The sequence below is a fragment of the Pseudoalteromonas sp. 2CM39R genome (assembly GCF_023161845.1).
In genome coordinates this window covers 1-89,831 of record NZ_JALNTM010000025.1, presented here as the reverse complement: position 1 = coordinate 89,831, position 89,831 = coordinate 1, and the positions used below count along the sequence as shown (strand labels likewise).

89 protein-coding genes, 2 tRNA genes and 1 rRNA gene are annotated in these 89,831 nt (G+C 41.8%); 40 read left to right on the top strand and 52 right to left on the bottom strand.

Annotated elements, in window-relative coordinates; translation table 11 throughout:
- The 9 genes from rrf to MTF66_RS33185 form a co-directional block, all read left to right on the top strand.
- A 5S ribosomal RNA gene (gene rrf, locus MTF66_RS33225) occupies positions 1-108 on the top strand; the annotation flags it as partial.
- A gap of 498 nt (positions 109-606) precedes the next feature.
- Positions 607-1,539, top strand: a complete 933-nt coding sequence (locus tag MTF66_RS33220; RefSeq protein WP_058585354.1) for a hypothetical protein — start codon at positions 607-609, stop codon at positions 1,537-1,539.
- A 30-nt stretch (positions 1,540-1,569) separates the two neighbouring features.
- Positions 1,570-2,469 (top strand): DUF350 domain-containing protein, encoded by a 900-nt coding sequence (locus MTF66_RS33215; protein ID WP_054563730.1) that lies wholly within the window; start codon positions 1,570-1,572, stop codon positions 2,467-2,469.
- A 73-nt stretch (positions 2,470-2,542) separates the two neighbouring features.
- On the top strand, positions 2,543-4,195 hold the full coding sequence (locus MTF66_RS33210) for a polyamine aminopropyltransferase (protein WP_374237673.1): 1,653 nt from the start codon (positions 2,543-2,545) through the stop codon (positions 4,193-4,195).
- 79 nt (positions 4,196-4,274) lie between these two features.
- Positions 4,275-4,688: a YjfI family protein gene (locus MTF66_RS33205; protein ID WP_054563728.1), complete on the top strand. Its 414-nt coding sequence runs from the start codon at positions 4,275-4,277 to the stop codon at positions 4,686-4,688.
- A 24-nt stretch (positions 4,689-4,712) separates the two neighbouring features.
- Positions 4,713-5,405: a PspA/IM30 family protein gene (locus MTF66_RS33200; protein ID WP_239977995.1), complete on the top strand. Its 693-nt coding sequence runs from the start codon at positions 4,713-4,715 to the stop codon at positions 5,403-5,405.
- Between the two features lie 71 nt (positions 5,406-5,476).
- On the top strand, positions 5,477-6,115 hold the full coding sequence (locus MTF66_RS33195) for a hypothetical protein (RefSeq protein WP_055199258.1): 639 nt from the start codon (positions 5,477-5,479) through the stop codon (positions 6,113-6,115).
- A complete protein-coding gene (locus MTF66_RS33190) occupies positions 6,112-6,429 on the top strand; it encodes a hypothetical protein (RefSeq protein WP_054554605.1) in 318 nt (105 codons plus the stop codon). The genes MTF66_RS33195 and MTF66_RS33190 overlap by 4 nt, the downstream gene beginning before the upstream one ends.
- 65 nt (positions 6,430-6,494) lie before the next feature.
- Positions 6,495-6,680, top strand: a complete 186-nt coding sequence (locus MTF66_RS33185; RefSeq protein ID WP_054554683.1) for a hypothetical protein — start codon at positions 6,495-6,497, stop codon at positions 6,678-6,680.
- On the opposite strand, the gene MTF66_RS33180 is transcribed toward MTF66_RS33185, so the two are convergent.
- From MTF66_RS33180 to MTF66_RS33160, 5 genes are all read right to left on the bottom strand, one after another.
- Entirely contained in the window at positions 6,673-7,074 is a 402-nt protein-coding gene (locus MTF66_RS33180; RefSeq protein ID WP_058585357.1) for a hypothetical protein, read from the bottom strand. The two genes, MTF66_RS33185 and MTF66_RS33180, sit on opposite strands and share 8 nt — an antisense overlap.
- Before the next feature lie 13 nt (positions 7,075-7,087).
- Entirely contained in the window at positions 7,088-7,573 is a 486-nt protein-coding gene (locus MTF66_RS33175; protein WP_248529887.1) for a hypothetical protein, read from the bottom strand.
- A gap of 149 nt (positions 7,574-7,722) precedes the next feature.
- Positions 7,723-9,099, bottom strand: coding sequence for an aspartate ammonia-lyase (locus MTF66_RS33170; protein WP_248529885.1), 1,377 nt, complete (start codon positions 9,097-9,099; stop codon positions 7,723-7,725).
- Positions 9,100-9,107: 8 nt separating this feature from the next.
- Complete coding sequence (locus MTF66_RS33165; protein ID WP_054554609.1) at positions 9,108-9,473, bottom strand: hypothetical protein; 366 nt, start codon at positions 9,471-9,473, stop codon at positions 9,108-9,110.
- A 106-nt stretch (positions 9,474-9,579) separates the two neighbouring features.
- Positions 9,580-9,774 (bottom strand): hypothetical protein, encoded by a 195-nt coding sequence (locus tag MTF66_RS33160; RefSeq protein ID WP_054554610.1) that lies wholly within the window; start codon positions 9,772-9,774, stop codon positions 9,580-9,582.
- Between the two features lie 183 nt (positions 9,775-9,957).
- Between MTF66_RS33160 and MTF66_RS33155 the strand changes: the two genes are divergently transcribed.
- Positions 9,958-10,548, top strand: a complete 591-nt coding sequence (locus MTF66_RS33155) for a DUF938 domain-containing protein (protein WP_248529883.1) — start codon at positions 9,958-9,960, stop codon at positions 10,546-10,548.
- On the opposite strand, the gene MTF66_RS33150 is transcribed toward MTF66_RS33155, so the two are convergent.
- The 3 genes from MTF66_RS33150 to MTF66_RS33140 all read right to left on the bottom strand — a co-directional run bounded on the left by MTF66_RS33150 (position 10,525) and on the right by MTF66_RS33140 (position 13,558).
- Positions 10,525-11,664 carry a GNAT family N-acetyltransferase gene (locus tag MTF66_RS33150; RefSeq protein WP_248529881.1) on the bottom strand — a complete coding sequence of 380 codons (1,140 nt, stop codon included), beginning with the start codon at positions 11,662-11,664 and terminating at the stop codon, positions 10,525-10,527. The genes MTF66_RS33155 and MTF66_RS33150 overlap by 24 nt on opposite strands.
- The gene (locus MTF66_RS33145; protein WP_248529880.1) at positions 11,661-13,028 is read right to left on the bottom strand and encodes a carboxylesterase; all 1,368 of its coding nucleotides are present in this window, start codon (positions 13,026-13,028) and stop codon (positions 11,661-11,663) included. Before MTF66_RS33145 ends, MTF66_RS33150 begins: the two co-directional genes overlap by 4 nt.
- Positions 13,029-13,096: 68 nt before the next feature.
- A complete protein-coding gene (locus MTF66_RS33140; protein ID WP_062566269.1) occupies positions 13,097-13,558 on the bottom strand; it encodes an Lrp/AsnC family transcriptional regulator in 462 nt (153 codons plus the stop codon).
- Between the two features lie 113 nt (positions 13,559-13,671).
- Between MTF66_RS33140 and MTF66_RS33135 the strand changes: the two genes are divergently transcribed.
- Together MTF66_RS33135 and MTF66_RS33130 are read left to right on the top strand one after the other, a co-directional pair.
- Positions 13,672-14,841 (top strand): monodechloroaminopyrrolnitrin synthase PrnB family protein, encoded by a 1,170-nt coding sequence (locus MTF66_RS33135; protein ID WP_054563718.1) that lies wholly within the window; start codon positions 13,672-13,674, stop codon positions 14,839-14,841.
- Positions 14,841-15,959 (top strand): aminotransferase class V-fold PLP-dependent enzyme, encoded by a 1,119-nt coding sequence (locus MTF66_RS33130; protein WP_248529878.1) that lies wholly within the window; start codon positions 14,841-14,843, stop codon positions 15,957-15,959. The genes MTF66_RS33135 and MTF66_RS33130 overlap by 1 nt, the downstream gene beginning before the upstream one ends.
- Here the strand turns inward: MTF66_RS33130 and MTF66_RS33125 are convergent.
- The 5 genes from MTF66_RS33125 to MTF66_RS33105 form a co-directional block, all read right to left on the bottom strand.
- A complete protein-coding gene (locus MTF66_RS33125) occupies positions 15,931-16,695 on the bottom strand; it encodes an MBL fold metallo-hydrolase (RefSeq protein ID WP_058585367.1) in 765 nt (254 codons plus the stop codon). The two genes, MTF66_RS33130 and MTF66_RS33125, sit on opposite strands and share 29 nt — an antisense overlap.
- Before the next feature lie 69 nt (positions 16,696-16,764).
- Entirely contained in the window at positions 16,765-17,265 is a 501-nt protein-coding gene (locus MTF66_RS33120) for a DUF4124 domain-containing protein (protein ID WP_248529877.1), read from the bottom strand.
- A gap of 108 nt (positions 17,266-17,373) precedes the next feature.
- Positions 17,374-17,466, bottom strand: a tRNA-Ser gene (locus tag MTF66_RS33115).
- Positions 17,467-17,519: 53 nt separating this feature from the next.
- Positions 17,520-17,610: transfer RNA gene (locus MTF66_RS33110), tRNA-Ser, on the bottom strand.
- A 227-nt stretch (positions 17,611-17,837) separates the two neighbouring features.
- Positions 17,838-17,978 (bottom strand): hypothetical protein, encoded by a 141-nt coding sequence (locus MTF66_RS33105; RefSeq protein ID WP_248529875.1) that lies wholly within the window; start codon positions 17,976-17,978, stop codon positions 17,838-17,840.
- Between the two features lie 325 nt (positions 17,979-18,303).
- Between MTF66_RS33105 and MTF66_RS33100 the strand changes: the two genes are divergently transcribed.
- Complete coding sequence (locus MTF66_RS33100; protein WP_248529874.1) at positions 18,304-19,152, top strand: diacylglycerol kinase family protein; 849 nt, start codon at positions 18,304-18,306, stop codon at positions 19,150-19,152.
- A gap of 53 nt (positions 19,153-19,205) precedes the next feature.
- Here MTF66_RS33100 and MTF66_RS33095 read toward each other — a convergent pair whose 3' ends face one another.
- Complete coding sequence (locus MTF66_RS33095; protein WP_248529872.1) at positions 19,206-20,135, bottom strand: DMT family transporter; 930 nt, start codon at positions 20,133-20,135, stop codon at positions 19,206-19,208.
- A gap of 101 nt (positions 20,136-20,236) precedes the next feature.
- Here MTF66_RS33095 and MTF66_RS33090 point away from each other — a divergent pair, with 101 nt between their 5' ends.
- Positions 20,237-21,679, top strand: coding sequence for a PLP-dependent aminotransferase family protein (locus MTF66_RS33090; RefSeq protein ID WP_239964694.1), 1,443 nt, complete (start codon positions 20,237-20,239; stop codon positions 21,677-21,679).
- 62 nt (positions 21,680-21,741) lie between these two features.
- Here MTF66_RS33090 and MTF66_RS33085 read toward each other — a convergent pair whose 3' ends face one another.
- The gene (locus tag MTF66_RS33085) at positions 21,742-22,542 is read right to left on the bottom strand and encodes a YggN family protein (protein WP_054563710.1); all 801 of its coding nucleotides are present in this window, start codon (positions 22,540-22,542) and stop codon (positions 21,742-21,744) included.
- Between the two features lie 391 nt (positions 22,543-22,933).
- Between MTF66_RS33085 and MTF66_RS33080 the strand changes: the two genes are divergently transcribed.
- Entirely contained in the window at positions 22,934-23,122 is a 189-nt protein-coding gene (locus MTF66_RS33080) for a PA3496 family putative envelope integrity protein (RefSeq protein WP_082389337.1), read from the top strand.
- 52 nt (positions 23,123-23,174) lie between these two features.
- Here the strand turns inward: MTF66_RS33080 and MTF66_RS33075 are convergent, their stop codons facing one another.
- The 3 genes from MTF66_RS33075 to MTF66_RS33065 all read right to left on the bottom strand — a co-directional run bounded on the left by MTF66_RS33075 (position 23,175) and on the right by MTF66_RS33065 (position 24,768).
- Positions 23,175-23,657 (bottom strand): glutathione peroxidase, encoded by a 483-nt coding sequence (locus MTF66_RS33075; protein WP_054563709.1) that lies wholly within the window; start codon positions 23,655-23,657, stop codon positions 23,175-23,177.
- Positions 23,658-23,764: 107 nt separating this feature from the next.
- Positions 23,765-24,064: an AzlD domain-containing protein gene (locus MTF66_RS33070; RefSeq protein ID WP_058585371.1), complete on the bottom strand. Its 300-nt coding sequence runs from the start codon at positions 24,062-24,064 to the stop codon at positions 23,765-23,767.
- Complete coding sequence (locus tag MTF66_RS33065) at positions 24,061-24,768, bottom strand: AzlC family ABC transporter permease (protein WP_282454229.1); 708 nt, start codon at positions 24,766-24,768, stop codon at positions 24,061-24,063. Before MTF66_RS33065 ends, MTF66_RS33070 begins: the two co-directional genes overlap by 4 nt.
- Before the next feature lie 152 nt (positions 24,769-24,920).
- Here MTF66_RS33065 and MTF66_RS33060 point away from each other — a divergent pair, with 152 nt between their 5' ends.
- Positions 24,921-25,571 carry a cytochrome b/b6 domain-containing protein gene (locus tag MTF66_RS33060; RefSeq protein ID WP_248529869.1) on the top strand — a complete coding sequence of 217 codons (651 nt, stop codon included), beginning with the start codon at positions 24,921-24,923 and terminating at the stop codon, positions 25,569-25,571.
- A 57-nt stretch (positions 25,572-25,628) separates the two neighbouring features.
- Here MTF66_RS33060 and MTF66_RS33055 read toward each other — a convergent pair whose 3' ends face one another.
- Both MTF66_RS33055 and MTF66_RS33050 read right to left on the bottom strand, forming a co-directional pair.
- Entirely contained in the window at positions 25,629-26,081 is a 453-nt protein-coding gene (locus MTF66_RS33055; RefSeq protein ID WP_058585373.1) for a cytochrome c, read from the bottom strand.
- Positions 26,082-26,179: 98 nt separating this feature from the next.
- A complete protein-coding gene (locus tag MTF66_RS33050) occupies positions 26,180-26,650 on the bottom strand; it encodes a DUF2721 domain-containing protein (protein WP_054554628.1) in 471 nt (156 codons plus the stop codon).
- A gap of 244 nt (positions 26,651-26,894) precedes the next feature.
- Here MTF66_RS33050 and MTF66_RS33045 point away from each other — a divergent pair, with 244 nt between their 5' ends.
- On the top strand, positions 26,895-30,296 hold the full coding sequence (locus MTF66_RS33045) for a S8 family serine peptidase (protein ID WP_248529867.1): 3,402 nt from the start codon (positions 26,895-26,897) through the stop codon (positions 30,294-30,296).
- Between the two features lie 129 nt (positions 30,297-30,425).
- The gene (locus tag MTF66_RS33040; RefSeq protein WP_248529866.1) at positions 30,426-32,591 is read left to right on the top strand and encodes a S9 family peptidase; all 2,166 of its coding nucleotides are present in this window, start codon (positions 30,426-30,428) and stop codon (positions 32,589-32,591) included.
- 21 nt (positions 32,592-32,612) lie between these two features.
- On the opposite strand, the gene MTF66_RS33035 is transcribed toward MTF66_RS33040, so the two are convergent.
- The 4 genes from MTF66_RS33035 to MTF66_RS33020 are packed head-to-tail and all read right to left on the bottom strand — an operon-like array spanning position 32,613 to position 36,311.
- Positions 32,613-34,088, bottom strand: coding sequence for a HAMP domain-containing sensor histidine kinase (locus tag MTF66_RS33035; protein ID WP_248529864.1), 1,476 nt, complete (start codon positions 34,086-34,088; stop codon positions 32,613-32,615).
- Positions 34,088-34,813, bottom strand: a complete 726-nt coding sequence (locus tag MTF66_RS33030; RefSeq protein ID WP_248529862.1) for a response regulator transcription factor — start codon at positions 34,811-34,813, stop codon at positions 34,088-34,090. The genes MTF66_RS33035 and MTF66_RS33030 overlap by 1 nt, the downstream gene beginning before the upstream one ends.
- A 58-nt stretch (positions 34,814-34,871) precedes the next feature.
- Positions 34,872-35,600: a spondin domain-containing protein gene (locus MTF66_RS33025; RefSeq protein WP_248529860.1), complete on the bottom strand. Its 729-nt coding sequence runs from the start codon at positions 35,598-35,600 to the stop codon at positions 34,872-34,874.
- 9 nt (positions 35,601-35,609) lie between these two features.
- Positions 35,610-36,311, bottom strand: coding sequence for a spondin domain-containing protein (locus MTF66_RS33020; RefSeq protein WP_248529858.1), 702 nt, complete (start codon positions 36,309-36,311; stop codon positions 35,610-35,612).
- A 205-nt stretch (positions 36,312-36,516) separates the two neighbouring features.
- On the opposite strand from MTF66_RS33020, the gene MTF66_RS33015 reads away from it, so the two are divergent.
- Positions 36,517-36,888: a DUF4870 domain-containing protein gene (locus MTF66_RS33015; RefSeq protein WP_054563699.1), complete on the top strand. Its 372-nt coding sequence runs from the start codon at positions 36,517-36,519 to the stop codon at positions 36,886-36,888.
- Between the two features lie 57 nt (positions 36,889-36,945).
- On the top strand, positions 36,946-37,380 hold the full coding sequence (locus MTF66_RS33010) for a YqaA family protein (protein WP_248529857.1): 435 nt from the start codon (positions 36,946-36,948) through the stop codon (positions 37,378-37,380).
- On the opposite strand, the gene folX is transcribed toward MTF66_RS33010, so the two are convergent.
- The 6 genes from folX to MTF66_RS32980 all read right to left on the bottom strand — a co-directional run bounded on the left by folX (position 37,377) and on the right by MTF66_RS32980 (position 44,219).
- Positions 37,377-37,736 (bottom strand): dihydroneopterin triphosphate 2'-epimerase, encoded by a 360-nt coding sequence (gene folX, locus MTF66_RS33005; protein WP_054554637.1) that lies wholly within the window; start codon positions 37,734-37,736, stop codon positions 37,377-37,379. The genes MTF66_RS33010 and folX overlap by 4 nt on opposite strands.
- Before the next feature lie 2 nt (positions 37,737-37,738).
- Positions 37,739-38,293, bottom strand: a complete 555-nt coding sequence (folE, locus tag MTF66_RS33000) for a GTP cyclohydrolase I FolE (RefSeq protein WP_055199245.1) — start codon at positions 38,291-38,293, stop codon at positions 37,739-37,741.
- A gap of 18 nt (positions 38,294-38,311) precedes the next feature.
- Complete coding sequence (folM, locus tag MTF66_RS32995; RefSeq protein ID WP_248529856.1) at positions 38,312-39,031, bottom strand: dihydromonapterin reductase; 720 nt, start codon at positions 39,029-39,031, stop codon at positions 38,312-38,314.
- Between the two features lie 248 nt (positions 39,032-39,279).
- The gene (gene nadE / locus MTF66_RS32990; RefSeq protein WP_248529854.1) at positions 39,280-40,116 is read right to left on the bottom strand and encodes an ammonia-dependent NAD(+) synthetase; all 837 of its coding nucleotides are present in this window, start codon (positions 40,114-40,116) and stop codon (positions 39,280-39,282) included.
- 95 nt (positions 40,117-40,211) lie between these two features.
- Positions 40,212-40,838, bottom strand: a complete 627-nt coding sequence (locus tag MTF66_RS32985; RefSeq protein WP_248529852.1) for a YceH family protein — start codon at positions 40,836-40,838, stop codon at positions 40,212-40,214.
- 15 nt (positions 40,839-40,853) lie between these two features.
- Complete coding sequence (locus MTF66_RS32980; RefSeq protein ID WP_248529851.1) at positions 40,854-44,219, bottom strand: ATP-binding protein; 3,366 nt, start codon at positions 44,217-44,219, stop codon at positions 40,854-40,856.
- Positions 44,220-44,384: 165 nt separating this feature from the next.
- Here MTF66_RS32980 and MTF66_RS32975 point away from each other — a divergent pair, with 165 nt between their 5' ends.
- Complete coding sequence (locus MTF66_RS32975; RefSeq protein WP_248529849.1) at positions 44,385-46,667, top strand: penicillin acylase family protein; 2,283 nt, start codon at positions 44,385-44,387, stop codon at positions 46,665-46,667.
- Here the strand turns inward: MTF66_RS32975 and MTF66_RS32970 are convergent.
- On the bottom strand, positions 46,660-47,760 hold the full coding sequence (locus tag MTF66_RS32970) for a GGDEF domain-containing protein (RefSeq protein WP_248529847.1): 1,101 nt from the start codon (positions 47,758-47,760) through the stop codon (positions 46,660-46,662). The genes MTF66_RS32975 and MTF66_RS32970 overlap by 8 nt on opposite strands.
- Before the next feature lie 261 nt (positions 47,761-48,021).
- Here MTF66_RS32970 and MTF66_RS32965 point away from each other — a divergent pair, with 261 nt between their 5' ends.
- Both MTF66_RS32965 and MTF66_RS32960 read left to right on the top strand, forming a co-directional pair.
- Complete coding sequence (locus MTF66_RS32965; protein ID WP_248529845.1) at positions 48,022-49,554, top strand: carbon-nitrogen hydrolase family protein; 1,533 nt, start codon at positions 48,022-48,024, stop codon at positions 49,552-49,554.
- On the top strand, positions 49,554-49,871 hold the full coding sequence (locus tag MTF66_RS32960) for a multidrug efflux SMR transporter (RefSeq protein WP_248529843.1): 318 nt from the start codon (positions 49,554-49,556) through the stop codon (positions 49,869-49,871). The genes MTF66_RS32965 and MTF66_RS32960 overlap by 1 nt, the downstream gene beginning before the upstream one ends.
- A gap of 40 nt (positions 49,872-49,911) precedes the next feature.
- Here the strand turns inward: MTF66_RS32960 and MTF66_RS32955 are convergent, their stop codons facing one another.
- Positions 49,912-50,790 carry a DMT family transporter gene (locus MTF66_RS32955; protein ID WP_248529841.1) on the bottom strand — a complete coding sequence of 293 codons (879 nt, stop codon included), beginning with the start codon at positions 50,788-50,790 and terminating at the stop codon, positions 49,912-49,914.
- A 235-nt stretch (positions 50,791-51,025) separates the two neighbouring features.
- Here MTF66_RS32955 and MTF66_RS32950 point away from each other — a divergent pair, with 235 nt between their 5' ends.
- Positions 51,026-51,409, top strand: coding sequence for an MAPEG family protein (locus tag MTF66_RS32950; RefSeq protein WP_248529840.1), 384 nt, complete (start codon positions 51,026-51,028; stop codon positions 51,407-51,409).
- A 79-nt stretch (positions 51,410-51,488) separates the two neighbouring features.
- Here MTF66_RS32950 and MTF66_RS32945 read toward each other — a convergent pair whose 3' ends face one another.
- The 3 genes from MTF66_RS32945 to MTF66_RS32935 all read right to left on the bottom strand — a co-directional run bounded on the left by MTF66_RS32945 (position 51,489) and on the right by MTF66_RS32935 (position 53,833).
- Complete coding sequence (locus MTF66_RS32945; RefSeq protein WP_248529838.1) at positions 51,489-52,694, bottom strand: TonB family protein; 1,206 nt, start codon at positions 52,692-52,694, stop codon at positions 51,489-51,491.
- Positions 52,695-52,703: 9 nt separating this feature from the next.
- The gene (locus MTF66_RS32940; protein ID WP_054554650.1) at positions 52,704-53,078 is read right to left on the bottom strand and encodes a BlaI/MecI/CopY family transcriptional regulator; all 375 of its coding nucleotides are present in this window, start codon (positions 53,076-53,078) and stop codon (positions 52,704-52,706) included.
- 68 nt (positions 53,079-53,146) lie between these two features.
- Positions 53,147-53,833, bottom strand: a complete 687-nt coding sequence (locus MTF66_RS32935) for a pseudouridine synthase (RefSeq protein ID WP_248529891.1) — start codon at positions 53,831-53,833, stop codon at positions 53,147-53,149.
- An 80-nt stretch (positions 53,834-53,913) separates the two neighbouring features.
- Here MTF66_RS32935 and MTF66_RS32930 point away from each other — a divergent pair, with 80 nt between their 5' ends.
- Positions 53,914-54,219, top strand: a complete 306-nt coding sequence (locus tag MTF66_RS32930) for a DUF6482 family protein (RefSeq protein WP_062566248.1) — start codon at positions 53,914-53,916, stop codon at positions 54,217-54,219.
- A 47-nt stretch (positions 54,220-54,266) separates the two neighbouring features.
- Positions 54,267-54,674 carry an N-acetyltransferase gene (locus MTF66_RS32925; protein ID WP_058585390.1) on the top strand — a complete coding sequence of 136 codons (408 nt, stop codon included), beginning with the start codon at positions 54,267-54,269 and terminating at the stop codon, positions 54,672-54,674.
- Positions 54,675-54,687: 13 nt separating this feature from the next.
- Here MTF66_RS32925 and MTF66_RS32920 read toward each other — a convergent pair whose 3' ends face one another.
- The 8 genes from MTF66_RS32920 to MTF66_RS32885 all read right to left on the bottom strand — a co-directional run bounded on the left by MTF66_RS32920 (position 54,688) and on the right by MTF66_RS32885 (position 60,848).
- Positions 54,688-55,047, bottom strand: a complete 360-nt coding sequence (locus MTF66_RS32920; RefSeq protein ID WP_058585391.1) for a HopJ type III effector protein — start codon at positions 55,045-55,047, stop codon at positions 54,688-54,690.
- Positions 55,048-55,056: 9 nt separating this feature from the next.
- The gene (locus MTF66_RS32915) at positions 55,057-56,169 is read right to left on the bottom strand and encodes a TIGR02281 family clan AA aspartic protease (RefSeq protein WP_248529836.1); all 1,113 of its coding nucleotides are present in this window, start codon (positions 56,167-56,169) and stop codon (positions 55,057-55,059) included.
- A 69-nt stretch (positions 56,170-56,238) separates the two neighbouring features.
- Positions 56,239-56,949 (bottom strand): HAD-IA family hydrolase, encoded by a 711-nt coding sequence (locus MTF66_RS32910; protein WP_248529834.1) that lies wholly within the window; start codon positions 56,947-56,949, stop codon positions 56,239-56,241.
- Positions 56,950-56,961: 12 nt separating this feature from the next.
- The gene (locus MTF66_RS32905) at positions 56,962-57,915 is read right to left on the bottom strand and encodes a tyrosine recombinase XerC (RefSeq protein WP_248529832.1); all 954 of its coding nucleotides are present in this window, start codon (positions 57,913-57,915) and stop codon (positions 56,962-56,964) included.
- A complete protein-coding gene (locus MTF66_RS32900; RefSeq protein WP_248529830.1) occupies positions 57,912-58,523 on the bottom strand; it encodes a DUF484 family protein in 612 nt (203 codons plus the stop codon). The genes MTF66_RS32905 and MTF66_RS32900 overlap by 4 nt, the downstream gene beginning before the upstream one ends.
- A complete protein-coding gene (gene dapF / locus MTF66_RS32895; RefSeq protein ID WP_248529828.1) occupies positions 58,520-59,350 on the bottom strand; it encodes a diaminopimelate epimerase in 831 nt (276 codons plus the stop codon). Before dapF ends, MTF66_RS32900 begins: the two co-directional genes overlap by 4 nt.
- A 64-nt stretch (positions 59,351-59,414) precedes the next feature.
- Entirely contained in the window at positions 59,415-60,668 is a 1,254-nt protein-coding gene (gene lysA, locus MTF66_RS32890) for a diaminopimelate decarboxylase (RefSeq protein WP_248529827.1), read from the bottom strand.
- Positions 60,669-60,848 (bottom strand): lipoprotein, encoded by a 180-nt coding sequence (locus MTF66_RS32885; RefSeq protein WP_054554660.1) that lies wholly within the window; start codon positions 60,846-60,848, stop codon positions 60,669-60,671.
- 148 nt (positions 60,849-60,996) lie between these two features.
- Here MTF66_RS32885 and cyaY point away from each other — a divergent pair, with 148 nt between their 5' ends.
- The 8 genes from cyaY to add all read left to right on the top strand — a co-directional run bounded on the left by cyaY (position 60,997) and on the right by add (position 70,620).
- On the top strand, positions 60,997-61,320 hold the full coding sequence (gene cyaY / locus MTF66_RS32880; protein WP_248529825.1) for an iron donor protein CyaY: 324 nt from the start codon (positions 60,997-60,999) through the stop codon (positions 61,318-61,320).
- A complete protein-coding gene (locus tag MTF66_RS32875; RefSeq protein WP_248529824.1) occupies positions 61,317-61,973 on the top strand; it encodes an alpha/beta hydrolase in 657 nt (218 codons plus the stop codon). The genes cyaY and MTF66_RS32875 overlap by 4 nt, the downstream gene beginning before the upstream one ends.
- Positions 61,974-61,994: 21 nt before the next feature.
- Positions 61,995-62,885, top strand: coding sequence for a DUF2914 domain-containing protein (locus tag MTF66_RS32870; RefSeq protein WP_248529822.1), 891 nt, complete (start codon positions 61,995-61,997; stop codon positions 62,883-62,885).
- Between the two features lie 36 nt (positions 62,886-62,921).
- Entirely contained in the window at positions 62,922-63,860 is a 939-nt protein-coding gene (gene hemC, locus MTF66_RS32865; protein WP_054554664.1) for a hydroxymethylbilane synthase, read from the top strand.
- Between the two features lies 1 nt (position 63,861).
- Complete coding sequence (locus MTF66_RS32860) at positions 63,862-65,682, top strand: uroporphyrinogen-III synthase (protein WP_248529820.1); 1,821 nt, start codon at positions 63,862-63,864, stop codon at positions 65,680-65,682.
- Positions 65,679-66,788 carry a heme biosynthesis protein HemY gene (locus MTF66_RS32855; RefSeq protein ID WP_248529818.1) on the top strand — a complete coding sequence of 370 codons (1,110 nt, stop codon included), beginning with the start codon at positions 65,679-65,681 and terminating at the stop codon, positions 66,786-66,788. The genes MTF66_RS32860 and MTF66_RS32855 overlap by 4 nt, the downstream gene beginning before the upstream one ends.
- Positions 66,789-66,818: 30 nt before the next feature.
- Entirely contained in the window at positions 66,819-69,515 is a 2,697-nt protein-coding gene (locus MTF66_RS32850) for a CHASE domain-containing protein (protein WP_248529816.1), read from the top strand.
- A gap of 103 nt (positions 69,516-69,618) precedes the next feature.
- Positions 69,619-70,620, top strand: a complete 1,002-nt coding sequence (gene add / locus MTF66_RS32845; protein ID WP_248529814.1) for an adenosine deaminase — start codon at positions 69,619-69,621, stop codon at positions 70,618-70,620.
- Positions 70,621-70,629: 9 nt separating this feature from the next.
- Here the strand turns inward: add and MTF66_RS32840 are convergent, their stop codons facing one another.
- The 4 genes from MTF66_RS32840 to MTF66_RS32825 all read right to left on the bottom strand — a co-directional run bounded on the left by MTF66_RS32840 (position 70,630) and on the right by MTF66_RS32825 (position 73,832).
- On the bottom strand, positions 70,630-71,046 hold the full coding sequence (locus MTF66_RS32840; protein ID WP_058585405.1) for a CBS domain-containing protein: 417 nt from the start codon (positions 71,044-71,046) through the stop codon (positions 70,630-70,632).
- 145 nt (positions 71,047-71,191) lie between these two features.
- Entirely contained in the window at positions 71,192-71,905 is a 714-nt protein-coding gene (fre, locus tag MTF66_RS32835) for an NAD(P)H-flavin reductase (RefSeq protein ID WP_058585406.1), read from the bottom strand.
- An 87-nt stretch (positions 71,906-71,992) separates the two neighbouring features.
- The gene (gene ubiD, locus MTF66_RS32830) at positions 71,993-73,459 is read right to left on the bottom strand and encodes a 4-hydroxy-3-polyprenylbenzoate decarboxylase (RefSeq protein ID WP_054554671.1); all 1,467 of its coding nucleotides are present in this window, start codon (positions 73,457-73,459) and stop codon (positions 71,993-71,995) included.
- A gap of 82 nt (positions 73,460-73,541) precedes the next feature.
- The gene (locus tag MTF66_RS32825) at positions 73,542-73,832 is read right to left on the bottom strand and encodes an MliC family protein (protein WP_058585408.1); all 291 of its coding nucleotides are present in this window, start codon (positions 73,830-73,832) and stop codon (positions 73,542-73,544) included.
- A gap of 113 nt (positions 73,833-73,945) precedes the next feature.
- Here MTF66_RS32825 and MTF66_RS32820 point away from each other — a divergent pair, with 113 nt between their 5' ends.
- Together MTF66_RS32820 and MTF66_RS32815 are read left to right on the top strand one after the other, a co-directional pair.
- Positions 73,946-74,851 carry a DUF808 domain-containing protein gene (locus tag MTF66_RS32820; protein ID WP_062566280.1) on the top strand — a complete coding sequence of 302 codons (906 nt, stop codon included), beginning with the start codon at positions 73,946-73,948 and terminating at the stop codon, positions 74,849-74,851.
- Between the two features lie 110 nt (positions 74,852-74,961).
- Positions 74,962-76,920: a S9 family peptidase gene (locus MTF66_RS32815; RefSeq protein WP_248529812.1), complete on the top strand. Its 1,959-nt coding sequence runs from the start codon at positions 74,962-74,964 to the stop codon at positions 76,918-76,920.
- Between the two features lie 277 nt (positions 76,921-77,197).
- Here MTF66_RS32815 and MTF66_RS32810 read toward each other — a convergent pair whose 3' ends face one another.
- The gene (locus MTF66_RS32810; protein ID WP_248529810.1) at positions 77,198-78,154 is read right to left on the bottom strand and encodes a tetratricopeptide repeat protein; all 957 of its coding nucleotides are present in this window, start codon (positions 78,152-78,154) and stop codon (positions 77,198-77,200) included.
- 187 nt (positions 78,155-78,341) lie between these two features.
- Between MTF66_RS32810 and dbpA the strand changes: the two genes are divergently transcribed.
- Complete coding sequence (gene dbpA / locus MTF66_RS32805) at positions 78,342-79,730, top strand: ATP-dependent RNA helicase DbpA (protein WP_055199234.1); 1,389 nt, start codon at positions 78,342-78,344, stop codon at positions 79,728-79,730.
- 9 nt (positions 79,731-79,739) lie between these two features.
- Here dbpA and MTF66_RS32800 read toward each other — a convergent pair whose 3' ends face one another.
- Positions 79,740-80,321 carry a DNA-J related domain-containing protein gene (locus tag MTF66_RS32800; protein WP_248529808.1) on the bottom strand — a complete coding sequence of 194 codons (582 nt, stop codon included), beginning with the start codon at positions 80,319-80,321 and terminating at the stop codon, positions 79,740-79,742.
- Positions 80,322-80,479: 158 nt separating this feature from the next.
- Between MTF66_RS32800 and MTF66_RS32795 the strand changes: the two genes are divergently transcribed.
- Positions 80,480-83,314, top strand: a complete 2,835-nt coding sequence (locus MTF66_RS32795) for a tetratricopeptide repeat protein (protein WP_248529806.1) — start codon at positions 80,480-80,482, stop codon at positions 83,312-83,314.
- Here MTF66_RS32795 and MTF66_RS32790 read toward each other — a convergent pair.
- From MTF66_RS32790 to trxA, 3 genes are all read right to left on the bottom strand, one after another.
- On the bottom strand, positions 83,287-84,537 hold the full coding sequence (locus MTF66_RS32790) for a methyl-accepting chemotaxis protein (protein ID WP_248529804.1): 1,251 nt from the start codon (positions 84,535-84,537) through the stop codon (positions 83,287-83,289). The two genes, MTF66_RS32795 and MTF66_RS32790, sit on opposite strands and share 28 nt — an antisense overlap.
- Before the next feature lie 163 nt (positions 84,538-84,700).
- Entirely contained in the window at positions 84,701-85,960 is a 1,260-nt protein-coding gene (gene rho / locus MTF66_RS32785) for a transcription termination factor Rho (RefSeq protein WP_248529802.1), read from the bottom strand.
- 181 nt (positions 85,961-86,141) lie between these two features.
- A complete protein-coding gene (trxA, locus tag MTF66_RS32780) occupies positions 86,142-86,468 on the bottom strand; it encodes a thioredoxin TrxA (protein ID WP_248529800.1) in 327 nt (108 codons plus the stop codon).
- Positions 86,469-86,558: 90 nt separating this feature from the next.
- Here trxA and rhlB point away from each other — a divergent pair, with 90 nt between their 5' ends.
- On the top strand, positions 86,559-87,833 hold the full coding sequence (rhlB, locus tag MTF66_RS32775; RefSeq protein ID WP_054554680.1) for an ATP-dependent RNA helicase RhlB: 1,275 nt from the start codon (positions 86,559-86,561) through the stop codon (positions 87,831-87,833).
- A 48-nt stretch (positions 87,834-87,881) separates the two neighbouring features.
- Positions 87,882-89,375, top strand: coding sequence for a guanosine-5'-triphosphate,3'-diphosphate diphosphatase (gene gppA, locus MTF66_RS32770; RefSeq protein ID WP_248529799.1), 1,494 nt, complete (start codon positions 87,882-87,884; stop codon positions 89,373-89,375).
- The last annotated feature ends 456 nt before the right edge of the window (positions 89,376-89,831 follow it).

Sequence of the window (89,831 nt, the reverse complement as noted above, 5' to 3'; positions counted from 1 at the left end):
ACAATAGCGTTTTGGACCCACCTGACCCCATGCCGAACTCAGTAGTGAAACGAAACAGCGCCGATGATAGTGTAGCAGCTGCTATGTGAAAGTAGGTCATCGCCAGGCTCCAAATAAGAGAAAGCCCGATTCGAAAGAGTCGGGCTTTTTTGCGTTTGGAGCTGTCAGCCAGGTAGGTTGGGTAGAGCGAAGCGAAACCCAACACGAGTTAGCGAGTTGCAAGTTAGCAAGGGTAAAGTTGAACTGTTGGGTTGTTTAGTACAGTGCCTCCCTCAGCAACAACCCCCGTAGGAGGCACTTCAGTGCCGAATTCAGACCTTAACAAACACATTCACGGCTAAAGCCATTCGAACAAGTACACTTTGCCTAGAACCTAGAACCTAGAACCTAGAACCTAGAACCTAGAACCTAGAACCTCCAGCAGAGGAAGACGCAGCACCAAACACCCACACCGCGCGGCTGAAAGCTGATAGCTCTGTGTTGGGTTTCGCTTCGCTCTACCCAACTTACCAACCCAATTTACCCTTTGTTGCAATTTTAATCTTGGTTTAGTACCTGAGCTATGTAAAACTATTTGCGTTTTTAAACCACAATCAGGTGACATGAATGTCTCAAATAAAAGCTTGGAAACTTATTAGCCTGTTTTGTTTGGTAAGCTTGCTTATGGGCTGTGAGTCGAAAGAAGAGCAGCTGAAACAAACAATACAACAATCCATAGAAAAAGCTGAAGTTGAATTAAATCAACTCGGTACAGCGCTTGATAATGGCTCTTTGCGTAATGCGACGATACTTAAACAATACGGCAAGGTGCTTGCTGAGCAGCAACCGCAACTTTCTGAGATCGCCCGTGTAATTAGTCTTGATGCGACACGTGAAGGGGCTATTTATTCAGGTCTTACACAACGCTTAGCTGATGTTAAGTCTACTTATCTAATACCACCATATGAAGATACTCTTCATCAACTTGATCTTATTCGTGATGCTGCCAAGCCATCCTTATTTCAAGATGCGCTTACCGATCCTATCAATATGCTTGCTGATATGTCGCAGGGGTCACTGGCACGGGTTGGCGCAATTAGTGAGGCCGCTGAAGGTGAAAGTGTTGGTAACCAGTTAGTTGGTAATCCTAACTATGGGCAATGGCAAACGAATAGCAGCGGTACCAGCTTTTGGGTTTGGTACGGGATGTATCGTATGTTAGGCGATGTATTCGACCGAGTTGAGTATGGTCGCTGGAGCCGCCACAGAAAGTACAGCTATTACAATGACTATGGCCGTTACCGTTATTCGAGCCCAAAACAGATTAAAGCACAACAAACGGTAGAGACACGTACTCGTCAGTCTTATCAACGCCAAGGTAAACAATTCACTAGTCCGTATGCCAAGAAGCGTAGTGGCGCATCTGGATTAAGCCGTAGCAGCTATACGCCGCCACGCACACGTAGTAGCTATGCTTCTAGCAGTAGTTACAGTAGAAGCTCTGGGTCATTACGTAACAGCTCGAGCAGAACATCACGTGGCATTAGCCGCGGTAAGTAGTGAAAAGAATAACCACCGGAGTTACAACACATGTATGAATTTAATGGAATAACAACTTGGTCGTTGCAAGCTTTAGCAATCGACTTTGCAATCATTATCGCTTTATTTGTCAGCCTAAAATTTATCAAAGGCTGGGTATCTAACTTACACGCTAATGATGAAATAACTGAGCGTGACAATTTTGCTTTTGGTATTAGTTTTGCGGCTGGGCTTGTGGCACTTGCTATTGTTCTAAGTGGCGTGAGCAGCGGCGCATTTGCACCGACCTTACAACAAGAAGCATTACAAATGCTAGGTTATGGTGTGATGGCGATTGTGCTTATCAAGCTAGGTCACTTCTTCCAAGACAAGGTAGCGCTTCGTAAAGTGAGCCTGCATGACGAAATCGTAAAAGGTAATGCTACTGCTGCACTCATTGATTTTGGCCATGTTGTGAGTGTGGCTATTGTTATTCGCTCAGCTTTATTTTGGGTTGCGACCGAAGGCTGGCACGGTATTCCAATTGTGATCGCAGCTTTTGCCATTGGCAGCATTGCGATGCTACTGATTAGTCAATATCGAGTACAGTTATTCAAGCGTACTAATCGCAGTGGTGATTGCTTACAGCAAGCGGTTATTGACGGTAACTTAGCAGTAGGTATTCGTTATGCTGGCTTTTTAGTGGGTAGTGCATTGGCATTAACGGCTGCATCAGGTATTGCTCCTTATGCGGCTGACAACATTGTTGCTAGTTTAGGATACTGGGCATTAAGTGCAGCAGTGAGTTTAGTTGCTTTCATTTTACTACACTTAGTGACTATTAAAATCATCCTATCTGGTTGTGATATTTCAGATGAAGTGAACCGCCAGAAGAACGTGGGTGTAGCAGCTATCTCTGCAGCAATCTCATTTGCGATTGGTTCGACTATGGCAACCTTGTTAGGTGCCTAATTAAGTGTCTACTACAACAAGCGCCCCAAGTAGAGCCAATCTACTTGGGCATGATTTCCTATTAATAACTGTTATGGCCGTACTCGCTGGGTGCGGCCTTATTTATGAATACCTGCTATCTCATTATGCTGGTCGTGTATTAGGCTCGGTCGAGAGTGCCATTTATGCCATGATCGGCACCATGATTGTCGCTATGGGTATCGGTGCATTTTTAGCACGTTGGTTTAAAGATGCATTTACTGCTTTCGCGTGGCTAGAGAGCATAATTGCTTTGGTTGGCATGGGCTGTATTTTAGCGATAGCGAGCGTTATTGCTGTCAGTTATTCACTGCCGCATATCTTCTCCGAAATTTTTAACTTGCCTGCAGATACCGTACTTAATGGCTATGTATTTGAAAAGCTACAAGAGTGGTCACGTTTCTTACCCTATGTGTTTGGTCTGTTACTCGGGCTATTGATCGGTATGGAGATCCCGCTGATTGCGCGTATTCGCCAGCAAGTTTATGGCCGCTTTTTAGAAAATAATGCGGGAACTATTTACGGGGCGGATTATATCGGTGCCGGTGTCGGTGCTGCTATTTGGGTGAGTATTATGCTTGCGATGCCAATTATGCAAGCAGCAGCTTGGACGGCGTTGTTTAATATTATTGCCGGTCTCGTGTTTTTATGGCGCTATCATCAACATGTTCGCTTCGCTAAGTTACTGTTAGTTTGCCATGTGCTGTTGTTGGTGTTTTTTGCGTTTGTGCTCGTGCTTGGCACCAGTTGGATGAAAAACCTAAGCAATGTTTTATACAAAGATAAAGTTATCTACTCGCAAGCAACTAAGTATCAGCACCTAGTTTTAACTGAGCGTTTGAGCCGCAATCAGCCCAATGCAATTACCGATCTTTACCTCAATGGCCGTTTACAATTCTCAAGTGTGGATGAGCAAATTTATCATTCTATGCTTGTCTATCCTGCTATGTTGGCCTCAAATCGCCATGACCGCGTGTTGATCATCGGGGGTGGTGATGGGCTTGCATTGCGTGATGTTCTGAAGTGGCCAGTAGAGCATGTCACCTTGGTTGACTTAGATGGTCAGTTGTTAAACTTATTTGGTAATGATGTCGGCGACTATGATGCGCCAGAAGAAATCAGAACACGTTTAACAGCGCTAAATAAGCACTCTATGAGCGATCCCCGCGCTGATATTCGCATTGCAGATGCCTTTTTAGAAGTCGAAGCAATGCTTGCTAAAGGCGAGCGCTTTGACACTATTTTAATTGACCTACCAGACCCTAATCACCCTGATCTTAATAAGATGTACAGTGATTATTTTTATAATCATGTGCGTCAGTTGTTGGCACCTGATGGGGCTGTAGCCGTGCAATCAACATCGCCTTATCATGCGAAGAAAGCATTTTTAAGTATTGCTAAAACAATGAAAGCTGCTGGCTTTGGTTATGTTGAGCAGTACCAACAAAATATTCCTTCGTTTGGTCAATGGGGTTGGACTATCGCGACCACCGCTGGCAAATCAGCAAGTCAGCGAATTCGCGAAACTCACGAATTACCGGTGCCATCTCGTTGGGTAAGCAAAGAATATTTGTTGGCTTCTTTTGTGTTCCCGAATCATTTTTTTGAACAAGTAAACACGATTGAAGTCAATAGATTAGGTTCAGGAACCTTATATGATTATTACCGCCAAGCGTGGCAAGTTGAAACCGAATTGTACAAAAATTGATATTTTATAGTTGACATAATATGTCGGCTATGCAAATCTTAACTCAGACATAATATGTCAAAACGTAAAAAGGTGAGACATGGAATTAAATGAACTATCAATCAAACTGGCTTCTTTTGAAACAGAAGGTGTGAGCTTTGAGTCTTTCTTGATTGCCAACGAAGGTGAGCAAGATGTGTTACAAGTTATCGTCGATGGGAATGATGAGTTACCTATCTTTGTTACCCAAACAGAAGAGCAACTACTGTGTATTAGCTATCTGTTTGCTGAAAATGAAGTACAAGCAGATATGCGTAATGAGTTAAACGAAACGTTACTACGTTTAAATGTACCAATTCCATTAAGCGCATTTGCAAAAATTGATGATAAATACGCTATTTTTGGCGCGTTATCGGTTAATTCATCGTTTGATGATATTACCCATGAGTTGGTAACACTGGCAGACAATGCGATTGATGCACTTGAAGCCGTGACCATTTATTTAAACGATTAATTAGCAATTTCTGGAGTTAAGATTATGAGTATTTTAAAGAAACTATTTACAGCTGTACGTGGTGGCGCTCGTGAAGCAGGACAAGCAGTTGTTGATGCAAACGGTATCCGTATCTTTGAACAAGAAATTGCTGATGCACAAAATGCCCTACAACGCGCTAAAAAAAGCCTGACCGAAGTAATGGCAAAAGAGATGCAAACGAAGCGTAAAATTAGCGCACTAGATGCATCAATTGCAGAACATGAAGCGTATGCAGGTCAAGCACTTGAAAAAGGCAATGAAGCGCTAGCATTAGAAATCGCAGAAAAAATCGGTGATTTTGAAGCTGAGAAAGCAGAGCACGAAGAAGTGTTAGCTGGTTTTAGTAACCACATTGTGCAGCTGAAGCAGCAAGTTAAAGATGCTGAAAAGTCGATTAAAGAAAACCAACGTCAATTAACAATGGTTAAAACGACTGAAAGTGTTCAGCAAGCAACAATGGCTGTTAATAGCACGCTAAACACGAACAGCTCATCAATGACATCTGCACGCGAGTCTCTAGAGCGTATTAAGCAGCGTCAGCAAGACCGCCAAGACCAGTTAGGTGCGGCTAAGCAACTAGAAGCTGATACTAACGGCGATGATTTAAAAGCGAAAATGGCTGAAGCGGGTATTGGTGATACCAATCCGAAAAGCGCGGATATTCTGGCGCGTATTAAAGCAAAACAAAATAGCTAATCAGTTAACGGAAAGACAAAAGGTAACCCACGCACTGGGTTACCTTTTTTGCTTCAACAAGGAGTCAGCCAATGTTTAACTTTTTCAAATCTAAAAAAGCACCAGAGCGTCAGCTTACTGATCCAAGCCAATTACTCGTTGGTGATATGCTAACAGTGATTGATTCGTTCGCTTACCCAAGCTGGTTAAAAGGACAGACACTGCGTGTTATTGATGTGCAAACGTATCAGTACCAACGTAGTGCAGAGTATGAGTTGGTACTCGAGAGTGAATCTGGCCAAGTGGTATTTTTGCAAATTGAATCAGATGACGGTGAACAATGGGCAAACTTTGCGATCAAAATTCAACGCGACGATGTTGATGAGATTTTTACCCTTGATGAGTTCGCTCGTATTTTTGATGAAGACGAATTAACGGCAATTAACGTGCAAAATAGTCCGGAGCGTTTTAGTCACTTTTTAGCATCGAGCTACAAACAATCAGAAGCACCTTATGTGTGTTATTTCCATAATAAGGACTACCGTAATAAGCCTTTACCTCGTTATGAAGATGAAGGCGGTGAACCGTGTGAAATGATCTGTTTAAGCTCAGATGATGAATCGCATAGTTTAAATATTGAGATTTGGGAAGGCGGTGAAACAGAGGTATCACTGACGTTAACCAGACCAATTAGCGATATTGTTGACTTATTTCCTGGGGATGCCAAGTGAGTGATGCTAAAGCCAAATGGCAGCGTCAGGAGCAAGCCGTTAGAGCCACGCAAATGGCGTTTGATTTAAGCTCTGAAGTGCAAAAATCAATTAAGAAGCAAGCCATTGACCAAGAGCTTACGCCATCAGATATGATCCGTAAGATTTTGGAGCTCGACGTTAAGTCGAAAAAAACCAGACAGCGTTTATCGTTTAACTTAAATGATGAAGAGATTGCTTTATTGGCTGAGCGCTTTGGTGTTGCAGCCGATGATAAGCGTGCTGTGAAGCAGCGCGTGGCTGAATTACTCATTGAACACAGTAAAAAAAGCTAAGGTTTTGCCTTTACTTCTTTAAGCCCTTACACTGAGACTAGATGTTTTAAAGAAGTGGCATGACTGTGGATATTATTTTACTTGCGTATTTAGTTATTTTTGCATTATTTGGCACTGCTGCAAGTTACTTTGTTCGCTACATTTATGCTTACTGGGTGCATAACACAATGCAGGTTAAGTACATATATAAGGCCGGGATTTGTATCATCAGCGTGGTGATTGTTTCCGGCCTTATTGCATTATTTACTTAATCTCGATTGCTTGGCACTGCTGTGAAATACACAGCGATTGTACAGGCAGAACTGGTGAGCAATCGTTAACAGTTAATGCTTGATCAGATGACTTCTCAGCCGCTGTAATTCGCTCTGCAAGTTGCTCTGCTTGCTCTTGTGTGTTGTTTAACGTTGAATAAACCACATAGCGACTTGGGCCACCACATGCTCGCTCACCAACTTCTAACACCTTACATTGAAAACTCGCAGTACAGCTATTATTGCTAACGATATCGTTCAGCTGATCATTTAAATCACCTAAATCAACGCGTGCAGAGCTACCCGACGTTGTTGTTTCGCAACCGCTTAAAGCAATGCTTGCTAACACAGTTGTGGTGATGAAAAGTTTCTTGAAAGTCGATGAACGAACCATTATTGCTTATTCCTTAGTATACACTTGCCGCTGAGCCTTCGATTCTAACACAAGTATTCTCAGAACACTGCGCACCTGGTGCGGTTAGATGCTGACAAATACTCATCATGTCGTTTGCTGCGTTAAATTGCTTTTCAAGGGCGGTGATATCTTTTGCAAGTTTTTCAACCTCAGCAGTGTCAGCTGTTTTAGTTGAATACACAATGAAACTACTTGGGCCGCCACAGGCACGACTACCAACAGGTAATACTTTACATTGGCTGCTGTTGTCACAGCTTGGATCATCGATTAATTGTTTAAGTTGCTCATGGGCAGAGCTAATAGTGGCTTTATCTGGGGCTGCTTTGGTCACTTCCTCAGAGTTTTTTATTTCAACGGCTTTTGGTGCCTCGACAAGTTTATTGTTGGTTGCCGTTGATTCGGCTTGTTCATTAGTTGCAGCGTCCGAGCACGCAGTTAATAACACAGGAAATAAAATTGCCAATAGTGGATAGCGCATAACATACCTAAAAATCGTTGAATAAGTACTCACTATCATACACATTGCTCAAAGTGGAGCAATAAAAACGTTAGCTTTCAGTAAGTAGCTCTGTATTCACAGAGCTACAATAAGATAAAAGTTTTACAGCTATCTGCAATAAATAGGTATTACAAACCACCTTGGGTTAGTTTGGCTGGGTTCAGTAACTCGCTCAGTTCTTCGCGCGAAATATCCGTATGCTCAGCAGCAACATCAATAATAGGGCGACCTTCTTGATAAGCTATTTTGGCAATTTTTGCGGCTTTGCTATAGCCGATCACCGGATTAAGTGCAGTAACCAGAATTGGGTTTTTAGCGAGCGCTTTATCAACATTGCTTTGGTTTACTTTAAAGCTGTCTATCGCTTTATCTGCCAGAGCTTCACTGCTATTTGCCAGCAGTTCAATACTTTGCAAAATGTTTAAGGCAATCACAGGTAGCATTACATTGAGCTCAAAGTTACCCGCTTGACCAGCCACTGTAATGGTCGCGTCATTGCCAATTACTTGTGCGCTGACCATCGCTGCCGCTTCAGGGATCACAGGGTTTACTTTACCCGGCATAATTGATGAACCTGGCTGTAGAGCTTCAAGTTCAATTTCACCAAGACCTGCAAGTGGGCCAGAGTTCATCCAGCGCAAGTCATTGGCTATTTTCATTTGTGCTACAGCAAGTACCTTTAGCTGGCCTGACAGCGCAACAATGGCGTCTTGTGAGCCGATGTTATAAAAGAAGTTTTTGCTTGGGCTAAAGCGAATACCTACATTCTCACTCAAGTGTTGGCAAAACTCACCGGCAAACGCTGGATCGGCATTTATGCCGGTACCAACTGCTGTACCACCTTGTGCAAGTTCACAAGCTCGCTCGAGAGCTTGGCGAATGCCTGCCATTGCATGATCCACTTGTAACTGCCATGCAGCCAGTGTTTGTGAAAAACTCACAGGCATTGCATCCATTAAATGAGTGCGACCAGTTTTCACAATATGGCCCACTTCGGCTTGTTTGTTTTGAAGGCTTTGACTGAGTTTATCGAGTTTAGGAAACAGCTCATAAATGATGTTAATAGCGCTACTTACAGCAATCGCAGTGGGGATCACATCATTTGAGCTTTGTCCCATGTTCACATCATCGTTGGGGTGAATGGTTTCCCCTGCAAATTGGCTCGCCAGCGTTGCAATGACTTCATTGGCATTCATATTTGAGCTAGTGCCAGAGCCTGTCTGAAATACATCAACAGGAAACTCTGAAAAATGCTTACCATCGATGACCTCTTGGCATGCTTGCTCAATGGCTTTGGCTTTGCCTTGGCTCAAATGGCCTAAAGCAGCATTACTTTGAGCGGCAGCTTGCTTAATGTAGGCGAGGGCGGTGATAAATTGCTTAGGCATGGCTAAGCCACTAATTTGAAAATTGTTGATAGCGCGTTGCGTTTGAGCTTGATACAAAGCATTCGCAGGGACTTGTAGCTCACCCATGCTATCTGATTCGGTTCTAAATTGGCTCATAAACACTCCTAAATCGGGTTAAATTCTTGGCTGAGAAGGCACGCTTCTCGCTCCAAACTGAAATACTTTTCAATACAGTTATGAGTTTTGTAGTAACGCTTTAGCGCAAGTTGCGGTTTATAAAGCTGAGCCAAACATTGTTTACGAATTGCATTATGCACTAATGAATCACACATCTTTTCAAGTAGTTCATGAAAGGTGCGTCTTAGATACAGCTCTTGCAAAATAAAGTTGTGATGCTTTTCGTAATAGCGTGCAATGTTTAAACCCGCTTCAACATAGTTAGCAACAAGTGCAGGGGCATGTAGCCCTGGTCTTTGGCAAACACATTTCATTTGCCGCTGATAATGGAGCATAGCATTGTGAGAGTGCATAGAAAAACCGATTAACTGTAATGATAATTGTTATCATTACAGTTAATCGGTTTTTGTGCAAGTCTTATATAATGAAGCTAAGACTGAATGGATTAACTGTGTGTGATTAATTGTAGCCGAGAATAAAAATCTGGTCTGTTTCATGTTTTTTCGGCGCCTGTACATTTTCTTTGTTACATTGAGAAAGAAGATCGATCACGGTTGCTCTGTCGTCACAACTTGTTAAGGCGGCTTTTTCGCTTTCAGCACGTTCGCTGGCTGCAAGTGCTGCATCTACAGCGGTGTAGGGTGAGATATACATAATATTGCTCCTATTGGTTAATTCACTTAAGAAATAGCATAAGCTGTACCAATATTGATTAATAAATTTAACTTGTTGAAAATAATGGCTTTATATTTTTAACTAATAAAATCACCGCGACTTTATTATTTATTTTTGCTTTACTGTTGTGCACTAATTACCAAACATGGTGCACTAATTTGTATGGATAAACCCTTCTCTCAAGCCTGTGAAAACAACAAATTACCTATTTTAAACGTATTAGCAGAGTTCTTTTGTGATGTGACGGATGTATTAGAAGTTGGCTCAGGTACTGGGCAACATAGTGTGCATTTTGCAACGCATTTAGCACATTTGCAGTGGCATTGTAGTGATCGCGAGGTTAATCACCCGGGGATTTTACAATGGCATCAAGAAGCTGCATTAACTAACTTGCATGCGCCACTGACACTCGACCTTAATGATCCTTGGCCGGTTGAAACTGTGAACGCCATTTTCACGGCGAATACAATGCACATTATTAGCTGGCCGCTGGTGGAGCGCTTTTTCCAAGGTGTAGCAAAGCATTTAGCGCCAAAAGGTAAACTGTGTATTTATGGACCATTTAAGTACCAAGGTAAGTTTACCAGTGCTAGTAATGCTGAATTCGATGCTTTTTTAAAACAGCAAGATGCAAATAGTGCGATTCGTGATTTTGAAGCGATTTGCCAACTTGCAGAGCAAGCTGGCTTATCCTTTGTTGAAGATGTGCAAATGCCAGCGAATAACCAATTATTGCTGTTTAAAAGGCAGTAAGCTTTCGCATTGGACTTTATAGAGCGCCATATGTTGGCGTTCTCTAGTTATAAAATCGCTAATGGCAGCTGCAAAATCACCGTGCTGAATATGATGAAGTGAATAGGTAGATACGGGCTTAAAACCGCGACTTATTTTATGCTCACCTTGCGCGCCAGAATGGAACTGTTTAAGTTTGTTGGCAATGCAGTATTCAATGCCTTGGTAATAGCAAAGCTCAAAGTGCAAACTATCGAGCTCATAGTTCGTTCCCCAGTAACGACCATACAAACAGTTCTGATCTTTAAAGCTGAGTGTGGCGGCAATCACCTCTCCTTGATATTTAGCGAACATTAGCACCAGTTTGTCGGCCATGCTTTGCTGTAATAACTCAAAAAAAGCGGTATTCAAATAACCATTGTGGCCTGAGCGCTTCAAATAGGTTTGGCGGTAAAAATGACTAAATTGCTGCATGTGCTGTTTGCTGATGTCAGCACCTTCGATCCATTCTACGGCTATCTGCTGTTCAGTTATTTTAGCGCGTTCTTTTTTGAGCGATTTACGCTTTCTTGCGGTGAGTGAAGCTAAAAAGTCCTCAAAGTCATTATAGCCTTCATTAAACCACTGAAACTGCACGCCATGACGTTGCATTACGGTATCGCTAGTTAATGCAGTCGCTTGTTGCTGGTGGCAAAAATTTATATGCCAACCTGACCAGCCTAACTGCGCTGCTGTTGCTGTGAGTACATGCTGAGTGTAAGCATAGACTTCAGTGGGGTTATCGTGATTTATACTAATTCTTTGCCCTGCAATAGGTGTGAATGGTACGCCACACAGCCATTTAGGGTAATACTCTAGGCCATGTTGTTGATAGGCTTCAGCCCAAGCCCAGTCAAATACATATTCACCATAAGAGTGGTATTTTAGATACCCGGGTAGTAAGGCAATGACCTGTTCTTGCTGGTAAATTGCTAGGTGCATAGGTTGCCAGCCCGACTCTTCACTCACACAGCCTGCTTGTTCTAAAGCAGCTAAAAAAGCGTGATCGGTAAAGGGCGTATCATCAAAAAATGATTGCCAAAGAGTGGCATCAACCTCACTTATTCGATTAAACCAGCGGTGGCTAAACTCACTCATTGTGCAGCCGATTCAATATCTTTGATAAAACCGTTGATATGCATAGCAAGCTTATCGAAATAAGGGTTAAACGTGAGTCGTGCAAAGGGTTTGTGCGCTTGTAAATTTTCGGCTGTTCGTTCACCCATCACAACGTCTTTTTGGTATTTGCAGGCTGTATAAAGCTTGTCGTCATCTAAGTAGCTTCCGCAATTGCGATACAATGCTGTGCGACCGTAGTAAGGGTTGCTGGGTTTATTAACAATACCAATATGTGACATTCCTTTGATTTTTTTACAGTCATCGGTGTCGCAGTCATCACGAATTATTTGGTAATCAGCTGGAAAGCTGGCGGGAATATTATCGTCATCACCATAGTATACAAGCCGATCAAGCTGGTTATTCTTGCGTGTTTTTGGGTCGTGCAGCTTAGTTAAAATCTTAAAGGTCGCTTGGTTATCTATTGTGGTGTCAACATCACTAAAGGTGCTAAATATCGCTACATTAGGGAGTTGGCGATGACGTAGTTCATCAAGGCTAATACGGCTCATTGCTTCGTGACTAGCTGAGGCTGCACTAAATGGAAACGACTCATACTTGGCAAAATCAAGGTCCGCGTCTTTATCAATCCAATTCACAAATGGAATCGCATCGACCCATTTCGCCAGCCAACCGTTTTTATTATGTGGTTCGCTTGCAGGTGAAAACAACATAGCAGCAGTAATTTTATTATCGACCGGGCCTTGAGTTAAGTAATCAATAACCAGTGCAGCACCGGTTGAGTACCCCCCTAATATCACCTGGTCAAAGTCTTTTAATGTGCGCTCAATGGCATACACGCTAGCCTTTTGCCAATCATCGGCATCTATGTCTCTAAGTGCTGCAGGAGCGGTACCATGCCCAGGTAGTAAAATTGTGCGTACCGTATACCCTTGTTGATAATACACTTGTGCAAGGTCGTGATAGGTAAAGGGTGAGTCGGTTAAACCGTGGATCAAGAGCACGGCTTTACGGCTATTGGCCTGTTTAAGTTCAAATGGGCTTATTAAATCGGCAACAGTCGGGTTAGCTGGTCGAGCGCCTTGTACAACAAGCTGCTGATAGGTGTCTGTGTAAACAGGGCATGGCAAACTAGCACGCGGGTTTTCGCTACTAATTTGCAGGTAAGCAGCGGTTAAATAGTCACTAAATGCTTGCTCGATATTATAGCTAAAGGTGCTATGGGTGCGTGGTAATGGCTCTCTAAATAGTCCTTCGCGCTTACTTTTCATCATCAGTTCTTGGTCTTCAAGCTGAGTAAGGCAGGTTTGTTGTTGCGCCATTAATGAGCTGCTAAAGAGCCCACTGATGGCCCAAGAGATAGCAACTAAGTTGATGAATTTCATATTTTAAGCATCCTTTTAAAGCCTGTTTTTAGCTTATCGAGTTATGTTTTATTTGCAAGCAAGGTGCGTCAAGCGAGCGGTAAATGACGCTTAGTGAACGCTTGTTTTAAGACCACTGTCGATTCGATGTTAGCAATACAATCAATACTACCTAATTTATGTTTCACAAAGCTTTCATAGCTTTCTAAATCAGCGGCAACGATCTTCAGCAGGTAATCATAACTGCCTGAAATAACAGAACACTCAAGTACATGGTCAAGCTTCTCAACCTGCTGTTCAAATTGCTCAGCAGCGGCAACAGAGTTCTGGTTTAAGCGAACAAAGGCATACACAGACACATTTAAATCAACGGCTTTAGGATTGATGGCAGCATGGTAACCACTGATCACATTTGCTGATTCGAGCTTTTTAATGCGGCGTAGGCAAGGGGTATCGGACAGGCTAACCGAGTGTGCCAGCTCTGAAACAGAAGTTCTCGCATTATCCTGTAAAGCATTAAGTAATTGTTGGTCTTTTTTATCTAATTTCATCTTTATTTGAGTGATTTTCACTAATCTAGATGGATTCTAGTCTATATTTTGGCGATTAGCACTCATTGAACTCTGTTAACATTATCGCAATATAATTATTTTGGAGTGAGCCTGTGACTGAGAACACTAAGGCATTTGATAGCTGGCTTCGCACCCGTTTTGTTGAGATCAACAGCGAATTAGAAAAACTATATTGGCAACAAGACGATAAAGCGAATGTAGAGGGTGTCGGTGAGCACCTTAAACGTCAATTAGAGCAAGAGGGCAATGAGCATATTCGTGCTTTACTGGCAGAAGGCAATACCGATGAAGGCTTTGATAATGCCTTTGACTTATTAGGTAATGTTGGCTTGTATATGGCGGCATGCCGTCGACATGAAATCACTGAGCCTTCTCGTGAAACAAGTTCACCGCTTGTTGAAGCCTCTGCGTTGGCAATGCACATCGGTGCATCTATTGGTGTTACCCCGCGTTTTGCAACGGCACATTTAACAACCCACAATAAAGCGGTTGATGGTTTGTATAAGCGCTTTACTGACCTTGAAGATGAGAAAATCTTTATTGATTACAATACCAAGGGCATTTTAGCGTATAAGCGCGCGGCAGATGCTTTATTAAAAATTCAGCCGTTAGGGATATCACACCCTATAGCGGCAGATTTACTCGCAGTGGCAAAACAAGCATTGCTTGATGTGATTGAGTCGAATAATACGTTATACAACAAGCTCGATACAGACCGCTTTTTCTATTGTGTACGCCCGTATTACAAGCCGTATCGAGTAGGTAAAGAGGTATATCGTGGCGCGAATGCTGGTGATTTTGCGGGCATTAATGTTATCGATTTACTGCTTGGTCTTTGTTTTGCTAATGAACCTAGTTACTCGCAAATGCTGGTGGATAAATTCTTGTATATGATGCCTGAAGATCAGCAGATCCTGCGTGAAAGCATGCGTATGACAAGCATCATGGATGATTTTTTAGCGGCAGAAGCTGAGCGCGATAGCGAATGGTTACAAACTAACTTAAAGCTGTTCATTCAAGTGTGTAAACTACATGGTGATACTGCCATTGGCCACCATAACCAGTTGGTCAGTAAATACATAGCGCAGCCTTCACAGCAAATGCAGCAACAACATATGGATAAAGTCACAGCCAGTGGGCCGCCTTTGCATGTGTTACTAAACTCACTAGAGCAGTTACGTGATCGCCGTGCGGCAGCAAAAAGGGACGATATTCGAACTAGGTTTGATGATTTAACTAAGTTAAAACAGTGGATTAAGTAATGAGTAAAGACGATTTTGTAATTCCACAAGGCAGCTATTTGCTTAACCACTCTGTGGGGCGACCCTTAAAATCTGCTGAGCAGCATTTTCATCAGCAATTTTTTGCAGCTTGGCAAAATGAAAATAAAGAGCCATGGCAACAGTGGTTGCAAGGTGTTGAGGCATTTACGAGTAGTCTCGCTAAATTATTTAACTCGCAAAGTGAGTTATTTTGTCCACAAGTTAACTTATCGAGTGGTTTAACCAAGCTGTTGATGTCGCACCCGCGACTGCAACAAGAAAATTGCAAAGTGTTAATGGCAGAAAGTGACTTTCCAAGCATGGGTTTTGCGATGCAAAAAGCCCTACCTGAAAGTGCTGAAATCGTGTTTATTGGTAAGCATGAAGATTTAACTGATGCGCAGATTTGGCTGTCATATTTAGCGAATAATGATATTGATTTAGTCTTTATTAGTCATGTTTATTCAAACACGGGTCAGCAAGCGCCTATTAACGAAATTATCAATATTGCAAAGCAACACAACACATTAAGCTTACTTGATGTTGCGCAGTCTGCGGGCATTTTAGAGGTCGACTTAACTAAGCTTGATGCCGATTTTATGTTGGGCTCGAGTGTCAAATGGTTATGTGGTGGACCTGGTGCTGCTTATTTATGGGTTAACAGCAAACAGCTTTCACTTTGTCAGCCACAAGATGTTGGTTGGTTTTCTCATCAAAATCCGTTTGAATTTGATATTAAGCACTTTGCTTATCATCAAACCGCGTTGCGCTTTTGGGGCGGTACCCCTTCAGTTGCACCTTATATTCTGGCTTCGAATAGTATTAATTACTTTGCTGATCTTGGTATTGAGAAAGTACGTGCTCATAACTTAGCAATGCTCGCTCAGTTTCATGATCAATTAGCTGATTATATGCGCTCACCCATACAGGCTGACAAATGCTCTGGTACGGCTATTATGCATTTTGGCGAGCAACAAGCGGCTGTTAAAGCTGCGCTTGAGGCTGCGAATATTGCGGTTGATGAACGTCACTTAGGCTTAAGAGTCTCTGCTCATATTTATAATGATCAGCAGGATATAGATACTTTTATCACGACTGTGAAAAGCGCTTTAAATTAAGTGCTTGTCGAGCCTTTGCTTTGACTGAACGCCAATGCGTCATTGGTTTTTTGGGGACCAGCGCTAAAATTTGCTCAAAGTCGATGTCATCAATACTGACTTCATTGCTGTGGGCAAACATAATCCGTTTTGGTTGTAGCGCTTTTAGCATCAACAAAGAGCTTAAATACAGCTTTGGGTAAAAAACAGGAAAGGGTGGTACAAGCTGCCCTTTTACTTTCACTAGTAAATCAGCAATGTAAATTCGCTCGCTAGGAATATGATACAGGCTAATATCTCGGTCAGTGTGACCTGGGCTATGTAGTGCTTGCCAATCGTCAAAGCCGGGCAGGGTTGCATCAGTGGCAAGGTAATAATCTGCATCTAGATGGCGGCTGTACCAAAGGTTGTGGCGTTTTTTATTTAACCTACCTGCGACCCACCAAGCTAAAGCAATATCGGTTAAATGCATTAAGAAACCATCAATGCCTCTATACCATTGCCCTGGGGCATTCGACGTCGCTATTTTGCCGCCGCTTAACTTTCTTAGTGCATGCGCTCCACCGGCATGATCTGGGTGCATATGGGTGACTACAATCAGTTTTAAGTCAGTGATGGGGCGCTTTAGTTGTTCGGTAATATAGTCAAATACTGTATCAACATCAGCACGGCAACACCCATCAAGCAGCATCAATTTATCTGGATATTCAACTAAATAGATATTTTGAATATAACCTTCGAGCGTGTGAATGTGCAAATCAATTGACCCCTAAACTAAATCAGCAAATGTTGTTATATCATGTCTGACCAGTTTTAGTAAGTTAAGCTAATTGGATTGCGTGCCTCGCTCTTTGAGCTGCTTTTTGTTTTCTTCTAACTGAGCTACCTGTTTTTCGAGGATGCTTATTTGGCTCTTATAGTAAGCGTTAATACGCTCACTTTGTTTACTGATAGCATCATCAATAGACGCTGCCCCTAATCTGTTTGCGGCATCTTGCGTCATATTATTGAGTTTATCGATGCGCTCACTTTGTTGTTTTTGTAGTTCTTTAATTTCTAGCTGAAGGCGGTCTATTTCACGATCGGCTTTTTGAATTTTTAAATAATCTTCAACACTTAAGTCGGCAGGCTTTTGTGGTTTTTGGGGCTGCTCTGTAGCTGGTGTTTGGCTAGTTGCTGGTGGCGGTGCAATTTTCACGATTACTGCATCTTTTCCACAAGGTTTCTCTGTAAAAGTGGCAACCCCGTCAATCATGCACTTATAAATAGTAGCTTGACTGTTGGCGCTGGCAAGTAGGGCAAGAGTAAAAAATGCAAAACGAAACATAGCATCACTTTGTGTAGCAAATAGATACTTAGCATGCATGAAATATAATGAAGTGTGCAAGTTTTCGGGCATAAAAAAACCGCTTAAAAGCGGTTTTTAATAATAAAATGGTGGAGAAGGAGGGATTCGAACCCTCGATAGAGCTACAAACCCTATACTCCCTTAGCAGGGGAGCGCCTTCGGCCACTCGGCCACCTCTCCAGCGCATAATTCTGATTGTAATTTGCTGAAATTAATCAACAAATAAAAATAAGTGGTGGAGAGATAGGGATTTGAACCCTAGAGGGGCTACAAACCCCTGCCGGTTTTCAAGACCGGTGCATTCGACCACTCTGCCATCTCTCCACATCGTGATGCGAGAATAATACTTAGCTGAATCGGCTGTGTAAATAGGAAAAAGTTTGTTTGCTTGTTTTTTGAGCGTAAAGAGGGGGTTTTTTGTAAAAAGGTTTAATTAATTGCTGTTTTTAACTTAAAAGAAAGGGGTTGGAGCAGTAAACGGAGGAGCTAAAGAAGGATCTTCGTTAGTGGTTGGGTGTTTACTGCACCGATAAAGTAACCATGGTTGGGGATTACTTGTGTTGTACTGCGCCGCCAAGAGCTAACTTTTTGCCGTAGCGATTTATTTTTGCCAACATTTTTGCTTTGCGGTTTGTTGGTTTTACGGCAACATGAGTTGCAGCGTTTTGGTTTAATGTATTAATTGGGTTCATTACTTTGCTCCAGGTTGTGTTTGGTTGAAAACGTGAGTATTTTGCAATCAAACTGGACAAAAATAAAACGATAAAAATTGAGTCTGTCGGATAACTTTTTCTAATCCAAAAGCCTTTTATTAACATGGGGTTAAGTTTTTTGTCTTACTGATATCTTGCATGCTTATGCAGCTTATTTAACGCTGAAGTGTAGGTAAATAAAGGTTTTTAGTTTTTATTATTTTTATTTATGCGTTTTTAGAGTGAGAAAGTGACTATTTATTCAGATTAATATAATTTGAACGAGTTTGGTGTTTTTGCCATGCAAGAAAAGAAGTAACCGTTGATGTTGATAATAATAAAGCCAAGTGACAAAAAAAATCATAAAAACAGTGTTGATTGGCTACTAAAAGAATGTAAAAAAAGACAGATTGAGCCTGAATTGTATTTAACCACAGGCAAGTTTGAGAATGATTGCGCTGATATAGCGCTTTTGGCTAAAAACCAAACTCAAGTTGTGGTGATTGGTGGTGATGGGACGCTGCATTTAGCTGTTAATGCATTAATGATGAGTCGCTGCTCTATCGCGTTAATTCCGGCAGGCACAGGAAATGATTTTGCTCGTGGCTTTGCGTGTAAACAACAGGCTTGGTATGACGCTGTTTTTAATAGCCGTACTGAGTTAATCGATATTGGGCAAATCAATCAGCGCTATTTTATTAATGTGGCGGGAATAGGTTTTGACGCAGAAGTAGTGACTCAACTAAATAAAGCCGGAAGTTTTAGCTCGTTTGGCTACACTTGGCAGGGCATCAAGCAGCTATTTTCATTTAAGGCACAGTCACTTCAGGGTGAGTTTAATGGTAAAGCACTCAGCTACAGTAATTTAGCGACGATTTTTGCTAATCATCATTACTTTGGTGGTGGCTTAAAGATTGCCCCTCGGGCAAAGTTAAATGATGGTCAGCTTGATTGCTACTGCATGCCAGCTGGCGGTTTGTTGAAAAACCTGATCAGCTTTTTGTATTTACTGCTCGTAAAGCATCATGGTTTGCAAGCGCTAGAATATACCCAGTTAACAACTGCAGAGGTCACCACGAAAGGGTTGGCTATAGAAGCCGATGGTGAGCTTGTTGGTTTTACTCCGGCTAAAGTTAAGATTCACAAACAAGCACTTCGTTTTCATATGCCATAAAAAAGCGCCGACAAATTTGCCAGCGCTTGGTGTTAGAGGCGACATAGTCACTTCTAACTGGGGACGGAGCTTTTTTGCTGCAAGTTACGTGCAGCAAAAAATGCTTTAATTTGTCGAGTTGGAGTCAGCACGATAGCATTACCGAATAACACTAGGCTAAAACCCATAAAGGTATTCGCTTGCCATTCGAATCCTTCAAATAAGGTACTTAACACCACTGCAACCAGTGGGAATAATACGATCACATAGCTTGCGCGCTCAGGGCCGATGTTTTTAAGTAGCGCGAAGTAACAAGCAAATGCGATTACGGTACCAAATACTGCTAAATAGAAGAGCGATACCCAATAGCTACTTGGGGCGTTAAATGTAAGCTCAACATCACTGACTAAAACATAAGCAGCTAGACCTAAAGCGCTGTATAACATACCCCAGGCATTGCCTTGAAGTACGCCAATGTTGCGTTGTGAATTTCGAACGCTGACCATATTCCCCAATGAAGCCACAAAGGTTCCAGATAGCGCAAGTAGTAACCCGACCAACGCACCATTACTCAAGTCGAATTGCTGAATTTGTGGCCAAAACAAGCTGGCAATACCCATTACGCCGAGTAAAGCACCAAAGTAAATTCGTTTCGCAATTGGCTTTGCGAAGAACAAGCGGGTGTTAATAATGTTCATCAATAGCAACATCGAAAACGCTATTGAGGCCATTGCTGAGGTGAGATAGTTCTGCGCCCAATACAGCACTAAATAATTTAAACCAAAGTTAAATAAGGCTAATAAAGCAAAAAATCCGTGATCACGCAGTGAATAATGCATAGGTAGCTTTTTCATGAGCACAAAGGCCCACATTAAAATAGCTGCAATGGCAAAGCGGTAAAATAAAGAGACCTCAACAGCAACATCACCTAGTTGAAACTCAATAGCTAGCCAAGTCGATCCCCAGATCAGTACTGTAGCAAGGTAGAGAGCGGCGCTTTTCATAGTTAGTACCCAAAAATTGAAAGTATGTTCATTTTAATCCTCTTCTGTATACTTAACATATACAGAAAACTAGAAATGCAACCTATACAGTTTGGTGGGCTATGTCACAAGTTATCAGTCGTAGTAACAGTGAGTTCTTATATCAACAAGTTATTCAGCTAGTTAGAGATCTTTGCTTGCAAGGCTCGTTATTACCGGGTGAAAAATTACCTTCGCTCAGAAAAATGGCAGACAAGCTCAATATTAGTATTCCTACTGTAAAACAAGCGTATCAATTACTTGAAGGGCAAGGATTGATTGAAGCAAGAGAAAAGTCAGGGTACTTTTTAAAGTCTTCACAGTTAAATCAGTCACGACCAAAGCGAGTTAGGCTCAGTCGAGAGCCGACCACAGTCAATAAGCAAGGCTTAATAGAGCAAGTTTATGGTGCCATCCATAAGGCTAATGTGGTGCCATTTGGTATCGCTAACCCTGTAGCCGCTGCACCGACAGATAAAGCGCTAGCACGAACAATGCGCCGAGTAATGACATTAGCTGGCGCATCGGCAATTAATTACGGCCCGATGGATGGCTTTGCACCACTTAAAAAACAACTCATTCATCGCTATCTGGATTTTGGTATTGGGGTTGATAGCGATGAATTAGTGATCACCAATGGTGCTCAAGAAGCGTTGGCGATTGCCCTTAAGTGTGTCGCTAAACCCGGTGATGTTATTGCTATCGAGTCGCCTTGTTATTTTGGCATTATCGAATTAATTGAAAGCTTAGGCTTAAAGGCTCTGGAAATACCGCTGTGCCCCGATGAAGGAATATGGCTAGATGATTTGGCTCAAGCACTCGATGAGCATGATATAAAAGCCTGTGTGTTTTCAACCTCATTAAATAACCCAGTTGGCAGTTTTATGCCTGATGCCAAGCGTGAGCAATTAGTGGCACTTTTAGAGCAGCGTGACGTGGTGCTTATTGAGGATGATGTTTATGGCGACTTACATTTTACAGCTAAGCGCGCCACTCCTGCACAAGCTTATTCAAAAAAGGGCTTAGTGATCACCTGCGCGTCGTTTTCAAAAACAGCCGCACCTAGTTACCGCATTGGTTGGATCATTGCCGGTAAGTTTGCAGAACAAGCAAGGCGACACAAACGCGCGCTTAGTTGCTCTGCGCCACTTATAAACCAGTGGACCTTGTATGAGTTTATAGCTAGCGGTGAGTACGACCGTAACATTCGTTTGCTTAGACAGCGCTTAAGTACCAATAAAGAACGTATGATTTGGTGCCTGCAGCAATATATGCCAAGTTGTGCGCGTATAAGTAACCCGCAAGGGGGGTGTGTTATCTGGGTTGACCTTGGTAGCCAATATGATGCGGTAAAGTTATTCCACTTGGCATTAGAGGCCGGGATCAGCATTACTCCAGGGTTGATATTCTCAGCGGGTAAAAAGTACCGTAGCTGTTTTCGCTTAAGTTATGGCTTGCCTTGGTCTGAAAACTTAGAGCAGGCGATTAAAACGTTATCGCAACTGACTGTGCTGGCCAAAAAATAAAAAAGCGCAGAGCAAGCTCTGCGCGAAAGGACCAAGTGTTTTGGTTCAGGGATGTTAATTCATTACTCTGCGTTCTGTTTAAAAGTAAATAGTTGATACTCTTTTAGCTCTGGTACTAGAACTACTAGCTCTTGCTCTTTATGAGCGATATCAGCAAAGCTGCCGCATAATGCATCTGCACGCTCTTCAAGTTGAGCTGCCTGTGTTTCTACACGCGCTTCGATTTGTGCGCCCATGTTTTCCATACGTTGCTCAAACTCATCCATGTCGCCACCTGAACCTAAAAGTTCAGAGCCTAGCGCAACTAAAATACTGCCCATCGATTGCATCATGGCTGACTCGACAGCCGATTCGATTTGCTCATCGAATTGGTCCTCAAAGTTTTGGCCAAATTTTTCGAAATTTTGCTGACCCATGGTGAACGCACCTTGCTGATAGAAAGCGTTTTGTACTTCTACGCTGATATCGTCCATTAATTCTGAAATGTCGCTTAGTCCATCAATATTGAAAGCATTTGATACTTCTTCGATGGCTACACCAGCTATTTTGACGCCATCAAGTGCGATATTTGCTACTTCAGGAAGTTGGCTGCGTAAGCTGTCTGAGTAATCTGCAATTGCTTGCTGTTGTGAAGCATCAAGCGACACGCTTTGACCATCGATATATAAAGTGTGCTGATCGATGATTTTCATAGTGCGATTATCGGCTGTGTATACTTCTAACTCGCTTGGTGTAATGCGTACATCATTTATAAATTCAACATCACACTGCTCACCGCTGAATGAAATATTTGTATCATTATCGTTATGAGCCATTGCGCCGGTAGCGATAAATAAAGAACTTACTAACAATAACTTTTTCATTTTTTTCTTTCCTGTTTGAAATGACACAAATACATAATCAAATTGAATGCCAAAATTTATAAATTTAATTAATTCAATATCTTGTTGTGTTTTTAGGCTTTTTTAAAAATTGCGGGGAATAACTTTTTAACCACTTTTTAGTCAAATTAACTAAAAAATACACATGCATAAATGACTTTTATCGAAACGATAAAAAACTCTCACTTTTCAGAAATCAAATTTAGCGCTATTTATTCACAATATTGACATATGACCTATTTAGCATGGGTGTATGGCTTTATTTTGGTGGTTTTTTAGATACTAAATTACTACTGAGCTTTTTAAACTTTGCCAATTCATCGAGCAAATTTTAATCTCAAGAATTGGTCTCAAACACTTTATGGAGTGGGTTGTGGGTAAGACATTTAGTTATGACGCGCTAGATGACGATTTTGTTGAAGACGAGTACGAAATGGTCGGGCGTAATCAACACGACAAGAAAAAGCAACGCGTAAAGAAGAAGTTGGAAGACTATCTTGAACAGAAACGCTTGCGCAGAAACTTAGGCGATGACGACTTTGACGAGTACTTGAACGACTAAGCATAAATTTAGATAAAGAGGCAATTAGCCTCTTTATTGCTTTTAGGCTTTGTTATTTGCCCAGTGCAGCTGCGATGTCTGACTCGAGCTGTTCAGGTTTTGTCAGTGGCGCATATCGCTTAATGGCCTTGCCATCTTTACCAATTAAAAATTTGGTGAAATTCCATTTTATTTTGCGGGTGATAAACCCCGGTAATTCTGATTTTAGGTATCTAAAAACAGGGTGAGCATGTTCGCCATTCACATCGACTTTGCTCATCATTAAAAAGCTAACGCCGTAGTTAATTAGGCAGCCTTCTTTAATTTCTTTTGCATCACCTGGTTCTTGTTTACCAAATTGGTTACAAGGAAAACCAATTATTACTAAGCCTTGCTCATGATACTTTTCATGCAGTGCTTGTAAGCCCTCATATTGTGGAGTGAAACCGCATTTACTTGCTGTATTTACAACAAGTACGACCTTGTTTTCAAAATCAGAAAAGTCAACGGTTTGGCCTTGTAGGCTGGTGGCAGAAAGTTGGTGAAATTCGCTCATAATGATAACTTTTTATTATTGTTGTATTGATTCTAACTTGCTTGGAGTTTTTCTAAAAGGGTAAATTTTAATCAGCGGTTTTTCTTACTTGGCGTTAAGCATCGCTGCTAACTTAAAATTATAAATAATCCCATTCCTGCCAGTGTTGTGTAGTATATGTTATGTGTTTTATAGGCCACGATAACAGACACAACAGCAGCACTTAGGTAAGGGTTTTGCCAATCTAGATTTATCCCTTCGTCATTAATAAACACAATGGGCACCCAAATTGCGGTGAGTACGGCTGGGGCGCTAAAACTTAAAAATTGCTGCATTTTCGGGCCGACTTTGAATGGTAATGCGCGGTGCAAAAATAAGTAACGTGTGAAGAAGGTGATACACGCCATTAATAAAATGGTGGTCATCATAGTGTATGCTCCTCTTTTGCTTGCCAGCGACTTATTAGGTAACCCACTGTCATAGCGATAAGAGCCGCGGTGACAAGCCAAAGTTGAAAGCCCTGACTTTTCAATAGCGTTGCAACAACGCCTGCGGTGATCACTGTAGCCAGTGTCGCAAGGTTCTTTACACCCGGAATAACTAAAGCAATAAACGTGGCAGCGATGGCAAAATCAAGGCCAAGATTTGTTAAATCGGGAAGTAAGCTTCCTGCGACAATACCTAGTAAGGTCCAGATATTCCAAGCAATATAAAAACTAAAACCGGCACTGAGTGCATAAATAAGGCGCACTTTCGTTCGGTACGCTTTACGATGATGCGAAAAAGCAAATAATTCATCGGTTAGTACAAAACTCACTGGCAGTCGCCAACGAAAGGGTTGATCTATGACTTTGTGGCGAATAGCTAAACCATACAAAAAATGCCGTGAGCTAATAATGAGTGTGGTAAATAAAATAGTTAAAAGCGGCGTGTTACCGGCCATTAATTCAATCGCAACGAGCTGTGCTGAGCCTGCAAATACTAATAACGACATAGCTTGTGTTTCTAGGGCACTGAAGCCATTTTGAACTGCTAACGAACCACATAAAATTCCCCAAGGTAACACCGCAAGGCATAAGGGGAGCATGTCGAAAAATCCTTTTAGCAAGGCTCTTGTTGTTGATGTATGCATCTTATCGCTCATGTTTGTTGTTATGGCTCAGATCAAAACAGCTGAAATAGAGGTGTGTCAAAATAACTGAAGTTTGCAATAATGTATAGCCGAGCCAGTTGCTAAAATTTCATATCTGCAAGTCATTAGCGTCTTTTAAAGGGAAAGTTACAATGTCAAAAGTTAAAGTATGGGATGGCTTTATAAGAAGCTTCCATTGGTTATTAGTTGCGGCCATCGCAACCCTCTATTTTAGTGCTGAAGAAGGTATGTTGGAGCTGCATTTTGCTGCAGGCTACTTCACTCTAGCGCTTATTATTACACGTCTTGTTTGGGGCCTTATTGGTAGTAAAACAGCGAAGCTCTCAGCGCTGATTCATTCACCTGTTGCTGCAATTAAGTCATTTACAAGCAATGAACATAAGGCGGGTCACGGCGCGGCGGGTAGTTATATGGTGATAGCCTTCTTTGCGTTACTCATTGTGCAGCTAACCTCTGGTTTAATGACTAGTGACGATATATTAACGGATGGCCCGCTGGTGGCGCATGTATCCTCAGATACCGTAGATTTTGCCGGTTGGTTACATCACTTAAACTTTGACATTTTGTTGTATGCCATTGTGTTGCATGTATTGGCGATTGTGATTTACCGCATTAAAGGAAAAAATTTAGTGAAGCCTATGCTAACGGGCAATAGTGAGCAAGTTTCGGTTACTGGGCCTGTTACTAAATCACCGTTGATCGCTTTTGTTATTTTTGCAGTGTGTTTAGTGGTGCTATTTACGACTTGGGGTGAAGAGCCGCTCAGCTATTTGCTTGGCTAGGTTATTCAAGACATTAAAAAAGGCGCTAATAAGCGCCTTTTTAGTTCAAAATTTTAACTAGTCTTTGAAAGACTTATGGCAATCTTTACAGCCTTTAGCCCAAGCGCCAAATGCTTTGCCGATTACTTTCTTATCGCCACTTTGTGCTGCAACTGCTAGCTCATCAGCATATTGTTGGAAAGCAACTGCTTTTTTCATAAAGGTTTCGTTGTCGCTCCATACAGCTGCAAGTGCAGATGTATCGCCTTTATCAGAGCCCGCTACGAAAGCTTCCCAAGGCATTTTTGATAATGCCGCTGCATTGTCGGCACGCTTTTGAAAACGTTCTGCATCAAAAGGTACTTTTCCTTTTAGCATATCGCCCATGTCACCAATTTGTACGCGGATCATTGAAAATGCTGCCTGACGGTACTCGATTGCATCGCTTGGCTCTTCAAATACAGAATTTGCTGATGCGCCTAGTGCCATTGTAGATAGCATTGCGCCTACTACTAATTGTTTTAATTTCATTCCTTTTGCCCCTTAAGATGTCATAAAAGTAAACTAACTGAGTTGTATCTTAGCTCAATATAATATTCAAGTGTATTGCGGTTAATCTTAACTTAAGTTTAATCATTTATATCTATATCAGCGAAGATCATACCACGGCGCATACTTCTCGTTGCTAAGAAAACCTCGCATAGTAAAGATAAAAACCCACATATCAAAAGCGCCATAGCGGCCACAAAGCAGCTAGCAATTGTCACGCTTAAGTTGATCGATTGGATATGCGATAAAAATAGACACATAACCACAGCACATACTAATAAGGCACTGAGTACACTTAAACTAAATGCGATATGAATGCAGCGTGAGCGTTTCAACAGTGCTCTTAGCTCCGTTGTTAATGACTTATTGAAGTCTTCATCGGTACTGACTTTAAGCTTACGTTCTAACTGTCTCGCTCGATCGGTAATACGCGCTAAGCGGTTTGAAAGCACGCCTAACGTTGCTGCAATACCGGTAATTAAAAAGACGGGTGCAACAGCCGTTTGAATCACCTTTGCCATGGTAAGAATGTTGATTACTTCTGAATTCATTTTCAATACTCTATTTACTAAAACTCAATACACTGTTCATTTACAAATGTTTACAACTCTAGCTTGCATCTTTAAATCATTTTAAAACAATACGTTACTTAAACTCAGTGTTCTTTGTTTTAGCTGAATGTAATTCTTATGTAACAGAAATGTTGTTCTTGCTAGGGTTTCCGTTTTATATTGGTTCTGAAACTTTGTTTCAATCACTATTTAGACGATAACATAACATATCCCAGGGGAACCCATGTCTAAAAATCTAATAAAAAGAACTGCAGTTGCTTTGGCTGTAACCAGTGCAATGTGCGCTAGTGCACAAGCCAATGACTTTTCTAAATATAATCTTGCCGGCAAAAAATTAATCCAATCGAGCGCGGTAACTAAAAAAGAACAAAAAGCTCATCGCGAAGCTACAAGCTGGTTAATTAAGTTAAATGCTCCAGCATCAATTAATGCTAAAACAATGGGCGCGGATGTAGCGTCAATTCAAGCGCAAGCAAAAGTAGCGCAAGCAAGCGTAGAGCAAGCAATCAACAGTATGGACTTGCCTGTACAAGTTGTCGCTAAAACATCAACACTAGTAAGCTCAATCGTAGTCAATGGTAATAAGCAAGATGTTGCTAAGTTACTATCGAACTCTCAAGTTGAGGGCATTTACCCAGTATACGATTATGAATTGCATGTTGCTGACAGCGCTGACTATATTGAAGCAACTCCTTTAGTATCTAATGGTTTAGCAACAGGTGAAGGTGTTCGCGTTGCTGTGCTTGATACAGGTATTGACTACACTCATACCGCTTTTGGTGGTGCGGGTACTGATGAAGCATATGCTGCAGCAATTGCAGACCCTGCGTCAGTAGATTGGCCACAAGGTAAGGTATTAGGCGGTTATGATTACATTAACGATGATGCCGATCCTATTGATGTAGATACAAACCACGGTACACACGTTTCTCACTCTGTTAACGGTATTGCACCAAACGTAGATTTATTTGTTTACTCTGTATGTAATAGTGGCTGTCCAGGCCTTGCACAACTTTTAGCTCTTGAAAGTGCAATGGATCCGAATGGTGACGGTGATATGAGCGACCGTGTTGATGTTGTAAATATGTCACTTGGTGGCGATTACGGTGATATTGCAAACGATGCAGTTGGCCTATTCATCAACCAAGCAGTTAAACTTGGTACAAACGTTGTTATCTCTGCTGGTAATGATGGTGCTTATCCATTCATCGTAGGTGGCCCAAGTACAACTGAAAACGCTCTTTCAGTGGGTGCGATGACTCACCCTACCGGTGAAGAATCAGTTGGTAGTGGTACAGTTAATGGTGAAGAAGCTGTTGTGCAGCCAGCCAGCTTTGGTCCACAGATGGCATTTAGCTACACTAATGAAAACTTGGAACTTGTGTACCCAGATGCAAATCAAACGGCTTGTGAAGCGTTTGCTGACGACGTTGATTTTACAGGTAAAGGCGTTATCATCGACCGTGGTGCATGTGCATTTACAGTTAAAGTATTAGCAGCACAAGCTAAAGGCGCAGAGTTTGTTATTATTGCAAACAATACTGACGATGGCACGCCAGCACCTATGGGTGGTTCAGATCCAACTGTTACTATCCCTTCTGTAGGCGTAACGTTTGCAGCTGGTACAGCTCTAAAAGCGGGCGGTACGTTTAACCTAACAGTTGAGCGTCTTGTTATGTCTGGCGCGATTGCTGATTTCACATCGCGTGGTCCTTCAATGGGCGGGCTGTTAAAACCAGAGATTACAGCACCAGGTGTAAACATCATGACTGCTCATCCTGGTCTTGGTGATGGTCTTACTGGCGCAACAGGTACTTCATTCTCGGGCCCAATTACTGCTGGTGCGGTGAGCTTATTAAAAGAAGCGCTGCCAGAGCGTAACGCGTTTGAAATTAAAGCGACGTTAATGAACACGGCAAACCTAAATGTAACTATGGAGCCGTTAGCGATTAACCCAGACGCTGAGCTTGCACCAATTAGTTATATCGGTGCGGGTCTTGTTGATGTAAACAAAGCGGCTAACTTACCAGTTGCTGCATGGGCTGCAGATACTAAACAAGCTGCTCTTTCGTTTGGTTTAGTAAACGCATCAGAAACAGTTGAGCTTACTAAAACAGTTCAAGTTAAGAACTTCTCTAACGAAGACCAAGTGTATACACTTTCTCTTGAGCAGCGTTATGCAGATGATGTTGAGCGTGGTTCATTCTCACTTGACTACCCAGAGTCAATTACAGTGCCAGCAGGTCAAACAATGTCATTTGACGTGACAGCGACGATTGATCCTGCAACTTTACCTGAGTGGACTTTAACTGAGGAAAATATTGGTTCTCAAGATGCTACGGCTGACTTAACTAACCTAGAGCTTGATGGTGCGCTAATCTTCTCTGATGGCAGCGATGAAGCATTCCACCTTGTTTATCACGTATTACCAAAAGCAAATGCGGCAATGAGCTTCATGCCAGTTGTGACTGATAACGGCGTTGCACATGAAGTAACAAACACAGGTGCGGTAGCACTTGATCCTGTATTTGCTCCTACAGTAATGACTGATGATATTGATGAAGACCAACGTTTTGACTTAGTAGGCGCATCAATCGAAACATTTGCTGTATCAGCTGAAATTTGTGAAAGCGGTTATGTAACACTTACTACATTAGTGCTAAACGAGGGAATTACTCACTCTTACGTGGGTGGTTTCATGGCTGACTTCGATATGGACCAAGATGGTGTTTACGATGTTACAGTACAAAATGGTAAGTTAGAGTGGTTCTACGATGTTGAGCCGGGCACAGCAATTACCTTTACTCACGGCTATGGTAGTGCTTCTGGTTTATTAGATAATTATTATCAAATTATCGGTAACAACCACCTCACAATGCAAAGCTGTATTGAAGCATTTGGCCTAACAGCCGATGACATTGGTCGAGCAACTGTAGATGTTCGTTTCCGTACAGAAGAAGAAACATGGACACCAATTGCAACTGAAGAAGGTGATGTTGCAATGGGTACTTACACATTCACAGATGCATCAAGTGATGTATATGCAATGTTTGTAGATGAAGCTGGTGAAGCTGTTAGCTCAATTGAACCAGGTGCTTCAGCTACTTTATACAATGCAGGTGAAGACTTCATGATTCTTTCAGACTCGGGTTCTAAAGCGTATGCTGCAACACCTGAATCAGACTCGAATACTCCACCAGTTGTTGCTGATACTGAATTCTCTGTTGATGAAAACACTGAAAACGGTACGGTAATTGGTACGCTAGAAGCAACTTATGGTGCTGATTTAGCAAGCCCTGTTACAGAGTTCATTGTAATTAGCTCAAGTTCAACAGCTATTTCAGTAACATCTTCAGGTGATGTTGTAGTTATGAATCAAGACGTACTTGATTATGACGCTGGTTTAACATCAATTGAACTAGAAGTTGTTGCAACTGACAGATCAGGTAATGTTTCAGAGTCTGCTATGGTAACTGTTACAGTTAACAACCTAGCTGATGAAGCGTCTGAGCAACCAGTTGAAGCGGAAGAACCAGAGAAGAAAAAATCTTCTTCAGGTTCACTAGCATGGTTAACATTACTTGCTGCACCGTTCGCATTTATGCGTCGTCGTAAGCAAAAGTAATTACTTGATAAGTAAGTGATAAAAGGGAGCTTCGGCTCCCTTTTTACATTGCTTCACAAAGGCTACTTATATATTGCTGTTTTTTTACTTATATTGGAGACAGAATAATAAAACGAAAACAGGAACCCCATGAAAGTTGGCCATTCACTTTGCCTAGCGGCACTCTCTTTAGCTGTTCTATCAGCGTGTAATAAAGCCCCAGATAATAAAGAAAAAGCTGTTATTACAGAGCAAGTTCAGATTGCAGCACCCGTCGCCAAAAAAATACCTCATGAAATGACCATTCATGGAGACACTCGTGTCGATAACTACTATTGGATGCGTGATGATAAGCGCAAAGATGCCGCTGTTATTGCCCATTTGCATGCTGAAAATGCGTATGTTGAAAGTAAGTTAGCGCATACTCAAACGCTACAAAACACCCTGTTCGAAGAGCTTAAAGGACGTATTGAGAAGGATGACGATACGGTACCGACAAAAAAAGGGGAATATTACTATTTCTCACAAACGCGCGGTGATGACGAATATCCGGTTTATGTGCGCAGCAAAGATAGCCAAGGAGAAGGTAAGCAGGTTATCTTAAATGTGAATGAGCTTGCTAAAAATCATGACTATTTTGCCGTAACAGGTTTAGCTGTCAGCCCAAATGGCAATTTGCTGGCTTATGGTGAAGACACTGTGAGTCGCCGCATTTACACAATTAAAGTAAAAGATTTAACCACAGGTAAAATGCTCACAGAAAGCCTTGAAGGTACAGAAGGTGATGTCGTGTGGGCTAATGACAACAAAACCTTTTACTACATCAAAAAAGACCTACAAACGCTGTTAGGCTATCAAGTATATCGCCATACGTTAGGCACCCCGCAAGCCGACGACGAACTCGTTTATGAAGAGAAAAATACCAGTTACTACACCGGTATTTATAAGAGTAAAGACCAACAAGAAATCTATATTAGTCATGGCAGCACCAGTGCGTCTGGCGTCTCAGTTATTGATGCCAATGATGTCAAAGCAATGCCAAAACGTTTTATTGAACGCGAAGCAGGGCTTGAATATGACATCAGTAAGTTAGGTGATTGGTATTACATCGTTACTAATTTAAATGCAGTTAACTTTCAACTGATGAAAGTGCACCGAGATAAGGCTCATGATAAAGCTAACTGGCAAACGCTAATTGCTGGTCGTGATAACGTGAAACTTGAAGGCATTGAGTTATTTAATAATCACTTGGTTTACGAAGAGCGAGAAATGGGGCAAACCCGAATCACTATTCGTGACCTTCGTAACCAACAAGAGCAAGTCGTTGCATTTAATGACCCAACTTACATGGTCTTCAGTTATGGCAATCGTGAGTTAGATAACCCTAACTTACGTGTTTACTATTCAAGTATGACGACGCCAGGGAGCAGCTACGATATCAACCTAGAAAGTGGCGAAAAAACACTGCTTAAGCAACGTAAAGTATTAGGTGATTTTAACCCTGACAACTATGCCTCTGAGCGAGTTTATGTGACGGCTAGGGATGGTGTCGATGTTCCTGTTAGCCTTGTTTATCGTAAAGACAAGTTCAAAAAAGACGGCTCGAATCCGCTTATGCAATATGGTTATGGTTCGTATGGTGCGACCATGGATCCGAGCTTTTCTAGTTCACGCTTAAGCTTACTTGATCGCGGTTTTGTATTTGCGATTGCACATATCCGTGGCTCACAAATGCTGGGTCGTCCTTGGTACGAAGATGGCAAATTGCTCCATAAACAAAACAGCTTTAATGACTTTGTTGATGTGACTAAATCATTAGCAGCTCAAAAGTATGGTAATAAAGATAATATTTTTGCCATGGGTGGCAGTGCAGGAGGCTTGCTAATGGGGGCTGTTGTGAATCAAGCGCCTGAACTTTATAAAGGGGTGATTGCTGCTGTGCCTTTTGTTGATGTAGTTACGACCATGCTAGATGCCAGCTTGCCACTGACAACGAATGAGTATGACGAGTGGGGTAACCCGAACGATAAAGTCTATTATGATTACATGCTGTCATATTCGCCGTACGACCAAGTTAAGAAGCAGGCTTACCCAAATATGCTAGTCACCACCGGCTTACACGACTCTCAAGTTCAGTATTTTGAGCCTGCAAAATGGGTTGCTAAGCTACGTGAATATAAAACCGATAATAACCTGTTGCTGTTCAAAACCGACATGGAAGCAGGGCACGGCGGTGCATCTGGGCGCTTTAAAAGCTTGCAAGATACCGCTTTATATTACGCCTTTATGCTCGACTTGGCGGGTATCGAAAAATAATAACAACGCAGGCATCCGTGATTAAGCGGGTGCCTGCATAGCTAAATTAAAACGAAATTCACTGCCTTTTCCTAAGGTACTTTTTACGTTTATTTCACTATCCATTAGGGTGAGCAGTTGCTTGCAAATAGCAAGTCCCAAGCCTGTTGAGCCACGTTTTATACTATTACGAGCCTGGTAATGAGGTTCGAAAATCGCATTGAGTTCATCCTCATGAATACCAACCCCGGTATCAGACACTGCCACGTATAACTGATCACTTTGCTGGCTAACCTTAACGGCAATTACACCGCCATTTGGGGTATGCCGAATGGCATTTTCGATTAAGTTTGTAAGTACCCGCTCTAATTTTGCGATGTCTGCCGTCACGGTAAAATCGCAGATTTCAGGAATAACCTTGAGCGAAATTCCTGCTGATTGAGCAGTTAGAGCAAGCTTTGCCACACAATCATAAATCAACTCGCCCAAATTAAAGGTTTCGGATTGTATTTTTACTTGGCCGCACTCTAAATTAGCCAGTTCAAATATTTGTTCAATCAGCTGTTTTAGTTGCTGGCAGTTATCCATTGCAAGGTCGAGATAATGACGTTGCTCAGGCTCGTTTAAATGGCTATCCGGTTTATTGATCACCTCAAGAAAGCCGTGCAGTGAAGATAGCGGCGTACGTAAATCGTGTGATAAGTGAGTGAGTAACTCTCTGCGTTGCTTATCGGCTTGCTGTAATGACTGAAACTGCTCATCAATACGTGCCAGCATGGCATTGACGCCTTTGCTTAAATTGCCAATTTCATCATCAGCACTGTAGCTAGAATCCGATGGCATTTTGGTTAGGCTGTAGTTCGCTGCTTCTATTTTATTAAGCTCTTTATTGAGTTTTTTGAGCGGTAAAGTGAAAAACCGAAACAACATCAGCATCGCAATAAAGAGTGCAATTAAGGCGGCTAAAAACCACATAGCGGCAAGCCAAAGATTATCATTGGCTTTAATGTTTTTAAGGGTTGTATCGTAAGCTTGCCCGCCAATAATCACGTATAAATAGCCTTGCAGCTGTTGCTGATTATAAACTGGCGCGGTCGAAAATATTTTGACGCCATCGTTGCTACGCGGATCATCACCATAAATTGGTGTGGCAGTGGGGTTGTCGAGTAGCTGCTGTATCGGGCTTAAGTTTATTTGCTGCCTAACGACTTGCCCTGGTTTAGCTGAATAAGTCAGTAAATGACCTTCTGGGTCTACAAAATAAAACTCAAATGCAGGACCAAGTATCATCAGTGTGTGAAATAAGTTTTCTAGTGCTTCATAGTCATACACACCTTGTTTGATCAGTGGATTGTCATGCACTAAATGCTCGGCTAGTTGGAGGTGCAAGTTTTGCTGAGCATGATGAACAGAGCTTTGTTCTAATTGCTTACTCCAATTTAAAACAAGTGCGCACAATAGGCTAAAAATAAGCACCAAAGACCAAGCGAGTTTTTGATAAAGCGTCATTGGTTTCATTAGCTTGCACTCAATTGACCGGGGTTTAGTTTATAGCCTACTCCCCAAACTGTTTCGATAAAGTTGGCTGGGTGATGTTGCTCAAACTTACTGCGTAAACGGTTTATATGGGAATTAACCGTATGCTCGTAGCCGCTGTGTTGATAGCCCCATACTTGGTCTAGTAACTGTTGGCGGCTAAAAACATGGTTTGGGTGTTTAGCAAAATAGACTAGTAAATCGAATTCGGTGGCGGTTAAGTTAATTGCTTGGTCAGCTAAAAATGCTTGGTGGCTGGCAAATTCAATGTGTAGTTCACCCAACTGGATTGCCGCTTGAGCGCTATCATCATGATGTGATTGAGCTGCCATAAGCTGTGACCTATGCCGTAATTGTGTTTTTATTCGTGCTTGTAATTCTCTGGCGAAGAAAGGTTTGCAAATATAGTCATCAGCGCCCATTTCCAGACCAATCACTCTGTCCATATCGCTACTGAGTGCGGTCAGTAAAATAACGGCAATACTTGGGTAGTGCTCTTTAATTTTGCGGCATAAGCTCAAGCCATCCATTTGTGGCAGATTAATATCAAGTATTACTAGGCCGTAACTTGAGCTGGCAAGCTTCTTTATTGCAGCTTCAGCGTTTGAGGCTTCATCAATATGTAAGTTTAGGCAGTGCAATTGTGTGCTGATGAGCTGGCGGATTGCTCTATCATCTTCGACGATTAATAATTTTTCTTGGCGCATGGTTCACTCCAAATCACTGAGGCACATCCTTATGACCTCGGTGTAAGGAGTGCGATTATTATTGCGTCCGCGTTATCGTGATCCGAGCAACCGGGTTATCAAACTTATGCTGGCTGGTGAGCACAGAATTTGTCAGGCCATCATCTTGACTAACCACACCTGGGTGCATTGCAACACGGTTAATATCGTCGCGCATTTCGTTGTAACCTTCGCCTGAGTCGGCAGGACCAGGGATCGTGCCTTGTGCTTCAGAGTTAGCCTCTGTACCTGCATCATAGGCAAAACTAGTACGAGACAGTGACTCATTAACCGCTAACGAAGACACGTCTATAGCATTAAGACCGGTAAACGCGTCATTTGTATTCACCAACATAGTCGCTAAGCTAATTTTTAATGAATCAAGCTCTCCCGTTGTCAGGGTCAACGTGACTTGCTCACCTGGTGGTAATGGGCTTTCTGCTGAAGCTGCTTGCATTGTCATTTCTGCTGCGAGTAGCTCGCTGTTATCACCGCCTTCAGCCATAATTTCAAGTGCTTCAGATGCTGGCTCGCCAATTTTCCAAGGCATGCCATCGGTGTGAGCAATCACAGCAACAGGGGAGAAAGGTTGAGCAGCGGTGAGATTGACTACCTCCACCATAAATTGATGATTTGTTGCCATCTCACCCATTTCCATTGTCATTTCTTCAAGCGCTTCATCCATGTTGTCTGATGATTTATCTGAATCCCCACAAGCCGCAAGGCTGGCACTCAATGCGAGGATAATTAAGCTTTTTGAAAAGCGCATAATAACCTCCTATTTAACCGTAACTGTTAGCATCGCAACTGGGTTTAACCATCTGTGTACGGTGTTATCGAGGTCACTCATACCTGCTTCTAAATCGTCGTCACCTAAATTACCCGGATGAATATGCACCATCATATTGGTTTCGTTACTGGTGACGCCGCTACCATTCATACCCGCATTACCACCCGGTGCGGCAGGAATACCTGGCGTGCCCGGCATACCTGAACCCTCAACAACAAGCTCATCATTGGCTTCGGTTCCTGCATCATACGCATTGAGATAAACAGTGTAGGTACCAGCTTCGGTTGGGATCATCCAACTATCTAAACCTACAAAGCCATCATTGGTAGGCAGTAGCATGGCTGTTAGAGATAAGTAGTTATTGCCATCCTTGGTGGATAAGCTCGCCATCGTTGAGCTTGCTGGGGCTAATAAACCTTCAGCTGGGTTGGCAACCATGTCGCTGTTTGCGGCTGTAGCTTCAGTCATTAATGGCTCGAGATTGCCACCTTCAGCCATAGTCTGTAGGGCTGTAGAAGCAGGCATAGCAACGCTGAAAAGTTTGCTATCACTGTTATGAGCCGTAATGAGAATAGGGGTAAAGTGTAAACCTTGCGTGAGGTTAGTTAGTTTTATATCAAGCTCAGCAGCTTGGCTTGCAAGGCTAGTTACTGCGCAAGCAGCGAATAAAGTTAAAGGTAAAGCTTTCATGTGAGATTCCTGTTTTTGATGATTCAAAACCAGTATCGAATAGCAATATCCAGAAACCCTCACGAAGTTATCACATTTTTATCACGACGTTGATTGCAGCCTTTTTTGCTGGTTGAGAGTTTTAAATTTAACCAATTTAACTAGGGTAAAAGGTCATTACGGTTTATAGTAGAGATACAAACAGACCCATAACAAGGAATTTAAAATGGATGATAATCAAAAAGTTGAAATAATTGTGGCAGATAAAGAGCAGCGCACGTGGGCAATGTTTTGTCACTTAAGTGCCTTAGCAGGCTTGCTTTTCCCGTTTGGTTCGGTGATTGGGCCTTTGATTGTTTGGCTTGTAAAAAAAGAAGAAATGCCACTTGTTGCTGAGCATGGTCGCAAATCATTGAACTTTCAATTAACCATGATGATTGCTTACATTGTCTGCTTTATGCTGATGTTTGTTGTCGTTGGTGTCATTCTGCTGCCATTGGTTGCGCTATTCTCATTGATTATGGTGGTAGTATCGGCGATTAAAGCCAACGATGGTAAAGAAGTTAAATACCCTATGGCGATAGAATTTATAAAGTAAACTAATTACCATATACTAAAGGCTCAGCCATTTGCTGAGCTTTTTTATGTGATGTTTATGGCCTACTTATCGTTATTTCTCAGCGCGTTTATTTCCGCAACCTTATTACCTAGCTCTTCAGAATTAGTAATGACAGCTATGATAGCCAGTGGTGATTATTTACTTTGGTTATTATGGCTAAGTGCAACTGTAGGCAATGTGCTTGGGAGCTGTGTGAACTATTGGCTGGGCACGCAGGTTATGCGATTTAAAGACCGTAAATGGTTTCCCGTTTCACAAAACTCGATAGACAAAGCCGAAAAGCAATTCAATAAGTACGGTATTTACAGTTTGTTGTTTGCTTGGCTGCCTATTGTCGGCGACCCTTTAACGGTTGTTGGCGGAATTTTTAGGGTTAAGTTTTCAATCTTTTTGTTACTCGTGACCCTAGGCAAAGGCGCACGTTATTTAGCTGTGCTTGCCTTTGCGGTAGGACTAGAAAAGTTATTCTAGCTTTTTTGCCAATCAAGGGTCAGTGATACTGAATCAGCAAAGCGCAGCGCATGAGGTTTATCGACGCGTACTTTGGCATAGTGAACACTTTGATGCTGGTGGCAAATTGCTAAAATCTCAGCAACCAGTTTTTCTAACAGCAAAAAGTGGCCTTCTTCGACAAGGCTGATCACTTCTTTAGTAATGGTCTTGTAGTTTAGCGCTTTATCGACTGCGTCAGTTTCACAAGCTTGATCAGCAGGGTAATGAATTTCTAAATTAATCACTACATCTTGTTTTTTCTCACGTTCCTCAGGGTTAAAACCTATAAAGGTTCGTAGCCTAAGGTTAGTGACATTAATAATTGCATTGGCCATCATTACCCTCTAACTAGTTGTAAAAACTCGTTACGGGTTTTTGGATCGGCTCTGAAGTTACCTAACATAACCGATGTACGCATGCTTGAGTTTTGCTTTTCAACACCGCGCATCATCATACACATGTGCTTTGCTTCAACGATTACACCAACACCTTTCGCGCCAGTTACTTCTTCAACCGCTTTAGCAATTTGATGGGTTAATTGCTCTTGAATTTGGAAACGACGTGCGAACATGTCAACAATTCGCGCAAACTTTGATAAACCAAGTACTTTGCCATCAGGAATATAAGCAATATGGCAGCGGCCAACAAATGGCAGCAAGTGGTGCTCACACATAGAGTAAAGTTCAATGTCTTGGATCAATACCATGTCATCGGCATCTGAAGTGAATACCGCATTGTTGGTGATCTCGTCTAACGTTTGACGATAACCCTTAGTCAGATACTCCATCGCTTTTGCTGCGCGTTTTGGTGTGTCGAGTAATCCTTCACGAGCAGGATCTTCACCTACTGCGGTAATTATTTGTTGGTAACTGTTTTTTAAATCATCGTGCATAGCTTTCTCAGTAATTCGTTATTTTAAATGTCTGCCACCATCAACAGGCATAGAACGACCCGTGATGTAGTGACTGCTTAGTAATAGTTCTACGCTGTTAATAATCTCGGCGCAGCCGGGCTCAATGCCCATTAGCGATTTTTTTAATGTTTTGGCTTTGTATTCGTCGCTATCGTGTTCGTTAAAAATAATTAACGAAGGGGCGATAGCATTCACTTTAATGTCTGGCGCAAATTTAGCGGAAAACGACTTGGTTAAATTATCAAGCGCCGCTTTACTTGCTGCATAAGCAAGGTGCTTAGGGCTGCCTTTTTCAACTACGTAATCGGTTAAGTGAATAATATCTGCGGCTTTACCACTGTTTTGCTGATAATGCAGTAGCAAATCAGAAGCTGCTAAATTAATTAAGTAGGGCGCTTTGGCGTGGATACGCATCATGTTATCAAACAGGTCTGCGTAATCGTGGTTATTTGCTTCGCAATCCCAGCTAGACGCATTATGGATAATTGCTTTGAGCTGGTTGGTATGGGTTTTTAATTCTTCGATAAAATGCCCGATAGCTTGGTCACTATTAAAATCAGCATGGATGCAAATAGCGCCTTTACCTGCAAGCACATCAATTGCTTCATGGCGGGTGCGGTAAGTGACTATGATTTCTTGCCCTTGCGCTAAAAAGTGCTCGGCCAGAGCGAGTCCAATACGTTGGCCTGCGCCAGTAATTAAAATGGGCGATGACATAAACTAATATAAAACCTTAGATTTTTGATTTGAAATGTAATGTATTTAACTGTAACAACTATAAACCAAATTACAGAACTATTTCATCTTTACTGCAATCATGTTGCTAACTTTTACGTCAAGCATAGCGCTCTAGATCATTTAGCGCGGCCGATAATGAGTGATTGAAGGTTTTGAATATTGCTAAGGGACTGTAAGAGGGGAGAAAAAGGGCAATTATTATTGCCCTTTGAGTGTTTTAACCGTTTTTAAAGCTCGTCGTATACCGTTGGGATCGCTTGGCGCTTATGTTGAGTACGTAAGTAAATTGCTGTTAGCTTTTCTTCGACTTCATTGCTGACTTCTTTACCTTCTAAGAAATCATCAATTTGATCATAAGTGAGGCCAAGCGCTTCTTCGTCAGTCAGACCTGGGCGATCACACTCTAAGTCGGCCGTTGGGGCTTTATGTACAAGTACAGCAGGCGCTCCCAAGTGCTCAGCAAGCGCACGAACTTGACGCTTTGATAAGCCAAATAAAGGTGCCAGGTCACATGCTCCGTCACCAAATTTTGTGTAGAAGCCAGTGATGTTTTCAGCACTGTGATCGGTACCAACAACTAAGCCTTGGCTGAAACCGGCAATTTCATACTGCGCAACCATGCGTTGGCGTGCTTTTACATTACCTTTGATAAAGTCGATTTTAGCTTGCTCTGGTAATTCAGCACCACCACCAACTACAGCTGCCATTGCTTGTTCATGCATGCCATCGACAGCCGCTTTAATGTTAACCGTCATACGCTTACTTGGTTTAATAAAATCTACGGCTAGTTGTGCTTCATCTTCATCTGCTTGTACGCCGTAAGGTAAGCGCACAGCAATAAATTGATATTCGTTGGTGTTATGTTCTTGGTTTAATTCATCAACCGCTAATTGGCATAAACGGCCACAGGTTGATGAGTCAACACCGCCACTGATCCCTAATACAAGTGAGCGAGAGTGCGCAGCAATAAGTCGGCTTTTAAGAAAGTTAACACGACGGGTGATTTCCGCTTTTACATCAATAGTTGGTTGGACTTTCATTTCCGCCAGAATGTCGGCACGCATGGTAGAGCTCCTATTTTTCGTTGTGGTTGTCAGCGTTTTGAGGGAACCCCTTTGTAAAGGGGTATAATTATATTATGTTACGGGCGCGGTTTTTATTAAAGACCTAAATGCGCTTTTATTGCGTTAATTTGTTGCTTAAGATCTTCGATTTCGCTTCGTAATTGTTGCATTTCACTACTGTTATCTTGAACAGGCTCTTTAGCAGCCATTTCTTCAGTAATGCTGTCTGGGTCAACAAACAAGTGCATGTAGCGGCTCTCTCGCTTGCCGGGCTCTCGTGATAAGCGTGCAACATATTCTTGTTCAATGAGTGCGTTTAATGCGGCTTCGACTTCATTGACGTTACTGAACTCAGCGAGACGGTTACTGCGAGTTCTCAGTTCGCCTGGTGTTTGCGGGCCACGTAACAGTAACAAACAGATAATGGCGCGTTGCTGCTCAGTAAACTGCAAACTGCCAAATTCGGTATTACAAAAGCGGTGAGCATATTTATTTACACGCCCAGATAGCCCTTCATCAACCGTTACTAAGCGTGATGCAATAAGCTCATCGAGGGTATCTTGTACTTGCGCTTCAGTTAAAGACAATACAGGTTCACGGTTCGACTTTTGATTACATGCATTAGTCAGTGAATTTAAAGATAACGGGTAATGTTCGGGTGTTGTACTTTGCTTTTCGAGTAAACAGCCAATAACACGTTGTTGAATTGATGATAATTGCATGGTTTTACTCTCTTTTTATTCTTCAGTGCTTAGCCACACTGTTAACTTTTTATTGAGCGAGTCAAATTTAAGGGGTTTGGTGACATAGTCGTTCATACCTGCGTTTAAACAACGTTCTTTGTCACCTTGCATCGCATTTGCAGTGAGTGCGACGATATTAACCCCCTGATGAGCTGCGCCTGCTTCACCTGCCCGAATGACTCGCGTTGCTTGGTAACCATCCATTTCTGGCATTTGGCAATCCATTAACACTAATTGGTAGGGGCTTTGCTCGCGGCTTGAAAGCTTTGCAATCGCTTCAAGGCCATTTTCAGCGATATCAAAACTAATGCCTGCTTGTTTTAGCAACGAACCTGCCACCATCTGATTCACTTTATTATCTTCAACCAGTAAGACTTGCGATTCAGCGCTATCGCTACTGGTCACGACCTTGGTTATTAAGGCTTCTTTATTAACCTGCTGCTGTTCAATGTACTTGTCGTTCGCCAGTGAATTAAATAAATCAGACTGCGTTAATGGTTTAAAGATAATACTCTCAACTTTTAATGTTTGTCTCGTTTGTTTTTCGGTAAGACTCATTGGGGCCATTAAAATTCGTTTACAGCTGGTGGCATTAAAGTATTTTAAGAAAGCTTGTTGGTGCTCTTTTGTTGCGCTGCTATAAAAAAGATAATCCACTAAAATTGCATCGCAGCCATTATCGGTTGGCATTGCAGCACGATTGAGTAAGCTTGGCATATCAGTATAGGTCTCGACCTCAGCCCCCCATAGTTGTAATTGCTTTTTGGCAATATTGCTACTGAGCTTACAATTATCAGCAATTAAAATATGCTTTTTATCTATAATGTGGCTTGGCTCTGGCGCTTGCTTTGTATGATCACGTTTAACTTTTACAGTAAAATTAAAGGTGCTGCCTTCCCCGTATGAACTAACCACACTGACATCACCATCCATTAACTGACACAGCTGTTTTACTATTGCAAGGCCAAGCCCTGTACCGCCGTATTGGCGTGTAGTTGATGCATCCGCTTGCGTGAATGAGTCAAATAAAGTGGCTTGCTTTTCGGGCTTGATACCTACACCCGAATCAATAACAGAGCAGTTCAAGAACAATTCTTCATTGTTTGTTTCGAGTTTGGCGATGACGATAATCTCACCATCTTTTGTGAATTTAACCGCATTGCTAACTAGGTTATTGATGATTTGTCTAATCCGGTTTGGGTCGCTAATGATAAAGCCGTGATTAAGGTGTGTGGTATCTAGCAGCAACTTAGTATTGTTTTGTTCTGCTTTAATGGCAAACGATTCGATAGTATCGCCAAGTAGTTTTGATACATTAAAGCTAACATTTTCAATATCGAGCTTACCGGCCTCAATTTTAGAGAAATCTAAAATATCGTTAATGATATGCAATAGTGATTCAGCCGATGATTGCGCCAAATCTATATGGTGGTTTTGCTGGGTGTCTAGTTTGGTTTGTTTGATGATATTGAGCATCCCGATCACGCCATTCATAGGGGTGCGGATCTCATGACTCATGCTTGCTAAAAATTCACTTTTGGCTTTTACTGCTTGTTCAGCAGCTTCTTTTGCTTGAACGAGTTGTTGTTCGGTCTCTATACGGCGCTGACTTGCGTGTAAACTACCAATGAGTGCCGCAACTGCGATTAAAAAGCTTTCTTCATTTTTACTCCAATGTCTGCGGTTATGACATTTTTCGGCGCACACAACCCCCATTGTTTTGCTACCAGTAGGAATGATCACAGTCAGCATTGAGCGTATATTAAACCAATCAAGGTAGTTGCTACGTAGGTCACTAGTTAGTGGATGTTGCTGTGCATCACTGGCATTAATTACAGCATGATTGTTAATGGCATCAAAATAATTTTTAAATTCAAATTGTTGCAGTGAAATCGGCTCGCTAAATTCAGGCTGGCTTTGGTCGTGAATAGCAAAGGTATTGAGCGACTGGCGATCATCACTAAATAGCCAAATACTAGCGCGATCAATATCAAAAGCGTGACAAATTGCTTGCACAATCACATGTTTAGATAAGTTAAGGTTACCAGTCAGTACCGCATCATTAACGGTAAGAGAGGCTAAAATCTCGTTATGTAAGGCTATTTTGTTGTTTTCTAGCTCACCTCGCTTACGGGTATCAATATTTTGCAGTGAACCAAAAAGTTTTATACAACGGCCATTTTTATGCTCGGCTTCACCATGTAGCAGCACCCAAACTTCATCACCTTCAGCAGTGATGATTTGCACTTGAGTCTCAAAACTCTCACCATACTTGATTGCACGCTCGTTAAGGCGACGAATTTTATCTCGGCTTTCACCAGCCTTAAAATGTGTAAAGTTAGCAGGCCACTCTGGCTGTACATTAAGAGGAAACTTAAAAATTTGCTTGGTCATATCAGACCAATAGACGGTTCTTGTTTCTAGATTAAAAGACCAAGCGCCAACTTTAGCAAGGCTACTCATGGTTTCTAACATACGTTCGCTTTTGTACTGTCTTTCGACCATGCGCAAAAAGAATACAGAGGCGCCAGCAAATAAAATACAAAATAGAATAATGGCCAGTCTAAGCGGCCAAATAGCAGAACTTGGTGGCTGCCATCCAGATTTTGGTGTGGCGTACATCTGCCACTCACCACCTGGAAAGTTAATTCTAAAGCTCAGAGGGTTTGTGTTGAGCACGTCCTTAGAGCCGAAGAAAAAATCACCTTTAGCACCAAGGCCATTTTTGCCTTGTAGGGCAATATCATAATGCTGACTTAGCGCGATTAACCCCGAGTTCGTGTAAATTTTGTCTATATCGAGAACCACAGAGAGGAGCCCCCAAAAAGTGAGTTCTGGTGGAGTGAATACGGGCATTCTTGCTATCAATGCTTGACCACCTTGCACTAACTCTAAGGGGCCGGCCATAACAATACGATTTTCATCTCGTGCTCTAATTGCGTCGTCACGCTGCGCTGGGTTTTCTAAAAAGTTTAGCCCGATAGATTTCTCATTACCCACAAGAGGATAAGTCATCTGAATAACCATATCAGGGGCCGCGCCGATGTTTCTAAGCTCTGAGGAGGTTGAAAATAAGGGGCTGGCTATTTGCGTGAAGCGAGCTTGATCTAAATTAGGCTCGGCAGCAACGGCAACTGCAAGGCCCCTAACAAGTTGAATGTTAGATATTAAGGTGGCTTCGAGCTCTGCACGATAGGCGCTTACTTTTGCCAGCTCTTGTGCACGAAAAGCATCTTTCTCGCGGCTGTAATTAATTTGGTCGATTACAAGGCCAATCACGATGATACAGGCAAGTGAAAACCAGAAGGCTAGCTTCAGTTTTTGTAGTTTTTTATTATCTGTTTCGGTAGCTAGCGGCATGAGAAATATCAGGATTTATACTATTTACCTACTATAGACAATTTCTGTGGTAATTAACAATGAACAGTAAACTAAGAGTACTAATTGCAATTATTTGTATCGCAACACTATTCTTTCACAAAACTCAGGTTAATATAGTGTTACTTTGGCGCAAGGATAATTGGCATGTTTAAGATAATCAAATGGTTACTAATAGGTTTGTTCGTTGTAATGTTACTCGCAACGGGGCTTGTTTATGGCGTATTAAACTTAAGTTTACCGGCACTTGATGGCCGCGGTAAAAGCGATGCTATTTCGCAATCAGTTAAGATTGAACGAGACACCTTAGGACAGGCTGTTATTCATGCCGAAAACCGGTTAGATGCAGCCTATGCTCTTGGTTTTGCTCATGGTCAGGACCGATTCTTTCAAATGGATTTACTGCGCCGCAATGCAGCAGGTGAACTTAGTGAGTTATTTGGCAGAGCCGCAGTTGGGCTTGATAAAAAAATGCGCTTTCATCAGTTACGTAAACGCAGTCAGATTGCTGTCGCGCAGTTACCTGCTAAAGATAAAGCGCTATTAAAAGCGTACGCGAATGGGGTTAATGAGGGCCATGCGCAAGTGGGTTTCGATAGCTTTGAATATTTACTCACAGGCGCTGAAGCAAAACCTTGGCAAAGCGAAGACAGCTTACTAATCATTTTTAGTATGTATTTAGATTTACAAACGGCCACCTTTGAGCGCGACAAAACACTGATCGAAATCGAAGATTTATATGGTAAGGCGATGGTCGACTTTATTACTCAGCCTAGTCTTTATCAAGCGGCACTCGACAACAGCCAATTAGCGCCTTATGACGGCGGTATTCCTAATCTCAAAGACCCTCAATGGGCTATGACTGAAATTGCAGACCGAAAGGAGCTTGGCAGTAATAACTGGGCGGTTACTGGGCAGTTAACTGAAACTGGTGCTGCAATGTTGTCTGACGATATGCATTTATCGTTTGCTGTGCCAATCATTTGGTACCGTGCCCAGCTCAATTACCCACTCAATGGTGAAATGCAGCAAATCACTGGTGTGTCATTACCAGGGGCTCCTGCCATTGTTGTTGGTACCAATAATAAGATAGCTTGGGGATTCACCAATGGTTATTTAGATACAGCCGATTGGATAGCCCTTGAGAGTAAAGAGAAAACCTGGCAGATAGATGAACCTATCTTACTCAATGACGGCAACAGCGAAAATTACGCTTTAACCATGAGTGAGTATGGCCCAGTTACAGAAATCAACGGCAAACCTTATGCGCTAAGTTGGGTTGCCCACCATGAGTATGCGGTTGATATGGAGTTACTTAAGCTTGAGCAAGCAAACACGGTTGATGATGCACTAGCGCTTGCGGCTGAGGTAGGTATTCCTGTACAAAATCTGATGGTTGTTGATGATAAAGGTAACGCAGCTTGGAAGAATATGGGAGCCGTGCCTGCCCGTAAAGAGCCCCATCAATTAGCTGTGGCTGAGCAAGCATATCCTGCACAGTGGCACGAAAACGAAACCCAGCGTCCATTTGTTAAAAACCCAGAAAGTGGCCGTTTATGGACAGGCAACTCACGAGTCATTTCCGCAGAGGATGACCAGCGCTTTGGTAATGGTGCTTATGCTATGGGGGCTCGCTCGGCACAAATTCGCGACCGCTTATTTGAAAAACAACAGTTCAACGAACAAGATTTTTATGACTTACAACATGATAACGAAGCTCGATTCTTAACTGCTTGGCATAAACTGCTGGTCAAACAGCTTAGCACCGCAGGCGATAAATATGCCCTGTATTTAAAAGAGCTAAATAATTGGCAGGCATGTGCTTGTAGCGACTCAATTGGCTACACCTTAGTAAAACGCTACCGCAGTGAAGTGATTAACGGCTTCTTTAGCCCGTTAGAGAATAAGCTAAAAGCTCTCGATAGTAGCTTAAAACCAGTAAAACGAGACTTAGAACCTGCTGTTTGGCAACTTATCGAAGCGCAGCCTGAAGCATGGTTAAACCCTGAGTATGCAAACTGGCAACAACAAATGGTAGGAGCCTTTGATCGCGTTATCACTAAACTAACCGATCAATACGGTAACAACCCGCACAGCTGGGAGTGGGGCAAAGTTAACGAATTAGTGATAGAGCACCCATTTGCCAAGCAAATACCTGCACTGAAAAGCTTATTGAATATGCCCACGGAGCCTGGGTTTGGGGATACTTTTATGCCTTCGGTGCAAGGACGTAGCTTTGGTGCTTCACAGCGCTTTATTGTTCAACCTGGGCACTTAGATAAAGCGATAATGGCTATTCCTGGTGGGCAATCAGGGCATCCATTGTCCGAATTTTATCGTGCCGGGTTTAACGATTATGTTAGTAATGGTTTAACGCCATTATTGCCACAAGAGATTGCCCACAGTATCACTATCGATGCGGTTAATTAACCGCATCAGCATCTTTGAAAGCAGGGCGTTGACCTTTTGCAATGGTAGTTTGGTTGCGTCCTGCGTGCTTGCTTTTATACAGCGCTTCATCAGCGTGTTGTAGCATTTTTTCTATTGAAGCGAGCGGTTGCCATTCAATAAGCCCAAAACTCATAGTGACATTGAGATCGGGGAATTCATGATGCGCTTCTAGTTCGGCGATTCTTAAACGTAAGGTTTCAATTTTTGTAAAGGCCTGCTTTGCATCTGTATTAGTTAATAAAATTAAAAATTCTTCACCACCCCAGCGTACCGCTATATCTTCATCATCAATAAATTGGCGAATTAGCCTTGCAACATTAACGAGCACCGTATCACCTTTTTCATGGCCATAATTGTCGTTAATACTTTTAAACTTATCAATGTCAGCCATAACAATACACAGACTGCTCTCAAGCTCTATGCTCTTTTGATGTGCTGCAGTGATTAATTTTTTAGCAAAACGGCGGTTATAAAGCTTGGTGAGAGGGTCGCGGGCTGCCATTTCTGTTAACTCAACCCGTTGTGACAAAGTGATTTCTCTGATTAGACCCATGCCATAGACCATAGGTAAACCGGCAATAATAATATTGATTACATTTACATGTGGTAGTAATTCTGGGTAAGCGAAGCTGTACTGAACATCTGCAAAAAACACATAAAGCAGGGCGAATGTCGTGATCATAACTAAACTATAAACGGCTGCGCGCTTAAAGGTTAATTGATAATCGATCATTAAAATGCAAGACACAGTCCATAGGTAAAACTGAAACCCAGCGCCTAAACCAAGGGTTGCACAGACAATTACCGCATGAATAATCACTTCAAGGCAAAATACTCTAAGTGCCAGTGAAGTCAGCCCTTGCTTAATTAAAAAGATGCCGCTGGCCCAAGCAAATACACTTAATATATTAACTAAAGCAAGCGTATTGGCCCCTATGTGAGCAAATACGGGGATCAGCAAGACATGAACAATCAACGCGAAATAGGCGATTTTAGAAATAATCAGAAATTTAACGTGTTCAATCTCTTCTAAGCCAGATTGCTTTGATTGTTTTAATAAGTGTTTGATCAATCCAACCTCAAAAACACATGGAGAGTAGCGTAATTATAGATGAAAAGTTGAGCAATGCAGGTTTATAATTGCTCGTTTTTGCTGTGTAAAGCTATTTAGTTCAAGTTTATGAATGAGGCTAAGCGCCTGTTCACATCATCTTTGATATGATCAAAGGCTTGGCAGAGTGGGTATTTGATGCCACTCTAGTTTAAGCTAATCTAGAAACATGCTGAGCAATGTTTGCTGTGATTATTCTCTCGTGCCTAAAAAGGAGTAGCTATGCCGGCGGAAAAAACGCATTTAGAGATCTGTAATCTAACCAAAGAACAGTACCCACAAATAAAGACCCTCATGGATCAAGCGTACCCTGGGCTTGGTGGAGCTTGGCCAAGCCATACTATTTTTAGGCTAATAGACCAGTTTCCGGAAGGGCAAATAGGTATTGTTGACGATGGTGTCTTAGTCGGCATCGCCTTGAGTGTTCAGGTAGATTACGCGCGCTTTTCTAACCCACATACCTACGAAGATATTGTTGATGGTCATGACCGTGTATTTAGTGATCCTGAAGGTGATGCACTTTATGGTTTAGATGTGGTGATTTCATCAACTCACCGAGGTATGCGATTGGGTCGTCGCTTATACGATGCACGAAAAGAGCTGTGCCGTCAGTATAACTTACGCGCCATTTTAGCGGGTGGGCGTATTCCGCGTTATTACAATCACAGTGCAGAGATGACTCCGATGGAGTACATCGAAAAAGTTGACCACAAAGAGCTGTACGATCCGATTTTAAGCTTTCAGCTATCTAATGACTTCCAAGTTAAACGTTTACTTAAAAAATACCTTCCTGAAGATCAGGAATCAGTTGGTTACGCCACTTTACTTGAGTGGAATAACATTATGTTTGAGCCGACTGATACAGTACTTGAGTCGACCAAATCAATTGTCCGTGTCGGTGCCGTACAGTGGCAAATGCGCTGTGTTGAGTCTGTTGAAGAGCTGCTCAAGCAAGTGGAATACTTTGTTGATACGGTGTCTGACTATAAGAGTGACTTTATTCTGTTTCCGGAGTTTTTCAATGCCCCGTTAATGGGCCTCACCGAGCAAAGCAATCAAACGGAAGCGATTCGCTATCTGGCCGAATACACAGAAACCTTCCGTGATGCAATGTCGCGCATGGCGGTTGAATACAATGCCAATATAATCACAGGCTCCATGCCGCTTGCAGAAGATGACAAGATTTATAATGTCAGCTACCTATGCCACCGCAGCGGTAAAATCGATGAACAGCGTAAAATTCATATTACCCCTCACGAGCAAAATGACTGGGTGATCCAAGGTGGTGACAAAATTGCTGTATTTGAAACCGATGCGGGTCGTGTCGGTATTCAAATTTGTTACGATGTAGAGTTTCCTGAGTTGTCGCGTATTCTCGCAAAGCAAGGGTTAGATATTTTGTTCGTGCCATTTTGGACAGATACAAAAAATAGTTACTTACGTGTTCGTCATTGTGCGCAAGCACGTGCAATTGAAAATGAATGTTATGTTGTGATTGCAGGCTCGGTTGGTAACTTACCTGAGGTTGAGAGTTTAGATGTACAGTATTCGCAATCAGCAGTGCTTACTCCTTCTGATTTCTCATTCCCGCATGATGCGACCTTGAATGAAGCAACACCGAATACCGAAATGCTGCTATTTAGTGATTTAGATATGGATAAACTGAAAATCCTTCACAGTGAAGGTACTGTTCGAAACTTAAAAGACCGCCGTGAAGATTTGTATGACGTGATCTTGAAAAAGCGAGATCAATAATGGCGTGGTTGTATTTAATTGTCGCAGGTCTGTTAGAAATTGGCTGGCCTGTTGGCCTTAAAATGTCTCAACAGGCAGACAGTCGCTGGTTAGGCATTGCAATTGTCGTCGCATTTATGGTCGCTAGTGGTTTGATGCTGTGGTTGGCGCAAAAGGATATTCCGATGGGAACATCTTATGCGGTATGGACAGGCATTGGAGCAGCAGGCACTTTCTTAGTTGGTATTTTATTTTATGGGGATGCCGCCACATTTGGCCGTACTGCCGGAGTATTGCTGATAATTAGCGGTGTGATAACGCTAAAAATTAGTCATTAAAAAAGCGGCATAGCCGCTTTTTTAATGACTTGGGATAAGCCTAATTTGGTAGCATTACCAGAATGGCTGCCAGTGCAATTAACACAAGCCCCGCCGTGTCTTGGCGTTTTAACGGCTGTTTTAACCAAAGAATCGATACCATAATGGTAAAGAATACTTCTATCTGCCCCAGTGTTTTTACATAAGCAACATGCTGCAAGCTCATAGCGCTAAACCAACCAATTGAACCTAAACAGCTACAAACACTAACAGCGGTCGTGGTGCCTTTGTGATGCCACATTTTCTTAAATGTATCGCGTTCTTTGAATGCAATATACACGCATAGCATCAGCGTTTGTAAGCTGATTATCAGTAACAACACCCAAGCGGCCGAGTGTGGGAAAGTCAGCCCTGAATTTAAACTTGCTTCACGGATCCATGACGATGAAAGAGCAAAAGAAGTGCCGCAAGCAAGCCCAAGCAGTGCGGTGCCCAAATTAAAGTGTTTAACATTTGCGATGCCACTTAATAGCAATACCGCAATTGCACCAATAAATACGCCAACCCAACCTAGCAGTGAGAGTGCTGAGCCGAAGAACATAACGCCTAAAATGGCCGCCATCAGCGCTTCACTTTTTGCAAGCCCTGCGCCGACTGCAAAGTTATTCATTTTAAACAGTTTTACCATCAAACCGGTGGCAAGGATTTGGACGATACTGGCGCCAACAATGTAGCCAATAAAAGCCAGATTAAAGTCAGGGAGTGCGGCGTCTTGATATTGATAAAGTACAAATAAATACAGTGCAGCAATCGGGCTGGCAATAATAAAGCGAGCAAGCGTTACCCCTGCAACGCTCACTGTTGCACTCAGTTTACTTTGCAGTGCATTGCGCCACGACTGCATAAATGCCGCAAAAATAGTTAAGAAAATCCAAGTCATATTGAAAATAAATTAATAAGGAGAGGCGGTTAGAGTAACAAAACCAAAGTATGAGGGCATTAGCTTATCGACCAACTTGAGAAAAACTCAGCTGTGACAATATGCCGCAGGGCTTTTATGCCGACTTTAGACTATAGTGACAATGATGCTATTGCTGGCCGCTGCTGTTATAAGTAGCGGCTTTTTTTTGTTTGCGCTAGGGTAAGCTAATACAGTTAAAAAATAAGGAAATATCATGACAACACTGATTATCTGCGCACTCATCGCTGTACTTATCCCCTATTTAGCTAAAGCACCTGTGGCTTTTGCACAAAATAAGTTGGCAGGCTACGACAATAAGCACCCACGCGAGCAACAAGCTAAACTAACCGGCTTTGGTGCTCGTGCGTTGGCAGCACATCAAAATAGCTTTGAATCGCTGATTATTTTTGCTGTCGCTCTGGCAGTCGTAATAGGTAGCAATAATGTCTATCAGGTAACTGAGACCCTAGCGATTGTGCATGTTGTTTCTCGCGTGTTGTACTGTATTTTCTACTACATAAACCAGGATATTTTACGCTCATTAGTTTGGCTTGTTGGCTATGTAAGTGCTGTGGCAATGATTGCTCTTTGCCTATAGTCATAAAATCAATGAGTTAAAAACCACAAAGCAAGCGGCTTAAATAAGGCGCTTGCTTTAGGGTCTTAAGTTGTTTCTCTTACTTGGAGCTAACTTTAATTTTTTCTATTAAATCATTTGCTTGATAGTTTTCGTCTAAAGCGAAATCGAGTTGTACTAAGGCGTTTTTAAAGCCAGATTCAGATGGCACATATTGCCATTGTCTTAATGCTATTTTGGCTTGTCGGTCAAAAATACCTTTTGGTTCGGCACTTACCACACTGACATTGCTGGTGGCTCCTGTTGGTAAAATATCGTACTTCAAAACAACTGAACCGCTAATACCTTGCTCCGCAGCTTGAATTGGGTATATCGGCTCTACACGCATAACCGCTTGATAGTCTTTTGTCTTTTCAACGGACATCGGCTGTTTTGCAATGGCAAAGCTGCTAAGCATGCCCGCTGTAAAAATAACTAACGCTGTTTTTGCGATAAATGAGCTGTTGTCGATCTGCTTTATTTGATTTAGACGTTGTAACATGGTGTTTTTATCTCCGTATTGTGAATAAGCCATTAAGCCTGTTCTGCTAAAGCTTGCACAGTGCACTAATGCCTTACTGTATAAAATTCGTTGTTCAGTTGATTTATTTTTGAGTACCTGTTCATCACATGAAAGCTCTTGAATACGGCGCAGACTTGCATAACCAAGCCAAGCGACAGGGTTAAACCACAGCAAAATAGTGGCACTTAAAGCGATGGCATTAATTAGGTTGTCTTTGCGTTTAATGTGCACTGATTCATGCTCTAAAATAAGCGCTAAAGCATGGTTATCGTAGTGGCTTTGGTAGTTTGTTGGCAGCACTAGCTTGGTGTTTATAAGCCCTACAACCATAGGTGAGCTCACCTGGTTGCTTTGGTAAAGGCACATACTTTGGTTGTTGTGATGATCAACCGTAATTGGCTCTAATTGCAGTTTTGCTAAAAAGCGGTAATGAAAATATACGGCAGTGATCAGCAGTGCAGCACTAATAAAGCCATAAATAGCAAACCAAGTGAGCGTAAACTGCGGCATTATTGCGGTGTTTGGCGTGATAGTCAGCTTACTGATAAAGTCGTTTTGAATTGGCTTTAAGTGTTCTGGTAGGTTCGCTAATAATAAACTAATCGGTAATAGTGCCCACAGTGTATAAACCAAGCGTGCCGACAGCTGGCTTAGCAACTTTCGCTCTAGCAGCAATAAAAACATAATTGCAGATGAGATCAAAAGTTGTTGATCTAACAGCCAATTAAAAAATGCATCTAACATAACAACGCCTTATTTTTGCTGTTTTTCCCAATCATCAATGACCTTTTTTAGCTCATCAATGTCATGTTGCGAAAGTTGCTCTGATTTAGCAAAACCACTCACCAATGGCGCAATACGGCCATTAAAAAAGCGCTCAATAAAGCTTTGGCTTTCTTTTAATGTGTATTCTTCACGGGCGATGCAAGGAGTGTAGTTATATTGGCGGCCTTGTTTCTCGAAGCTAAGTGCGCCTTTTTTAACTAAACGGCTTAGTAGCGTTTTGATGGTTTTTTCGTGCCATTCTTTATCGTCACTTAAACGCGCAATTACTTCACTTGCCGTGGCTGGGTAGCCAAGCCATACCGCATCTAATACTTCGAATTCAGCTTTAGAAAGTTCAATCATTTTTATGCCTACAGATGTAATCTTTAATTTAAGATTACACGCGTAATCAATTAATGCAAACTTTTTTGTTAGAGAATGTCACTTTTTTTGATACTGACTATTTGTCCTTCGGGCAAATTCAGCGTGGTGAGTGAAAGCTTTGCGATATCTGTGCGGTACAGGTCGATGACTTTGTAGCCACAAAAACGAGCCATTTTTCGTATTTGCCGATTTAAGCCTTGTTTTAAGACGATGCAAAACTGCGTTTCGTTGACTTGAGTCACCGTGCAAGGGAGGGTTATTTGTTTATCTACAGGCACACCGCTAGCCATGTTGTCACAGAAGTCGCCATCAAGGGGCTTATCTACCGTAACTAAATAGCGTTTTGGTTGATGGTAATCAGGATGGATAAGTTGATTACAAAACTCACCGTCATTGGTCAAAATCAACAAACCTCGGGAGTCTTTGTCGAGCCGGCCAATTGGGTAAACCCGAGTGGTTTTAGGTAGACTATGAATAAGACTGGTTGGGTCGTCAGCATTTAATTTGCAATCTATACCAACGGGTTTGTGATAAGCAAAGTAGGTGAGTGGTGCTTTTTCTGATATTTTTTCGCCAAGTACAATCACATCATCGTGCTCATCAACATGATCTATATGATTTGCGGCACGGCCATTTACTGTTACCTCACCTTGATCTATCAAGCGCGATGCTTGCTTTCGAGAGCAAACACCCGCGTGGGCAATAAATTTAGCAAGTCGTACTTTTTCTGGCATGAGTGATTTTTGTACAATTAATTTGATCACAGTATATCAAAATCACGTATAAATAGTTCCACCACCAAAGAGGAACGCACATGCCTATCAAGTTATCAGAGCTTGCAGATCACCAACCACTGCAAAAGGTCATCCTTCATTCATTAGAGATGGCGCTGTATCAAGTGTCTGTGGTAATTAATAACGTTGAGTATTATGTTACTGATGAGCAAGGTGAGTTTATTCGTGATATTAGCCCGTTGCATATTCAAAAGCGTCTTGATCACCTAAGTTATGGCGATATGGTTTTACGCCACACCAGTGCTTATGATGAAATGTGCGGTCAGCCCGAAAAGCTGGCGAGTAACATGCTCGAAGTACCTTATGGCAAGAACCACTTATACTGATTAACGATATAAGCGTATACTGAGTCATAACATTTTATAGGTATGCTATGTATCAATTAAAAAGTGATGACTCAGCTGATCTAAACAACCAGCTAAGAGAACATATTGTGGCTTTCAACGCCGCGCATTTTAATGCCGAGCGTATTCCTTTAGGCTTTAAGTTCGTTAATAAACAAAACAGTGTTGTTGCCGGTATCCATGGTCAAGTATTTGGCAACTGGCTGCTTATTAGTTGGCTTTGGTGTGATGATAAGACACGTGGCAAAGGGCTTGCGACACGATTGTTAGCTGAATTAGAGAGCAAAGCTAAAGCGTTTGGTGCAAATACTGCACAACTTGATACGCTCGATTTCCAAGCCAAACCCTTTTACGAAAAAAACGGCTACCAAGTTAAATACGAGATGAAAAACTACCCACTCGACGGCTGTCGTTATTTTATGGAAAAAACCCTTTAATTATTGGTTTTAATCACTTCGCTTTAAGCACGTCTTGCTCGGTAAAAGTAATCCCTAAAAAAGGAGTCGCTTCAGGGGCAAGCATAAAGGTGCGAATGTTCATATGGTCTTGCCCTTCAGGATTGTGTAATACGTCATCACGATAAAACGCGCCAAAACAATCGAGGGTATTTTGTTTACTTAGTTGATTAAGCTTTGCAAAGGCAAAAATTTTACATGAGCCATTATTTTCATTTGCCTCGCTAAGCAAGCCATGATTGTTAAAACCGCTTGGGGTAAAATCATAATTGCTGTCTATAACCGCCATGGTATCGGTAAACTCAATTTGCTGTGGTGTGCTTGCTAATGTCGCCAGGAATTCGTTAAGAGTCATTGCTTGTCCTTAAAAATTGTTCTTTATCAACTCTAACTCATTCACTTGCTGATTGATATTAAACTTAAAATTCTCTAAAAAGTTCATACCTAATAAGCCATAGCCAGCATGACTTTCTATTACCAGCACTTCAAAATTACTAATACGTTGTTGACCAACTTGAAATGACTCGAGCTGATAACGCTGTGCTTCAACAATTCCATTTGCTGTGTTTACATTCAAGGTGCCAAGGTAATTGGCTGGGGTGTTAAGCGAGTTTAATAATGTTTGGTTAATTACAGTAAAGCTAGCGCCTGTGTCGATCATCAGCTCGGTTTCAATATCATCGTTGATAATACTGTTTACTAAATAATGTGAACCTCGAGCGGTTAACTTTATAACTTCAACACCAGCTAAGGCTTGTTGAATCAACAAGTGTAATTGCTCTGTTTGCTGTTTATAGTCATGATCTTCAGGCAGTTGATCTAGGGTAATTTGGCTCGCGACATAATCTTCTAAATGATAGTTCGCTAATGCATGGTTATATAAGTAATGCGCGTTACCTGGAGCGTAATCAAGCCACTGTTGACTGTTGTTAAGTAAGGCTTGCCATTGTTGTGCTGCAGTAAGTTCATCAATATAGGATGTGCTTATCTCGTTAATTTGTTCGTTAATTTGTTGCTTTTCAATGCTGTCTAACTGGTTGCTAAGAGCCAGTAAATTGATAATTCCTTGTTGGGTATCACCTTGTGCTATTATACGCTTAGCATCAAGCTCAAGCATAGCGACATCGTAAGGGTGGTTATTTAAAAAGGCTGTTAAAAATTGCTCACTTAAAACGAATTTTTTATGGGAAAGCCATGATTCTAATTGCTGTTGCCAAGCTCGTTTTAGCTGCCTTGCATAGCGAGGTTCATTAACAAGCAATTGAGTGTACTCTGCAACTGCTTTATCAAATAACTGATTGCTAAATAGTGCAACTGCTTGCTGGAAGTGGGCTGGTAACGCCGTGCCTTTTTGTACTTTAGGCGCTGGTGCGACAGTTTCTATTTCTAACGGCTTTGTTGGGTTAAAAAGCTGCCAAATAAAGTAACCATTTAAACAAAGAGAACACAGTAATATTAATTTAAGTAAAGCATTCATCCGTTTCGCCCATCAGTTTTACATCTTCGTTGCCTATTTACTCAGCATAAAACAAATTTTTCAAAGTCGTTACTTTTTAACCAAATGATTGAGCACCATGATATTACTTATTTCAATATCCGCTAATCCTTGATAACGATATTGCGTTGCTTGGTTATTAAGCCAAACGCTTTGGCAGCCGGCATTATTGGCGCCTTGTACATCTGTATCTAGGCTATCTCCAATATGCAAAATTTCCTTGTGGGTCACCTCTAACTGCTTTGCTGCGTTATCAAATAGGCTGCTGTGAGGTTTTGCTTTTCCATGCGGGCCTGCTTGTAAAACTAACTCAAACACGCCGTTAAGGTTAAATTTTTCTACTTCGACATTACCATTGGTGATGGCGATAAGGCGGTAGTGTTTACTGAGATTAGCAAGTAACTCAAGCACTTCATCAGTAACAGTTATTTGACTGCGGGCATCTGCGAATGCCTGATAAGCGTTTTCGGCATGCAACTGAGCTTGCTCTGCTGAAAAACCTAGATCGGTCATGGCATAGTGTAATGCTGCTTGTCGCCAGCGCGTCACATCATCGATTAGAGTGGCATCTTGCTTTAAAGCATTGTCGCGGCACTTTAACCAGTAGCTCATGCTATCGGCGGGCCATTGTTCTAATGCCTCTAGGTAATCAGCTTGTGCTTGTAAGGCTGACTTGATAATTGGATGGTTGTTGTAAAGTGTGTCGTCTAAATCAAAACTTAAAACAGAAACTGGCGATAAGGCACGGTTAAATCGGATCATAATGACAAGGGTTTACTCTGATGTTGAGCGCTTTTTAGCGCGTGGATGGGTGTTATCGTACACTTTAGCTAAATGTTGAAAATCTAAATGCGTATAAACTTGAGTTGCTGACAAACTACTGTGTCCTAACAATTCTTGTACGGCGCGCAGATCCCCTGATGATTCTAAGATATGTGATGCAAACGAGTGGCGTAATTTATGCGGATGCACTTGCGAGCTGATCCCTTGCTTAATACCCCATTCTTGCATGCGAAGGCGAACTTGGCGTACGGAAATTCGCTTTTTTTGGCTGCTAACAAACACAGCTATTTCATCAGGGTGTGCAAATTGAGGGCGAATTTTCAGCCATGCTTTTAATGCACTGAGCGCTTTGCTGCCTACAGGTAATAAACGCTCTTTGTTACCTTTACCACGGACTAAAATTTCGCCTTCAGTCGGATTTATATCCTGTATGTTAGCGCTAACTAACTCGCTAATGCGCAAGCCAGATGAGTACATTAATTCCATCATGGCTTTGTCACGAATAGCTAAAGGCTCATCATCTGGCAATTCAAGTAGCTTAGCCATTTGATCTACGTCTAAATTTTTGGGTAAAGGCTTGGAAAATTTTGGTCCTTTAATGGCTTCTGCCGGATTGTGATAATGTGCCTGACTGGCTATATTTTTGGCTTTTAAAAATTTATATAAACTGCGAATACAACTCAGTTTTAAACTGATTGTGCGACCACTCAATTGTTTGCTACGCATTTGCATGCTGTAACGGCGAATATGCTCACCTTGAACAGCAAACCAGTCTTCACATAGTTTACTAAAGTACAAAGCTGCGAAGCCTAACTGGCTCGTGTATTGGTTTACTGTGTGCGCTGAGTATTGTTTTTCGTAGCGTAAGTAGTCTGCAAAAAGTTGGATGGGTGTTCGCCAAGCATCACTTAATTCATTAATGTCTGGCGTCGTCACATCGCTCATGCAAGTTCCAATAAGCGCAGTTGCAATGAGCGCACAAACTCAAGGACAAAAAAGCTGTCTTTTGCCGGTTCGAAGTGATTAACGTCATCACTACCAAACGCCAAAATTGCCACAGGGTGTTTCGTGTTACCAATTAGATATAAAGCAGTCGATTGAGTCGTGTCTGAAAACAGTAAGTCTCTTTCTTGTTGGCTTACTCGACCCAAGTAAATGCCGTCGTTTTGCAGGCGATGAGCAATTAATTCATCATACTTTTTATCGTACTTAACTAAGTGGCATTCGTTAATAGATGGATTAGTGCAGATAATATTGCGCAAATTGCTAGCCAGTGTCGTAAAGTCGTAGTTAGTCCACAACTGACGATGACAGTCGCTAAATAAACGGTAAATTAACTCGTTTTCTTTTGCTTGTTCAACGAGCTGATCAATCTTATTTTTTAATAACGTATTGTGTTCACGTAATTGGCGTTGTTGAATATGTACCAAAGAGGTTGTTCCCGCCGTTTGCTGTTGTAGTTCAACTTCAGCGAGCACATCAGGGTTTTTAATAAAAAAATTAGGGTGTGCTTTTAAATATTCAGCAATTTGTTGTTCTGTTAGTTTGCTCATAATGCCACTTGTCCATCAAAAACATGCTCAGCAGGGCCTGTCATTCGTACAGGGTGGCCTTCGCCTTGCCAACGTACTTGTAAACTGCCGCCTGGTAAGTCAACTTGTACGGTATTAGCGAGCTTACTTTGAATTTGACCAACCACGACCGCAGCACAAGCACCTGTACCACAGGCTAAGGTTTCACTAACGCCACGTTCCCACACTCTTAGTTTAATGTGATCTTGCGAAATTACCTGCATAAAACCAACATTTGCGCGTTGAGGAAAACGCTCATGATTTTCAAGGAGTGGGCCTAAGGTTGTTACTTCTGCGTTGTGAATGTCATCAACTTCTAACACGCAATGTGGGTTACCCATCGATACTGCGCCACTAAATACCGTATGTTCTTCTGTACGAAGAATATAGGTCAACTCACGCTTGCTTGCCTTTAATGGGATTTTGTTCGGTTCAAAATTGGGGTGGCCCATATTTACCGTTACTTGGCCATCTTTCTCTATATAAAGCGTGAGGTTACCAGATTTTGTTGAAACCGAGATTTTATGCTTATTGGTCAGGCCTTTCATACGTACAAAGCGAGCGAAACAGCGCGCGCCGTTGCCGCATTGTTCAACTTCGTTACCATCGGCATTGAAAATTCGATAATGAAAATCGAGATCAGGAGAGTAAGGGGCTTCAACCATAAGCAGTTGATCGAAGCCAATGCCGAAATGGCGATCTGCCAGCTTCTTTATTTGATCACGTGATAAAAAAACATTTTGAGTAATGTTATCAATAACGACAAAGTCATTACCTAGGCCGTGCATTTTTGAAAAATTAACTAACATAACGCTCTAATTCGGGTTTGCTCTGAGCTAATCATGCCACAGAGCAGGGCGGTTATAAAAACGTTTATGGTAAAATTTTCTCACCTTGCCAAAGGCTTTCTAAGGTTTCGCGTTGGCGAATTAAATGGCTTTGCTGGCCATCCACCATAATCTCTGCAACACGCGGGCGTGAGTTGTAGTTTGAGCTCATGGTAAAACCATACGCGCCAGCGCTGCGCTGTGCTAATAGGTCACCGGCTTGAAGTGCAAGCTCACGGTCTTTACCTAAAAAGTCACCGGTTTCGCAAACTGGGCCGACAATATCGTAGTTATGAGTAGGCGTATCATCTGTGCGAGGTTCAACTGGCACAATAGATTGCCAAGCTTGATACAGCGATGGGCGCAACATGTCGTTCATGCCTGCATCAACAATAGCAAAGAACTTATCTTGGTTTTGTTTAATAAACTCAACTTTAGTAACTAAAATGCCTGCGTTGGCAGCAATCGCACGACCAGGCTCAAAAATAAGTTCTAAATCTTGGTAGTTTGCTAATCGAGCGGTAATTTTATCAACATATTCGCTTGGGTGAGGAGGCGTTTCGCCATTATAAGGCACGCCAAGGCCACCACCGATATCTAGGTGAGTTAGCTTGATGCCAACCGCTTTTAACTCTTCGATAAGAGTTAGTACTTTTTCAAGTGCTGCTAAGAAAGGTTTAATTTCTGTTAGCTGCGAACCAATGTGGCAATCTACACCGGTAATTTTTAAACCGGGCAGAGATGCGGCATGTTGATACACCGTCACTGCAGTTTGAATATCAATACCAAATTTATTCTCTTTTAAACCGGTTGAGATATAAGGGTGCGTTTTTGCATCTATATCTGGGTTTACGCGAATCGAAATCGGTGCCACCAAGTTAAGATCCGTTGCCACTTTTGAAATTCGCTCAAGCTCAGCCACTGACTCAACATTAAAACACTTGATCCCCAATTCAAGTGCATAAGCAATTTCGTCAGCGGTTTTTGCAACGCCAGAAAAAACAACCTTACTTGCGTCTCCGCCTGCTTGGATGACACGCGCAAGCTCACCTTTTGAGACGATGTCAAAACCTGACCCAAGTCGCGCTAAAATGTTCAGCACGGCAATATTTGAGTTGGCTTTTACGGCATAGCACACCAAGCTTTTATGTGACTTAGCAGCTTCTGCAAATGCTAGATAATGACGTTCAAAGGTTTTGCGAGAATAGATATAACAAGGCGTACCATATTGTTCGGCAAGTTCTTTGACAGCGATGTCTTCAGCGAACAGCTGATTATTATTGTAGTTAAAAAAGTCCATCTATTGGTCCTGTTTTTGCTCTGGTTGTTCGGATGGATCAGCTTGCGGCTGAGACTTTGCAGGCGGCTTAGTATCATCTGGTAGATAAAGAGCACCACTTTGTCCGCAACCTGCTAGGGTTAGTAGAAGGGCGCTTAGAGGTAAAATGGTTTTTAATTTTTGGCTATGAGTCTCTTTCATTAGATTAATACGGTTGCTGGCTTTATAATCGCAGAGTAACAGAATATTTAAAAAATGCAGCTATTCGCGGATGAATTTATTCCTGTTACACTTGATGTACACAATCTGCCCCCAGATCTAGGCTTAAAGCCAGTTAAAGGACACTAAAATGACTGATCATGAATACCACACACTAGCCGATGCATTAATGCTAACTATTGAAGAGCAAATCGATGAATGTGATGCCGATTTAGACTATGAATCAGCGTCAGGTATTTTAGAAATCATCTTTCCTGATCGCAGTAAAATTGTGATCAACAAGCAAGCACCATTACACCAAGTTTGGGTAGCGACTAAATTTAATGGTCACCACTTTGAACTACGCGACGATAAGTGGATTGATAACCGCTCGGGTGCAGAGTTTTGGCAATTTATGTGTGATGCGGCAACTCGCCAAGCAGGTCAAAAAATTGAATGGCGTTCTGAACTATGAGTTTAGAGTTTGTTGAGTACCCAGCGCAAGGCGCTCACAAAGCAACGGTTATCTGGCTACATGGTTTAGGTGATTCGGGTGATGGTTTTGCCCCAGTTGCTCCGCAACTTGCTCTACCAAAAGAGCTTGGCGTACGTTTTGTGTTTCCACATGCGCCAGTGCAACCGGTCACCTTAAATGGTGGTATGGCAATGCGTTCTTGGTACGATATTAAATCGATGGATTTAGATAAGCGTGCCGATGAGCAAGGGGTTTGCGAATCTGCTGCAAAAGTGGCTGCAATTATTGATCAAGAAATAGCAAATGGTATCGCCCCAAACAAAATTATTCTTGCCGGTTTTTCGCAAGGGGGTGTGGTATCTCTGCACTTAGCGCCACGTCTAGATTATAAATTAGCGGGTGTAATGGCACTTTCAACCTATATGTGTGTGCCTGCAAAATTTGCCGATGAAGCCAAGCAGCAGGGGTTAAATATTTTTATGGCACATGGTCGATTTGACGATGTGGTACCGCATAGTGCAGGCAGACAAGCATTTGACGTGCTTAGCGCTAACAACATGGAAGTAAGCTGGCAAGACTATCCGATGGCGCACCAAGTTTGTGGTGAAGAGTTAATGGCTATTCGTGAGTGGTTAATTGCTCGCTTGAGTTAATTTTTGGTTTTAGAGGCCAACATGACAAAGAAACTTGTAATTACAGCAAATATGAATGCCGTTGAATCGGCAGGTTCAACTCCTACAGCAGTGACTTACCAATGGCATTGGCGACGCATTTTTATGGTTAGCAGTGTTATCTTAGTAGCATTGGCTATTTTAGTGTATAGCTTTACTGGTGCTGTAAATGCTGAACAATCACCGCAAGATGAACCGCAAGCAGAGTTTACAAATGCTGAATTACAAGCTCCTTTAAATGACGCTGAGCAAGAAGAGCCAAAAGAAGTCGATGCTTCGTTAATGAATGAGCAAACACCGCAGGCTGATAGCACAGAAACTGCTGAAGCAGAGGTTGTGAGTTCAAACACTGTAGAACCTGACGTTACAACAATAGAGACTGAGATCGACAGTGAGCAGGTTGTTGATGAGCAACAACCTGAAACACCAGCTGTCACCCTTGATGGTGAAGAAGCACCACAAACTGAACAGCAAGTAGAGATTGCTGCAGCTCCTGATGCTCAGCAGCAGTTTTCGCAGTCAGCGCATATTGCCAGTGTCGCAATTGGCGCTAAAATAGACACAGATAAAGTAAGCCGCGCGGTATTAACAACCGATGTTGTTGATCGAGAACCAGTAAACGTTTTAAAGAACGATGTAAAATTAGCGCAAATAAGCAATAGCCTGAGCTTTTTTAGCGAGCTTAGAAATATGCAGGGGCAAACTGTTCGTCACCAATGGTATTACCAAGGTCAACAGCTTGCTTCGATTGAATTGGCGGTAAGTAGTCCACGTTTTCGTACTTATTCAACGAAAAACATTATGCCAGAACAACTGGGTGATTGGCGTGTTGAAGTCATTGACGCAGATGGCAACTTACTGGCCCAAAAAGAATTTAGAATTTTAGCTGAGTAATATTTAGTATCAGCCTGATAATTAATTGGATTTTTCATGACACAGACAACAAAACTAGTTCGTATCGCTACCCGTAAAAGTGCACTTGCTTTATGGCAGGCTGAATTTGTAAAAGCTCAACTAGAGCACTTCCATGACGACGTAACGGTAGAGTTGGTTCCTATGTCGACGCAAGGCGATATTATCCTTGATACACCACTGGCCAAGATTGGTGGTAAAGGCTTATTCGTAAAAGAGCTTGAGCAAGCCATGCTTGATGGTCGTGCCGATATTGCGGTGCATTCAATGAAAGATGTGCCTGTTGAGTTTCCTGAAGGTTTAGCGTTACACACAATTTGTGAGCGTGAAGACCCGCGCGATGCGTTTGTATCAAACAACTACAAAAGCTTAGATGAGCTACCACAAGGCGCTATTGTTGGTACATCAAGCTTACGCCGCCAATGCCAAATTCGCGAAGCTCGTCCAGATTTAGACATTCGTGATTTACGCGGTAATGTTAATACGCGTTTAGCAAAGCTAGATGATGGTCAATATGATGCAATCATCTTAGCTGCAGCGGGTCTAATTCGTTTAGAAATGCCTGAGCGTATCACGGCCTTTATCGAGCCAGAGGTATCATTACCTGCAAATGGTCAAGGTGCTGTGGGTATTGAGTGCCGTATTGATGATGAAGTGACAAAAGCACTGTTAGCGCCACTCGAACATAATGAAACACGTATTCGTGTTAATGCTGAGCGTGCTATGAATCGCCGTTTAGAAGGTGGTTGCCAAGTGCCAATTGGTGCATTTGCATTGGTTGATGGTGAGCAAGTGCATTTACGTGGTTTAGTGGGCGCTATTGATGGCAGCCAAATGCTGCGTGATGAAGTGACAGGCCCAGTGGCTGACGCAGAGCAGTTAGGTATTACACTTGCTGAAAAACTACTTGAGCAAGGTGCTGATAAAATTTTAGCTGAAGTATATAGAGACGCTTAATATGCATATTTTGATAACTCGTCCAGAAGGAAAAGGCACCGAGCTTGCTCTTGAGCTTCAGCAGGCGGGTTATCAAACAACCCTGTGTCCAGTTCTTACCTTAGATTACCTCACAGTAAATAGTAGTGAGCTCGCGCCGCTAGAAAATGCCGATAAAATCATTTTTATCTCGCAAGATGCCGTGCATGCCTTGTTAAAACTCACACCAACCATCAACAAAGCAGCGCAACTTTATGCGGTCGGTCAGCAAACGGCTGATGCGGTTTATGAAGCCTTTGGGCGACGAGCCGCAGTGCCCAAACAGCATGATTCAGAAGGTCTGCTTGAATTAAAAACACTACAAGATGTTGAACTAAGTAACATCGTTTTAGTGAAAGGTGAAGGTGGGCGCACGACCATAGCGAAAACCTTAAAACAACGTGGTGCTTTATTAAATCAGTTGGTTGTTTACAAGCGGAGCGCAATTGAGAGCGAACCGAGCAAGTGGATGGACCACTGGCAAACAATTGATGTAGAAGGTATAGTCATTACCAGTAATGCAGCGGTGGATGCCATTTTTAATGGCCTAAATGAGCCTCAGCTTGCATGGTTGAAAGAGCGAAAATTTTTCGTTGCCAGTGAGCGTATCGCTGACTATTTAAAGCAACAAAATGTCGCAAGAACACAGATACATATTGCTGCAGGGGCGAGCGACAGCGCTATGTTCACCTGCATTAATCAGCAAGGTAGCAAAATGAGTGAAGCAGAATCAAAACAACCCGCAAAGCCAGTGACTGCAAAGCCAGAGAAAAAAGCGCAAACGGCAAATACTGGGGCGAAAGCGCCTGTACAAGCTAAAAGAGGCATCAGCAAAACAGGTAGCTTAGCGTTACTTATTTCACTTTTAGTGGCTGGTGCAGTTGGCTATGAGTTTTATCTAAAATTAAATAGCGATCAGCAATCGGCTGTGGCATTGACTGAGCTGACAGATGAAAACCTACGCTTACAGCAGCAAATAGATGCATTAAAAAGTGCCCAACAAACAATGCAGCACTCGCTTTATAACAGTGAACAGAAGGTCACTGATGCACTAAATGAAAGTGCTGAGCAAACACAGCAGCAATTACAAGCGGCTTTAAAGCGCGCCGAGCAGCAAACTTTCACGCTTAATCCGCAAGAAGTCACAAGCCTGCAGCGTATGGCCGAGTTTAAATTGTGGGCAGAGCACGATTACCAAGGGGCTGCTGCTGTGCTATCTCGCTTAGATAGCTTACTTGCAGAACACCCGGGTACAGGCGCTATTCGCCAAGCAATTCACCAAGATTTACAAACCTTGAATGCCATTGAACCTGTGGCTGTTGAAGCAATTTATTTAAAACTGCATGGCATTAATCAAAAAGTTGATGAACTGGTATTTAATGCTATTTCACTCCCTGAAGAGGTCGTCAAAGAAGACCCAAATCAATTAAGTGAAGATGTTAGTGAGTGGCGTCAAAACCTTGCGAAGTCGTGGCAGCAGTTTAAAGACTTCTTTGTAGAAGTGCGCACACGTGAAGATATGGTTATCGCACCATTTTTAAGTGAGCAAGAGCGTCACCTAGTAAAACAGCGCCTGAGTTTATATTTAGCTCAAGCACAAGATGCTGTATTAAGTAAGCAAAGCAGTGTGTATTTTAGTGCTGTTGATGCTGCTCATAGCCTGGTAAAAGATTACTTTAAACAAGATGATGCGCAAACAAAAGCGGCTTTAAAAAGCCTTGCTCAGCTTTCTAAAGAGCAGCTCAATTTTAGTCCAAAAGTGTCACTACAAAGTACTGAGCAGGTGAAGGAGTGGGCACAATGATCCGCTTTTTATTAATCATTATTGCAATAGCAGTCTGCTTAGGGATTGCCCCTTTTTTTATAGATCAAAAGGGTTATGTACTAATTGCCTTTAATAAAACAACCATTGAAGGGACTATTTGGGGCGTTACTGCACTTTTAATATTGGCATTCGCTGCACTGTTTTTACTTTATAAGCTTTGCCGTTACGTAATATCTTTATATAGCCATACACGCCATGGTTTCTTTGCGCGCAGTGAAGAGCGTAAACAAGCGGCTATTGAGCAAGGTGTATGGAGCTTAATTAATAACGATTATACGGAGCTTGAGCTTGCACTTGATAACAACAGTGTTGCACAAAAGTGGACCGATATACGTTATGCGCTTCTTGCTAAAGCGGCACTGACGAATAATGAAAATGAAAAAGCAATCAGCTATCTTGATAAAATAAGCCAAGATAAGCAGCTGAAAGTGGCTAATTTATGGATTGCTAGCGGCGAAACCAGCACTATCTTTGCTGACCTTAAAGCGTTAGCTGAGCGTAAAAAAGCCTCTCGTTTAGAGCTTAAAATGTATGCCCATGTTTTAGTGCAAGAGCAAAAGTGGGCGGCACTTAATGACTTTATGCCACGTTTATTACGCAAAAAAGCTCTTTCTGAGCAAGAGTGGCAACAATTGTTCGACCGTTACTTTGCAGCTCAGTCAAACGGAGATTTAACTGAGCGTTATGAGCAATTAGCCAAAAACTTGAAGCCACACGCAGAGGTAAGCTATTTAACGGCGATGGCGAAGGCAGGTGAGTTAAACAAAATTGAGCTAAGCTTAATTAAAATGATCAAAAAACCGCTACAGCATAAAGATTTAGCACGTATTTTACGTACTAGTAGCGCTGGCGATGCACTCAAGCTGCAATCAAGTTTGCAGGATGTATTAAAAAAAGACACCGAAAATACAGACTTATTACTAGCCCTTGCATGTTTAGCAAATGCTCACGGTGAATACGACTTAGCCGCGCGAGTGTTTGATAAAGCGCTTAATGCAGATAATCGCCATGCTTATTTGCAGCAAGCGGTGCTAAGCTACAGTAAGAGTGCCCAACCAGAAAAAGCATTGGTACTCTATCAATAATTTTACTCCAGCCAGCAAAGGAGCGATGGCTTGAAGAACTTATTTACACTGACAATAAGCATTGCACTTGCTTACTTTCTTACAGGGTACTTAAGTAATTCATTGCTGGCTATTGATGGCTATGCGGTTGCAGCATGGCCGCCTTCAGGTATTGCGCTTGCCAGTATCTTGCTACTTAGAAACCGTGCCTTGCCAGGGGTTCTGCTAGGGGCATTCTTTGTAAACCTTATTCATCTTGATAAAGCCACTGATATTTTTCACTGGCAAATGATGCTGCAGGCAATTGGCGTAACAACTGCATCTACATTCCAAGCTTGGCTTGCCTATTACATTATTATTCATGTCGTTAAACGCCCGATTGAATTATCGTCATTAAAGCAAAGTATGCTTGGTTTAATGATTGGCGGCCCTTTGTGTAGCTTGATTGCTGCATCAATTGGCACCGGCTTACTGGTCATTAACAATGTTATTCCGAGTTATGCGGCGCTTAATAATTTTATCGCATGGTGGATTGGCGATAGCATTGGGGTACTGATATTCACGCCATTAATTTTAGCGGCATTTAGTTACCATCATACTCGCCAACGGCTGCAAATCATTGTGCCGTCGCTATTAATTTACGTGGTTATTTGTGTCAGCTTTTATGGTGCAGCCAGTGTAAAAAAAGACAAAGACTTACAGCGCCAGCAAGCTAAAGTCAGTGCAATTCACACGAACCTTGAGCATAAAGTCGATGAAATTAAGTCGCACTTAGCCTTACTCGCAACTTTTTTTGCTAGTAGTGACATGGTTGATTTTGACGAATTTAAACGCTTCACATCAAGGCAACTACAATACAGCGAAGAAATTCTTGCCCTTGAGTGGGCACCTAAAGTGATTCACTCACAATTAAATAATTATCAAAATCTACTGCGTGATGAACTTGGCGCTGACTATTACGTGAAAGAAAAAAATGCTGCTGGGCAGTGGCAGCCGGTGAGTAAGCGAACGGTGTATTTCCCAGTGCAATATATTCATCCTTTAGCAGGGAACGAACCAGCAAAAGGCTTTGATTTAGCCTCAAACGAGTTACGTAAACAAGCGTTAACTGACTCTCGGTTAATTAAGAATGTCACCGTCAGTGAGCCTATTACCCTGATGCAAGGTGATGGTAACGAAAAGGGCGTTTTATTCTTCAACCCAGTTTATTCAGACATTAATCACCAGGTCGGATTTAGAGGTTATGTTGTCGCCGTGGTCAATTTAGAAGTGTTAGCACAAACACTTAATTTTAATCAGAACACTGATATCGATGCCAGCTTCTATGACGTTACTGACGGCAGTAATCCTGTCGAAATTTACAGCCCACACCGTGTAGGTACAACAGCTATTGCGAGCTTCAACTTTATTATTGGTGAGCGCGTTTGGCAGGTAAAATTATGGGAGTCAGTTGCACAGTCGTCATGGTTGCCTTATTGGTTGGCGCAAATAGTCGGTATGCTGTTTGTTTGGTTATTGATCACCTTTTTGATTTCTGTAACTGGTACTAATATTCAAATTCGTCAGCAAGTGGCAAAGCAAACTCAAAGCCTTCGCGAAGAAAAATTAAAAGCCGATAAAGCCAGCCAAATTAAAAGTGAGTTCTTGGCGAATATGAGCCATGAAATACGCACGCCTATTAATGGTATTAAGGGTTTGCATTATTTAGCAATGCAAGAGCCTGACTGGCAACAAGCGCGTGGTTATATTGATCAAGCCGATGGTGCACTGAATGTACTATTACGGGTGATAAATGATGTTTTAGATTTTTCTAAAATAGAAGCTGGGCGATTGGAGCTACATCAAGAGCCTATTGATGTGAATGCGTTGGTTAGTGAGTTGACTAACTTATTGCAATTTGAGCTTAATTCTCGCTCTTTAGAATTTAGAGTTGAGCTTGATGCTTCTGAACACTTACTGATCCACACCGACCCAATTCGTTTAAAACAAGTATTATTGAATTTGTTAAACAATGCGGTGAAGTTTACTCAAGAAGGCACGATAACATTACGCATTTGGCAGCAGGGTGAATTTACTTACTTTAGTGTTATTGATACAGGCATTGGCATCAGCAAAGAGGCCCAGCAGCGCCTGTTTAAACCATTCTCACAAGCTGATAGCTCAACCTCTCGTCGCTTTGGTGGCACAGGTTTAGGCTTGAGTATTTGTCAAAAACTCATTGTTATGATGGGAGGCGAGATAAGCCTTCGCAGCTCTGAGGGGCAAGGTTCAACGTTTACAATTTCGCTGCCATTTGAGTCCCCTCTTGAAGAAGTGATTCATAGTGATGACGAGTTAGCTGATATCGATGTGACTGCTGTTTCATTTGCCGATGATGCAATCTTATTGGTTGAAGATAACCCATTGAATCAACATGTGGCGAGTTCGATTTTAAAAACTAAAGGCTGCCAACCTGATATCGCTAAAGATGGCCACGAGGCTATAAAGATGATCAGTGAAAAAAACTATGACCTTGTACTCATGGATATTCAAATGCCGAATATGGATGGCTTACAAGCGACTAAGGTTATTCGTAATGAGTTGCTGATCACCGATTTACCGATTATTGGCTTATCGGCAAATGCCCATGATGATGACCTTAAGAAAGGTTTAGCCAGTGGTATGAATGGTTATTTAACTAAACCAATTGATGCAGAAAAACTTTTTAAGACTTTGTGGCATTTTTTGCATAATGCTAGCAGCCATTAAAGCAGACATTTGACCTCTAAAAAGTAAAGAAAATCATCTAAACTTGAAATATCGCCGCGGGTACGTATGATCCGCGCAAATTTACTGAACCTGAGTGCTAATTATGATCAATAACAAACTCCCTTTGCTTGATATTCACCGTCATCTAGATGGTAATGTTCGCCCACAAACGATCTTAGACCTTGGTCGTCAGTTTAATCTTGAGTTACCTGCTGACAACATTGAAGCGCTTATTCCGCACGTACAGGTTATCGACCCTGAACCAAATTTAGTGGCGTTTTTACAAAAGCTAGATTGGGGTGTAAAAGTATTGGGTGATTACGATGCTTGTCGTCGTATTGCTATCGAAAATTTTGAAGATGCGATTGCCCAAAACCTCGATTACGTTGAGCTTCGTTTTAGCCCATATTATATGGCGCAAAGCCAAGGCCTACACCCGCAAGGTGTTGTCGAAGCGGTGGTTGATGGTGTAAAAAGTGCGTGTCATAACGCACCAATTAAAGCTAACTTAATCGGCATCATGTCGCGTACATATGGCACCAAAATCTGTCAGCAAGAGCTTGATGCACTTCTTGCTTTTAAAAATGATTTAGTGGCTGTTGATTTAGCTGGCGATGAAATTGGTTTCCCGGGTGAGCTATTTGTTGATCACTTTAAACAAGTTCATGATGCATACTTAGCTGCCACGATTCATGCCGGTGAAGCGCGAGGTAGCGAAAGCATTTGGCAAGCAATTAACGAGCTTGGTGCAACGCGTATTGGTCATGGTGTAAAAGCGATTGAAGATGCTGCACTAATGGATTACTTACGTGATAAGCGCATTGGTATTGAGTCTTGCTTAACCAGTAACATTCAAACCAGCACTGTTGCTGAGCTTGCAAAACACCCGTTAAAAACCTTCTTAGACCATGGTATTTTGGCATCAATTAATACTGATGATCCAGCAGTTGAAGGTATTGAAATAGCGTATGAGTATCAAGTAGCAGCACCTGCGGCAGGCTTAAGCCAAGCCGATATGGAAAAAGCGCAAGCTAATGCGCTTGAAATTGCTTATTTAAGTGATGCAGATAAAGCTGCTTTAAAACAGTTAGCTGCTAATCGTTAAGCAGCTAACTTACACTTGGTGCTCTTGGCATGAGACATAGTTTTCATACAATGCCTTGAGCACGTCTGCTCGGCTGATCATGCCAACAACCTTACCATCCTCGATAACCGGGTAGTTTTTTGGCTTACCAGTTTGCATACCATCTGCCAGCTCAATGATGTTTTGATCGCTACTTACGGTAACAACATCGGTGCGCATTAGCTGTTTTACCTTCACTACACCATCACAGAAATAACTGTTTTGCATGAGCGGTTGCAGCAGCTCTTGTTCAGAAATAAAGCCAACTAGGCTTTTGTTGTCATCGAATACAGGTGCGCCTAGTAATTTAAACTTTTGCAGCTCGCTAATCGCGGTGGTCATTTCAGTTTCAGGCGTAATGTGTGGCAACTTACGTTGCATAAAGTCTTGTACTTTTGTATTTAGCATTTGGGTCTCTCCCCATCGTTATTCTAATCAGAGTATGGTCAAGGAAATGCAGTTTGTGAAATCGTTTAGACGGATTAAGGCGATAGGAAAAACAAATAAAAAAGGCATCCAAGTGGATGCCTTAAAAATAACCTGTATGAGTTAGTTATTTAATGAATGCAAATGCATCGGCGTACATGTTCTCACGTACCGCACCATGATTAATAAAATCATCGCGAACTACGCCAATCATGTCAAAGCGTCCTGCCATGTAAATATCGTATGGTTCTAAAGACACGATATCTTCCATAACAGCCTTGTGGACGTAACCGGTTTTGCCAGTCCAGCTTTGTGGCGCATTTTCAACTACTGGAATGTATTGGAAATGTGGGTTGCTGTTTGCCCATGCTTGCATTTCATCATGAGCATAAAGTGCAGCTTGCTCACGTACACCCCAGTAAAATAATACAGGACGCTCACAGCCAATTTCAGCAAGGTGATCAGCCATTGATTTGGCATAAGAAAAGCCTGTACCGCCAGCAAGTAGAATAATTGGGCGCTCACCCTCAACTCGCAGCTGTGATACACCTAAGCCCACTTCAACATTAACTTGCTGTTGCTCTGTATGAGCTTGACGTAAATGGTCAAGCGCTTGCATTGCATACGAATCAGCACCCGCGGCACCAATGTGTAGTTCAATCTGTTCAGTTTGCGACGGTCGGCTTGCAATAGAAAAGGCACGCTTATCTTTTTCGCCTAATACAAGTTGCATATATTGGCCTGCCTCGAATGACACAGGTTGCTGTGGTTTCAAAATGACCTTATGTACATGGTCTGTAAGCGGGCTGATCGCAACAACGTCAGCGAGTAGTGTTTGCATAGTTTACCTTTATAAGCACAGAAGCAAATTCGGTTATGAATCGAACTCATAACCGTTAAATTTTGAGCAGTTTAACATAGACACAGCCTAGAGAATATCTAAGCTGTCCCATAATTCATCAACACGTTCTTTGATTTTTGGATCCATAACAATGGGTTCACCCCATTCACGATCTGTTTCGCCTGGCCATTTATTGGTTGCATCCATGCCCATTTTTGAGCCAAGGCCAGAAACTGGTGATGCAAAATCTAAATAATCAATTGGCGTGTTTTCGATCATCGTCGTATCGCGAGCAGGGTCCATACGCGTGGTAATTGCCCAGATCACGTCGTTCCAATCGCGTGCGTTTACGTCATCATCGCAAACAATCACGAACTTGGTATACATGAATTGACGCAAGAAAGACCACACCCCCATCATCACGCGCTTAGCATGACCCGGGTATTGTTTTTTCATCGTGACCACAGCCATACGATAAGAGCAGCCTTCAGGTGGTAGATAAAAATCTACAATTTCAGGGAATTGCTTTTGCAGAATTGGCACGAACACTTCGTTCAATGCAACCCCGAGTACTGCTGGCTCATCAGGTGGACGGCCAGTGTAAGTGCTGTGATAAATTGGGTTTTCACGATGTGTAATGTGAGTGACCGTCATCACCGGAAACTCGTCTACTTCGTTGTAGTAACCTGTGTGATCGCCATAAGGACCTTCTGGTGCTGTTTCACCCGGCATAATATAACCTTCGAGTACGAACTCTGCGGTAGCAGGCACTTGTAGGTCATTTGAAACCGATTTAACAACTTCAGTTTTACTACCGCGTAGTAAACCAGCAAACGCATATTCGCTTAGGGTGTCTGGTACTGGTGTTACAGCGCCTAGGATTGTCGCAGGATCGGCACCTAATGCCACCGATACAGGGTAAGGTTCGCCTGGGTGCTCTTTACACCACTCACGAAAATCTAATGCGCCACCGCGGTGCGATAGCCAGCGCATAATAATTTTGTTTTTACCCAATAGCTGCTGACGGTAAATACCTAAGTTTTGGCGCTTTTTATAAGGCCCTTTGGTAACCGTTAGACCCCATGTGATCAAGGGAGCTGCATCACCCGGCCAGCAATGTTGGATAGGCAGCTTAGTTAAGTCAACATCATCGCCTTCAAGTATAACTTGCTGACAAGGCGCTTTTTTTACTTCTTTAGCTGGCATATTCAGTACTTGTTTGAATACTGGGATTTGCCCTAGTGCCTCTTTAATGCCTTTCGGTGGCTCAGGCTCTTTTAGAAAAGCTAATAACTTACCAACTTCGCGCAGTTCACTAACATCATCTTGCCCCATGCCCATTGCAACACGCTTAGGCGTACCAAAAAGGTTGGCAAGAACGGGAATAGTGTGGCCTTTAGGGTTTTCGAATAACAGAGCTGGGCCTTCGGCACGTAAAGTACGGTCGGCAATTTCGGTCATTTCAAGGTAAGGATCAATTTCTTGTTTGATCCGTTTTAATTCACCTTTTTGTTCTAATAACTCGATAAATTCGCGAAGATCTTTGTATTTCATTTTAGCCGCTTAAACGCTGAATAAACTGTCGCTATTATACTCAAAACCACTGATTAAGCTAATTTAGCAAACAAAGCTTTTGCTATTGCTGGGTTAAGCTACATTGGTACTTTTTTCCTTTTAAAATCAGCATTGCTTCATCGCCTTTAGACCAAAACAGCACATTATCGGCACTGTATTTAACCCCTGAGCCGCTTACTTGGCGATTGAGTAAAAATTCACTTTCCTTAAATGTCAGTCTTGCTTCCTCATCATTGTATTCAACAATACTGGCGCTAAGGGTTTCATCGCACAGGTAATTGCTCGGTGCACTTTGCTCAGCACACGCGCACAAGGTAACTAAAGCGAGCCCTGAGAGAAGTGGTTTAATCATAGAAACACCTCTATTTTTGAATGAGCTATAAGCCTAACAAAGAAAAATTAACCGTTGGTGAAAATGGCAGGATAAGTTATGTTGATAGTGTATTTAATGGGCAAGGAACTACCATGGCAGGCACTAATTTACTAACCTTACTTGATGATATTACAACACTTTTAGACGATATTGCGACGATGAGTAAAGTCGCAACAAAAAAAACAGCAGGGGTGTTAGGTGATGACCTCGCTCTAAATGCTCAGCAAGTCACAGGGGTAACTGCCGATAGAGAGTTGCCTGTAGTTTGGGCTGTGGCAAAAGGCTCGTTTATTAACAAAGCCATCTTAGTGCCCGCAGCATTATTGATTAGTGTTTGGTTGCCTTGGTTAATTACTCCGCTATTAATGGTTGGCGGGCTGTTTTTGTGCTTTGAAGGTGCAGAGAAAATTATCGAAAAGCTGTTTGGTCATGCTCAACAAGAAGATGAAACTCTAGCTGAACAACAAGACTTACAAGAATACGAAAAGCAAAAAGTGAAAGGGGCGATCCGCACTGATTTTATCCTCTCTGCAGAAATTATCGTGATAACGCTAGGCACGGTTGCTGGCGCAACACTGGTGAATCAAGCTTTAGTGCTTAGTGTAATAGCAATTATTATGACCATTGGCGTGTATGGGTTAGTTGCAGGCATTGTTAAACTAGATGATGCTGGTTTGTATTTACTGCAAAAAGCGCAGCAAAGTGGCGGTAAGTTTAAAGAGCTAGTAGGTAAGTTTTTACTTGCTGCAGCGCCTAAGTTAATGCGCTTTTTAGCCTTTGCAGGAACGGTTGCTATGTTTTTAGTTGGCGGAGGCATATTGGTACATGGGATCCCCGTTTTACATCACGCCCAGCAAGGCAGCACTGAGTTTGTTACGGATTTAGTTGGTAAAACGGGTGAGCTGGCTACGCCGATTATATTTGATGGTTTATTAGGTGTTGTTGCCGGGGTTATCGTTGTGTTAGTGGTTGAACTTTGGCATAAAATTCGTCGCTAAATAGCATCCATTATTGGGTTGTTTTGTTAAATTTTTGTAGCAAATATGGGGTCTTTGCTTTATTATTGCTCAGCTAAAAATAACAATTAAATCGTTAAATGGAGTTAATCATGTCTCGATATCTCACTTTTGTGCTGGGACTAGCGTTATTTACGCTATCATTTACCAGCTTCGCTAAACCTGCAAAATTATCAGTAGAAGACTTTAGTAAAGGTAATGACTTTAGTCGTGTAACTATCTCCCCTGATGGTAACTACGTCGCAGCTATAAAAAAACACGAAGGTAAAAATTCACTCATCATTGTTGATACAACCAAGTTTGCAGTAACCCATGCGGTTGCTTTTCCGGGTAATGCACAGGTTGGCGAATACCATTGGGTTAACAACGAGCGTGTTATTCTTGAAAAAGAGTATTTAAAAGGTTGGCAAGATACCCCTATTTATTATGGTGAGTTATTTGCCGTGAACGTCGATGGTAGCCGTGGCGCATACGTAATTGGTTATCATGGTGAACAGCAAACTGGTACTCGGTTAAAAAAGCAAACACCAGTTCAAGGAACGTCATACCTTTTAGATCCCTTACTTCATGATGATAAAAAAGTTTTGGTTGTCACTTACCCGTGGACTGCAACCAATGAACCAACTACCGTTGTATATGAAGTCGATGTTTATCGCGGCCTTCGTACTTTAATCACTCGTTCACCAGCACCTATGGGTGAATTTCTAACGGATCATGATGGTAACGTTCGTATCGCTGTATCAAGTGACGATTACCTCAATGCGACAGTCCATGTGCGAGAGCCTGAAGGCGGTTTTTGGAAAGAGCTCGATTTAGAAGGTATTAACTACACCGATATTACATTAAAAGCATTTGATAAATCTGGCGAGTCTATCTATGCCACTGCATCAAAGGGTGGAGAAGCAGAGAGCCTTATTAAAATTAATCTGAAAACCAAAGAAGTGACGAAAATCTTTCAAGATAAGCATGTTTCACCGTCGCATATTTGGGTTGATGAAATCTCTAAAGAGTTATTTGCCATAGAAACCGAGGCTGACTACCCAAGCTATGCGTTTGTTGATAGTAATTCGCCTAAATCACAGCGTCTTAAAGATTTATTGGGCGCACTGCCAGGCAGTCAAGTACAGCTAGTTAGCAGTACAGAAGATGATTCAAAAAATATTATTTTCGCATCGAGCGATATAAACCCTGGGCAATATTATCTATATGACGCGAATACTAATAAATTACGAGCGCTATTCTCTGCGCGTGGCTGGATCAACCAAGATGATATGGCGCAAACCACACCACTGCGTTTTAAAAGCCGCGATGGTTTAACAATTCTTGCTTATTTAACTGTGCCAAATGGCAAAGCTGAGAAAAACTTACCTTTAGTTGTTATGCCACATGGTGGCCCAATTGCACGTGATAACTGGGGCTATGATCCAGAAGTACAAATGTTAGCCAATAAAGGTATGGCGGTATTAAAGGTTAACTTCCGAGGCTCGAAAGGGTTTGGTATGAACTTCCAAGAAGCTGGCTATCGCCAGTGGGGACAAAATATTCAACACGATATTATTGATGGTGTGAAATTATTAATTAATGACGGCACAGTTGATAAGGATAACATTTGTATTATGGGAACCAGCTTCGGTGGTTACTCTGCCCTACAAAGCGCGATTATCGAGCCGGATATGTTCAAGTGTGCGATAGGCTTGATGGGGATTTACGACTTGCCTCTTATGTATGAAGAAGGTGACACGCAAGCCCGAAGCTATGGTATTAATTTCCTAAAAACAGTGATTGGTACTGATGAAGCCGAGTTAAAAGCATTCTCGCCTGCTTATAATGTCGATAAGCTAAAAGCACCTGTGCTTATTGTGCATGGTGGTGAAGACGAACGAGCTCCAATTGAGCAAGCAGAATCATTAGAAGCAGCGTTGAAAAAAGCTAAGCACCCATATGAAATCACTATTCTAGATGATGAAGGCCACGGTTTTTATAAAGAAGAGCACCGCACTCTTTACTATAAAAAAGTATTGGCTTTCTTAGATGATCATTTAAAGCTTTAAAAGAAAAGTGCCGGCGAGCAAGCTCGCCGGCAAGGATTTAGCACGGGAACGTAAGCGTGCTAGTGTGCAAGGTCTTCCTTCAAGTTATACAAACTCAAAAGATGATTCTTTCATCAGGCTGCGTAATCTCAAAAGCAGAGCAGGGAGAGTAACTCGGCTTTAAAAGAGTATAAATACTACGTCAGTACAAAATGTTATAACATAACAAATTCAAAGTAAATAGTGAGAACCATATTATTAGGCTGGTTTCTTATGTGTGATATTTATAGGTAATAGATTATTGAGTATTCAATTTACTACAATCGTAACTCAAGCATAGCTCTGCGAGCTCAATCTTTGCTTTAGGATTCCCTTGTAAAGTAGCTTTGTTGAGCCAGTAAGCTGCTTTTTCGTTATTCACTTCTGTCCCTTGGCCATCACGATACATCTGACCCAAGTTTAATTGCCCCCATGCATAACCATCTTCCGCAGACAGAGTAAAACTTTTCAACGCTTCTTCGTATAGGCCATCTTTGAAGTAAGTAATCCCTTCCTGATTATGTTTATCGAGCTTAACGCCCGTATATAAAGGCTTAGGTCTAGGCGGGTGCATAACAAAACCACCAAATAAACTATAAAGCTCAGGTCGCATAATTTTATAAATGCTGCCTTCACCATAAAGCTGCTTTATTTGTGACTTACTGAAAGTCAGGGTTTTACTAGAAAAGTAATCATCTTGAACTAGCATGCTGGTACGCATGGCAATTTCGATGTCTTTATTGTACTTGTAAGTGTAGTTAGCAACTCTAAAAGTCATGTTCTTATCATCAAATTCAACGAGCTGAGCTACTTTTAAGTTGTTAATACGTTTTGGTTTGCCAGTAAATTTATCTGAATAGACAAAATAGGTATCAAATAACTTTGGCTCGTTTAAGTAATTTTGCTCATTTTCAGTTTGCTCATTCGCACCGATTAATGCATTTGTTAATAGGTAAACGATAATGAATAGGCCAATAAAGTATTTTATAAACGACGCTAACTCTAAGGCGGGCAATGAATACCAAGGTGCAGGAGTAACATAGCCACAGTCATCACATTGTCTTTGATAATTAATAGAAAGTGGCATGATGGGCAAAATAGTAAAGCGCAAAACTTTACTGTGATTGCTTAAAGAATAATGTTCACTATGACAGTGAGGGCACGTTTTTTGTTTTTTATAGAAAACATCAGCTGCAGCGGTATTAAATAGAAGCATAGTTTCTTCCTGAAGGTTGCTATCAATAAACTAGAACAAATGCAGAGAGTTAGAAAGCAGCAAACTGTAAGCAAATATGAATTAAATATGCTGAACAGTGTTTTCGTTTAGAGAAACAGCACATTCTCTGCTATGATCCACAGCATCTTCGAGGATGTCCCTCAATTATCAAGTTTGGAATATTACTGTGACTGCTACTGCTTTTTCATCTTTGGCTTTGCCGCGAGAGTTAACCGATAACTTATCAACTTTAGGTTATACGCAAATGACGCCAGTGCAAGCGCAAAGTTTGCCAGTGATCTTGCAAGGCAAAGATATTATTGCCCAAGCCAAAACGGGGTCGGGTAAAACGGCTGCATTTAGTTTAGGTGTGCTGGCTAAGTTAAATGTGAAACGCTTTCGTATTCAGTCTCTCATTTTATGTCCAACCCGAGAGTTAGCAGAGCAGGTAGCTGAAGAAGTTCGTAAGCTTGCCCGTGGTATTCATAACATTAAAGTTTTAACTTTATGTGGCGGTGTCTCTATTGGTCCACAAATTGGCTCATTAGAACATGGCGCACATATCATCGTTGGTACTCCAGGTCGTGTTGATGACCACATTCGCAAAGGCACATTGCGTTTAGATGATGTTGAGACCCTAGTGTTAGATGAAGCTGATCAAATGCTAGATATGGGCTTCCAAGATACCCTTGATGCTATTGTTGAGTGCATTCCTAATCAACGCCAAACATTATTGTTTAGTGCGACTTATCCAAAATCAATTGCTGCGATAGCTGAGCGAGTGCTTAGCAACCCAGAAATGATTAAGGTAGAAGAAGAGCAAACAAAAAGCACAATCAAGCAATACTTTTACAAGCTAGATAATAATAAACAGCGCTTTAATACATTGAAGCTGTTGTTGTTGAAGTTCCAACCAGAAAGCTGTGTGGTTTTTTGTAACACCAAGGTTGAAACACAGCAGATTTGTGATGATCTTTATGCTGAAGGGTTTAGTGCGGTTGCCTTACACGGTGATTTAGATCAACGCGAACGTGAGCGTACTTTAATTCGCTTTGCTAATAAAAGCGCCTGTATTCTTGTTGCAACGGATGTTGCCGCGCGTGGCTTAGATATCAACGATATGGACATGGTAGTGAACTACCATCTAGCGCATGACCCTCAAACCCATGTACACCGTGTTGGTCGTACTGGTCGAGCAGGTAAAAAGGGTATTGCATGTTCTATTTATGGTGAAGCTGAGCAATTTAAAGTGGCACAAATTGGCGACCACTACGAGCGCGACTTTGACCCTGAACCAATTCCGCCATTTAGCTTGCTAGAAAAACCCGCGTATAAGCCAACCATGGCAACCATTATGATTGATGCTGGCAAGAAGCAAAAAATTCGTGCTGGTGATATTTTAGGTGCATTAACTGGTAAAGAGGGAATTGCCGGTCATCAGGTAGGTAAAATTAACGTACTTGATAATGTGGCCTTTATTGCTGTGGAGCGAGCTGCTGCAAAACCTGCATTACGTAAATTGACTGAAGGTAATATTAAAAAGCGCAAGATCCGTGCGCGACGTTTGAGCAGATAAATTATTGAGTTATGAGCAGCTTGCTTTAAGTTGCTCATATTCGAGTTGTATTTTCTTAAACTCAATTGCACAGCCTTGGCGGTCTGGGTGGTGCTTTAGCGCCAGTTGTCGCCAACGCTTTTGTAACTGTTTTTCCGAAAAATCAGTAGGTAGCTGCCACGCCTGTTGTAATTCTAATAGCTGCTGCTGAGGTAATGAGTGAATGCCCTTGTTTGGGCTAAATGACGAAAAACGCTGCCAAAAATCACTTAACAACGCATCTATTTCATCGCTCGTTGTATCAAAGTTTTGCCAATCTAAATAGTAATCCCGTAGTGGGTCATGACTTTCTAATGCGTTACCCGTTTGCTTACTAACAAGTTCAATGTGAAGTGACGCAATCTGTAGCTGTTGCTCAGGTGCAAGTTGTGCTTGTAGTTGATAAAGACCATTCATAACTAAAAAGTTGCGTTTAAACAGATCTTTTTGTGGGTCATTGTCTAATTGCTCTATTTTTCCTGATTCACTAAGTGCGCTGGCAAGCGTATGAACCTTCCAAATAGGCTGTTCCAAAAGAAGGTAAAAAATCTCATCAATCAGTGGGTTAACCATTGTTCGCAAGCCTATCTTTAGTGTAATCTACAGTGGTATACGCTATCACAGCTGCTTTTTTGAAACTACGCTAATGTTTTTAGATACTAAGGAATGCATTTAGCCGAGCTTAAATAACTTCATTTTCAGGCTAAGTTGATTTTAAGGGATTTTGCCATATGTTCACATCACTGCGTGTAAGCTTGCTCACTGCTTTATTGTTCAGCTGTAGTTTGTTTGTTTCGCAGTCTAGCTTTGCATCCACTTCGCTACTTGAGCAATTTAGCCAATCCGAGCAATGGCAAGAAAAGCAACAGCTTGCCCAAAAGTTGCTTAATCAAAATACGACAAATCAAGAACTAAGCCTCGATATTTACATGCAGCTTGCCGACTTTGCTCTAGAGAAAGGTAATTTCTCGGCGGCGGTAAAAAACTACCAATTGGCAGAGCAAGCTACAAGTTTTACAGCAACGCCAAATCGCTATTTTCGTAGTCTAAAAATGCAAGGCGTCACTTATTATTATCAAGGCCTGATGCAACAAGCAGTGCTTGCTTATAGCAAGGCATTAAGCGTTGCAGAAAAACTACCAGAGCCAATTGCCGAAGCAAACTTACTCAGTAATATTGGTCTTGCCTACTTTGACATGTTCAATATGGATCAAGCGCTTAAGTATTACAAAGAAGCGAAAGAAATTTATGAAGAGCATGGTAGCGAGCAAGATAAAGCCGATATTTTACACAACATAGCGGGTATTTATATTCGTTTGTCGAGCTATGATATTGCACTAGATATGTATAGAGAAACGCTAGAAATTTTCCAAAAATTAGGTGATGAAGATGGCGTTGCTCAGTCGTATGGCAATATGGGAGTGGCTTACTCAGAGCTTGGCCAGTATCAACTTTCATTACACTACTATCAGCGAGCCTTGCGCTACTACCAAGAAACGAATAACGCTTACTTTCTCTCTTCACGCCACACTAATATCGCTAATGTGTATCTTCGCACCGGTGATTTAGAGCTTGCCTTAAGTCATGCAGAAAAAGCCGTTGAGTTTGCAAAAAAAATTGATAATAAAACATTAGAGCTGGCTGGCTTATTGTCACAAGCAAAAATCGAGTTATTACAAGGAAAGCTCACTGAAGCTGAGGCCACTCTGACTACCTCCGTTTTTATGGCTAAACAATATAAAGATGATTTGAGAGTACAAGACGGCGCCGGAATGATGGCCCTGATTAAGTCAGGTAAGGGTGACTATGCAGCAGCCGTTGCTAGTTTTGATGAATTTGTTCGCGCTTTCAAAAGCGAGCAAAGCCTAAAATTATTAAAGTCGATGGGTGAGCTGCAAAGCCAAATCCAAGCAAGTCAGCTTAATCAAGAAATTGTTGAATTAAAGCAGCTACAGAATGTTCAAGAGCTCGAAATGTCTAAACAACGTCAGTTGGGCATTATGCTATTTATCTTGTTTGTGATGATAGTGGTGACGGGGATTACTATTTATCGCCGTAATATTGAAAAAGGGGCAAAAGAGCAACTTTCGTTAATGGTTGCTAAACGAACGAAAGAGCTTGAAGAAACCGCAGATCAATTACGCAGCGCTAATGAAATTAAAAGTCAGTTTTTGGCAAATATTAGCCATGAAATTCGTACACCTTTAACTGCAATCCTAGGCCAAACCGATAATCTAATGAACGGTTATTATAAACCAGAGCAGTTAAATGATGAGCTGGCTGTTATTCAAAAACAAAGCGATCACTTAAAAGAGCTGATTAACGACGTACTTGATATCAGTAAAATCGAAGCTAACAAGCTAGAGTTAAGCTTAAAGGAAGGTGATTTAGTTCGATTACTAACTGACGTTCATTCTATGCTCAGTGGTCAAGCCAAAGATAAAGGGCTGAAATTTGCATTTCATAATGAGCTCGGCGAACAGTTTTACAGTCAGCTCGACTTTACCCGCATTAAACAGATTCTTATCAACCTATGTGCCAATGCAATTAAGTTCACCAATCAAGGTGAAGTAGAGTTAAAAGTCTATAAAGTTGAGCAAGGCGTTTGGTTTCGTGTAACTGACACCGGTATTGGTATGAACGGTGAGCAGCTTAAGCAAATCTTTGAATGTTTTAGGCAAGGCGACAATAGCATCAGCCGTCGCTTTGGGGGCACCGGGCTTGGTTTAAGCCTATCGCAACAGCTTGCGATGATGATGGGTGGCTATATCAGTGTTGAAAGTGAGCTAAATAAAGGCAGCATATTTTCGTTTTACTTGCCGTGTAAAGAGCATACACCAAGCACGGAAACAGTTGAGCTTGCAAAGTTTGTGCAGCCAGCAACAAAAGGCTTGTCTGGTAAAGTGCTGCTTGCTGAAGATCACCCAGATAACCGCCGTTTAATTTCTCGTTATTTAGAGTCGATGGGTCTTGAGGTTATTGCGGTAGAAAATGGTGAGCAAGCTGTAGAGTATTGTCTAAAGGAGTTCCCTGATGTGGTGCTGCTCGATATTCAAATGCCAGTGCTAGATGGATTAAATGCACTGAAACTACTACAAGAGTGTGGCTTTACCCAGCCTGTATATGCATTAACGGCTAATGCAATTAGCCACGAAATCGACAGTTACCTTGAAGCTGGTTTTACAGGTTACCTTGCTAAACCGATTGATAAAAAAGTGTTTTACACGCAACTTGCTAAGCATTGCAAAAAAGACAGTAACACAACTAAGTCTCAGCATGATATGAGTGACTTAGTTGCAAGCTTTATCAATAGCTTTGAGCATGAAAGTGCATTAATACAACAGCATTTTGCAGCTCATGAATTGTTTAATTTACAGCAGGATGCTCACCGCATAGGTGGCGCGGCTAAAATGTTTGAGTTAGATGATGTCGCGATGAGTGCTATGGCACTTGAGTCGGCATTAAAGCAAGATAAACTTACTGACTTAACAAGCTTAGTTGCTCAACTACTTGAGCAACTACATACCGCATCGGTTGATCAAAACAGTTCTATATCACCATCTTGAATTTGCTCAACTTCTTGAGTCATTTCGAATCTAGAGCGATCAATACGCTGCTCTTGATCGGTTTCTGGGTGAGTGATCAGAAACATTGATAGTTTTTCATCTAAAGAGTGTGCAAGGCGTACTAAGTCTTTGCTCGATACAGCTTGTATTTGTGAACTTGAAAGTGCATCAGAGTTAAGCTCAACCATAGCATCTATACTAACTTGAGCTTCATCAGACATTTGACTTTGCATGGCTACTTGCTCATGAACGCTTTCAGAAAACGCATTAATTTCAAGCATCGCTTGTTCAATCTTATTGGTTTCTTTAGTCGATGCTTCAGATAGCTCAACCGTGCGCTCAGTTTCTTTGAGTGCTGTCTGCATTAATGAGTTTGCTTGTTCAGTACTATGCTGAATTTTAGAAACCATCTCACGAACTTCTTGTGTTGATTTACTAGTACGGGCAGCCAGGTTTCGTACTTCATCAGCGACCACCGCAAAGCCTCGACCCTGCTCGCCAGCACGCGCAGCTTCAATTGCAGCATTTAGCGCGAGTAAGTTAGTCTGCTCGGCAATACTATTGATAACATCAATAACTGAGCCGATCGCATCACTATCTTGCTTAAGTAAAATAATCTGCTCACTCGTCAGATTGATATTATCGGCAAGCTTGATAAGACTCGCCTGGCTTTTATCTGTGTCTAAACGGGTTTGTTGTACTGATTTAGTGGCATCTGATACTGAACTTAATATTTGCTCGAGACTTCTATCTAGCTCTTTAGATACTTCAATCATTCGATTGATCGTATTTGCTAAATCAATACCGTGGGCATCTTGTATAGTGGCTTTTTGAGTCATCGATGCATAGGTATCACGCAGTGCATCGGCCATAGGTAACAAGCGGGCAGATGAGGCATATATTTCGCCAAGCATATGCTCAGCCATTGTCAAACCTGCGTTAAGTGCATGACACGCATTAGGCAACTCGCTGTCATTTTCGTCAAAGCGAAAAGTAAAATCGATACCTTTTTCAGAAGTAGTTTGCTTAACAAAGTAGCTTAAATGATCTTGTTGCTTTTTATCTGTTGTATAAACAAAAGCAAGCAAAGCAAGCCATGGAATGATTACAATAAGTGAAAGCACGGCCATAGCAGTGGTAGAAATATCAAATACGGTAAAACTAGCAATACAACTAAGTAAGCTTATTACAAATAGAGCTACAGCTACTTTAATGCGGGTCATTGAGGAGATCCTTACCTTTTAATTCTATAATGTATAGAACAAATTTCTGTTAATTACCAATAAACTTATTCTGTAAAAGTATAACTTTTAAAGTGTTATGTCCTTAGTTTTACGCAAAAAAAATGCCTGTATTAAACAGGCATTTTAAAAAACTAAGTATTAGTTATTTACGTTTCATTGAGTCAAAGAATTCATCATTGGTTTTGCTCATTGAAAGCTTATCAATTAAGAATTCCATTGCGTCAATTTCTGACATCTCATGAACGATTTTACGTAAGATCCACATTTTTTGTAGTTCATCAGGTTTGGTTAGTAATTCTTCGCGACGCGTACCTGAGCGGTTAAAGTCAATCGCTGGGAATACACGCTTTTCAGCAATCTTACGATTTAAGTGTAATTCCATGTTACCTGTACCTTTGAACTCTTCGTAGATAACTTCGTCCATCTTCGAACCGGTATCGATAAGAGCCGTTGCGATAATTGTTAAGCTACCGCCTTCTTCTACGTTACGAGCTGCACCAAAGAAACGTTTTGGTTTATGTAATGCGTTTGCATCAACACCACCAGTTAATACCTTACCTGATGATGGGATTACGGTATTGTAGGCACGAGCAAGACGTGTGATTGAATCAAGTAAGATAACCACGTCTTTTTTGTGCTCAACCAGGCGCTTCGCTTTTTCAATTACCATCTCAGCAACTTGAACGTGACGGCTTGCAGGCTCATCAAACGTTGAAGCAACTACTTCACCTTTTACAAGGCGCTGCATCTCTGTAACTTCCTCTGGACGTTCGTCGATTAGAAGTACCATTAGCTCACAATCAGGTTGGTTATAGCTGATTGATTGCGCGATGTTTTGCAGGAGCATCGTTTTACCGGCTTTTGGCGGCGCAACGATAAGTGCACGTTGGCCTTTACCAATTGGTGAGGCTAAATCAAGTACACGTGCTGTGATGTCTTCAGTACTACCATTACCACGCTCCATACGTAAACGTTCGTTTGCGTGCAGTGGGGTAAGGTTTTCAAATAGGATTTTTGTGCGAGAATTTTCAGGTTTGTCGAAGTTTACTTCATTTACTTTTAATAGTGCGAAGTAACGTTCACCGTCTTTAGGTGGACGAATAAGGCCTGAAATTGAGTCACCAGTACGCATGCTGAATCGACGGATTTGACTCGGTGATACATAAATATCATCTGGGCCGGCTAAGTAAGATGCTTCAGATGATCTTAAGAAACCAAAACCATCTTGTAAGATCTCTAGTACACCGCCGCCATAGATATTTTCACCGCTTTTAGCGTGCGCTTTAAGGATGGCGAAAATAATGTCTTGTTTTCTTAAACGGGCTACGTTTTCGAGCCCCATGGACTCAGCTAAGTTTACAAGCTCTTTGATAGACTTGTCTTTTAATTCGCGTAAATGCATATTGGTGGGTTCTTTATTACAATTGTCATACTCAAAATCATCGTTTGATACATGAGTGAGGTTTGTTGGTATAACTAAGGATTAGTTGGCTTTATAAACTAGCAGGTCACTAGCAAGGCGTCCAGTCTTTAAACAAAATAAAGCTAAAAAAAGGGCAAAAAGCCCTTTTTTTATATTTTCATTAGATGTTGTTTTCTAAAAACTCTATTAATTGAGTTTTAGAAAGTGCACCAACTTTAGTTGCTGCAACTTGACCATCTTTGAAAAGAAGTAATGTAGGGATACCACGGATACCAAACTTTGGTGGTGTGCCTGCATTTTGGTCGATGTTAAGTTTACCAACGGTAACTCGGCCATCAAACTCGCCAGCTACTTCGTCAAGAATAGGGGCGATCATTTTACAAGGTCCGCACCATTCAGCCCAAAAATCAACAAGTACAGGTTTGTCTGATTGTAGTACGTCAGCTTCAAAGCTATCGTCAGTTAATTGAATAATTTTCTCGCTCATTGCGATCTCCGATTAGTTAGGCGAAATATTTAATGCGTATTTAAACACTCTTGTTTCTTATTGCAAGTTTAAACGTTATGCTTAAACGCTATGACTAAGACACATTTGACCGATAAAAAGTTTTCAGACTTTGCTATCGCACCGGAAGTGGTTGCCGGTTTAACCGAAAATGGGTTTGAATATTGCACACCCATTCAAGCGAAATGCCTACCTTTTATTTGTGAAGGCCGAGATATTGCGGGCCAAGCGCAAACAGGTACGGGCAAAACGTTGGCGTTTTTAACTGCCACATGCCATCGGTTATTACAATCTAGCAAAGCATCTAGTAAACATCCAAGAGCCCTGATCATGGCCCCAACAAGGGAGCTGGCGATTCAGATACACAAAGATGCAAAAATTTTAGCGCCACACTGTAATCTTAACTTAGGATTAGTATATGGTGGCGAAGATTACGAAAAACAACGTGCACAACTAGAAAAAGGCGTTGATATTTTAATTGGTACTACTGGACGCCTAATCGATTTATATAAACAGGGCTGTTATACCCTCAATGAAATCGAGGTTGTAGTACTTGATGAAGCTGATCGCATGTTCGATTTAGGCTTCATAAAAGATATTCGTTATATGTTTAGACGTATGCCAGAAACCTCTGAGCGACTAAACCTATTATTTTCTGCAACCTTGTCATATCGTGTGCAGGAATTAGCGTTTGAACATATGACTAACCCAGAGCACGTACAAGTTGAACCTGATGTAAAAACAGGTAAGCGTATTCAAGAAGAGCTATTCCATCCATCACAAGATGACAAAATTAAGTTATTGTTAACTTTGATTGAAGAAGAATGGCCAGATAAAGCGATTGTGTTTGCAAATACGAAACACAGTTGTGAGAATGTTTATGCATGGATGAAAGCCGATGGTCACCGAGTTGGATTATTAACCGGTGATGTAAACCAGAAAAAGCGTCAATCAATTTTGGCTCAATTTACCAAAGGCGATTTAGACTTTTTAGTAGCAACAGACGTTGCAGCTCGTGGTTTACATATCCCAGAAGTAAGTCATGTATTTAATTTTGATTTGCCAGATGATTGTGAAGACTATGTACACCGTATTGGTCGTACCGGACGTGCTGGTGCATCAGGACACGCTATTAGCTTTGCCTGTGAACAGTATGCCTATAATCTCCACGAAATTGAGCAATATATAGAACACAGCATTCCATTATCACATTATGATAAAAGTGCATTGCTTGATGATTTAACTAAGCCTACTATTCAGAAAAAGCGGAACTATTCTACAGGCCCACGTAATCGTAATAACAACGGACGTCGACCAAATAATAGTTACCAGAAATCACGGTCGTAATAAACGGCCGTTGTTGAAGACTTAGTAGTAACTAGAGGTTTTTGAACGGTGGGGCAACTTCAACCGCAGAAAAATGTGTATGCAGTAATCGACTTAGGATCAAATAGCTTTCATATGCTGATCGCTAAATCGATTGCTGGCGGTCTACAAACGATCGGTCGAGTCAAACGTAAAGTAAGGCTTGCTGCAGGGCTTGATGAAAATAACGTCCTTAGCACTGAAGCCATGCAACGAGGTTGGGAATGCCTAGCCTTGTTTGCTGAACGTCTGCAAGACATACCACAGAAAAACATCACAATTGTTGCGACCGCAACTTTACGTCTTGCTAGCAATGCTGATGTATTCAAGCATAAAGCTGAACAGATCCTTGGTCATAAAATCAATGTTATCAGCGGTGAGCTAGAAGCTAAGACAATCTATAAAGGCGTGGCGCACACCTCAGCTTGTAGCGGTAAACAACTGGTTATCGATATTGGCGGAGCCAGTACCGAAGTTGTTATCGGTCAGGGTTTTGATGCACTGCATTATAAAAGCCTGCATATGGGCTGTGTTACCTTCCTAGAACGCTACTTCAAAGATCAAAAGCTCAGTAATGAAAACTTTGCTGCTGCAATTAAAGCTGCAAGTGAAGTGGTTGCAGAAATTGTCGATGAATACCAAGCAACTGGATGGCAAATTGCGAGCGGCGCGTCAGGCACAGTACAAGCGATTCAAGAAATCATGGTTGCACAAAACCAAGATGAGCTTTTAACGCTTGATAAACTTCTCGCTATTAAAGAGCAATCAGTGCAATTTGAAACAATTGCTGATCTTGAGCTTCCAGGCTTGAGTGAAGAGCGTCGTCTAGTGTTTGTTTCTGGCCTCGCTATATTAATTGCTTTGTTTGAATCTCTAGATATAAAACAAATGGGTCTTGCGCGCGGTGCATTGCGTGAAGGTGTTTTATATAGCATGGTGCCAGAGCTTCATAACCACGACATACGCAAGCGTACAGTTGATGGTTTAATGAATCGCTATCATGTAGATCAAAAACAGGCTTGTCGGGTTGCGCAACTTGCAGAGCAGTTGGCAAAAAGTGTCATGGGGCAATGGCAATCAATCGATGAAAATGCAATCGCATTACTAAAAACAGTAGCAAAGTTGCACGAGATTGGCTTACTAATAGAGTACAAGCTTTATCATAAGCACACAGCTTACATTATAGAAAACACTGATATGCCAGGTTTCTCGCAATCTGAGCATAAACTAATTACCGCTGTTGCTTGTGAGCATCGCGCTGATCTTGTTAAAAACAGTTTTGCTCACTTGGGCTGTCATCAAGTACTCGCAGAATGCTTAACAAGGGTAGTGCGGATCGCTGTGATCTTATCAATGCGTCGCCAAGATGATGTACTACCAGCGATTGATCTCAGTGTTAATGAAAACACCCTCACACTGACATTTGATGGTGATTGGTTAAAATATCACCCATTAATGGCCAGTGAACTGCAACTAGAGTCCAAGCTACAAGCAAAAGTAGGTTGGAAGCTCATAGTAAAATAACGTTAAAAGGCCCTTTGGGGCCTTTTTTAGTGCTATTTTTACCCGTTTCGTTCGTATTTTGCGCGAACAGTCATTTTTTTCATGAAAACTTCAAAAAACAGTTGATCTCAATTCGGATCTCCCTATAATGCGCATCCACCGACACGGCGGACTGCTTACAAAAAAGCAAAACGACGAGTTGGTTGAGTCAAGTAAGACTGAGTTTTGAAAAAATAAACTTTTCTCAAAATTAAGTGTTGACAAAAATAACGGCTTGCGTAGAATGCACAGCCCTTGAGACGCGAAAGTATCTCAAACGTTCTTTAACAATATAAAGCAATCATCTGTGTGGGCACTCGTACAGATTGAGTTCTAACAGCAGATTCTAGTTCGCTAGATGACGCAAACAAATTTAGAGTCTCAATTGAACTGAGTGACCAACGGAAACAAGTTTACTTGTTTCAGCACAGTCAATTC

Excerpts from the sequence above, each read along its gene's own strand:
- MTF66_RS33220 (WP_058585354.1), top strand. The coding sequence starts at position 607 with ATGTCTCAAATAAAAGCTTGGAAACTTATTAGCCTGTTTTGTTTGGTA.
- MTF66_RS33215 (WP_054563730.1), top strand. The coding sequence starts at position 1,570 with ATGTATGAATTTAATGGAATAACAACTTGGTCGTTGCAAGCTTTAGCA.
- MTF66_RS33210 (WP_374237673.1), top strand. The coding sequence starts at position 2,543 with ATGGCCGTACTCGCTGGGTGCGGCCTTATTTATGAATACCTGCTATCT.
- MTF66_RS33205 (WP_054563728.1), top strand. The coding sequence starts at position 4,275 with ATGGAATTAAATGAACTATCAATCAAACTGGCTTCTTTTGAAACAGAA.
- MTF66_RS33200 (WP_239977995.1), top strand. The coding sequence starts at position 4,713 with ATGAGTATTTTAAAGAAACTATTTACAGCTGTACGTGGTGGCGCTCGT.
- MTF66_RS33195 (WP_055199258.1), top strand. The coding sequence starts at position 5,477 with ATGTTTAACTTTTTCAAATCTAAAAAAGCACCAGAGCGTCAGCTTACT.
- MTF66_RS33180 (WP_058585357.1), bottom strand. The coding sequence starts at position 7,074 with ATGGTTCGTTCATCGACTTTCAAGAAACTTTTCATCACCACAACTGTG.
- MTF66_RS33175 (WP_248529887.1), bottom strand. The coding sequence starts at position 7,573 with ATGCGCTATCCACTATTGGCAATTTTATTTCCTGTGTTATTAACTGCG.
- MTF66_RS33170 (WP_248529885.1), bottom strand. The coding sequence starts at position 9,099 with ATGAGCCAATTTAGAACCGAATCAGATAGCATGGGTGAGCTACAAGTC.
- MTF66_RS33165 (WP_054554609.1), bottom strand. The coding sequence starts at position 9,473 with ATGCACTCTCACAATGCTATGCTCCATTATCAGCGGCAAATGAAATGT.
- MTF66_RS33160 (WP_054554610.1), bottom strand. The coding sequence starts at position 9,774 with ATGTATATCTCACCCTACACCGCTGTAGATGCAGCACTTGCAGCCAGC.
- MTF66_RS33155 (WP_248529883.1), top strand. The coding sequence starts at position 9,958 with ATGGATAAACCCTTCTCTCAAGCCTGTGAAAACAACAAATTACCTATT.
- MTF66_RS33150 (WP_248529881.1), bottom strand. The coding sequence starts at position 11,664 with ATGAGTGAGTTTAGCCACCGCTGGTTTAATCGAATAAGTGAGGTTGAT.
- MTF66_RS33145 (WP_248529880.1), bottom strand. The coding sequence starts at position 13,028 with ATGAAATTCATCAACTTAGTTGCTATCTCTTGGGCCATCAGTGGGCTC.
- MTF66_RS33140 (WP_062566269.1), bottom strand. The coding sequence starts at position 13,558 with ATGAAATTAGATAAAAAAGACCAACAATTACTTAATGCTTTACAGGAT.
- MTF66_RS33130 (WP_248529878.1), top strand. The coding sequence starts at position 14,841 with ATGAGTAAAGACGATTTTGTAATTCCACAAGGCAGCTATTTGCTTAAC.
- MTF66_RS33120 (WP_248529877.1), bottom strand. The coding sequence starts at position 17,265 with ATGTTTCGTTTTGCATTTTTTACTCTTGCCCTACTTGCCAGCGCCAAC.
- MTF66_RS33105 (WP_248529875.1), bottom strand. The coding sequence starts at position 17,978 with ATGAACCCAATTAATACATTAAACCAAAACGCTGCAACTCATGTTGCC.
- MTF66_RS33100 (WP_248529874.1), top strand. The coding sequence starts at position 18,304 with ATGTTGATAATAATAAAGCCAAGTGACAAAAAAAATCATAAAAACAGT.
- MTF66_RS33095 (WP_248529872.1), bottom strand. The coding sequence starts at position 20,135 with ATGAAAAGCGCCGCTCTCTACCTTGCTACAGTACTGATCTGGGGATCG.
- MTF66_RS33090 (WP_239964694.1), top strand. The coding sequence starts at position 20,237 with ATGTCACAAGTTATCAGTCGTAGTAACAGTGAGTTCTTATATCAACAA.
- MTF66_RS33085 (WP_054563710.1), bottom strand. The coding sequence starts at position 22,542 with ATGAAAAAGTTATTGTTAGTAAGTTCTTTATTTATCGCTACCGGCGCA.
- MTF66_RS33075 (WP_054563709.1), bottom strand. The coding sequence starts at position 23,657 with ATGAGCGAATTTCACCAACTTTCTGCCACCAGCCTACAAGGCCAAACC.
- MTF66_RS33070 (WP_058585371.1), bottom strand. The coding sequence starts at position 24,064 with ATGATGACCACCATTTTATTAATGGCGTGTATCACCTTCTTCACACGT.
- MTF66_RS33065 (WP_282454229.1), bottom strand. The coding sequence starts at position 24,768 with ATGCATACATCAACAACAAGAGCCTTGCTAAAAGGATTTTTCGACATG.
- MTF66_RS33060 (WP_248529869.1), top strand. The coding sequence starts at position 24,921 with ATGTCAAAAGTTAAAGTATGGGATGGCTTTATAAGAAGCTTCCATTGG.
- MTF66_RS33055 (WP_058585373.1), bottom strand. The coding sequence starts at position 26,081 with ATGAAATTAAAACAATTAGTAGTAGGCGCAATGCTATCTACAATGGCA.
- MTF66_RS33050 (WP_054554628.1), bottom strand. The coding sequence starts at position 26,650 with ATGAATTCAGAAGTAATCAACATTCTTACCATGGCAAAGGTGATTCAA.
- MTF66_RS33045 (WP_248529867.1), top strand. The coding sequence starts at position 26,895 with ATGTCTAAAAATCTAATAAAAAGAACTGCAGTTGCTTTGGCTGTAACC.
- MTF66_RS33040 (WP_248529866.1), top strand. The coding sequence starts at position 30,426 with ATGAAAGTTGGCCATTCACTTTGCCTAGCGGCACTCTCTTTAGCTGTT.
- MTF66_RS33035 (WP_248529864.1), bottom strand. The coding sequence starts at position 34,088 with ATGAAACCAATGACGCTTTATCAAAAACTCGCTTGGTCTTTGGTGCTT.
- MTF66_RS33030 (WP_248529862.1), bottom strand. The coding sequence starts at position 34,813 with ATGCGCCAAGAAAAATTATTAATCGTCGAAGATGATAGAGCAATCCGC.
- MTF66_RS33025 (WP_248529860.1), bottom strand. The coding sequence starts at position 35,600 with ATGCGCTTTTCAAAAAGCTTAATTATCCTCGCATTGAGTGCCAGCCTT.
- MTF66_RS33020 (WP_248529858.1), bottom strand. The coding sequence starts at position 36,311 with ATGAAAGCTTTACCTTTAACTTTATTCGCTGCTTGCGCAGTAACTAGC.
- MTF66_RS33015 (WP_054563699.1), top strand. The coding sequence starts at position 36,517 with ATGGATGATAATCAAAAAGTTGAAATAATTGTGGCAGATAAAGAGCAG.
- MTF66_RS33010 (WP_248529857.1), top strand. The coding sequence starts at position 36,946 with ATGGCCTACTTATCGTTATTTCTCAGCGCGTTTATTTCCGCAACCTTA.
- folX (WP_054554637.1), bottom strand. The coding sequence starts at position 37,736 with ATGGCCAATGCAATTATTAATGTCACTAACCTTAGGCTACGAACCTTT.
- folE (WP_055199245.1), bottom strand. The coding sequence starts at position 38,293 with ATGCACGATGATTTAAAAAACAGTTACCAACAAATAATTACCGCAGTA.
- folM (WP_248529856.1), bottom strand. The coding sequence starts at position 39,031 with ATGTCATCGCCCATTTTAATTACTGGCGCAGGCCAACGTATTGGACTC.
- nadE (WP_248529854.1), bottom strand. The coding sequence starts at position 40,116 with ATGCGTGCCGACATTCTGGCGGAAATGAAAGTCCAACCAACTATTGAT.
- MTF66_RS32985 (WP_248529852.1), bottom strand. The coding sequence starts at position 40,838 with ATGCAATTATCATCAATTCAACAACGTGTTATTGGCTGTTTACTCGAA.
- MTF66_RS32980 (WP_248529851.1), bottom strand. The coding sequence starts at position 44,219 with ATGCCGCTAGCTACCGAAACAGATAATAAAAAACTACAAAAACTGAAG.
- MTF66_RS32975 (WP_248529849.1), top strand. The coding sequence starts at position 44,385 with ATGTTTAAGATAATCAAATGGTTACTAATAGGTTTGTTCGTTGTAATG.
- MTF66_RS32965 (WP_248529845.1), top strand. The coding sequence starts at position 48,022 with ATGCCGGCGGAAAAAACGCATTTAGAGATCTGTAATCTAACCAAAGAA.
- MTF66_RS32960 (WP_248529843.1), top strand. The coding sequence starts at position 49,554 with ATGGCGTGGTTGTATTTAATTGTCGCAGGTCTGTTAGAAATTGGCTGG.
- MTF66_RS32955 (WP_248529841.1), bottom strand. The coding sequence starts at position 50,790 with ATGACTTGGATTTTCTTAACTATTTTTGCGGCATTTATGCAGTCGTGG.
- MTF66_RS32950 (WP_248529840.1), top strand. The coding sequence starts at position 51,026 with ATGACAACACTGATTATCTGCGCACTCATCGCTGTACTTATCCCCTAT.
- MTF66_RS32945 (WP_248529838.1), bottom strand. The coding sequence starts at position 52,694 with ATGTTAGATGCATTTTTTAATTGGCTGTTAGATCAACAACTTTTGATC.
- MTF66_RS32940 (WP_054554650.1), bottom strand. The coding sequence starts at position 53,078 with ATGATTGAACTTTCTAAAGCTGAATTCGAAGTATTAGATGCGGTATGG.
- MTF66_RS32935 (WP_248529891.1), bottom strand. The coding sequence starts at position 53,833 with ATGCCAGAAAAAGTACGACTTGCTAAATTTATTGCCCACGCGGGTGTT.
- MTF66_RS32930 (WP_062566248.1), top strand. The coding sequence starts at position 53,914 with ATGCCTATCAAGTTATCAGAGCTTGCAGATCACCAACCACTGCAAAAG.
- MTF66_RS32925 (WP_058585390.1), top strand. The coding sequence starts at position 54,267 with ATGTATCAATTAAAAAGTGATGACTCAGCTGATCTAAACAACCAGCTA.
- MTF66_RS32920 (WP_058585391.1), bottom strand. The coding sequence starts at position 55,047 with ATGACTCTTAACGAATTCCTGGCGACATTAGCAAGCACACCACAGCAA.
- MTF66_RS32915 (WP_248529836.1), bottom strand. The coding sequence starts at position 56,169 with ATGAATGCTTTACTTAAATTAATATTACTGTGTTCTCTTTGTTTAAAT.
- MTF66_RS32910 (WP_248529834.1), bottom strand. The coding sequence starts at position 56,949 with ATGATCCGATTTAACCGTGCCTTATCGCCAGTTTCTGTTTTAAGTTTT.
- MTF66_RS32905 (WP_248529832.1), bottom strand. The coding sequence starts at position 57,915 with ATGAGCGATGTGACGACGCCAGACATTAATGAATTAAGTGATGCTTGG.
- MTF66_RS32900 (WP_248529830.1), bottom strand. The coding sequence starts at position 58,523 with ATGAGCAAACTAACAGAACAACAAATTGCTGAATATTTAAAAGCACAC.
- dapF (WP_248529828.1), bottom strand. The coding sequence starts at position 59,350 with ATGTTAGTTAATTTTTCAAAAATGCACGGCCTAGGTAATGACTTTGTC.
- lysA (WP_248529827.1), bottom strand. The coding sequence starts at position 60,668 with ATGGACTTTTTTAACTACAATAATAATCAGCTGTTCGCTGAAGACATC.
- MTF66_RS32885 (WP_054554660.1), bottom strand. The coding sequence starts at position 60,848 with ATGAAAGAGACTCATAGCCAAAAATTAAAAACCATTTTACCTCTAAGC.
- cyaY (WP_248529825.1), top strand. The coding sequence starts at position 60,997 with ATGACTGATCATGAATACCACACACTAGCCGATGCATTAATGCTAACT.
- MTF66_RS32875 (WP_248529824.1), top strand. The coding sequence starts at position 61,317 with ATGAGTTTAGAGTTTGTTGAGTACCCAGCGCAAGGCGCTCACAAAGCA.
- MTF66_RS32870 (WP_248529822.1), top strand. The coding sequence starts at position 61,995 with ATGACAAAGAAACTTGTAATTACAGCAAATATGAATGCCGTTGAATCG.
- hemC (WP_054554664.1), top strand. The coding sequence starts at position 62,922 with ATGACACAGACAACAAAACTAGTTCGTATCGCTACCCGTAAAAGTGCA.
- MTF66_RS32860 (WP_248529820.1), top strand. The coding sequence starts at position 63,862 with ATGCATATTTTGATAACTCGTCCAGAAGGAAAAGGCACCGAGCTTGCT.
- MTF66_RS32855 (WP_248529818.1), top strand. The coding sequence starts at position 65,679 with ATGATCCGCTTTTTATTAATCATTATTGCAATAGCAGTCTGCTTAGGG.
- add (WP_248529814.1), top strand. The coding sequence starts at position 69,619 with ATGATCAATAACAAACTCCCTTTGCTTGATATTCACCGTCATCTAGAT.
- MTF66_RS32840 (WP_058585405.1), bottom strand. The coding sequence starts at position 71,046 with ATGCTAAATACAAAAGTACAAGACTTTATGCAACGTAAGTTGCCACAC.
- fre (WP_058585406.1), bottom strand. The coding sequence starts at position 71,905 with ATGCAAACACTACTCGCTGACGTTGTTGCGATCAGCCCGCTTACAGAC.
- ubiD (WP_054554671.1), bottom strand. The coding sequence starts at position 73,459 with ATGAAATACAAAGATCTTCGCGAATTTATCGAGTTATTAGAACAAAAA.
- MTF66_RS32825 (WP_058585408.1), bottom strand. The coding sequence starts at position 73,832 with ATGATTAAACCACTTCTCTCAGGGCTCGCTTTAGTTACCTTGTGCGCG.
- MTF66_RS32820 (WP_062566280.1), top strand. The coding sequence starts at position 73,946 with ATGGCAGGCACTAATTTACTAACCTTACTTGATGATATTACAACACTT.
- MTF66_RS32815 (WP_248529812.1), top strand. The coding sequence starts at position 74,962 with ATGTCTCGATATCTCACTTTTGTGCTGGGACTAGCGTTATTTACGCTA.
- MTF66_RS32810 (WP_248529810.1), bottom strand. The coding sequence starts at position 78,154 with ATGCTTCTATTTAATACCGCTGCAGCTGATGTTTTCTATAAAAAACAA.
- MTF66_RS32800 (WP_248529808.1), bottom strand. The coding sequence starts at position 80,321 with ATGGTTAACCCACTGATTGATGAGATTTTTTACCTTCTTTTGGAACAG.
- MTF66_RS32795 (WP_248529806.1), top strand. The coding sequence starts at position 80,480 with ATGTTCACATCACTGCGTGTAAGCTTGCTCACTGCTTTATTGTTCAGC.
- MTF66_RS32790 (WP_248529804.1), bottom strand. The coding sequence starts at position 84,537 with ATGACCCGCATTAAAGTAGCTGTAGCTCTATTTGTAATAAGCTTACTT.
- rho (WP_248529802.1), bottom strand. The coding sequence starts at position 85,960 with ATGCATTTACGCGAATTAAAAGACAAGTCTATCAAAGAGCTTGTAAAC.
- trxA (WP_248529800.1), bottom strand. The coding sequence starts at position 86,468 with ATGAGCGAGAAAATTATTCAATTAACTGACGATAGCTTTGAAGCTGAC.
- rhlB (WP_054554680.1), top strand. The coding sequence starts at position 86,559 with ATGACTAAGACACATTTGACCGATAAAAAGTTTTCAGACTTTGCTATC.